The organism is Opitutia bacterium KCR 482, from assembly GCA_029269845.2.
GTDB lineage: Bacteria > Verrucomicrobiota > Verrucomicrobiia > Opitutales > Intestinicryptomonadaceae > Merdousia.
On sequence record CP149973.1, the window covers coordinates 1,037,324 to 1,152,666 of the forward strand.

95 protein-coding genes and 2 tRNA genes (2 of these 97 running past the window's edge) are annotated in these 115,343 nt (G+C 56.1%); 58 read left to right on the forward strand and 39 right to left on the reverse strand.

The window, feature by feature from the left end:
* The 6 genes from P3B99_004285 to P3B99_004310 form a co-directional block, all read left to right on the forward strand.
* Positions 1-152: the end of a PAS domain-containing protein gene (locus tag P3B99_004285; protein ID WYJ08341.1), read on the forward strand. The gene continues 1,258 nt to the left of window position 1, outside the view; only the last 152 of its 1,410 coding nucleotides appear in the window; the start codon falls outside the window, past its left edge; it ends in the stop codon at positions 150-152.
* 32 nt (positions 153-184) lie between these two features.
* Positions 185-589 carry a preprotein translocase subunit SecG gene (gene secG, locus P3B99_004290; GenBank protein WYJ08342.1) on the forward strand — a complete coding sequence of 135 codons (405 nt, stop codon included), beginning with the start codon at positions 185-187 and terminating at the stop codon, positions 587-589.
* Positions 590-667: 78 nt separating this feature from the next.
* Entirely contained in the window at positions 668-1,438 is a 771-nt protein-coding gene (locus P3B99_004295) for a hypothetical protein (protein WYJ08343.1), read from the forward strand.
* A gap of 69 nt (positions 1,439-1,507) precedes the next feature.
* Positions 1,508-2,617, forward strand: coding sequence for an aminopeptidase (locus tag P3B99_004300; protein WYJ08344.1), 1,110 nt, complete (start codon positions 1,508-1,510; stop codon positions 2,615-2,617).
* 1 nt (position 2,618) lies between these two features.
* Positions 2,619-3,563, forward strand: coding sequence for an RluA family pseudouridine synthase (locus P3B99_004305; protein WYJ08345.1), 945 nt, complete (start codon positions 2,619-2,621; stop codon positions 3,561-3,563).
* Between the two features lie 21 nt (positions 3,564-3,584).
* Positions 3,585-4,862 carry an O-acetylhomoserine aminocarboxypropyltransferase/cysteine synthase family protein gene (locus P3B99_004310; GenBank protein WYJ08442.1) on the forward strand — a complete coding sequence of 426 codons (1,278 nt, stop codon included), beginning with the start codon at positions 3,585-3,587 and terminating at the stop codon, positions 4,860-4,862.
* A 257-nt stretch (positions 4,863-5,119) separates the two neighbouring features.
* Here the strand turns inward: P3B99_004310 and P3B99_004315 are convergent, their stop codons facing one another.
* From P3B99_004315 to ppk1, 7 genes are all read right to left on the reverse strand, one after another.
* A complete protein-coding gene (locus P3B99_004315) occupies positions 5,120-6,283 on the reverse strand; it encodes a SufD family Fe-S cluster assembly protein (GenBank protein WYJ08346.1) in 1,164 nt (387 codons plus the stop codon).
* Positions 6,280-7,701, reverse strand: a complete 1,422-nt coding sequence (gene sufB / locus P3B99_004320; GenBank protein WYJ08347.1) for a Fe-S cluster assembly protein SufB — start codon at positions 7,699-7,701, stop codon at positions 6,280-6,282. The genes P3B99_004315 and sufB overlap by 4 nt, the downstream gene beginning before the upstream one ends.
* A complete protein-coding gene (gene sufC / locus P3B99_004325; GenBank protein WYJ08348.1) occupies positions 7,702-8,445 on the reverse strand; it encodes a Fe-S cluster assembly ATPase SufC in 744 nt (247 codons plus the stop codon).
* A 36-nt stretch (positions 8,446-8,481) separates the two neighbouring features.
* Entirely contained in the window at positions 8,482-8,889 is a 408-nt protein-coding gene (locus P3B99_004330; GenBank protein WYJ08349.1) for a Minf_1886 family protein, read from the reverse strand.
* 30 nt (positions 8,890-8,919) lie between these two features.
* Entirely contained in the window at positions 8,920-12,177 is a 3,258-nt protein-coding gene (gene carB, locus P3B99_004335; protein WYJ08350.1) for a carbamoyl-phosphate synthase large subunit, read from the reverse strand.
* A gap of 136 nt (positions 12,178-12,313) precedes the next feature.
* Positions 12,314-14,218: a hypothetical protein gene (locus P3B99_004340; protein WYJ08351.1), complete on the reverse strand. Its 1,905-nt coding sequence runs from the start codon at positions 14,216-14,218 to the stop codon at positions 12,314-12,316.
* A 45-nt stretch (positions 14,219-14,263) separates the two neighbouring features.
* Positions 14,264-16,324 (reverse strand): polyphosphate kinase 1, encoded by a 2,061-nt coding sequence (gene ppk1 / locus P3B99_004345; GenBank protein WYJ08352.1) that lies wholly within the window; start codon positions 16,322-16,324, stop codon positions 14,264-14,266.
* 197 nt (positions 16,325-16,521) lie between these two features.
* Between ppk1 and P3B99_004350 the strand changes: the two genes are divergently transcribed.
* Entirely contained in the window at positions 16,522-17,370 is an 849-nt protein-coding gene (locus P3B99_004350; protein ID WYJ08353.1) for a PEP-CTERM sorting domain-containing protein, read from the forward strand.
* Between the two features lie 244 nt (positions 17,371-17,614).
* On the opposite strand, the gene P3B99_004355 is transcribed toward P3B99_004350, so the two are convergent.
* Positions 17,615-20,320 (reverse strand): valine--tRNA ligase, encoded by a 2,706-nt coding sequence (locus P3B99_004355; protein WYJ08354.1) that lies wholly within the window; start codon positions 20,318-20,320, stop codon positions 17,615-17,617.
* 127 nt (positions 20,321-20,447) lie between these two features.
* Complete coding sequence (locus P3B99_004360; protein ID WYJ08355.1) at positions 20,448-21,848, reverse strand: hypothetical protein; 1,401 nt, start codon at positions 21,846-21,848, stop codon at positions 20,448-20,450.
* A 459-nt stretch (positions 21,849-22,307) separates the two neighbouring features.
* Between P3B99_004360 and P3B99_004365 the strand changes: the two genes are divergently transcribed.
* On the forward strand, positions 22,308-23,306 hold the full coding sequence (locus P3B99_004365; GenBank protein WYJ08356.1) for a TIM barrel protein: 999 nt from the start codon (positions 22,308-22,310) through the stop codon (positions 23,304-23,306).
* 41 nt (positions 23,307-23,347) lie between these two features.
* Complete coding sequence (locus tag P3B99_004370) at positions 23,348-24,649, forward strand: Gfo/Idh/MocA family oxidoreductase (protein WYJ08357.1); 1,302 nt, start codon at positions 23,348-23,350, stop codon at positions 24,647-24,649.
* A 114-nt stretch (positions 24,650-24,763) separates the two neighbouring features.
* On the opposite strand, the gene P3B99_004375 is transcribed toward P3B99_004370, so the two are convergent.
* Positions 24,764-25,861: a Fic/DOC family N-terminal domain-containing protein gene (locus tag P3B99_004375; protein WYJ08358.1), complete on the reverse strand. Its 1,098-nt coding sequence runs from the start codon at positions 25,859-25,861 to the stop codon at positions 24,764-24,766.
* 412 nt (positions 25,862-26,273) lie between these two features.
* Here P3B99_004375 and lysS point away from each other — a divergent pair, with 412 nt between their 5' ends.
* From lysS to P3B99_004430, 11 genes are all read left to right on the forward strand, one after another.
* Complete coding sequence (gene lysS / locus P3B99_004380; GenBank protein WYJ08359.1) at positions 26,274-27,782, forward strand: lysine--tRNA ligase; 1,509 nt, start codon at positions 26,274-26,276, stop codon at positions 27,780-27,782.
* A gap of 3 nt (positions 27,783-27,785) precedes the next feature.
* A complete protein-coding gene (locus P3B99_004385) occupies positions 27,786-29,012 on the forward strand; it encodes an FtsX-like permease family protein (GenBank protein WYJ08360.1) in 1,227 nt (408 codons plus the stop codon).
* Positions 29,005-29,694: an ABC transporter ATP-binding protein gene (locus tag P3B99_004390; GenBank protein WYJ08361.1), complete on the forward strand. Its 690-nt coding sequence runs from the start codon at positions 29,005-29,007 to the stop codon at positions 29,692-29,694. The genes P3B99_004385 and P3B99_004390 overlap by 8 nt, the downstream gene beginning before the upstream one ends.
* Before the next feature lie 116 nt (positions 29,695-29,810).
* Positions 29,811-31,706 carry a beta-galactosidase gene (locus P3B99_004395; GenBank protein ID WYJ08362.1) on the forward strand — a complete coding sequence of 632 codons (1,896 nt, stop codon included), beginning with the start codon at positions 29,811-29,813 and terminating at the stop codon, positions 31,704-31,706.
* Between the two features lie 102 nt (positions 31,707-31,808).
* The gene (gene dapA / locus P3B99_004400) at positions 31,809-32,690 is read left to right on the forward strand and encodes a 4-hydroxy-tetrahydrodipicolinate synthase (protein ID WYJ08363.1); all 882 of its coding nucleotides are present in this window, start codon (positions 31,809-31,811) and stop codon (positions 32,688-32,690) included.
* Between the two features lie 2 nt (positions 32,691-32,692).
* Positions 32,693-33,421 carry a 4-hydroxy-tetrahydrodipicolinate reductase gene (gene dapB / locus P3B99_004405; GenBank protein WYJ08364.1) on the forward strand — a complete coding sequence of 243 codons (729 nt, stop codon included), beginning with the start codon at positions 32,693-32,695 and terminating at the stop codon, positions 33,419-33,421.
* A 105-nt stretch (positions 33,422-33,526) separates the two neighbouring features.
* On the forward strand, positions 33,527-34,117 hold the full coding sequence (ruvA, locus tag P3B99_004410; GenBank protein ID WYJ08365.1) for a Holliday junction branch migration protein RuvA: 591 nt from the start codon (positions 33,527-33,529) through the stop codon (positions 34,115-34,117).
* A 3-nt stretch (positions 34,118-34,120) separates the two neighbouring features.
* A complete protein-coding gene (locus P3B99_004415) occupies positions 34,121-35,137 on the forward strand; it encodes an Mrp/NBP35 family ATP-binding protein (GenBank protein ID WYJ08366.1) in 1,017 nt (338 codons plus the stop codon).
* A gap of 14 nt (positions 35,138-35,151) precedes the next feature.
* Positions 35,152-36,765: an AAA family ATPase gene (locus P3B99_004420; GenBank protein ID WYJ08367.1), complete on the forward strand. Its 1,614-nt coding sequence runs from the start codon at positions 35,152-35,154 to the stop codon at positions 36,763-36,765.
* Complete coding sequence (locus P3B99_004425; GenBank protein ID WYJ08368.1) at positions 36,758-37,501, forward strand: ubiquinone/menaquinone biosynthesis methyltransferase; 744 nt, start codon at positions 36,758-36,760, stop codon at positions 37,499-37,501. Before P3B99_004420 ends, P3B99_004425 begins: the two co-directional genes overlap by 8 nt.
* Positions 37,501-38,322: an RNA pseudouridine synthase gene (locus P3B99_004430; GenBank protein ID WYJ08369.1), complete on the forward strand. Its 822-nt coding sequence runs from the start codon at positions 37,501-37,503 to the stop codon at positions 38,320-38,322. Before P3B99_004425 ends, P3B99_004430 begins: the two co-directional genes overlap by 1 nt.
* Positions 38,323-38,371: 49 nt before the next feature.
* Here P3B99_004430 and P3B99_004435 read toward each other — a convergent pair whose 3' ends face one another.
* Entirely contained in the window at positions 38,372-38,716 is a 345-nt protein-coding gene (locus tag P3B99_004435; GenBank protein ID WYJ08370.1) for a type II secretion system protein, read from the reverse strand.
* Positions 38,717-38,841: 125 nt separating this feature from the next.
* Between P3B99_004435 and ndk the strand changes: the two genes are divergently transcribed.
* The 5 genes from ndk to folD all read left to right on the forward strand — a co-directional run bounded on the left by ndk (position 38,842) and on the right by folD (position 42,059).
* Entirely contained in the window at positions 38,842-39,258 is a 417-nt protein-coding gene (gene ndk, locus P3B99_004440; protein WYJ08371.1) for a nucleoside-diphosphate kinase, read from the forward strand.
* Positions 39,258-39,899, forward strand: a complete 642-nt coding sequence (locus P3B99_004445) for an RsmG family class I SAM-dependent methyltransferase (GenBank protein WYJ08372.1) — start codon at positions 39,258-39,260, stop codon at positions 39,897-39,899. Before ndk ends, P3B99_004445 begins: the two co-directional genes overlap by 1 nt.
* Before the next feature lie 226 nt (positions 39,900-40,125).
* Positions 40,126-40,815, forward strand: coding sequence for a class I SAM-dependent methyltransferase (locus tag P3B99_004450; protein WYJ08373.1), 690 nt, complete (start codon positions 40,126-40,128; stop codon positions 40,813-40,815).
* Between the two features lie 20 nt (positions 40,816-40,835).
* Complete coding sequence (locus P3B99_004455) at positions 40,836-41,174, forward strand: hypothetical protein (GenBank protein WYJ08374.1); 339 nt, start codon at positions 40,836-40,838, stop codon at positions 41,172-41,174.
* A 6-nt stretch (positions 41,175-41,180) separates the two neighbouring features.
* Positions 41,181-42,059, forward strand: a complete 879-nt coding sequence (gene folD / locus P3B99_004460) for a bifunctional methylenetetrahydrofolate dehydrogenase/methenyltetrahydrofolate cyclohydrolase FolD (GenBank protein ID WYJ08375.1) — start codon at positions 41,181-41,183, stop codon at positions 42,057-42,059.
* Between the two features lie 92 nt (positions 42,060-42,151).
* On the opposite strand, the gene P3B99_004465 is transcribed toward folD, so the two are convergent.
* From P3B99_004465 to P3B99_004480, 4 genes are all read right to left on the reverse strand, one after another.
* A complete protein-coding gene (locus P3B99_004465; protein WYJ08376.1) occupies positions 42,152-43,462 on the reverse strand; it encodes a Gfo/Idh/MocA family oxidoreductase in 1,311 nt (436 codons plus the stop codon).
* 30 nt (positions 43,463-43,492) lie between these two features.
* Positions 43,493-44,812 carry a Gfo/Idh/MocA family oxidoreductase gene (locus tag P3B99_004470; protein ID WYJ08377.1) on the reverse strand — a complete coding sequence of 440 codons (1,320 nt, stop codon included), beginning with the start codon at positions 44,810-44,812 and terminating at the stop codon, positions 43,493-43,495.
* Positions 44,813-44,989: 177 nt separating this feature from the next.
* Complete coding sequence (mgtE, locus tag P3B99_004475) at positions 44,990-46,375, reverse strand: magnesium transporter (GenBank protein WYJ08378.1); 1,386 nt, start codon at positions 46,373-46,375, stop codon at positions 44,990-44,992.
* Positions 46,376-46,422: 47 nt separating this feature from the next.
* Positions 46,423-47,562, reverse strand: coding sequence for a tyrosine-type recombinase/integrase (locus tag P3B99_004480; GenBank protein ID WYJ08379.1), 1,140 nt, complete (start codon positions 47,560-47,562; stop codon positions 46,423-46,425).
* A gap of 205 nt (positions 47,563-47,767) precedes the next feature.
* Between P3B99_004480 and P3B99_004485 the strand changes: the two genes are divergently transcribed.
* From P3B99_004485 to P3B99_004495, 3 genes are all read left to right on the forward strand, one after another.
* Positions 47,768-50,689, forward strand: a complete 2,922-nt coding sequence (locus P3B99_004485) for a pentapeptide repeat-containing protein (GenBank protein ID WYJ08380.1) — start codon at positions 47,768-47,770, stop codon at positions 50,687-50,689.
* A gap of 135 nt (positions 50,690-50,824) precedes the next feature.
* Positions 50,825-51,529, forward strand: a complete 705-nt coding sequence (locus P3B99_004490; protein WYJ08381.1) for a type II secretion system protein — start codon at positions 50,825-50,827, stop codon at positions 51,527-51,529.
* A 287-nt stretch (positions 51,530-51,816) separates the two neighbouring features.
* A complete protein-coding gene (locus P3B99_004495; GenBank protein ID WYJ08382.1) occupies positions 51,817-53,268 on the forward strand; it encodes a PEP-CTERM sorting domain-containing protein in 1,452 nt (483 codons plus the stop codon).
* A 155-nt stretch (positions 53,269-53,423) separates the two neighbouring features.
* On the opposite strand, the gene P3B99_004500 is transcribed toward P3B99_004495, so the two are convergent.
* From P3B99_004500 to P3B99_004510, 3 genes are all read right to left on the reverse strand, one after another.
* Positions 53,424-54,899: a rhamnulokinase family protein gene (locus tag P3B99_004500; GenBank protein WYJ08383.1), complete on the reverse strand. Its 1,476-nt coding sequence runs from the start codon at positions 54,897-54,899 to the stop codon at positions 53,424-53,426.
* A gap of 45 nt (positions 54,900-54,944) precedes the next feature.
* Positions 54,945-56,846 (reverse strand): hypothetical protein, encoded by a 1,902-nt coding sequence (locus P3B99_004505; GenBank protein WYJ08384.1) that lies wholly within the window; start codon positions 56,844-56,846, stop codon positions 54,945-54,947.
* 240 nt (positions 56,847-57,086) lie between these two features.
* A complete protein-coding gene (locus P3B99_004510) occupies positions 57,087-58,586 on the reverse strand; it encodes a potassium/proton antiporter (protein ID WYJ08385.1) in 1,500 nt (499 codons plus the stop codon).
* A 147-nt stretch (positions 58,587-58,733) separates the two neighbouring features.
* Here P3B99_004510 and P3B99_004515 point away from each other — a divergent pair, with 147 nt between their 5' ends.
* A complete protein-coding gene (locus tag P3B99_004515) occupies positions 58,734-59,576 on the forward strand; it encodes an alpha/beta hydrolase family protein (GenBank protein WYJ08386.1) in 843 nt (280 codons plus the stop codon).
* A 13-nt stretch (positions 59,577-59,589) separates the two neighbouring features.
* Positions 59,590-60,696: a cellulase family glycosylhydrolase gene (locus tag P3B99_004520; GenBank protein ID WYJ08387.1), complete on the forward strand. Its 1,107-nt coding sequence runs from the start codon at positions 59,590-59,592 to the stop codon at positions 60,694-60,696.
* Between the two features lie 87 nt (positions 60,697-60,783).
* On the opposite strand, the gene P3B99_004525 is transcribed toward P3B99_004520, so the two are convergent.
* Together P3B99_004525 and P3B99_004530 are read right to left on the reverse strand one after the other, a co-directional pair.
* Complete coding sequence (locus P3B99_004525) at positions 60,784-62,220, reverse strand: cellulase family glycosylhydrolase (protein WYJ08388.1); 1,437 nt, start codon at positions 62,218-62,220, stop codon at positions 60,784-60,786.
* Between the two features lie 172 nt (positions 62,221-62,392).
* Positions 62,393-64,003, reverse strand: coding sequence for a sialate O-acetylesterase (locus P3B99_004530; protein ID WYJ08389.1), 1,611 nt, complete (start codon positions 64,001-64,003; stop codon positions 62,393-62,395).
* A gap of 333 nt (positions 64,004-64,336) precedes the next feature.
* On the opposite strand from P3B99_004530, the gene P3B99_004535 reads away from it, so the two are divergent.
* Positions 64,337-64,666 (forward strand): hypothetical protein, encoded by a 330-nt coding sequence (locus P3B99_004535; protein WYJ08390.1) that lies wholly within the window; start codon positions 64,337-64,339, stop codon positions 64,664-64,666.
* A 248-nt stretch (positions 64,667-64,914) separates the two neighbouring features.
* On the opposite strand, the gene P3B99_004540 is transcribed toward P3B99_004535, so the two are convergent.
* Entirely contained in the window at positions 64,915-65,676 is a 762-nt protein-coding gene (locus tag P3B99_004540; GenBank protein WYJ08391.1) for a sulfite exporter TauE/SafE family protein, read from the reverse strand.
* Between the two features lie 155 nt (positions 65,677-65,831).
* Here P3B99_004540 and P3B99_004545 point away from each other — a divergent pair, with 155 nt between their 5' ends.
* Both P3B99_004545 and trmB read left to right on the forward strand, forming a co-directional pair.
* The gene (locus P3B99_004545; protein WYJ08392.1) at positions 65,832-66,368 is read left to right on the forward strand and encodes a gamma carbonic anhydrase family protein; all 537 of its coding nucleotides are present in this window, start codon (positions 65,832-65,834) and stop codon (positions 66,366-66,368) included.
* Positions 66,368-66,952, forward strand: a complete 585-nt coding sequence (gene trmB, locus P3B99_004550; GenBank protein WYJ08393.1) for a tRNA (guanosine(46)-N7)-methyltransferase TrmB — start codon at positions 66,368-66,370, stop codon at positions 66,950-66,952. The genes P3B99_004545 and trmB overlap by 1 nt, the downstream gene beginning before the upstream one ends.
* 191 nt (positions 66,953-67,143) lie before the next feature.
* Here the strand turns inward: trmB and zupT are convergent, their stop codons facing one another.
* Complete coding sequence (gene zupT, locus P3B99_004555; GenBank protein WYJ08394.1) at positions 67,144-67,944, reverse strand: zinc transporter ZupT; 801 nt, start codon at positions 67,942-67,944, stop codon at positions 67,144-67,146.
* A 98-nt stretch (positions 67,945-68,042) separates the two neighbouring features.
* Here zupT and rbr point away from each other — a divergent pair, with 98 nt between their 5' ends.
* Positions 68,043-68,612 (forward strand): rubrerythrin, encoded by a 570-nt coding sequence (gene rbr, locus P3B99_004560; protein ID WYJ08395.1) that lies wholly within the window; start codon positions 68,043-68,045, stop codon positions 68,610-68,612.
* Between the two features lie 96 nt (positions 68,613-68,708).
* Here rbr and P3B99_004565 read toward each other — a convergent pair whose 3' ends face one another.
* From P3B99_004565 to P3B99_004600, 8 genes are all read right to left on the reverse strand, one after another.
* The gene (locus tag P3B99_004565; protein WYJ08396.1) at positions 68,709-70,913 is read right to left on the reverse strand and encodes an LptA/OstA family protein; all 2,205 of its coding nucleotides are present in this window, start codon (positions 70,911-70,913) and stop codon (positions 68,709-68,711) included.
* Complete coding sequence (elbB, locus tag P3B99_004570) at positions 70,910-71,569, reverse strand: isoprenoid biosynthesis glyoxalase ElbB (GenBank protein ID WYJ08397.1); 660 nt, start codon at positions 71,567-71,569, stop codon at positions 70,910-70,912. Before elbB ends, P3B99_004565 begins: the two co-directional genes overlap by 4 nt.
* Positions 71,570-71,609: 40 nt before the next feature.
* A complete protein-coding gene (locus tag P3B99_004575) occupies positions 71,610-72,386 on the reverse strand; it encodes an MBL fold metallo-hydrolase (GenBank protein ID WYJ08398.1) in 777 nt (258 codons plus the stop codon).
* Between the two features lie 15 nt (positions 72,387-72,401).
* Positions 72,402-73,397 carry a peptidylprolyl isomerase gene (locus P3B99_004580; GenBank protein ID WYJ08399.1) on the reverse strand — a complete coding sequence of 332 codons (996 nt, stop codon included), beginning with the start codon at positions 73,395-73,397 and terminating at the stop codon, positions 72,402-72,404.
* Positions 73,394-76,777 (reverse strand): transcription-repair coupling factor, encoded by a 3,384-nt coding sequence (mfd, locus tag P3B99_004585; protein WYJ08400.1) that lies wholly within the window; start codon positions 76,775-76,777, stop codon positions 73,394-73,396. Before mfd ends, P3B99_004580 begins: the two co-directional genes overlap by 4 nt.
* A 12-nt stretch (positions 76,778-76,789) precedes the next feature.
* On the reverse strand, positions 76,790-77,596 hold the full coding sequence (rnc, locus tag P3B99_004590) for a ribonuclease III (protein ID WYJ08401.1): 807 nt from the start codon (positions 77,594-77,596) through the stop codon (positions 76,790-76,792).
* 3 nt (positions 77,597-77,599) lie between these two features.
* A complete protein-coding gene (locus P3B99_004595; GenBank protein WYJ08402.1) occupies positions 77,600-78,382 on the reverse strand; it encodes a ParA family protein in 783 nt (260 codons plus the stop codon).
* Positions 78,383-78,520: 138 nt separating this feature from the next.
* A tRNA-Arg gene (locus tag P3B99_004600) sits at positions 78,521-78,592 on the reverse strand.
* A 488-nt stretch (positions 78,593-79,080) separates the two neighbouring features.
* Between P3B99_004600 and P3B99_004605 the strand changes: the two genes are divergently transcribed.
* Positions 79,081-81,582, forward strand: coding sequence for a glycogen/starch/alpha-glucan phosphorylase (locus P3B99_004605; GenBank protein WYJ08403.1), 2,502 nt, complete (start codon positions 79,081-79,083; stop codon positions 81,580-81,582).
* 339 nt (positions 81,583-81,921) lie between these two features.
* Here P3B99_004605 and P3B99_004610 read toward each other — a convergent pair whose 3' ends face one another.
* On the reverse strand, positions 81,922-83,943 hold the full coding sequence (locus P3B99_004610; protein WYJ08404.1) for a hypothetical protein: 2,022 nt from the start codon (positions 83,941-83,943) through the stop codon (positions 81,922-81,924).
* 45 nt (positions 83,944-83,988) lie between these two features.
* On the opposite strand from P3B99_004610, the gene P3B99_004615 reads away from it, so the two are divergent.
* The 14 genes from P3B99_004615 (at position 83,989) to P3B99_004680 (ending at position 98,146) form a co-directional block, all read left to right on the forward strand.
* Complete coding sequence (locus P3B99_004615; protein ID WYJ08405.1) at positions 83,989-84,624, forward strand: MazG family protein; 636 nt, start codon at positions 83,989-83,991, stop codon at positions 84,622-84,624.
* Positions 84,625-84,627: 3 nt separating this feature from the next.
* Positions 84,628-85,374 (forward strand): M48 family metallopeptidase, encoded by a 747-nt coding sequence (locus P3B99_004620; protein ID WYJ08406.1) that lies wholly within the window; start codon positions 84,628-84,630, stop codon positions 85,372-85,374.
* A gap of 59 nt (positions 85,375-85,433) precedes the next feature.
* Entirely contained in the window at positions 85,434-86,639 is a 1,206-nt protein-coding gene (locus tag P3B99_004625; protein ID WYJ08407.1) for a glycoside hydrolase, read from the forward strand.
* A 21-nt stretch (positions 86,640-86,660) separates the two neighbouring features.
* Positions 86,661-88,085, forward strand: a complete 1,425-nt coding sequence (locus tag P3B99_004630) for a hypothetical protein (protein WYJ08408.1) — start codon at positions 86,661-86,663, stop codon at positions 88,083-88,085.
* Positions 88,086-88,306: 221 nt separating this feature from the next.
* Positions 88,307-89,986, forward strand: a complete 1,680-nt coding sequence (locus P3B99_004635) for a glutamine--tRNA ligase/YqeY domain fusion protein (GenBank protein WYJ08409.1) — start codon at positions 88,307-88,309, stop codon at positions 89,984-89,986.
* Positions 89,987-90,151: 165 nt separating this feature from the next.
* Positions 90,152-91,018 carry a branched-chain-amino-acid transaminase gene (gene ilvE, locus P3B99_004640; protein ID WYJ08410.1) on the forward strand — a complete coding sequence of 289 codons (867 nt, stop codon included), beginning with the start codon at positions 90,152-90,154 and terminating at the stop codon, positions 91,016-91,018.
* Between the two features lie 72 nt (positions 91,019-91,090).
* Positions 91,091-91,471: a hotdog fold thioesterase gene (locus tag P3B99_004645; GenBank protein ID WYJ08411.1), complete on the forward strand. Its 381-nt coding sequence runs from the start codon at positions 91,091-91,093 to the stop codon at positions 91,469-91,471.
* Positions 91,468-92,655, forward strand: a complete 1,188-nt coding sequence (locus P3B99_004650; GenBank protein WYJ08412.1) for a tetratricopeptide repeat protein — start codon at positions 91,468-91,470, stop codon at positions 92,653-92,655. The genes P3B99_004645 and P3B99_004650 overlap by 4 nt, the downstream gene beginning before the upstream one ends.
* A gap of 16 nt (positions 92,656-92,671) precedes the next feature.
* Complete coding sequence (locus tag P3B99_004655; GenBank protein ID WYJ08413.1) at positions 92,672-93,034, forward strand: DUF4405 domain-containing protein; 363 nt, start codon at positions 92,672-92,674, stop codon at positions 93,032-93,034.
* A 44-nt stretch (positions 93,035-93,078) separates the two neighbouring features.
* Positions 93,079-93,918 carry a 16S rRNA (adenine(1518)-N(6)/adenine(1519)-N(6))-dimethyltransferase RsmA gene (rsmA, locus tag P3B99_004660; protein WYJ08414.1) on the forward strand — a complete coding sequence of 280 codons (840 nt, stop codon included), beginning with the start codon at positions 93,079-93,081 and terminating at the stop codon, positions 93,916-93,918.
* Positions 93,915-94,697, forward strand: a complete 783-nt coding sequence (locus tag P3B99_004665; GenBank protein WYJ08415.1) for an alpha/beta hydrolase — start codon at positions 93,915-93,917, stop codon at positions 94,695-94,697. Before rsmA ends, P3B99_004665 begins: the two co-directional genes overlap by 4 nt.
* On the forward strand, positions 94,694-95,254 hold the full coding sequence (locus tag P3B99_004670) for a DJ-1 family glyoxalase III (protein WYJ08416.1): 561 nt from the start codon (positions 94,694-94,696) through the stop codon (positions 95,252-95,254). Before P3B99_004665 ends, P3B99_004670 begins: the two co-directional genes overlap by 4 nt.
* A complete protein-coding gene (locus P3B99_004675; GenBank protein ID WYJ08417.1) occupies positions 95,255-96,655 on the forward strand; it encodes a hypothetical protein in 1,401 nt (466 codons plus the stop codon).
* A 75-nt stretch (positions 96,656-96,730) separates the two neighbouring features.
* Entirely contained in the window at positions 96,731-98,146 is a 1,416-nt protein-coding gene (locus P3B99_004680; GenBank protein ID WYJ08418.1) for an NAD(P)-dependent oxidoreductase, read from the forward strand.
* Between the two features lie 204 nt (positions 98,147-98,350).
* On the opposite strand, the gene P3B99_004685 is transcribed toward P3B99_004680, so the two are convergent.
* A complete protein-coding gene (locus tag P3B99_004685; protein WYJ08419.1) occupies positions 98,351-98,767 on the reverse strand; it encodes a metal-dependent transcriptional regulator in 417 nt (138 codons plus the stop codon).
* Positions 98,768-98,894: 127 nt separating this feature from the next.
* Between P3B99_004685 and P3B99_004690 the strand changes: the two genes are divergently transcribed.
* Positions 98,895-98,968 (forward strand) — tRNA-Gln (locus P3B99_004690).
* Positions 98,969-99,092: 124 nt separating this feature from the next.
* Here P3B99_004690 and P3B99_004695 read toward each other — a convergent pair.
* Positions 99,093-100,682 carry a glycoside hydrolase family 31 protein gene (locus tag P3B99_004695; protein ID WYJ08420.1) on the reverse strand — a complete coding sequence of 530 codons (1,590 nt, stop codon included), beginning with the start codon at positions 100,680-100,682 and terminating at the stop codon, positions 99,093-99,095.
* 204 nt (positions 100,683-100,886) lie between these two features.
* Between P3B99_004695 and hisH the strand changes: the two genes are divergently transcribed.
* On the forward strand, positions 100,887-101,510 hold the full coding sequence (hisH, locus tag P3B99_004700; GenBank protein WYJ08421.1) for an imidazole glycerol phosphate synthase subunit HisH: 624 nt from the start codon (positions 100,887-100,889) through the stop codon (positions 101,508-101,510).
* A 54-nt stretch (positions 101,511-101,564) separates the two neighbouring features.
* Positions 101,565-102,947: a citrate synthase gene (locus tag P3B99_004705; GenBank protein WYJ08422.1), complete on the forward strand. Its 1,383-nt coding sequence runs from the start codon at positions 101,565-101,567 to the stop codon at positions 102,945-102,947.
* Positions 102,948-103,179: 232 nt separating this feature from the next.
* Here the strand turns inward: P3B99_004705 and P3B99_004710 are convergent, their stop codons facing one another.
* From P3B99_004710 to P3B99_004725, 4 genes are read right to left on the reverse strand one after another with little or no spacing between them, the layout of a single operon-like run.
* On the reverse strand, positions 103,180-103,362 hold the full coding sequence (locus P3B99_004710; GenBank protein ID WYJ08423.1) for a hypothetical protein: 183 nt from the start codon (positions 103,360-103,362) through the stop codon (positions 103,180-103,182).
* 18 nt (positions 103,363-103,380) lie between these two features.
* Complete coding sequence (gene feoB / locus P3B99_004715) at positions 103,381-105,543, reverse strand: ferrous iron transport protein B (GenBank protein WYJ08424.1); 2,163 nt, start codon at positions 105,541-105,543, stop codon at positions 103,381-103,383.
* Positions 105,540-105,797 (reverse strand): FeoA family protein, encoded by a 258-nt coding sequence (locus P3B99_004720; protein WYJ08425.1) that lies wholly within the window; start codon positions 105,795-105,797, stop codon positions 105,540-105,542. Before P3B99_004720 ends, feoB begins: the two co-directional genes overlap by 4 nt.
* A gap of 25 nt (positions 105,798-105,822) precedes the next feature.
* A complete protein-coding gene (locus P3B99_004725) occupies positions 105,823-107,112 on the reverse strand; it encodes a carbohydrate porin (GenBank protein WYJ08426.1) in 1,290 nt (429 codons plus the stop codon).
* A gap of 246 nt (positions 107,113-107,358) precedes the next feature.
* On the opposite strand from P3B99_004725, the gene hemG reads away from it, so the two are divergent.
* The 5 genes from hemG to P3B99_004750 all read left to right on the forward strand — a co-directional run bounded on the left by hemG (position 107,359) and on the right by P3B99_004750 (position 113,131).
* Positions 107,359-108,729 (forward strand): protoporphyrinogen oxidase, encoded by a 1,371-nt coding sequence (hemG, locus tag P3B99_004730; protein ID WYJ08427.1) that lies wholly within the window; start codon positions 107,359-107,361, stop codon positions 108,727-108,729.
* A gap of 1 nt (position 108,730) precedes the next feature.
* Positions 108,731-109,639, forward strand: coding sequence for a ferrochelatase (hemH, locus tag P3B99_004735; GenBank protein WYJ08428.1), 909 nt, complete (start codon positions 108,731-108,733; stop codon positions 109,637-109,639).
* Entirely contained in the window at positions 109,636-110,439 is an 804-nt protein-coding gene (locus P3B99_004740; GenBank protein ID WYJ08429.1) for a hypothetical protein, read from the forward strand. Before hemH ends, P3B99_004740 begins: the two co-directional genes overlap by 4 nt.
* A complete protein-coding gene (locus P3B99_004745) occupies positions 110,436-112,721 on the forward strand; it encodes an RNB domain-containing ribonuclease (protein ID WYJ08430.1) in 2,286 nt (761 codons plus the stop codon). The genes P3B99_004740 and P3B99_004745 overlap by 4 nt, the downstream gene beginning before the upstream one ends.
* Before the next feature lie 164 nt (positions 112,722-112,885).
* On the forward strand, positions 112,886-113,131 hold the full coding sequence (locus P3B99_004750; GenBank protein ID WYJ08431.1) for a hypothetical protein: 246 nt from the start codon (positions 112,886-112,888) through the stop codon (positions 113,129-113,131).
* Between the two features lies 1 nt (position 113,132).
* Here the strand turns inward: P3B99_004750 and P3B99_004755 are convergent, their stop codons facing one another.
* Both P3B99_004755 and P3B99_004760 read right to left on the reverse strand, forming a co-directional pair.
* The gene (locus P3B99_004755; GenBank protein WYJ08432.1) at positions 113,133-113,657 is read right to left on the reverse strand and encodes a phosphoribosyltransferase family protein; all 525 of its coding nucleotides are present in this window, start codon (positions 113,655-113,657) and stop codon (positions 113,133-113,135) included.
* Between the two features lie 56 nt (positions 113,658-113,713).
* The gene (locus P3B99_004760) at positions 113,714-113,992 is read right to left on the reverse strand and encodes a glutaredoxin domain-containing protein (protein ID WYJ08433.1); all 279 of its coding nucleotides are present in this window, start codon (positions 113,990-113,992) and stop codon (positions 113,714-113,716) included.
* 130 nt (positions 113,993-114,122) lie between these two features.
* Here P3B99_004760 and P3B99_004765 point away from each other — a divergent pair, with 130 nt between their 5' ends.
* Positions 114,123-115,343, forward strand: partial view of a cysteine desulfurase gene (locus P3B99_004765; protein WYJ06524.1) — the 5' portion only. 3 nt of this gene lie beyond the right edge of the window; the window shows 1,221 of its 1,224 coding nt (coding positions 1-1,221); the start codon lies at positions 114,123-114,125; the stop codon falls past the right edge of the window.

Consider the following 115,343-nt stretch of genomic DNA (forward strand, 5'->3'; position numbering starts at 1 on the left):
GCGGCGAAAAACGCCTTCTCCGCGCAATCAGAAAGCCGATAACGCTCTCCGACGGCCGCCGCATTCTCTGCTTCACGATAGCCGACATCAGCGACCTCGCCGACGAATCGCTAAAAAAAAGGTTGATATGCACCGAAAAAACGCCATTGTGAAATTTTTAAATTCAGAATTTGAGGAAATATAAATGGCTTCCATATTGATAGGATTGTTCACTTTCGTACTGGTACTGGTTTGCGTATTGCTGGTCTTGGTAATACTCATGCAACGCCCCAACGCAAACGCGGGCATGGGAGCGGCTCTCGGCGGCGGAATGGCGGAAGGCGCGTTCGGCGGCGAAGCCGGCAACGTACTCACAAAGGCGACAGTCAAGCTCACGGTGCTCTACTTCGTGATTTCGGCGGGTCTGTACCTCGGATACATCTACACGACGGGCGGAAGCTCGGCGGAAAAGGCGGAAACCCCGTCGATTTCGTCGCTTGTGGAACAGAAGAAAGCGGAAGCCGAAAAAGCTCCCGCGCCCAAGGCGGACGCGGCAAAGGAAGCCGCGTCAAAAGCCCCCGCAACACCCGCCGCTCCCGCAAAAAAATAGGGAATGCAAAAACGTTTTCCAAAATTTCGGGGCGCGGTTGCTTGCATCGCGCTCTTTTTTGTCCCGATATTCGCGGGCTTGCCCGACGCGTCGGCGCAGGTAAGGCGCGGCTTCGAGAAAGTCGTGCCGCTTACGCAAAGCGAGGCGGCGGAAATGTGGAACGCCTTTAAACGCGCGAAAATCGCGGGCAGCTACGCAATGCGCTTCACGCTCACGCACTCGCCGCGCAGGGGCGAAAACACAGAATACGACGGCGAAATATTCGGAACGGAACGCAACGGAAAAACGCTCACGCGCATAAGGCTCAAAAAGGCGCAAGACGCCGACTTTGCCGACTTCATTTTGTCGAACTCGCCGGAAAGCCAAAAAGTGTGGCGCAAAAACGCCGGCGGAAAATTCGCCGAAATTCCCGAATCGGAATGGCTCAAACCGCTGCTCGACGGCGCGGTATTCTCGCCCTTCGACCTCCTCATGCCCTACGTCAACTGGACGCCGAAATACGCGGGCGCGGGAAGAATCGGGCAGGCGGTGCACTTCTTCGAGCTTGAAACGCCGAAAGGCTTTGCCGACACAATAGACAAAGTCGATGTCGCAATCACGCGCGAATTCAATTCGCCAGCGCAGACGAGGGTGTTCGCAAAAGGCGGGGCGAAAACGGTCTCGCTCGGCTCGGTAAAAAAGGCGGACGGGCTGTGGATTGTGCTCGAGCTATCCGCCCGCGACGAAGCTTCGCGCGACAAGGACAAACTAAGGTTCCGCGCCGCAAAATTCCGCGCCGACCTCCCCTCCTCCGTATTCGACCCCGAAAGCGCGGCAGTTCCGCAAATCGGCGGCATGCAAAAATTGTAGGCGTTTAGTGTTGTAAGTTTCGGGCGCGGGGCTTAGCGTTTCGGCTAAATTTACGTACAATATTCTACCATGGATACGCGTTATATAAAACTCGCAAAAAATTTGTGCGGACACTCCGCAAAAATCAAACAGGGCGAACACGTTCTGCTCGACCTCTGGGAAACGCCCGTCGAAATGGCGGAAGCCCTCATAGACGAAATTTCGTCGCGCGGGGCTTTCGCTCACGTCGAACTCGGCAACCCGCGCATAGCCCGCAGGCTCGCGATGTCGTCGGGCGGCGACAGGCTCGCGGTCGCGGCGGAATGCGCCCTCTACAAAATGAAAAAGATGGACGCGTACATCGCAATACGCGGCTCGCACAACATCTTCGAAAACTCCGACGTTCCGCAAAACAGAATGGCGGAAATCTCCGCCGCAATGAAGGAGTCGGTGGACTGGCGCGTCAACAAGACAAAGTGGGTTGTGCTGCGCTGGCCGAACCCCGCAATGGCTCAGCTTGCGCAGATGAGCACCGAAGCTTTCGAAGACTTCTACTTCGACGTCTGCACAATGGACTACGACAAAATGGACGAGGGCATGGCAGCGATGAAAAAGCTCATGGAATCGACCGACCAAGTCCACATCACGGGTCCGAATACCGACCTTCGCTTCTCGATTAAGGGCATGAAGGCAATCCCCTGCGGCGGGCAGTACAACATTCCCGACGGCGAAATCTTCACCGCCCCCGTGCGCGACAGCGTCGAGGGCGTGGTGGAATACAACGCGCCGACAATCTACAACGGCGTTTCGTTCGACCGCATTACGCTCGAATTCGAGAAGGGGAAAATCGTCCGAGCAGGCTCGCCGTCGAACGAGCTTATGCTTAGGAAAATCCTTTCGAGCGACGAGGGCGCGGCGTACATCGGCGAATTCGCAATGGGCTTCAACCCCTACGTCAACCGCCCCATGCGCGACATTCTCTTCGACGAGAAAATCGCGGGGTCGTTCCACTTCACCCCCGGTCAGGCGTACACGGAGGCGGACAACGGCAACAAGTCGAGAATCCACTGGGACATGGTCTGCATTCAGACGCCCGAATACGGCGGCGGCGAAATACGCTTCGACGGAAAGCTCGTGCGCAAGGACGGCGTATTCATCGGAGAGGGAATAGAAAAGCTCAATCCCGAATACCTCAAATAGCATGGGCGAAATCAGAAACTACACCCACCCCGAAGGCGCGCCGCCGACCCGCGCCGACAAGGCGGTAGCCGCGTTCCTCGCCGAGGAGGTTTCGCGCTCGCGGCTCGAAGACAGCTTCAAAAACGGCAAAGTCAAAATAAACGGCGAGCCGATTGCAAAAAAGCTCGAACTCCGCGCGGGCGACACCGTGGAGATAGAGCTTCCGCCGCCGCTCGAAACGGAGGTCAAGCCCGTAGACATTCCCGTGGAAATACTCTACGAAGACGACGACGTTGTGGTTGTGAACAAACCCGCGGGCATGACAGTCCACCCCGGTAGCGGCACGGGCGACGACACGCTCGTGCACGCAATGATGTTCCACTGCAAGGGCAAACTCAGCATGGCGGGCGGCGCAATGCGCCCCGGCATTGTCCACAGGCTCGACAAGGAAACGTCGGGCGCGATGATTATGGCGAAGAACGACAACGCCTATTACAGGCTCGTCGAAATGTTCTCGGAGCGCGAGCTTGACAAAGAGTACATCGCAATCGTAAGCGGCGTGCCCACAGTTCGTAGCGGCACAATCCGCAAGCCGATAGGCCGCCACCCGTCGTTCAAAACAAAAATGTGCATTAACGAAAACGGCAGAGACGCCCACACGGAATGGACACTTGTCGAAAAATTCGGCAACAAGGCGGCTCTGCTTTCGTGCAAAATCTACACGGGCAGAACGCACCAAATACGCGTGCACCTAACCGACCTCGGCTTCCCAATCATGGGCGACTACACATACTGCTTCCAGAAAAACAAATTCCGCGAAATCGAAGCCCCGCAGCGCGTAATGCTGCACGCACGCAGGCTCGCCCTGCCCCACCCCACAAGGGAGGGCGAAACAATCGACGTAGAGGCGACCCCGCCCGACGATTTCCTCAACCTGCTCGAAACGCTACGCAAAACCTACATTTAACAATATCAAATGCTATCCGATATGGACAAAAACTACCACATAGAAACAATATCCGTACAGGGCGGCTGGGAGCCGAAAAACGGCGAGCCGCGCGTCGCGCCCATTATCCAGAGCACGACGTACAAATACGAAACCGCGCAGGAGCTCGCCGACCTCTTCGACCTCAAAGCGGCGGGGCACTTCTACACGCGCCTGAGCAACCCGACAGTCGAGGTGCTCGAAAAGAAAATGGCAGCCCTCTGCGGCGGCATCGGCGCAATCGCGACTTCGAGCGGACAGGGCGCGACTTCGCTCGTAGCCCTCAACCTCTGCTCCGCGGGCGACCATGTGGTAAGCGCGAGCACGATTTACGGCGGAAGCACAAACCTGTTCGGACACTCGCTCGCCAAGCTCGGAATCGAAACTACATTCGTCAATCAGGACGCACCCGAAAATGAAATCGCCGCGGCAATCCGCCCCAACACAAAATTCATTTTCGCGGAAACCCTCTCGAACCCCAGCGTCAAAGTGCTCGACTTCGACAAATTCTCGCGAATCGCCCGCGCTGCGGGAATCCCGCTCGTGATAGACAACACCTTCCCGACGCCCGCCCTCTGCCGACCCTTCGAATTCGGCGCGGACATCGTAACCCACAGCACGTCTAAATTCGCCGACGGCCATGCCGCCGCGCTCGGCGGAATCGTGGTAGACAAGGGCGACTTCGACTACGCAAGCTCCGACAAATTCGCGGGGCTTACCACGCCAGACGAAAGCTACCACGGCATGGTCTACACAAAGACTTTCGGCAAATTCGCGTTCCTCGCAAAGGCGCGCACGCACGTCATGCGCGACTTCGGCATGATGATGTCGCCCATGAACGCGTGGATTACAAACATGAATCTCGAAACACTCGCCCTGCGCATGGAACGCCACAGCTACAACGCGCAAAAGGTCGCAGAGTTCCTCGAATCGCACCCGAAAATCGAGTGGGTCAACTACCCCGGTTTGGCAAGCTCGCCCGAACACGAACGCGCAAATAAATACCTCAAAGCGTGCAGCGGCGTAATGACTTTCGGCCCGAAAGGCGGAAGGGCGGCGGCCGAAAAGCTCATGAACAACCTCAAACTCGCGGCAATAGTCTGCCACGTCGCCGACGCGCGTACGGGCGTACTCCACCCCGCAAGCACGACGCACCGCCAGCTCTCCGAGCGCGAACAGCGCGAGACGGGAATCCTGCCCGAACTTATCCGCATGTCGGTCGGCATCGAGCATGTAGACGACATCATCGCCGACCTCGACCAAGCCCTTGCGCAAATCTAAGCGGCGGAGAAACCCCCATTCAAAAAGGCGTCCGATTCGGACGCCTTTTTTTGCGCCCGCCACGCGAGTCGCGCGAACTCCGAACGCACCGCTTACAAAACGCAAACTGCCGCCTCGCAAGCCCTCCTCCTGCCGTCGGGCAAGCCACCCGTGTGCCCCGTATTTCACCAACAACTCCGCAGAAGAACTCCCGCCCGCTTAAAAAAGAATCCGCAGGCAAAACCCGCGAATTAAAAATTAACGTTTTCTATCAAGAACTAACAGTTTCCGTCAAATTCCATTCCGAACTTTTCGAAAGTCGTGCGGGCGAAGCCGCCTATGATAAGGTCGAGAGCCTCCGAATCGGAAAGTCCGCGCTGGTTCATGTAGAAAAGCTCGTCGGAGTCTGGCTTGGAGACCGTGCAACCGTGCGAGCACTCGACGTCGTTTGCCAAGATTTCGAGCATGGGCGACGCCTCCGTCTTCGCGTTGTCCGAAAGCGAAAGCGAGCGGCAGCTCTGGTACGCGCTCGTCTTCTGCGCGTCCTCCTCCACGCGGATAAGCCCCGCGAACGCCGCGCGCGATTTGTCGGCGACGGCGCATTTCACCGCAAGATTGCTGTGCGAGCCGCCCACCCTGTGCATTTGCGACGTGCGCATGTCGTGGGTGATTGCGCCCGAAGTCCGCAGGAACGCGCGGGTGTCAATCTCCGCGCCGCCGCCCGTTATTTCGAAATTCCTTTCCGCGCGGCTCGGCGAAAGCCCGACCTCCGCGTAGGCGTCTACGACGCTCGCGCCCGCGGGCACGCGGAAGTCGTCGCGCAAATATGTGTGCGCCTCCGAGCCAGAATATTTGAAAGTCGCAAGCTCCAGCGCCGAATTTTCGGAAAGCAAAAAGCCCGACATCGAGATTCCGAACGAGCCTCCCGCCGTCGCGAACCTGCGCACAAGCCGCAGTTTTGAGTTTCTGCCGAGCATGAACAGCGCCGAACCGACCGAAAGCCCAAGCCTCGAAATCACCGAAAGTTCAAGCTCCGCCGACGCGCCGTCGTCCACCACAAAAACCGAGCCGTTTTGCGCGCGCGACGCCGCAATCGTGTCGAACTTTCCCTTTGCCGCGCCGAAAAATTCGGACACCGCCTCCGGATATTTTTCCGCCGCCGCCGACATCGATAAAACCGAGACGCCCGCGGGAACGTCGGCGGACAGCAGCTGTCCGTCGAAAACCGCAAGCCCGTTTTTCTGCGCGTTTGCGGAAATCTCGGCGATTTTCGAATCCTCGCGCGATTCGGGCACGCCGCGCGAAAAGTGCGGGAACAGCGCGTCCGCGCTCCACGCCGAAAGGTCGGCAAACCGCCAGTATTCGTCCTTGCGGTGCGGGAACGGAATTTCGGCAAACCGCGCCTTTGCGGCGTCGGAAATTTTTTCGAGAATGCCGCTCATCCTACCGCCCCCTCCATTTGAAGTTCGATAAGCCTTTTCAGTTCCACCGAGTACTCCATTGGAAATTCCTGAACAAGGTCGTTGACGAAGCCGTTGACCGAAAGGCTGACCGCCTCGTTTTCGGAAAGTCCGCGCTGGCGCATGTAGAAAATCTGCTCCTCGCTGAGTTTCGAGACGCTCGCCTCGTGCTGTACGCTGTTGTTGTGCCCCGAACAGATTATCGCGGGATAGGTGTCTGTGCGCGAATTCGTGTTTATCAGCAGGGCGTCGCATTCGGTGTTGTTTTTGCAGTCGCGGGAGGTATCGGGCATGTAGACCAGCCCGCGGTACGACGCCCGCCCGTTGCCTATGCTGACCGACTTCGACAGCACGTTCGAGCTTGTCTTGTCCGCCAAGTGTATCATTTTCGCGCCGGTGTCCTGATGTTGTCCGTTGTTTGCAAGGGCAATCGAAATCACTTCCCCCTTTGCCTCCCTGCCTTTGAGGACGACCGCGGGGTATTTCATTGTAATGCCGCTGCCGATGTTGCAGTCAACCCATCTGATTTGCGCGCCCTCCTCCGCCATGCCGCGCTTTGTCACCAAGTTGAACACGTTGTCCGACCAGTTCTGAACGGTTACGTACTGGATTTTCGCCCCTTTGAGCGCGACGAGTTCGACCACCGCCGAGTGGAGCGTTCCCGTCGTGAATCGCGGCGCGGTGCAGCCCTCCATGTACATCAGCTCCGAGCCTTCGTCGGCGATTATGAGCGTGCGCTCGAACTGCCCGAAGCTTTCGGCGTTGATTCTGAAATACGCCTGCAATGGCTGTTTCACATGGACGCCTTTCGGTACGTAGATGAAGCTGCCGCCCGAAAATACCGCGCTGTTTAGCGCACTGAATTTGTTGTCGCCCGTCGGAATGATTTTGCCGAAATACTTGCGGAAGATTTCGGGGTATTTTTTAAGCCCCTCGGTGGAGTCCACGAAAATCACGCCGTCCTTTTCGAGGTGCTCTTTCATGTTGGAGTAAGCCGACTCAGAGTCGAACTGCGCCTCCACGCCCGCCAGAAACGAACGCTCCTGCTCTGGCACGCCGAGCTTTTCGAAAGTGCGCTTCACGTCGTCGGGAACTTCGTCCCACGATTTCTTCTTTTTTTCGGCTTTCGCCAGATAGTATCTGATTTTCGAAAAATCAAGCCCGTCGAGTTTTTTCGACGCCCAGTGCGTGGGCATTTCCATAGACTCGAACGTTTTGAGCGCGTTCAGGCGGAAGTCGCGAATCCAGTCGTCCTCGCCCTTGACTTTCGAAATGTATTCCACGACTTCCCTCGTAAGCCCGACGCCCGCGTTGTACGCGTAGTCTTCGGCGAAGCTGAAATCGCCGATGCTTCTGTCGAGGTTCAGGCCTTCCGGCGTTTTGTCCGAAGCGTTTGCCATTTAAATGTCCTTCAACCAGTCGTATCCCTTTTGCTCCAATTCGAGCGCAAGTTCCGCGCCGCCGCTTTTGACGATTCTGCCGCCGCTCATGACGTGCACCCTGTCGGGCTTGATATATTCAAGCAGTCTGTGATAGTGGGTGATAAGCAGCATTCCGATGTTCGCCCCGCGCGCGGTGTTGACGCCCTCGGAGACGATTCGCAGGGCGTCGATGTCAAGCCCGCTGTCGGTTTCGTCGAGAATCGCGAAGCTCGGTTCGAGCATGAGCATTTGGAGAATGTCGCAGCGTTTTTTCTCGCCGCCGCTGAAACCGTCGTTGACGCTTCTTGAAGTGAACGGGCGCGGCATTTTAAGCTCGTCCATTTTTGCGTAGAGCTTTTTGTAGAATTCCACGGGGTTGACCGTTTCGCCCTCCGGCAGACGCGCGTTCAGGCACGCGCGAATGAAGTTCGCAATGCTCACCCCGGGAATCGAAACGGGATACTGGAACGCGAGGAAAAACCCCTTGCGGGCTATTTCGTCGGGCGGAAGCCCCACGATGTTTTCGCCGTTGAGCAGCACTTCGCCGGAGCAGATTTTGTAGTCGGGGTGTCCGGCAATCGCCTTGGAAAGGCTTGTCTTGCCCGTTCCGTTGGGCCCCATTATCGCGTGGACTTCACCCGCGGGAACGGTCAGATTCATTCCGTCCACGACGTTTCTGTCGCCCACGCGCACAACCAAATTTTTGATTTCCAAACCGGTCATTTTACATCTTCTTTTCTAAAAGGACTTCCCCGCCGTTCAGCCTTTGCGCCTGCCCTTTTTTGCGGGCAGGAAAGGCGCGACAAACGCCTCGCGGAAATCGAAGCCGCCCGCGAAGTCCTCCAATTTATCCTCGTCGGTTTTGCGCAGCGCCTGCGCGCGCACCATGTTGAAAACTATCTGCCCGATATCCTCCGTCGAGCGCACGCCCCACTCTTCGAAGAGCGTCATCGCCATCGGTCCGAAAGTTTCGAGCGCGAAATCTTTGACGCCCTCCAACAGCTCCGCCGCCGAGACGTGGCGTTCGGTTCGGGAGGGGTCTTCCGCGCACGCGCGTTTGACGGTGAAGTCCAACGCCATGCGCACAAAGACGTACGCGCCTACGCCGTAGCGTTTGTCGTCCCTCAAAATGGATTCGAGCGTCTTCTGAAAATTCCGCATTCCCATGGCTTTTTATATCGGCAAAAAGGAAAATTTTTACGCTTCGAGCTTTGCGCGCTTTGCGTCGATTTCCTCTTTGTACTCCTGCAAGCTCTTGACGGTAATGGGCTTCGTTTTCAGAGCCTCTATGCCGCGCAGGGCGGCGTACGCGCCCATGATTGTGGTAATCATGCAAACGCGCGAAAGCAGAGCCTCTTCGCGGATTTTGTTTTCGTCGATTCGCGGGTTCATGCCCGACGGCGTGTTGATGATTATCTGGATTTCGCCGTTCTTTACCATGTCGAGCACGTTCGGGCGCGCGCCCTCGCTGAGCTTGTAGGTTTTCGTCACGGGGATTCCCTTTTCTTTCAGGAAGCCCGCCGTGCCCGCCGTCGAGTAAATCTTGAAGCCGAAATCTATGAACTTCCGCGCGATTTCCGCCGCCGCCTCCTTGTCGTGGTCTTTGACCGAAAGGAAGATGTTGCCCGAAGTCGGAAGCCCCGGCTGAGCCGCCATCTGGCTTTTTGCGAACGCCATGCCGAGGTCGTCCGCCAAGCCCATGACTTCGCCCGTGGAGCGCATTTCGGGGGTGAGCATAATCTGCGATCCGAGGAAGCGCACGAACGGGAACACGCTTTCCTTTACCGCGATGTAGTCGGGAATAATCTGTTTTGTAAAGCCCAGGTCTTTGAGCTTTTCGCCCGCCATCACGCGCGACGCCATTTTCGCGAGCGGCACGCCGATTACCTTCGAGATGAACGGAATCGTTCTCGACGCGCGGGGGTTCACCTCGATGAGGAAAAGCTCGCCCTTCTTGATTGCGTACTGGACATTCATCAAGCCCACAACCTTTAATTCCTTGGCGAGCGCGAACGTCGCCTCGCGCACTTCCTTCAAAATGTTTTCCGTGAGCGTGTGCGGCGGAATCACCATCGCCGCGTCACCCGAATGCACGCCCGCGTATTCGATGTGTTCGAGCATGCCGCCTATTACCGTTGTTTCGCCGTCGCTGATAGCGTCAACGTCAAGCTCTATCGCGTCTTCGAGGAACTTGTCGAGCAGCACGGGCTTTCCGGGGGCTGCGTCGAAAGCGTCGCGGATTACGCGCTTCATGTCCTCCATCTCGTAGACGATGAACATGCCGCGCCCGCCGAGAACGAAGCTCGGGCGCAGGAGAATCGGGAAGCCGATTTGCCCCGCAAGCTCGTACGCCTGTTCGGGAGTCGTCGCCGTCGCGTTGACGGGCTGTTTGAGGTGGAGCTTTTCGAGAATGCGCTTGAAGATTTCGCGGTCCTCCGCAGCGTCGATTGATTCGGGCGAAGTGCCGATGATGTTCACGCCGTTTGCCTTCAATTCGGACGCCAAGTTGAGCGGCGTCTGCCCGCCGAACTGGACAATCGCGCCGTCGCACTTCTCCTGCTTGTAGACTTCCAAAACGTCTTCGAGCGTGAGGGGCTCGAAGAAGAGCCTGTCGGAGGTGTCGTAGTCCGTCGAAACGGTTTCGGGGTTCGAGTTAATCATCAGCGTTTCGTAGCCCGCCTCGCGCAGGGCGAAAGACGCGTGCACGCAGCAGTAGTCGAACTCGATGCCCTGCCCGATTCTGTTCGGCCCGCCGCCGATAATCATTATCTTTTTCTTCGTAGACGGGCGAAGCTCGCTTTCGACTCCGTATGTGGAATAGTAGTACGGCGTGAACGCCTCGAATTCCGCCGCGCATGTATCGACGAGCCTGAAAACGGTTTCGATTCCGTACTGCTGTCTGAGCTGTTTGATGTTGCGGATTTTCGTGGCGCAAAGGTGCGCTATCTGCTTGTCGCTGAAACCCGCCTCCTTGGCGCGGCGCAAAAGGTCTTCGGAAAGGTTGAGAAGCCCAGCCGAGGCGAGTTCCTCCTCTATTTCCACAATGCCCCTGATTTGCTTCAAGAACCACGGGTCTATTGCGGTGAACTCGTGGATTTCCGCGTCTGTAAAGCCCGCCTTGATTGCGTAGCGGACATAGAAAATGCGCTCCGCCGTCGGGCGGACAAGCCCCTTGCGGATTTCGTCGTGGTCTGTAATTTCGTCGCCGCCGAATTTGCCGCCGCCGCCGAGACCGCGCGTGCCGATTTCCATCGAGCGCAAAGCCTTTTGCAGGGACTCCTTGAACGTTCTGCCTATTGCCATCGCCTCGCCCACGCTCTTCATCGACGACGTAAGGGTGTTGTCGCTGCCGGCGAATTTTTCGAAAGTGAAGCGGGGGATTTTCGTTACGACATAGTCAATCGTAGGCTCGAAGCTCGCGGGGGTTTCGCGCGTGATGTCGTTGCGAAGCTCGTCGAGCGAGTAGCCGACGGCGAGTTTCGCCGCGATTTTCGCAATCGGAAAGCCCGTCGCCTTCGACGCAAGAGCCGAGCTGCGCGAAACGCGCGGGTTCATTTCGATGACAATCATGCGCCCGTTTTCGGGGTTCACCGCAAACTGGATATTCGAACCGCCCGTCTCGACGCCGATTTCGCGGATTACCGCAAAGCTCGCGTCGCGCATGAGCTGGTATTCCTTGTCGGTGAGGGTGAGCGCGGGGGCCACGGTGATTGAGTCGCCCGTGTGGACGCCCATCGGGTCGAGGTTTTCAATCGAGCAGATGACCACGCACTGGTCTTTGTGGTCGCGCATGACCTCCATTTCGAATTCCTTCCAGCCCAGCAGGCATTCCTCGACCAGCACCTCCGAAACGGGAGACGCGCTCAGCCCGAAAGCTACCATTTTTTCGTACTCTTCGCGATTGTACGCAATGCCGCCGCCCGTGCCGCCGAGCGTAAAGCTGGGGCGGATAATGACGGGGAATTTGTTCCATTTTTCAATCCACTCGATTGCCTCTTTAAGCTCGTGGACGACGACGCTTTGGGGAATGTCCAAGCCGATTTTCATCATCGCCTCGCGGAAGAGCTGGCGGTCTTCGCCCTTTTCTATCGCCTCCTGCTTTGCGCCGATAAGCTCCACGCCGTATTTTGCGAGTATCCCGCGCTTGGCGAGCTCCAGCGACAGATTCAGCCCCGTCTGCCCGCCGAGTGTCGGCAGAAGCGCGTCGGGGCGTTCCTTTGCGATTATCTTTTCGAGAACTTCGGGAGTCAGCGGCTCGATATAAGTTACATCGGCGAAGTCGGGGTCGGTCATAATCGTCGCGGGATTCGAGTTGACGAGAACGACTTTGTATCCCTCCTCTTTTAAAGCCTTGCAAGCCTGCGTGCCCGAATAGTCGAATTCGCAAGCCTGCCCGATTACTATCGGGCCCGAGCCGATTATGAGAATGGTCTTGATATCTGTGCGCTTGGACATAATTTGTGTAAAATTTTTTGCGGCTGCAATCCGCCTATATAAAAAATCCCGCAAATCCTACACGCGCGACGACGCCGCGCAAGCAAAAAAGCAATCCGCCCCGACGATGCGCGGGTGCGGTTTTGCCGCCGCGCGCCTACGAGACCGAAATGCGAAGGCGCAGGGAATGCGCGTCTGCGCAGAGCGGAAGCGCCTCGAAGCCGCACACATGGTTGAAGATGCGCCCGTTGGGGGTGTCGGAAATTTTCAGCGGCCTGTCGGACTCCACTTTGACGGTGTGCCCGTCCCTGTAAATTTCGGCGCAATTTGCCGAAACCATTTTGTACGAGTCCGCCGAAGAGCAGATTATCGGCACTGTTATGCGCGGCGACTTCGCCGAAGCCGCGCACGAGAACGCAAGCTCCGCGCAGTCGGGCGAGAACCCGTAGCGCATTTCGCACTCCGCGACCCCAGATTTCGGCGCGTTCTGGCGGATGTCGACAAGCGCGCCCGCGCCCCAAACCTCCGCCGCGCGGCGGCCGCCTTTCGACGAAATTTTGCAGGCGAGACATTTGTCCGACGAATAAGAAACGCCGTCCTCGACCGTCTCGATTCGCGGCGTGAGGCTCGCAAAGCTTGCGCCGGTTTCGGGCTGCATGTTGTCAATCTCGAACAGCGCGTATTCGGTCATGCTCGACGCCGAGACCGCGCCGACTTTCGAATTCCAGAGAAGCGAAAGCGTGCCGCCCGTCGGGTGTCCCTGCGGCGTCTTGGGGTAGTAGACGGAATCGTAGGCGCTTATCGTCGCCCGCCAGTCGCCGACCGACACAAGCGAAGTGTCCACGTCGGCAAAATGCTTCACGCCGTAAACCTCTTCGCGCGGAAGCTGCGCGGCGGGGTTGCCCGCGGGCTTTGCATGCGGGCGCGTCAGAATGTCGGCAAGCCCCTTCATCTGCACGAAAGAATGGTGTATGCACGGCTTGACACCGTGAGAAGCGTAGTGCAAGCCGCCCGCGAGAAGCCCGTCGGCAGTGCACCGTTCCAGCAAGCGCAGGTTGGCGGAGGCGGCGCGGAGGAAACGCGCGTCCCTGTCGGCAAGGCTTTCGAACATCGCCACGCAGCCGTCGGAGGTTCTGCTGCCCCAGTACGACCATTTGAAGCTTCGGGTGCAGAAGCTTCCGTCTATTGCTCCGTCGGGGAGAACGAACTCCAAGTGGGCGGCGGCGACTTCCGAAACGTAGTCGCGCAGTTCCGCGTTTCCGACAAGCTTTGAGTACGCCTCGATTAGCGGCAGGGTCTCGGCGATGTTGTAGCCGATATCTATTCCCTTCAAGCCCTTTGCGCTCTCGCGTTCGAGCGGGTGGATTTCGCCGAAAACGAGTTTGTCGCGCTCCGACACAAGGCGTTTGAACGCGCCCGCGTAGTAGTCGCCGCGCTGGCGGAAACGCTCCACGTCGAGCACATGCCCCACGAGCGCGAGCGAATACGCCGCCCCTATGACGTAGTTTGCGTTCGGCTTTCCCAGCCACTGATAGCCGTACATGAAATCGCCCGCCTTGTAGAGGCGGTCGCGCATTTTTTTCAGGTGCTTCGGCTCTATTATATCGGAGTATTTCGAAATCGACTCCGCCATCGCCATGCAGCGGAACGCCGTGATTCCGCGCCACGAGTTGCGGAAATCGTTGCGCCACGAGCCGTCGGGGTTCGACATGAATTTTTCCTGCCAGTTGAACAGCCCCTCGGCGGCGTCGGAATAGCGCGAATCGCCGAGTTTTTTTGCGAGATACAAAAACGGATATTCAGCGTCGCCCACGCGCCCGTGGAGAATGTCGCAGGCGGGGCACTTTATAGCCCCCGCGTGCCCGCCGCTTTTTATTTGGAGGTCGAGCAGAGACTTTCCCCAAGTCTCCAAAAGAGACTCGCAACGCGCGTAAAATTCGGCGTCCAACGCGCCCTCCGCGACGGGTTTCCGCCCGCCTTTCGACATGCAGCCGAAGCCCGAAAGCGCGGCAAGCCCCGCCGTTGCGCCGACGGCGGTTTTAATGAAATTCCTTCTGTCCATAATTCTCCCGTGTGTTTGTTGTGTGCCGAAAACCCGCGCCCCGCGCTATTCCTGCGACATGAAATAACGCTGGCACGAAAACTGTTCCGCGCTCTTCATGTCCGCCGATTTGTAGTACGCGCCGTTGGGGTGCAGGACGCTCGAAAACTGGTTGTCTTTGAGCATTGCGGGCAGAATGTCGCCGACAATCCGCGCCTTGATGTCGGGGTCTTCAATCGGGAAGAGGCACTCTATGCGCTTGAACATGTTGCGGGTCATGATGTCGCCGCTGCCCGCGTAGACGATTGGCGAGCCGCCGTTTTCGAAATAGTAGATGCGGCTGTGCTCCAAATAGACGCCCACTATGCTCTTGACGCTTATGTTTTCGCTCATGCCCTTAACCCCCGGGACGAGCGCGCAGATGCCGCGGACAATCATGTCTATTTTCACGCCCGCGCGGGACGCCTCGTAAAGCGCGTCGATTGACGACTGCTCCACGACGGAATTTACCTTGATTATTATCCGCGCCTTTTTGCCCGCCTTTGCGTTTTCGGTCTCGCGCCGCACGAGGTCGAGAAATTTGGAATGGAAGCAGAACGGGGCTACCATGAGCTTGTCGAACTTGGGTTCGGACACTTTGCCCGTAAGCGTGTTGAAAAGGTTTGCGACCTCCGCCGAGAGGTCCTCCCTTGCGCTGAAAAACGAAAGGTCGGTATAGATTTTTGCGGTTTTCGAATTGTAGTTGCCAGTGCCCAAATGGACGTATCTGCGCAACGCGCCGCCCTCCTCCCTGCGGACGATAAGGCACGTCTTGCAGTGCGTCTTGAAGCCGACGATTCCGTACACGACGTGCACGCCGCGCTCTTCAAGCTCGCGCGCCCACTGAATGTTGTTTTCCTCGTCGAAACGCGCTTTGAGCTCGACAAGCACTGTTACCTGCTTGCCGTTGGTTGCCGCCTCTTTCAACGCCTTGACAATGGGCGAGCCCTGGCTTGTGCGGTAGAGAGTGAGTTTGATTGCCAAAACGTCGGGGTCGCGCGCCGCCTTGGAGATGAACTCTTCGACGGGCGAAAAGCTCTCGTAGGGGTGGTGCAAAAGCCTGTCTTTTTGGCGGATTACCGAAAAATAGTCGTCGCAATTTTTAAACTCGGCGGGAATCGACGGGCGGTAGGGCGGGAATTTGAGGTCGGGGCGGTCAACCATGTCGTAGGCGACCGACAGCCGCGCCAAATTCAGCGGGCTTGCGGGAATGCGGTAGATGAAGCTTTCGTCGATGTCGAGCGCGTCCACGAGCGTTTTCAGGGCGGAGTCCGACACGCAGTCCTCTATTTCGAGCCTTACAGCCGCGCCCTTGCGGCGGTTGTGAAGCTCGTTTTCGATTGTCTGCAAAAGGTTTTCTGTTTCCTCCTCGTCGATGTACAGGTCGGAGTTTCGCGTGATTCTGAATATCGCCGAATTGCGCACTTTGTAGCCGGGAAAAAGCTGCTCGGCGTAGTACTTTATAGTGTCGCTCAGATAAACCAAGTGGTACTCGTCGGGATTCCTGCTCTCCATTCTGATTACGCGCGAAAGTATCGGCGGCACGGGCACGATTGCAATGTCGCTCGGCGCGCGCTTGACCGACGCGTTCGCTATCGAAAGCAGCACATAAAGCCCCTTGTTGCGCAGGTGCGGGAAGGGGTGGGCGGGGTCGACGGCAAGCGGCGTGAGCGCGGGGTAGACGTCGTCTTCGAAATACTTTCTGAGCCATTCCTTTTCGGCGGCGGTGCACTCGCGCGGGGTTTTGAAAAATATCTTCTCCTTGCGGAGCGCGGGAACGAGGTTGTCGGTCCAGCACGAATATTCGTCTACGGTCATGGCGGCGGTGATTACGCTGATTCGGCGCAACTGCTCGCGCGGGCCGAGCCCGTCGAAGCCGACGTCGAGCACTCCCGATTCGAGCTGCTGCTCCAAACCCGCCACGCGGATTTCGAAAAATTCGTCGAGGTTGCTGCTTACAATCGAGAGGAAGCGCATGCGTTCGAGAATCGGAAAACTCGGCTCTGTGCAGAGGTTCAGAACTCTACGGTTGAACGCAAGCCAGCTAAGCTCGCGGTTGAAATATTTTGGTTCGGCTTCTTTCGACATGGAATGTTTTTATTGTTTTTTCGGAAAATTAGCGCGGACTTTCCAGTTTTCAAGCAAAGAAAGCGCGAATTAAAATTCGGCAAACCGACAAGCCGCACAAAATCGGCAAAAACCGAAGCAAGCGCTTTTTAAATCCTTGACAATTCACAACCACACGCCATTTATAATTGTCATTCTTTTAACCTAAAAAAACACATATGAAAAAATATATATCCGCTCTGCTCGCGGCGGCATTCTCCGCCTCGTCCTTCGCCGCGCTGGAATCTCCCATCACGGCATCCACTGATATTGACTCCCCCGAAACCGTCAATTCGCAGTTGATTGTCCGCAGCCTCGACGGAAACAACGTGCGACTGAAAATCTCGGGCCCCGAGGCTCTGCTGACATCGACAAAATCGGGATACGCAATAGATTTGGAAGAGAACACGTCGCTATTAATTGAATATAAAGGCGGCCTGAACATCACGCCCGAAAATTCGGGGGTGAGCATAAGGAACGGCGCGTCTATGATGGTCAACAGAATTGTCGGAGACGTCAAAATGGCGAAAGTCGTCGTCTGGGGCGGCACGCTTACCATCAGAAAGGAAAACGCATTTTCCTACGGCAACGCCGGAACTACCCTGATGTTGGTAGCCAATGGAAGCAACATGGTGCTCGACGCATCGCAGAGCTTCAATAAAATGGATATCCGCTACAACTCGAAAATCAAATTTTCCGACGGCGTGAGCCTCAATTTCAAGGGAATCGACATCACCAATTCCGCGCCGAAAATCGATGTCGTACTCGAAGATTTCAGCAACACAAACTCAATTTGCTTTGGAAGCGCAAGCGGACTGTCGCTTACCGACGGCGTGCTGACGGTTTCCAACTCCACGAAGAGCATAGACTATACGTTCAAAGACAAAGCGGGCGAAATCATGAAAAACCTCGTGCTCGACGCGGCGACAAACACGCTGACACTCGCAAGCATTCCCGAACCCTCCACATACGCGGCGGTGTTCGGCGCGCTCGCGCTCGGCTTGGCACTCTACCGCCGCAGAAAGTAGCCGACAGCTCCAACCCATTTCAAGCCCGCGCCTGCGGGCTTTTTTTGTGCCGTCTGCGAGTGGGTGAATAAGCCCGAAGCCCCCTCCCCGTGCGACAGGAAGAAATGCGCCGTTTGAATGCGCAAAAAGCCCCGAAAGGCGTTTTCCTTTCGGGGCTTTTGTCTGGTTGCGCGAAAAATTGCCGCGCGGGTTTTGGTTTGCCGCGTTGCCGCGCCGATTGGAAGCGTTGCGGCGGCAATCCGCGCTACGCTTTGTAGGCTTTCAGAAGCTTTTCGATTTCCGCGATTTTCGCGCGGCAGTCGTCGAGCTGTTTCTTTGCGCCCTCAATTACCTTTGCGGGAGCTTTCGAGGTAAACGCCTCGTTCGAAAGGCGGGCGACCGTCGATTTTTCGAAGCCGCAAAGTTTGGCAAGCTCCTTTTCGAGACGCGCGATTTCCGCGCCCATATCGATGTCGCCGCTCATGTCGAGGTAGACCGTGCCGAGGGCGGTAATCGCCGCGGGCGAGTCGCACTCAACGGAGACTTTTTCGAAAGTCTCAGCGCCGACGAGCTTTTTGAGCTTGTCGAAGTTTGCGTCGAAGATTGCCGCACTTGCGGCGTCGGCGGGAAGAATCGACATTTTCGAATCGCGCTTGGTGCCCACTTTACACTGGGCTTTGAGGGCGCGCGATTTTGCGACCAAATCTTTGAGTTTTTCGGTATCCGCCGCCGCGTTTTCGTCGATTGCAATGCCGAGTTCCGCGAGTTCGTCGGCGAAATCGGGCGAGGCGTTTTGGATAAACTCTCCCGCGCCGCCGAAGCCCATCGAGTGCCAGAGTTCCTCCGTAATGAAGGGCATGAAGGGGTGGAGCAAAAGCAGCGTCTGGCGCAGGCACAAGTCCTGAACTGCGAGCACCGTGCCCCGCGCCGATTCGTCGGCGAGGCGCGACTTTGAGACCTCCAAATACCAGCCGCAAAAGTCGTTCCAGAAGAACGCGTAAAGGCTTTGCGTGATTGCGTTGAACTGGTAGACGCCGTAGTCTTTCGCGACGGTTTCGGCGCATTTGACGAGGTTTGCGAGAATTGCGTGGTCGTCGGAGTCGAGCTTCGAGACGTCGATTCTGTCGGCGATTGCTTTAAGCGACGAGTTGTCGCCCGCGCCGCCCGACATCTGCCTGAATCTGCACGCGTTCCAAAGTTTGTTGCAGAAGTTTCTGCCGAGTTCCACGCGCTCTTCGCTGAACAGAATGTCCTGCCCCTGCGGAGCGCAGTTCATGACGCCGAAGCGCAGGCCGTCCGCGCCGTAGCGGGCGATGATGTCGAGCGGGTCGGGCGAGTTGCCCAAGCTCTTCGACATTTTGCGTCCCTGCATGTCGCGGATAATGCCCGTGAAATAGACGTTTTTGAAGGGGATTCTCTCGCTCGGCACGCCGTCGAGGAATTCCAAGCCCGCCATAATCATTCTGGCTACCCAGAAGAAGATGATGTCGGGGCCTGTTACGAGGTCGGAGGTCGGGTAGAAGTAGTCCATGCCCTCCTCTTTCATTTTTTCGGGGTTCGGCCAGCCCATTGTGCCGAACGGCCAAATCCACGAGCTTGCCCAGGTGTCGAGCGAGTCGGGGTCTTGCACCCAATTTTCGGGGTCGGACGGGCCGTCCACGCTTACATGCACCTCTTCGGGGTTGTGGATATCGGGGTTTTCGACGCCCTTTCTGTACCACACGGGAATGCGGTGCCCCCACCAAATTTGGCGGCTGATGCACCAGTCGCGGATATTGTCGAGCCAGTGCTCGTAGGTTTTTTCCCAGCGTTTCGGCCAGAATTTGATTGCGCCCGACTCCACCGCCGTCTTTGCCTCGGCGACTTTCGGATAGCGCATGAACCACTGGTCGGAAAGGCGCGGCTCAATCGGCACGCCGCCGCGTTCGGAGAAGCCCACGTTGTTGTCGTAGTCTTCAATCGCCACAAGCTGCCCAAGCTCGTCGAGCTTTTCGACCGCCTTTTTGCGGGCGGCAAAGCGGTCAAGCCCGCAGAAATCTTCGCCCGCGAGCGCGTTCATCGTGGCGTCGGGGTTCATTACGTCGATAATCGGCAGATTGTGCCGCTGTCCGATTTCGAAGTCGGCGACGTCGTGCGCGGGAGTTACTTTGAGGACGCCCGTGCCGAATTTCATATCGACATATTCGTCGCCGATAATCGGAATGGGGGCTTTGGGGAACGGACGCCAAACGTGCATGCCGACGTATTTCTTGTAGCGTTCGTCGTTGGGGTTGACCGCCACGGCGGAGTCTCCCATAATCGTTTCGGGGCGGGTTGTGGAAATTTCGAGGAACACGCCCGGCTCTTCGACAATCTCGTACTTCATCTTGAAGAGCTTGCTCTTCTGGGGGGTCATGATTACCTCTTCGTCGGAAAGGGCGGTGAGGTTGACGGGGCACCAGTTGACCATGCGCTTGCCGCGGTAGATGTAGCCCTGTTTGAAAAGTTTTACGAACGCGGTAAGGACGCCGCGGGAATAGTCGTCGTCAAGCGTATGGACGAGCCTCGACCAGTCGCACGACGCGCCGAGCTTTTTGAGCTGTTCGATGATGATTCCGCCGTGTTTGTCGCGCCACTGTTTTGCGACTTCTATGAATTTGTCGCGCCCAAGCTCGCGCGCGCAGGTATGTTTTTCCCTGCGCAGGTACGATTCCACCTTTGTCTGCGTGGCGACGCCCGCGTGGTCGGTGCCTGGAATCCAAATCGCGCTCTTGCCCGTCTGGCGGGCGCGGCGCACCAAAATGTCCTGAATGGTATTGTTGAGAACGTGCCCCATAGTGAGCACGCCCGTTACGTTCGGCGGGGGAATCACGATGGAATACGCCTCTTTGTTCGGGTCGACTTTGCCTTTGAAGCAGCCCGATTCGACCCACGTCTTGTACCATTTGTCCTCGACTTCCGAGGGGTTGTATGCTTTTGAAATTTCGCTCATAAAAACCTTAATAATCCGACATGCCGCAGGGGCTGTCAAGTTTTTGTTGCCCCGAAGCTTGACGGGCAAACCGCACAAAAAAAGCCGAACGCAAAAAGCGTCCGGCTAAATTAATGTCAAAACCGCTCTATTTGCGTCTGCGGTATACCGCAAGAGCCAATGCCATCGCGCCGAAGACGGCGGCGTATGTGGCGGGTTCGGGAATCGCCTTTACGCTAAGAACGTATTTGCCGTACTTCGCCAAGTCTTCGCCGACCGCCACGAGTTCCAGCTGGTCTTTCTGGTAAACGTTGTTGTCTTTGTCTACTGCCGTAATCTGGGCGGTGTCCCACCAATAATTGGAATCGAAGAACACGCTGTCGGCGGCGAAGCCCTCGATTGTCATATTGGCATAAGCCGTTTTGTCGTCTTGGTTGAAAATGCCGATGCCCCTAAACGAAGCCTTTGCGCTGTTTTCAAGAATCAGGCTCAAATGCGTATTCAGGTTGAAGAACACGCTCTGGAACGAATTGTCCGCGCTGATTGAAATAGTGCTGTCCGTGCCCGAGTACAAACCAATGTCTGTGGCGATTGCGTCTTTCGAGCCAATCATAAGCATGCCGCCCGAAAGAACTATGCGGCCGTTGCCGCCTTCCGCCGTGCCCTTTCTGATTGCCGCGCCCGACGAAAATTCGTCGCGCCCGCTCTTGATTTCCACGACACCGCCGCTTTGGATTTTCAGCGCGCTGTCGAGCACCATTGTGCCCTTTGCCCAAATCGTGGCATAGCCGCTCATGTCAAGCCCGGTTGCAGTATTGCCGTAGTTGAATGTGCCGCCAACCGAAAGGGTTGTCGAAGCTTCGGAGAAGTTGAACGTGGACGTTTTTCCCGAAGTGAACGTCGAACCCGTAGCGACGTGCAGACCCGACTTCTGGGAAAACGTTGTCTTTGCCACATTGTAGTTTACGTTTACAATAGTTGTATTGTTGGCGCCGATCGACATCACGACGCCTCCCGAAGTGTTGTCGTTCGTGCCTTTGAAAAGCGCGCTCGTGCCCGTAAAGAGGGCGTCGGTTTCAACCAACACGCCGGCTCCGCTCGCAGAATTGGGGTCGCCCTGAATGGTGATAGTGCCCATTTCGAGCTTGGAAACGCCCGCGTCCGCCGCACTGTTTCTAATATTGAACATGCCCGCAGTGCTCAAATACCACGACATTTTGCCAGTATTATTAAAGGCGTATTCGCTGTCGGAGCTGTTGCTGTCTATCGTTGCGCCGAACGCGAGAATCCAGTCTTTCGGACCTTCCGCGCTGGGCTTTGTTGCGATAGATTTAAATACTGGGTTTTCCGCATTTGCATTTGCTTTCATTTTGAAACGCGAGCTATCAGCGGGGGTTGTTTCATTCGGCAAAAGCACTACGTCTTGGCCGTTCGCAAGGTTAGAGAGGACTGGACGGTTGTCATTGTTCGTACCGCCCGCAATCTCCACAGCGGCGTTTGCGGCAAACGCGCAAAGCGTCGAGAGGAATATTAACGATGTTTTCTTCATAATATTTTGTTGTTAGGTATTTGTTAGCAGGTTTAAAATCCACACACTTGAAACACAGCAATTCCAAATGCGAATTTCATTATAATGGCAAAAAGATGTACAGGATTGAATAATTGTCAATCAAATTAGAGCCACAACCGTCATTTTTTTCGCAAACTACGTAAATCCGAAACCCGCTAAAAAAACAATAATTACATCATTTCGCCGACCCGCTATGCCGACAAAAAAGCGGGGCTAAAACGACCGAGACACACCGCGTTCACATTTTTTGCGCAAACAAACCGAATCAAAGCGAACTCGCCGCGCAGATACAGCCCCCCCTCCCCCGCAGGGACCGCAAAAAAAACAAAATATTTGTTGACTTGCGGAGCGGCTTTTGTATTTTCAAGCTCATCAAAGACTCAAACGTTTGAGAAACATAAGACTCTTTCAAATCAACCAACAAAACAACTTCTATATATGAATACTATATCAAGACGCAAATTCTTCGGGGGAATGTCGGCGGCAATGCTCGCAACAATGCTCGGCGCGTGCGCTTCAACCGAATGCAAAAGCGGCAAAGCCTGCGGCAAAACCGCAAAGGCCGACAAGTTCAAAATGAAATTCGCCCCGCGCGGGCTATTCGCGGCGTCCTGCGGCAAAGACCCTTTCAAACGCTTCAAATGGCTGTCCGAAAACGGCTTCTGGGCAGTTGAGGGCGTCGTTTTCGTCAATCCCGACAAAATCTACAAGCAGGAGGAAATCAACCTCCAACGCGCCCTCGGCGCGTACGCGCGCGAAGTCGGGCTTGAAATGGGCTGCGTAAGCTCGATGAACAACAAGGATTTCCCCGTGATGACCGCAAACCAAGTGCCTGTAAAGGGCAAAGTTATACGCGACAAAAAGGCGGTTCGCGACTGTCTTGCGCGGCAGATGGACAACACTTTCGCGGTCATGGAACGCCTCGGCAGCAAACAGTTCATCATCGGCGCGGGCACGAACGACAGCGAACTTTCGCCCGAAAAGCAGTACGAAAACACCGTCGAAAACATGGCTTTCTGCGCCGACTACTGCAAACGCTACGGCTTCACGATGGAAATCGAACCCCTCAACACGAAAAGCCACCCCAACCTCTATATAGACAGGGCCGAACTCGGCGCGAAAATCGTGCGCGACGTCAACAACCCGCACTGCCGCCTGCTTTTCGACATCTTCCACGAACAAATGCAAGTCGGCAGCCTCGACGCGCTCGACAAGCCCGAAGTCTGGAACTGCATAGAGTCTTTCCACATAGCCGACGCGCCCTCGCGCCAAGAACCGGGGACGGGCAACATAGACTACAAGAAGGTTCTCAAAAAAATTTGGGACAAGGGCTACCGCGGCTTCATCGGCTTGGAGCACGGGCAGACCGACAAGTCGCTTGAAGGCGACCGCAAACTCCTGCAAATCTACCGCGACCTCGACTCGGTCGTGGCGTAAAAAGTTCTACAACCTGCAACAACATTATTATAGGGAAAAATATGGACAGAAGAGACGCAATTAAAACGGTTTCGGTAATGGGCGCGGCCGCCGCGCTCCCCAAATTCTCGTGGGCTACGGGAGACAAGGCGACGCTCAAAGTCGGGCTTATCGGCTGCTCGGGGCGCGGCACGGACGCGGTTAGAAACATTCTCGATGCGGCGAAAGGCTCGGTCAAGATTGTGGCAATCGCCGACCTCTTCCCCGACAGGCTCGAATACGCAATGAAGAGATTTGCGGGCTTCGAAAGCAAATTCGACTACTGCAAAGGGCATTTCGACATTCCCGCAAGCCGCCAATACGCGGGCTGGGACGCCTACAAGCAGCTCCTCGCCGACGCCGACGTCGACATCGTAATACACGCAACGCCCCCCGTTTTCCGCCCCCTCCACCTCCGCGCGATTGTAGAAGCGGGCAAGCACATGTTCGTTGAAAAACCCGCGTGCGTAGACCCCACGCAGGCTCGCGAACTCTACGAAATCGCGGATCTTGCCGACAAGAAGGGGCTGACGGTTATCCCCGGAGTTCAACGCCGCTTCCACCCCGGATACGTAGAGGCAATCAAGAGGATTCAGGACGGGCAAATCGGCGACATCATCGCGGTTCAGGCGTACTGGCTCAACTCGCGCTTCTTCATTCAGGACGGCGGCAAACTGCGCCTGCAAAACCCCGACCCCATGCAAATGGAATACCAAATCCGCAACTGGTTCATCTTCCGCTGGGCTTCGGGCGACTGCTACGTGGAACAGCACGTCCACAACCTCGACGTCGTGCGCTGGGCGCTCGGCAAAGACCCCGTGGAAGTCAACGGTCTGGGCGGACGCCGCTGGGACATTCCCTTCCCGCAGTACGGCGACAGATTCAGCCACTTCGCGGTCGATTTCGACTTCGGAAACGGCCTACACTGCGCAAGTTATAGCCGCCGCGAACAGAAGTCGAAAGACTACGTTCTTGAAAGATTCGTCGGCACAAAGGGCATTCTCGAAACGAACGAAAACAACATGCAGCGCATTACGGGCGCAAAGCCGTGGGAAGCCCCGAAGGGACTGCCGCACGCGCTCGTCGAAGAACACAGAGTGCTTCTCGACAGCGTCCGCAACAACAAGAAAATCAACATGCTGCGCGACATGGTTGGCTCGACGCTCATGGCGATTGCTGGCCGCGAAAGCTGCTATTCGGGCACAAACTTCAAATACGGCTGGATTAAGCAGAAGTCGAAATTGTCGCTCGCGCCCAAGGAATGGAAATTCGGAGTGCACGACATCGACCCGATTCCCCTCCCCGGCGAATACAAACTGAGCTAAACCCAGAGAAAAGCCGATTCAAAAATCGGCGCTTCCGACAAAACAACAAAAACGCGCAAGGCAATAACCCTTGCGCGTTTTTTGCATTGCGGAGAAAAGCCGCCGCGACGCGACTTACAGACTGTCGGAAATTTCCAAGAGGTCTTTGAGCCAATACAAAGTTGCGGAACGCCCCGCGCCGTTGTCGTAAATCGAGACGATTTCGGCCTTCACCAACTTTTTCAACAGCGCGTAAACCGTTGCGTTCGACGGCTTCGACGAAAGGTTCAGCATGCTCTGCCTGAACATCGGCCTTGCAATCATGGCGTCCAAAAGCAAAATCGCGTGCTGGGAAGACGTAATGTCTATGATTTTGGCTTTCGTGCGTTCGTAGTAATCCATTATTTTTTTTGCTACGGTGTAATTTCTGTCCGCCTGCCACTTGATTGCGTCGAGAAAAAACGAAATCCAAGCGGTCCAATCGCCGTTTTCGGTAATCGCCCGCAACGAGTCTTTGTAAAGCATTTCGTTCTGTTCAAGATACTGGCTTATGTACAGCGTGGGCCTCGATATTATGCCCTTTTGAAAAAGAAAGAGCGGCACAAGCATTCGCCCAAGCCTGCCGTTGCCGTCGCAGAAAGGGTGGATTATCTCGAACTGCGCGTGCATTACGGCGGCCTGAACAAGCGGGTCTTTGTCGTCCGAACAGAGGTACTCGATGAAATTGTCCATGTATTCGGGCACGAGAATCGGTTCGGGCGGCACAAAACGCGCGTTTTCGATGCCGCCGCTTCTCGACCCAATGTAGTTTTGCACCTCCCTGATTTGACCGGGGCTTTTTGTTGCGCCGCGCACGTTGTCGAGCAAAAGCCTGTGAATCTCTTTTATAAGATAGAGCGAAACGGGGCGAAGCGCAACTTCCTCCGAAGCATAGGAAATGGCCTTTCTGTAATTTATGACTTCGTGAATGTCGCTTTTTTTCTCGGCGGAATCCCCGTCTACCCCCGCTTCGAACGTCAAAACGTCTACCGTGTTTACCTGCGTGCCCTCTATTTTGCTCGAAAGCAAGGCTTCGTTTGACAAAATCGGCGACAAAAGCAAATCAGGATTGGCTATTGCATTCAAAATGCCGTTGAAATTTGCAATGGCGCGATTCGCCTGCCCGATTTTCGAAATAAGAGAAAACCAGTCTATATTTGCCAACGGAAGCTTTTGCGGAATGTACGGTTTCATAAAATTATATCTTCATATTACAGTTATCGGCGCGTTTGTGTCAAGCAAAATGCGTATTTTATATTTACAAAGGAGCTTGCTTTTAGAAAATATTCAATTCAATAAACACAAGCGAATTTGTTTTTAGCGAAATAAACACAAAGGCTTTTGTTTTTATAAAATCGGCGGTTTGCTAAAAACAAAACGGTTTGCTTTTATTTTATTCAATGCAAAGGCGTTTGTTTTTAGAAAAATGGCATTTTGCTAAAAGCAAATTAGTTTGTATTTATTTTATTTAACACAAAATGGTTTGTTTTTATAAAATCGGCGGTTTGCTAAAAGCAAAATTTTTCGGTTTTTTGCAAAGTATTTGCTTAAAAAAAGTTGCCTTTTGGCTCGATTGTGGGAAAATCAGGTAATTATTTTTATCGAAATGAGCGAAGAACAAAAGACTATTCAGGACAATTCCCACGACCTTTTCGCCGTCAGAAAGGCGAAACTCGACTCAATGCGCGCAAAGGGCTTCGACCCGTTCCGCGCCGAATGGACGCCCACGCACACAAGCAAAACGGCGATTGAATCTTTCGACGAATCCCTCGAAGAGGGGCAAAACTCGGAGCACGAAGTGAGCGTCGCGGGCCGCGTGCTCGTGTTCAGGCTCATGGGCAAGGCAAGCTTCCTCAAAATTCAGGACAGGGACGGAATTATCCAGCTCTACGTCGCCCGCGACGGACTCCCCGAAGGCGTCTACAACGACGACTTCAAGAAAAATCTCGACCTCGGCGACATCATCGGCGCGCGCGGCAAGCTCTTCAAGACAAAGACGGGCGAAATCACCGTCCGCGTCTGCGAGTTCAAAATGCTCGCAAAATCGCTCCGCCCCCTCCCCGAAAAATGGCACGGGCTAACAAACAGCGAGCAAATCTACCGCCAGAGATACCTCGACCTCATGGTCAATCAGGACTCGCGCAAACGCTTCAAGCTCAGAAGCGCAATCGTGCGCGAAATCCGCGAATTCCTCTGGTCGCGAGATTTCCTCGAAGTGGAAACCCCCGTTCTGCACTCGGTTGCCGGCGGCGCGGCGGCGCGCCCGTTCATCACCCACTTCAACGCCCTCGACTGCGACTTTTACCTGCGAATCGCCCTTGAACTCTATCTGAAACGCATGCTCGTAGGCGGCTTCGACCGCGTTTTCGAAATGGGGCGCGTTTTCAGAAACGAAGGCGTCGACCGCAAGCACAACCCAGAATTTACAATGCTCGAAGTCTATCAGGCATACTCCGACCACAGGGGCATGATGGAGCTTTTCCGCTCCATGATTAAGCGCATTTGCGAAAACGTGCTGGGCACAACGTCAATCCCCCGCGCCGACGGCGGCACAATCGAACTCGGCGGCGAATGGCGCGAGGTTGACTACAAAGACCTCATCATCGAGGCGACAAAAATGCCCAACTGGTTCGAGCTTTCGCGCGACGAAAAACTCGCCGCGGCAAAGAAAATCGCCGGCGAAACGAACTCGGACATCGAGCTTAGCGACGACCTCGAAGACTACGAAATCACAAACAACGTCTACGGGAAGCTCGTCGAGCCGAACCTTATCCAGCCGACATTCGTCATGCACATTCCCCGCGAGCTGTGCCCGCTGGCGAAGCTCAACAAAAAAGACCCGCGCGTGCTCGACGTTTTCGAACTGTGCATAAACGGGCAGGAAATCGCCCCCGCATACTCGGAGCAAAACGACCCCTTCATTCAGCGCGAAATGTTCGAAGCGCAGGTCGGAGAGGAAAAGCAGAACCTCGACGAAGACTTCCTCACCGCGCTAGAATACGGCATGCCTCCCGCGGGCGGCATGGGAATCGGCATCGACAGGCTCGTAATTCTGCTCACGGGCGCGGCGAATATCCGCGACACAATCCTCTTCCCGTCGCTCCGCCCCGAATAGCAGATGAAGTGGTGGCTGTACATCGCCCTTAAACAGCTCTTTCCGACGGGAAAGATTGCGTCGTTTTTCGCGGCGGTGTCGGTCTTGGGGGTCGCGCTCGGCGTGCTCGGTCTTTTCGGCACGCAGAGCGTAATGAACGGCTTCCACGAGCAGATAGGCGAAAAACTCCGCGACACTACGGGCGACGTAATTATCCGCAAAAACGGCCGCACGATGTTCGGGCTGGAAAAACTCGTCGCCGACCTGAAAAAGACGGCGGGCGTAAAGACTGTCGAAAAGGTCGCGCGGGGGCCGGTGATGATGCTTGCAAACAACGTGCCGACTTTCCCGATTCTCCGCAGCTACGACACCGTTTCGGAGGAATGCGCCCTGCCGATAAGGGAGAAAAGCTACGTCAAGCTCGGCGACATCTCGAACCTCGACGACGACTCAATCATTCTCGGACAGAGGCTCGCGGCAAATGCGGGAATCACGGTGGGAGACACCGTGGAAATTGTGTCGCCCACAATGCTCGACAAAATCAAAAAGGACGAAGTGCCCATGCCCGCGCGGCTCGAAGTTGTGGGGCTGCTGATGACGGACTATTCCGAGGTAGACTCGAACGTCGCGCTCGTCTCCCTGCGGCGAATGCGCGAACTTTACGGACTCGGCGACGGCACGCACGCTCTCGTGCTGCGCCTCGACGACAACGCCGACTGCACGAAAACCGCCCGCGAAATCCAGAAAAAACTTTCCTTCCCAATGAGGGCGTCCACATGGCTTACGAGCAACGAGGCGTTCCTGCGCGTAATCAAAATGGAAAAGGTGATGATGTCGCTTATAATTGTGCTTATAATTTTGGTGGCGTCGTTTTCAATCTGCATTTCGCTCTACACCTCGGTGCTGCGCAAAACGCGCGAGATAGGGCTGATGGGCGCAATGGGCGCAAGGCCCTGCCAAATTGCGGCGATGTACTGCTTTCAGGGATTCGTAATCGGCGTGTGCGGCGCGTTGGCGGGGCTTGGGCTGACATGGCTTGTGCTCACTTTCCGCGAGCCGATTGTCCAGCTTGTGGTCGGGCGCGAGGCGTTGATAGAGTTCTACCACTTCGCGCACCTGCCCGTAAAGTACGAGCTTTCCGACGCGCTTTGGGCGTCGGGGTTCTCGGTGGTTTTGTGCACGCTCGCGGGGCTTCTGCCGGCAATCCGCGCGGCACGGCTGAAAGCGTCGGAGGCTATGCGCAATGAATAGCGATTTCGGCGAAACGGTTTTGAGGGCGGAGGGAGTGCGCAAAAAATTCAGGTCTCCCGACGGCGGATTCTTGGAGGTTTTGCGCGGCGCAAGCCTGTCGGTCGGGCGCGGCGAAAGCGTGAGCCTGCGCGGCGAAAGCGGCGCGGGAAAGACGACGTTCCTGAATATCCTCGCGGGTTTGGAATCGCCGAGCGGCGGGAAGGTATTTTGGGGCGGCGCGAGAATCGACAATCTGCCGAACTCAAAGCAGGCAAAACTGCGGGCGGGCTTCATGGGATTCGTCTTCCAGAACTACTGCCTTGTGCCCGAACTCAACGCGCTCGAAAACGTCTGCCTTGCCGCGCGAATCGCGGGCAGGTTCGACTCGCAAACGCCGAAACTCGCGCTCGGACTCCTCGAAAGGGTCGGGCTGAAATCGAGGGCAAAGCACCTGCCGCCGCAAATGTCGGGCGGCGAAAAGCAGCGCGTGGCGGTGGCGCGGGCAATTCTCAATTCGCCGCAAATCATACTCGCCGACGAGCCGACGGGCAACCTCGACGAATCTACGGCAAACGAAGTCATGGAAATGTTCCTTTCGCTCTGCGCCGAACGCGGCACGGCTCTGCTGCTCATCACCCACAACCCCGACTTCGCAAAGCGCACGGCTCGCAGCGTAAAAATGTCGGGCGGCGAAGTTTTTTAAATCCGGCTCGCGGACGCAGCGTCAAGCGCGGCGGATTCGGTTTTTCGCTAAACTGTACAGTAAAAATTTTTAAACAAGATTCGACAAAACCTAAGCTGCGTTTAAACTTCGGATTCATGAAAACAATATACACGGGATTGCTATTTGCTGTTTTATCGACGCTCGCGGCATGCGCGACATGCGCGGGCGAAAGTCGAAAGGGAACCGCCCACGTTGACGAAAACGGCGTGTTTGTGGACGGCAAGCCGTTCAGGTTTCTGTCGGGCGAAATGCACTATTTCAGAATACCGCGCGGGAACTGGAAAGACAGAATAGAAAAGCTTAAAGCATGCGGGCTGAACACGCTTGCCACATACGTTCCGTGGAACCTGCACCAGCCGTCGGAAGACGAATTTTATTTCGACGGAATTGCCGACCTCGACGCATACCTCAAACTCTGCAAGGAGGAGGGGCTTAAAGTCATGCTGCGCCCCTCGCCGTACATCTGCGCGGAGTGGGACTTCGGCGGACTCCCCGCGTGGCTTCTCAAAGACCGCAACCTCACCATCAGGTGCTCCGACCCGAAGTACCTCGCCGCGGTAAAAAAATACTACGACAAACTTTTCGAAATCGTCAAGCCGCACTTCTGCAACAACGGCGGCGCGGTGGTCGCAATACAGCTCGAAAACGAATACGACAACTTCGCCGACGACGCCGAATACATAGAATTTCTGCGCGACTACGTTTTGAATACGGGCTTCAAGGGCATAATCTACTCCGCCGACCCATCGCCCACAAGCGCGCTAAACCCGCTGCCTGTGGACGGCGTGTGGCTCACGGCAACCTGCGGCGGCAAGCTGGTTTCGACATTCAAAAAGATGAAGCGCATACAGCCCGACAAGCCTGTAATGGTCAGCGAACTCTGGGCGGGTCAGGGAATGCGCCTAAAAATTCCCCTTCGCGTTCGCGACTACAAGGCGACAGCCGCAGAGCTTGACGAATTTCTCGCCATGGGCGGGCATGTCAGCTTCTACATGTTCCACGGCGGAACGACGTTCGGGCTGATGAACGGCGCAATGCGCAAGACCTCCGCCTTTGCGGAATTCCGCCCGCAGATTTCAAGCTACGACGTGGACGCGCTCCTCAACGAAGCGGGCGACCCCATGCCGAAATATTTTGCATTCCGCGAAGTGCTTTTGAAATACAACCCCGACGCGAAAAACATTCCCGTCCCCCCCGCGTCGAAAAAGGTAAAACACTCCGACGCCGTTTTTGAAAAATGCGCCTCAATGCGCAAAAACATCGAAAACCTCTCGCCGAAAACAATAAAATGCGCGGTGCTCCCGACGATGGAGGACACGGGCTTCAACTACGGCTTCATAAACTACTCGGCGAAAATCAGGCCGCAGATTTCGGACTCGCAGCGCCTGTCAATCTACGGAATCCGCGACCGCGTCTGGGTGAACCTCGACGGCGCGGACATCGGCGACTGCGGGCAGAACGACCCCGAACCGATTTACAAAATCAAGGTCGGCAAAAACGGAAGCACGCTCAACATACTCGCGGAAAATCAGGGGCGCGTGAATATCGGGCCTACGATGGCTGAAAACCGCAAGGGCATCACGGGCGGCGTGCGCATTCAAAACGAATACCACTTCGGCTGGACGGCAAACCCGATTCCCCTCGAAGACATCTCGAAAATAGACTGGAAGCCGCTCGGCAAAACGGCGTCGGCGGACAAGTCGGAATACCCCATGTTCTTCAAGGGAAAATTCGAGGCGTCGGAAGCCGCCGACTCTTACGTGTCTTTCGAAAACTTCACGCGCGGATACATCTGGATAAACGGCTTCCTGCTCGGCCGCTACGACGCCGACAGCCCGCTGAAAACGACATACATTCCCGCGACGCTCGTCAAAAAGGGCGCAAACGAAATAGTCCTGCTTGAATGCGACGCCGCAAAAGAGCCGAAGCTCGAATTTACAACGCAGCCGCGCGGACTCGTAAAAGACGAAATCAAAATTCTAAAAGACTGAACGCCCGCGCCCGCCGCGCCGCGCAAATCTCCCCGCCGAAATCGGGGAGAAAAAGTCTAAAAAGTGTTGCAAGACGCGCGGGGTTTGGTTGAATTTACGGATATGCAAAATTTTTCAGGAGTTTGGACCGCTTTGATTACCCCGATGACCGAACAGGGCGTCGATTACGACGCGCTTAAAAAGCTCGTCGAAGCGCAAATCAAGGGCGGCGTTAAGGGACTTGTCGCGGTCGGAACGACGGGCGAATCGCCCACGCTCGACCCCGTGGAACACATTGTAGTAATCAAGAAAATCATAGAGTACGCAAACGGCCGCGTTCCCGTAATCGCGGGAACAGGCTCGAACTGCACGCGCGAAGCGGTGCACCTCACAAGAGAGGCGGACGAAGCAGGCGCGGACGGCTTCCTCGTCGTTGCGCCCTACTACAACAAGCCGTCGCAGGAGGGCGTATACCTCCACATGGCGGAAGTCGCAAAATGCACGCGCAAGCCGATTTTCCTCTACTCGATTCCCGGGCGCTGCGGAATCGAAATCTCCAACGACACCGCCGCGCGGCTGTACAAAAAATTCCCCAACATCTGCGTGATGAAAGAGGCTGGCGGCAAGGTTGAAAAGGTCGAAGATCTCAACGGCAAAGTTGACGCAAACTTCACGATTTTAAGCGGCGACGACGGACTTACGATAGACTTCATGAAAAAGGGCGCAAAGGGCGTAATCAGCGTGGCGTCTAACATCGTTCCCGAAAAGATGGTCGAAATGGTGGACCTCATGCTCGCGGGCGAAACGCAAAAGGCGCAGGCTATTTCGGACTCGTTCGCGGGCTTCTTCCACGCGCTGTTCATCGAGCCGAACCCCGTTCCCGCAAAGACCGCAATGGCATTGAAGGGCATGATTTCAAGCCCCTTCGTGCGCCTGCCGCTCTGCGCAATGCGCCCCGAAAACCTCGAAAAACTCGAAACCGAAATGAAAAAGGCGGGGATATAAAAATGGCTTTCAAAATTCTCATAAACGGCGCGAACGGGCGCATGGGACACGCAATCGCCGCAACAGCAAAAGAGGCGGGCATGGAATGCGTCGGGTGCGACTTGGGCGACAACGCCGAAGACCTCATCAAAGACTGCGACGCCGCGATAGACTTCTCTTTCCGCGACGCGACCGCGCCGCTTGCAAAACTCTGCGCAAAATACAAAATACCCCTCGTGATAGGCACAACGGGGCACTCGCCCGAACAGCGGGCGGAAATCCTCGAATGCGCGAAGGAAATCCCGATTGTGTGGGCGGGCAACTACTCGCTGGGCGTGAACCTTCTGAACTATTTGACGAAAATCGCCGCAAAAATTCTCGACGACTCCTACGACGTGGAAATCGTGGAAATGCACCACAAGCACAAAAAGGACGCGCCCAGCGGCACGGCGGAAAAGCTCAAAGAGATTGTCTGCAAGGAGCGCGGAGTCGGCGAAGACTCGGTTTGCTACGGGCGCAAGGGAATGGTCGGCGAGCGCAAGGCGGGCGAAATAGGCGTGCACGCGCTCCGCGGCGGAAGCGTCGTCGGAGACCACACCGTGATTTTCGCCGCCGACGGCGAACGCTTGGAGCTTGTCCACAAGGCCGCCGACAGGGCGGTGTTCTCGAAGGGCGCGGTTCGCGCGGCGCAGTGGCTGAAAGGCAAGCCCGCGGGACTCTACGGCATGGACGACGTTCTGAATTTGAAATAACGCACAGCGTCCGCGCCGAAAAGCGCGGACTTTTTTATGCTTGCGGGCAAAACGCGCCCGCGCAAAAAACCGCCGCCAACAATTGCGCGGCAAACGGAGTTTTTTATGATAGTCGGGATAAAAGGCAAACTGGTTTCGTCGTCCCTGTTCGAGGCGGTCGTTGAAACGGGCGGAATTTTCTACGAAGTGAACATTCCGCTTACAACTACGGAATTACTTCCGAAAACGGGAAGTGAAGTCATGCTGTACACGGTGGCGGTCTACCGCGAGGACTCGCAGTCGCTCTACGGGTTCGCGTCGGCGTCCGACAGGGACTTCTTCAAAACGATAGTCGAAAAAGTCTCCGGAATCGGGCCGAAAACCGCGCTGAACATGATGAGCAGAATGTCGGTCGCAACACTGCGCGATTCGATAAAATCGGGCGACGTCGCCACGCTCTCGAAATGCCCCGGAATAGGCAAAAAGACGGCGGAGCGGCTTGTGCTAGAATTGAAGGGAACTCTCGCGGGCGTTTCGGGGTCTGCAAACGCGGCGGCGGGCGGCGCGGAAAATTCGAACGTCTCCGACGCTGTCGCGGCTCTGGCGGCTCTGGGGCTGAAAGTTTCCGACGCCGACAAATGCGTCCGAGCGGCGGTGCAAAAACTGGGCGCGGACGCCGACACGGAAGCCCTCGTAAAATTCGCATTATCCAAGTAAATTATGACAAAAGAGGAAATTTTAAACACGCTCAAAGCGGTAAAATACCCGCCCTACTCGAAGGACATAGTGTCGTTCGGAATGGTAAAATACGTCAAGACCGACGGCTCGCGCGCGGAAGTGCGCATATTCACGGGCGGCGAAAAGGAGGCGGCGAAAAAGGTCGTCTTGGAGGCGACGAAAGTTCTCGAAGCCGCATACCCGAACGCGAAGTTCGACGTGGTTCTACTTGCGGAAGACCCCGCAAAGGCGCAGGCTCCCGCGCCTAAAAACGAAACGCTCGCGGGCGTCAAAATGAAAATCGCGGTGGCGTCGGGCAAGGGCGGCGTCGGCAAGAGCACGGTCGCGGTGAACCTCGCAAAGGCGCTGGCGGAAATCTTTTCGAAAGGCGGCGAAGCGCGGGTCGGGCTGATGGATTGCGACATTCACGGGCCGAGCGCGGCGATTCTGATGGGCGAAAAAGTCTTCCCGTCAGTCACCCCCGACGAGAAAATCGTGCCGCCGACAATCGACGGAATCAAGGTGATGTCGATGGGCATGCTTGTTGATGACGACCAGCCGCTAATCTGGCGCGGGCCGATGGTCACAAGCGCAATCAAGCAGTTCGCCGAACAGTCCGAATGGGGAGAGCTTGACGCAATGGTAATAGACCTACCCCCCGGCACGGGCGACGCCGTGCTGAGCGTTGTGCAAATCATTCCGCTCGACGGCGCGCTGATTGTAAGCACCTCAAACAAGCTCGCCGCGACAACCGCCGCAAGGGGCGCAATGGTCTTCGAAAAAAGCGGCGTGAGGATTTTGGGAGTGCTCGAAAACATGGCGTATTTCCAAATGCCCGACGGCTCGAAGGAATACGTTTTCGGAGAGGGATTCGCCGACGAGGCCGCGCGGAAGCTCGGAACGGAAGTCGTGGCGAGGATACCGATAGACAAAAGCCTGCAAAGCGGAAATCCGTCGGGGGCGTCGCGCAAGATTTTCCTCGAACTCGCGCGCAGAATTTCCGACGCGCTCAAAAAGTAGCCGATAACATTCACATGAACACCGACAAGCCCGAAAACAACCCCGACGAAAAACCGAAGCCCGAAAATCCGCTCGAAGAGTTGAAGAAACAGCTCGAAGGAATTTTCGGCGGCAAGCCCGTGAAAGTCGAATTCGGGGAGATTCCGTTCGGGGCGCAATCCGAACAGGGAGAACGCCCCGCAGACCCCGCGGACGACTCGGAGGAAGTGCTCAAACGCATTCGCGAGTTCTCCATGAAGCCGCGCGAAATACGCGACTACCTCAACCGCTACGTCGTCAAGCAGGACGAGGCCAAAAAGGTGCTTTCGGTCGCAATCTGCGACCACTACAACCACGTCCGCCGCTGCCTCGAAAACCCCGACGTCAAAGAGCTTGAATACGGCAAGCAAAACATTCTCATACTTGGGCCTACGGGCGTCGGCAAAACATACCTCATGCGGACAATCGCAAAGCTCATCGGCGTGCCGTTCGTCAAGGCTGACGCAACGAAGTTCTCGGAAACGGGATACGTCGGCGCGGACGTTGAGGACCTTGTGCGCAACTTGGTGAAGACCGCAAACGGCAACGTGGACGTGGCGCAGTACGGCATAGTCTACATCGACGAAATCGACAAAATCGCGGGGCGCGGCGACTTCGGCGGCAAGGACGTTTCGGGGCGCGGCGTGCAGATAAACCTCCTCAAACTCATGGAGGAATCGAACGTAAACGTAGTCGGCCCGCAGGACATGATGGGGCAAATGCAGATGGCAATGAGCGCGCGCGGCGGCAAAAAGCCCAAGCGCACAATCAACACGCGCCACATTCTGTTCATCGTAAGCGGCGCGTTCGACAAGCTGGGCGAGTCAATCGCAAAGCGCATGAACCGCGGCACAATCGGCTTCGCGTCGGACTCCGACTTCGACAAAAACGCCGACAATTCCGACTACCTGAAATTCGCCGAAACAAGCGACTTCATCAAATACGGGTTCGAGGCGGAATTCATCGGCAGACTCCCCGTGCGCGTCGCCTGCGAAGCCCTAAAACCCGACGACATCGCCGACATTCTTGTGTCGTCGGAAGGCTCGATTTTGAAGCAGTACCGCGAGGATTTTGCGGGCTACGGCATAGATTTTTCGATAACCCCCGAAGCGGTCAAGGCAATCTCGAACCTCGCGTACCTCGAAAAAACGGGCGCGCGCGGGCTGATGACAGTGCTCGAACGCACCCTGCGCGACTACAAATTCGAGCTGCCGTCGTCGGGCATAAAAAGCTTCGAGCTTAACACGCGCACGGTCGAAAACCCGAAGGAGACGCTCAAAGAGCTGCTCGTGGACAACGGCGATTTGATTCGCGACTCAATGCTTGCCGACATCGAAAAGTTCGCCGCGTCGTTCCGCGAAAAGACGGGCTTCGGGCTGAAACTCGACGACGGCGCAAAACGTGCGCTCGTCTCCGAGTCGGTCGAAAACGACAAGTCGGTGTCGGCGGTCTGCGAAAGGGTTTTCAAGGATTTCAAACACGGGCTTGCGATTGTATCGCGCAACACGGGCGAGACGGAATTCGCAATCTCCGCCGACTGCGTGGGCAACCCCGACAAGTTTTTGTCGGACATGGTGGTGCGCTCCTTCGGAAAAAAATCGAATGAATAACGGAAACAAAATAGCCGACCCCGACAGCCGCGAGGAAAACTCCGTAAAAAAAATGTTCTCCCGCGTTGCCCCGTTCTACGACGCCGCAAACCGCGCAATGACTTTCGGGCTCGACGTTCTCTGGCGCAGGCGGCTCGTCCGCGCCCTCTTCCCGCGCGGAGCGGCGGGCGCAAAGACGGTGGCGGACATCGCGTGCGGAAGCGGAGACGTCGCGCTGGAAATAGCCGCAAAATATCCCGACGCGGAAATAAAGTGCGCCGATTTCTGCAAGCCGATGCTCGAAATCGCCGCAAAAAAATTCGCAAAGAAACGCCCCTACGCGAAAGTCGAATTCGTCGAGGCGGACTGCGAAAATCTGCCTTTCGGCGACGCCGTTTTCGACGGCGCGACAATTTCGTTCGGCTTCCGGAATTTCAGAAACAGACCCGCATGCCTGCGCGAAATATTCCGAACGCTCAAACCCGACGCGCGGCTCTGCGTACTCGAAGTCTGCCGCGCGCGCGGCGCGTTTGCGGCGGCGCAAAAAATTTTCATGGGCAAATTCGTCCCCCTTGCGGCGTCGCTTTGCGGCGGCGTCAGGGCCGACTACGAATACCTTGCGGAGACAACGCTCGCATATCCGCCGAGGGAGGAAATTGAAAAAATGTTTCTCGACGCGGGCTTCGAGTCGGTCTCGACGCGCCCGATGGCGTTCGGACTTGTCGCGATTACGGCAGGGCAAAAAGGAAAAAAATAATGGACGAAAAAAAACCTCCGCACGGCTCGGAATTCGGCGAACAGGCGGGACTCGTCGATATGGACGAATTTCCGACTTGGATTGTCTACGAAGACGACAACTTTCTCGCGCTAAACAAACCGGGGTGGCTCGTATGCCACCCGTCGAAAAACGGTCCGCTGTCGAGCCTCGTGGGCGCGGCGCGGGAATACCTCAAAGCCGACGTGCTCCACCTCGTCAGCCGCCTCGACCGCGAGACGAGCGGGATTGTCATGCTAGCTAAAAACAAAGAAACCGCAAGCACCGCGCAAAAGGCGATGGACGGTAGCGGGCTTGTCTCAAAAACCTACCTCGCGCTCTTGGAGGGCAGACTCGCGGGCTGCGCGACGGTCGCCCAGCCGCTCGCCGACGACAAAAAATCGCTCGTGGCAATCAAGACATGCTGCGCCGTTCAAAAGCCGTCGGCGAAAAAGGCGATAACGGTTTTCACGCCGCTTTCGTACTCGCAAACGGGCGGCGACTACACCCTCGCGGAGGTCAAAATACTCACGGGGCGCAAGCATCAGATACGCGTCCACGCCCAGTGGCTGGGGCACTGCGTCGTTGCCGACAAGCTCTACGGACACGACGAAACCCTGTACCTCGACTTCGCCGAAAAGGGCTTCACGCCCGAAATGCTGAAGGTGCTTCCCATGAAGCGGCAGGCTCTGCATGCGTTCGAAGCGGATTTCTCGCGGGTGTTCCCGAACCTCGTTTTCCGCGCCCCGCTGCAAGCGGACTTCCTGCAATTCATGTCGGAAAGGCAAATCGCCCTACCCGCAAAATACGACATCGCAAAATAAAAAACGCGCGGGAAACATGCCCCGCGCGTCGAAACGCATTTGCGCAAAATCAGTACTCGCGCTCGATTTTCCCGCCGAGCGGATTGTCCACCGAAACCTTGCCGCCGTCGGCGGAGATTTCGATTTTGTCGTACGACTCGCCCGCCACGGGGAGAAGCTCGCCTATGTATTTCGACGAGACGAGGGTCTTGTAGTCAACCGTTTTTACCGACTTGTCGACGACGTATTTCTGACCCGCGTGGACGATTTTCGAAACGTTCGCCGAAATCGCGTCTTCGCGCACCGACTTGCGGATTTTAACCGCCGCGGGAACGAACACCGCCGCAATCAAACCGATTATCGCAAGAAACAGAACCGCCTCTATGACGGAAAATCCCTTTTTCAAATTCTTCATGCCTTTAAATGTCGGCAATTTTCTCCGAAAAATCAAGCATTAACGCAGGGCGCGGCGGCGGTCGGCGCGAAAATTTCCGATTTTTTTTGTTGAAGCCGCCGGTATAAAAAAACAAATTCAAACACATGAAAGAAAGAACCTTTGTAATTTTCAAACCCGACTGCATCGAAAAACGCCTCGTTCCCGAAGTGCTCTCGAAATTCCTCAAATCTGGGCTGGACATCGCCGCGTGCAAAATGGTCAGGCTCGACGAGAAAATCCTCGAAGAACACTACGCGCACATCGTGGGCAAGCCCTACTACCCGCCGCTTGTGAAATTCATGATGCGCAGCCCCGTGATACTCGCGGTGCTCGAAGGCACCGACGCGGTCGCAAAAGTCCGCAGGCTGCTCGGCCCGACGGACTCGTGCAAAGCCCCCGCGGGCACGATTCGCGGAGACTTCGGCGACGACACCCGCGAAAACATCGCCCACGCCTCCGACTCTCCCGAAAACGCGGAAATCGAAATCAAACGCTTCTTCAAGCCCGAAGAAATTTTCTAATGCCCGACCCTTTCGAAAAGCTCCCGAACCTTTCCGACGGCAAACGCGCAAAACTGCTTGAATTCGCCGCCCTCCTGCGCGAAGTCAACACAAAGGTGAACCTGCTTTCGCGCAAGGATATGGACGACGTCGAATATCGCCACGTGGCGTTCTGCGCGTCCATTTCGGAGTTTTTCAAACCCGCCGACGGCGCGAGAATCGCCGACGTAGGCTCTGGCGGCGGGCTTCCCGGAATCGTCATGGCTGTGCTCTACCCCAACGCGTTTGTCGAAATGTTCGACGGCGTGGGCAAGAAAATCGCGATGGTGAACGAAATGATTTCAGCCCTCGGACTTTCCAACGCGTACGCGCACCACGCGCGAATCGAGGAATACAAAGACTCTTTCGACTACGCGACGGGGCGTTCGGTCTGCACGCTGCCGATGTTTTTCGGCTTCGTGAAAAAACGCCTCAAACGCGGGAGCAACGGCAACCTGAAAAACGGCGTAATCTACTTCAAGGGCGGCGAGTTTGAGCCCGAACTTGCCGCGCGGAAAATCCTGCCCGACGCCGAGCTTGACCTGCAAAAATTCTTCGGCGACGACCGCTTTGAGGGCAAGCGCATAGTCCACTTCCCGACGGAGTCGGTGCTGAAAATTTAGCGCGGACGCGGCAAATTTCGGAGCGCAAAAACGCGCGGGTATAATTTTTCCCGCGCGTTTTAAATTTTCCGACAGCGTATGCGCGGCTCGTTCCGCAAAACAGCGCGCGGCAAACGCGACGTCGCAGAACGGATTTTTTCAACGCGCGGAAATTTTCAAAGCCGCCGACCGCGGCAAAAGAAACGCAAGCCGAATTTCGTTGCGGAACGCGCGGCGTTCGGCTTAGATGGACGGCATGGACGCAAAGGAGCAGTTTGCAAAAATTTCGGCGCAGTACGATTCGCAACGCCGAAACCTAATTCCCGATTTCGACGGATTCTACGGCGCGGCGGTGGACGCGCTCGAACTCCCCGCGAACGCGCGGGTAGCCGACCTCGGCGCGGGCACGGGAATACTCGCGGCGTTTGTCGCGCGGAAATTTCCCGACGCCGAATTGGAGCTTGTAGACATCTCCGACAAAATGCTCGACATCGCAAAAAAACGCTTTGAGGGCAACCCCCGCGCGTCGTTTGTTCTGTCCGACTTTGCGTCGTGGAAGCCGCGCGGCAAGTACACGGCGGTCGTCTCCGCGCTCGCAATCCACCACATCGAAGACGGCGCGAAAAGGTCGCTCTACAAAAAAATCTTCGACGCCCTCGACGACGGCGGCGTGTTCGTCAACGCCGAGCAGATTCTTGGCGCGACTCCCCAAGCGGTCGAGAAAAACGCGGCGGCGCGTGAGGAAATCATGCAAAAATTCATGACGCCCGCCGAGACGGAAGTCGCGCGGGAACGCCTCAAATGCGACAGGTGCGCGACGCTTTCGGACAACCTCGAAATGCTCGCCGACGCGGGCTTTGCCGAAGTCGGCGCGCGCTTCGAAAACCTCGATTTTGCCGTGCTTTGCGCAAAAAAGTTCGTCTTGCAATCGGAATAAAAAAACCTAATCTGCGCTTTATGAAAATGAAAATCACGCCGCTTATCGCAGCCGCAACCGCCATAGTCGCGTCGCTGTGCGCATGCAAATCGACAACGACAATAGACCCCACTCCGCGCGACGTCACGGGGATTCTCAAATACACGGGCGCGACATACGCGCCGTTCCACGCGCCCGCGCCCTACAACTTCGCAATCTACAACGTCGACGGCCGCTTCATCGCGTATGTTGACACAACGCAAATCGTAATCCCCCAGCTCAACACATACCGCGACAAGCTCGTGGAAATCAGGGGCGCGATTGTCAAGGACGACGGCGACACCGTCCTCCGCGCGGAATCAATGAAAATCAAACGCTAATCATTTATGCCAAAAATTATCGACGGAAACGCGACGGCAAAAAGCATTCACGAAGAGCTTAAAGCCGAACTCGCAAACCTCAAATTCGGACGCCGCCCGTGCGTGGCGTTTATCCGCGTCGGCGAAGACCCCGCGTCGGTCTCGTACGTCAAGAAGAAGGAGCGCGTTGCCGGCGAAATCGGAATCGAAAGCCGCCTCCACATTCTCCCCGAAGACACCAAGCAGGAAGACCTCAACGCGCTCATCGACAGGCTCAACAACGACGACGCCGTAGACGCAATTCTCATACAGGCGCCGCTTCCCAAACAGCTCAACGAGCGCGACACGTTCAACCGCGTCCGCGCCGACAAAGACGTTGACGGATTCAGCAACGCAAACCTCGGCTTCCTCTGTCAGGAAGACTCACGCGCGTTCGTGGCGTGCACGCCCGCGGGCATTATAGAGCTTCTCAAACGCGCCGAAGTACCCACAAAGGGCAAACGCGCGGTGGTAATCGGGCGCAGCCTCATCGTCGGCAAACCCATGGCTCTGCTGCTGATGAAAAAGGGCGCGGACGCAACCGTTACGGTCTGCCACTCGCGCAGCGAAAACATGAAGGAAATCTGCGCCCAGGCGGACATTCTCGTCGCGGCGGTGGGACGCCCCAACACGGTTTCCGCCGACATGGTAAAGGACGGCGCGTGCGTTATCGACGTAGGCATAAACCGCGTGCCCTCGACGGAAACGAAGTCAGGGTACAGGCTTGTGGGCGACGTCGATTTCCAGAACGTCGCGCCGAAATGCTCGGCGATTACCCCCGTCCCCGGGGGAGTCGGACCGATGACGGTTGCGATGCTCATGAAGAACACGCTCGCCGCCTACAAACGCCACATGGGCGTGAAATAACGCAAAACAAGTTCAGAATCCGCTCCGCCGCCGAACGCGGCGGGCGCAAAAAAAGCCCCGAATTTTCGGGGCTTTTTCGTTTGCGTTTGCGATTACGCAAGCTCGTATTTTCCGGGGACGGGAACGGAAACTTGGCGTTTTTCGAACTTCCATTCCTTCGGGGCGAGGCTTTCCTTCGACTTCGCCTCCATCCAGCCGTACTTGAACTTCTTGCCCGAGAACGCGCTCATGCGCCCCGCGATTGCAATCAGGTTCGAGCCCAGCAGGGTGTCGAGCGTGTTTACGCGGCGTCCGTTGCGGATTGCGTCGAGCAGGAACTTGTGTTCGGCGACGTAGGGGTTTATGATTTCCTGCGTGTTGGCGTAGATTGTCTTGCCCTTGCGGTCGATGAATCTGCACCTGCCGCCCGATGTCACCAAAGTTGCTTTCGAGCCTACCACGCGCTCGCCGACTTCGCCCGAAGTCTTGCGCTCCTGACTGCACGAGCTCATGAGCCTTACGCCTTCGCCGAAGTCGTAGTCTACAACGCAGTGCGTGAACCTGTCGCCGTACTGGGGCGAGGGAAGGTCGGCGTCGGCGCTTCTGCCGCCCCACGCGCGGAGTTCCACGGGGAAGCGGTTGTCGCCCAACGCCCACATGATGACGTCGAGGTTGTGGACGTGCTGTTCGACGATTTGGTCTCCCGAAGTCCAGATAAACGCGCCCCACTTGCGGATTTGGTATTCGGTGGAGTCGAAGCCGAGGTCTTCCCAGCCCGTGTAGCCGCCGACGTAGTACGCGCCGTTCCAGTAGCACTGCGCGGCGAGGATTTCGCCGATTTCGCCGTCGTGAATGCGCTTCATGACGTCCTGATACGCGGCGGAGTGGCGGCGCTGGTTGCCCGTTACAATGCACATTCCCTTTTCCTTCGCCTTCTTGGAAAGCTCCCTGATTTCGCGCGCCTGCGTGATGTCTACGCATGCGGGCTTTTCGAGGAACGCGTGCTTGCCCGCTTCGACGATTTGCGCGAAGTGCGGCGTGCGAAACACGGGCGGAGTGGCTTCAATAACCAAGTCTACGTCCTCTTTAAGGAGCTGTTCGCAGCAGTCCCAGCCCGTGAAAGTTTTTACGGTCGAGGGGTTGAAGATTTCGTCGGACTGCGCCTTGAATTTCTTGTCGCAGAAGTCCTTGATTTTCTTCTTGGCGTTGGGGAGCTTGTCGGCAAACAAGTCCGCCATCGCGACGACCTTTACGTTTTGGTCGGCCTCAATCATGTTGCATGTCGCGCCCGTGCCGCGGCCGCCGCAGCCGATAAGCCCCACCTTGATGCGGTCGCTGCCTTTGATTTGCGCGTAGCTGAAACGCGGCAGAGCCGCCGCCGCGCCGAGAATTGCCGATGTTTTTACAAAATCGCGTCTTTCCATAATTTTCAATTTCTCCTGATTTTTAATTTATTAAACGAGTTTGTATTTTCCGGGAACGGGAACGCCGTTCCACGGCATGCGTTTGCCGAGTTCGATTTTTTCGGGGCAGAAGCTTTCCTGCGACTTCGCCAAAACCCAGTCGAACTTGAACTTCTTGCCGGAGTACGCGCTCATGCGGCCCGCGATTGCAAGGAGGGTCGAGTTTACAAGCTGGTTGATTTTGTTGACGTGTCTGCCTTCGCGGATTGCGTCGAGCAGGAATCTGTGCTCTTCCGACATGCACTCCTTTGCCTTTTCCTTGTCGCAGACCCAAAGCTTGTTGCCCTTGCGGTCGGAAATGTAGATTTGGCCGTAGAGGTTGGAGTACATAATGCCCTTTGTGCCGACGAGTCTTTCGCCGATTTCGCCCGACGATTTCGGATCCTGCTGGCAGTAGCTTTGGAGGCGGAGGCCGTCGCCCATGTCGAAGTCCACCTCGAAGTTGCTGAAACGGTCGCCGTATGTCGGCGTGGGAAGGTCGGTGCTTCTGTTGCCCCAGCCGCGGACTTCAACAGGCTTGCGGTTGTCGCCCAACGCCCACATGATGACGTCGATATTGTGGACGTGCTGTTCGACGATGTTGTCGCCCGAAGTCCAGATAAACGAGAACCAGTTGCGGATTTGGTATTCCATGGTGTCCCACGCAAGCTCCTCGTTTCTGTGGAAGCCGGGGCCGCCGACGTAGACGGGCGAATTCCAGTAGCACTGGGCGTTGACGATTTCGCCGATTTCGCCGTCCTGAACGCGCTTTACCATTTCCTGATAGCCCGAATAGTAGCGGCGTTGCGTGCCGCAGACTACGCACAGGCCCTTTTCGTCGGCCTTTTTGGAAAGTTCGAGCATTTTGCGGGCCTGAACCGCGTCGACGCACGGCGGCTTTTCGAGGAACGCGTGTTTACCCGCCGCCACGATTTTTTCGAAGTGCGGAGTGCGGAACACGGGCGGGCACGCGTCGATTACGACGTCGATGTCGGTCGCCAAAATTTCGTCGACGCAATTCAGACCGACGAAACGCTTTACCTTCGACATGTCCAAAATGCCCTTCGCGCTGTCGCCGAGCTTTTCGATGTGCTTTTGCACGCGGTCGAGAGCCTGCTGCGGCTTGTCCGCAAAAAGGTCGGCAACCGCCACGATTTCTATGTTCTGGTCGGCGGAAATCATGTTGCATAGCGCGCCCCTGCCGCGGCCGCCGCAGCCGATAAGACCCACTTTAATGCGGTCGTTTCCCTTTGCCCTTGCAAGGCTATAACGCGGCAACGCCGCCGCCATGCCCAACACAGCCGTCGATTTCACAAAATCGCGTCTTTCCATAATAATAATCCTTTGTCGATAATTGTTGTAGGTGATTATAAAAAATTTGAACGCAAGCCTCCCCCCGCGAACAAAAAAAAGCTTATGGGCGATTCCGCCTCTTTAAATTGACACTAAATACCGCGCGGAGATTCCGTCAACAAAAAAAACGCAATCCGAGCGGACGCGTCGGGATTTTCACGAAAGGAAAATGGAGGCAAGCCCCAAAAAAATGAAAAAACCGCCCGAATCGGTAAAGCCCGTAGTGAAAATGGACGAGCCGGAGGCGGGGTCGAACCCGAAGCGTTTGAGCGTGAACGGAATGAAGCTTCCCATGAAGCCGCCGAGCGACATGTTTATCACCATCGCAACCCACACAATCAGCGCGAGATCGAAGCGGAATGTCGTAATTACCGCAAGAAGCGCGCCCAGCAGCCCTATGCAAATTCCGTTCAAAAAGCCCTTGCACGTCTCCCGCACGCAGACCCTGCGCATATCGAAAATCCCCGCCTCGCCGAGCGCGATTGACCTCACCGTGACCGCGAGCGTCTGCGCGCCCGTGTTTCCGCCGATGCCGGCTATTATCGGCATGAACACCGCAAGAAGCGGGAGGGCGGCTATGTTTGTGTCGAACATTCCCACGACGCCCGACGCTATGAACGCGGTCAGCAAGTTCACCAAAAGCCACGGCGAACGCTGCTTTATGCTCGTCGAAATGGGGTCGAAAAGACCCTCGTCCGCGCCCGCGCCCGCGAGTTTCTGCAAGTCTTCCGTGCCCTCCTCGCGCATGATGTCGATAACGTCGTCGTGCGTGATTATCCCCAAAAGTTCGCCGTTTTCGCCGACCACGGGCAGCGTATGGTAGTCGGTATCCGCCATGATGTGGGCGACGATTTCCTTGTCCATCGAGGGCGAAAGCAGCCCGATGAGGTTGGTCGCCATGATGTCGCGGACTTTCGCGCCCTTCGGGGCAAGCATGAGCGCGCGCATGGAAACCACCCCTTCGAGAATGTCGCCCGAATCTACGACATACAGATAGTAGATGTTCTCGTACTCGTCGCGCATGCGGCGGACTTCGCCGATTGCCTCGTCAACCGTCAGCTGGTCGTCGAGGGTGGCGACGTGCGGGTTCATTATCGCGCCCGCAGTGTCGGCGGGGTATTCGAGAAGCTCGCGGACGTTTTCGGCGGTTTCGGGCTGCGAACGCTGCATGCCTTTAAGGAGCCTGTCCCTATCCTCCTGCTCCAGCTCGCGGACGATGTCGGCGGCGTCGTCGGGCTCCATCTCGTTGAGGACGGAAACCGCGCGGTGCTCGCGCATTTCGGAGACGAGCTCCGCGGACATGTCGGGGTCCATTTCGGAGACGACCTCCGAGACCTTTTCGGGGTTGAGCTTGCGGAGAACCTGCCGCTGGGTGTCTACGTCGAGACGTTCGAGGAAGACCGAAAGCGTGTGGGGAGTGGTTTCTAGGAGGGTTGCGGTGTCGAGCTTGTCAAGCTCGTCGGCTTCGGACATTACGACGAGGTCGTAAAGCGAATAGCCGTGTTCGCTCTGGGCGTCCAATATGTCGTCGTCGTTTGACATTCCCCTAAAAAATCGTCGAAGTACATTTTATTTTTACGGCCGACAATTCAAGACTTTTCGCATTCCCCGCGAAATTTTTTTGCGCCCGCCCGCGCGTGCGCGCGGCGGCTTTGCGGGAATAAACCCGTTTTGCGGTTTCCCCAACCCGACACATAAAAGCGGGTTTTGCAAAATCGCAGATAAAAAATATCAGTTAAAAAAACACCGCGCCTCGACGCGGGAAAAATGCCACGCATGTTGACGTAGCGCGAGCGGAGCAGCGACTGGTCGCGATGCCCCATGTTTAATTGCAGGCGCGGCAAGTCGGCGTAGCGTTTTGCGTGGAAGCTTGCGTAGGTGTGGCGCAGAATGTCCTGAATCCAGCATCCGCGAAAGCCAGAGTTATCGCGGATTTTCCGCCAGCGGCGTTGCCAGTCTGTCGGGCATATATGGGAAGAGTTTTGGGATTTGCGGGAAATCAAGAGCCTGTTCAAGACGGGCGGAATTTCCACCTGCCGCACGCCGCCTGTTTTCGAGCACTGCGAGCGGACGGTGATTGTCTTTTCTTCGGTGTCGATATCGCGCCAAGTTAGCCTGCGGACTTCGCGCGGGCGGATTCCAGTGTAGACCAAAAGCGCGGCAACGACCCCGCAACTCGGACTTTCGAGCTGGGCAGTCTTGATTAGCCGCCTTGTTTCGGCAAGTTTCAACGGCAGGATTTCTCTTTCGATTACTTTCTTGCGCTCGATTCGCTTTATCGGGTTTTTGTCGCACCATTCGCGGCGTATGGCGAATTCAAACAGACCGTGCAACATAGTCCGAGCCTTGTTGAATTGCGGGTTGGTATGAAACGCCGCATTCAGCCATTCCTCGCATTCCGATACGCTAAGCTCCGAAAAGTTGCGCTTGCCGAGTTCGGGATTTGTCCGCAAAAGACGGTTTCCGATACAACGAATGTCCCTTATGGAATCTGGACGCAAGTGCTGCTTGCTTTTAAAATATAAAGCGAACCCGTCGGATAATGCCATTTCCTTCACCCGAATACTGCGCAAGCCAACCTCAATAACTTTCAAAATAAACTGCGCGTCGGTCAATTTGCAACCGCTTGGCTTTGCGTCCAAAATGTTTTTGACATAACGCGCCGAATCGAGAACCGACACGGTCGCCGCCCCCAAAACTTCCTTAGCTGAATTTAGTATAGTGTTCATCGTATTTAAAATACGATAGTCAAACATCAATTTCCAAAAAACTTTTGAACTTTTTGAAATTAGCTACTTCGGCAATTTTCTTGAACGGTTGGGAAACGTAATTTTGCGTTGGGTTTGAGAAATTGTACTTTTTAAATTTATTGCAATTCAAATTCTTGCAACTTTACGATGACTATCGTATTTTAAATACTATGCTCGTGAAATCATGAAAAAAGCATTCATATTCCTGCAAGCAGCAATCATTTCAAGCGTAGCTTTTGCCGACAACGAAAATTTTGACGGACAAGACGTTAGTGGTCGAAGTTTTAGTGGCTCATACGCTAATTCAAGTTGGGTAGGTTCTATCGCAATCGGGACGCGCTTTTCCGACTATTATACTAATAGCGACTATAGTAATTCGGATTTTAGCAACGCCAATTTGACTGCGGCTACATTTTGGGAAGCTACATTGACTGGGGCGAATTTCACAAATGCGATAATAAAACATGCATATTTTAGCGGTACAACTTCGAAAGGGTTTACTGAGGCGCAATTAAAATCGACCAAGAGCTATCAGGAAAAAGATTTAGGTAGAATAAACCTTGATGGAAATGATTTAAGTGGATGGGATTTTAGCGAGCAGAACTTAGAGAGAGCTAGCTTTTATAATGCTACGTTGACAAGTGCGAAATTAAGCAAGGCTAATTTAACTTCGGCAGAATTTAACAGTGCTAATTTGGCAGGTGCAGATTTAAGCAATGCTGATTTAACTTCGGCAGATTTTTGCATTGCTAACTTGACTGACGCGAATTTCACCAATGCAAATTTAACTTCGACAAACTTTAACAGTGCTAATTTGGCAGGTGCAGATTTAAGCAATGCAAATTTAACTTCGACTACATTTGGGGATGCTGCATTGACTGACGCGAATTTCACCAATGCTACAATAAAAGATGCATATTTTACGAATGCTAACTTGACTGGGGCGAATTTTGCGAACACAAATTTAACTTCGGCACATTTTCATGGGGCTACTTTGACCGGTGCAGATTTAAGCAATGCAAATTTAACTTCGACATATTTAGATTATGTTAACTTGACAAATGCAGATTTAAGCAATGCTGATTTAACTTCGGCATATTTAGGCGATGCTAACTTGACTGACGCGAATTTCAATAATGCAACAATAAATGGCGCGAATTTTAGCGGTATAAATTCGAAAGGGTTTACTGAGGCACAATTAAAATCGACCAAGAGTTATCAGGAAAAAGATTTAAGCGATATAACCTTTAGTCCGTGGGGTAGTGATTTTAGTGGTTGGGATTTTAGCGAACAGAACTTAGAGAGAGCTAGCTTTTATAATGCTACGTTGACAAGTGCGAAATTAAGCAAGACGAATTTAACTTCGGCAGATTTTAACAGTGCTAATTTGGCAAGTGCAGATTTCACAAATGCGATAATAAAAGACACAAATTTTAGCAATGCAACTTCATTTACTGAGGAACAATTAAAATCGACCAAGAGCTATCAGGAAAAAGATTTGAGCGGAATAAAGTTGCTCTATAACGATTTGAGTGGTTGGGATTTTAATGAACAGAACTTAAGCTCTGCTGATTTTTTGGGTGCTACGTTAACGGGAACAAGTTTTACAAACGCAATAATCAAAGGTGCGCGTTTTTCAAGTATTGCAAAAGATCAGTTGCTATCAACCAAGAGCTATCAAGAAAAAAATCTGGAAGGAACAAGTTTTTTGCAGTGCGACTTTTCTGGTATTGATTTCAGTAATGCAAACCTAAATTCGGCGAGCTTTTCGTTCACGGCGTTAGCAGGTTCAAATTTCAATAATGCTACAATAAATGGCGCGAATTTTAGCGGTACAACTTCGAAAGGGTTTACTGAGGCGCAATTAAAGTCGACCAAGAGCTACCAAGAAAAGGATTTAGGAAGTATAAGTCTTGGCAATAATGATTTAAATGGCTGGAATTTTAGCGGGCAAAATCTAACATCTGCAAGTTTTGAAAATGCTTCTTTGGCAAATGCAGATTTAAGCAATGCTACAATAAATGGCGCGAATTTTAGCGGTACAACGTTGAAGGGTTTTACTGAGGCGCAATTAAAATCAACCAAGAGCTACCAAGAAAAAAATTTGAGCAGTATAAATCTTGGCAATAACGATTTAAATGGATGGAATTTTAGCGGGCAAAATCTAACATCTGCAAGTTTTGAAAATGCTTCTTTGGCAAATGCAGATTTAAGCAATGCTACAATAAATGGCGCGAATTTTAGCGGTACAACGTTGAAGGGTTTTACTGAGGCGCAATTAAAATCAACCAAGAGCTACCAAGAAAAAAATTTGAACAGTATAAATCTTGGCAATAACGATTTAAATGGATGGAATTTTAGCGGGCAGAATCTAACATCTGCCAATTTTGAAAATGCTTCTTTGGCAAATGCAGATTTAAGCAATGCTACAATAAATGGCGCGAATTTTAGCGGCGCCGATTTGCGCGGTGCAACGTTTGAAAACATTGTCGGCGACCCGAATTACAAAAACACGATAATGACGGACGGAACAATCAAGAATTTTCGGATGATGGGCTATAAGGACAATTTGCTTATTCGTAAATATGAAAATTCTGACGGGAAAACAATTTCCGCGAAGATTTCGGATTACCATAGATTTGCCTCAATTTCTTTTGGGGAGAAGTTGACTCTTGAAAATGGTGCGGCGTTCGAAATTGCAAACAGAGCAGTTCTGTATGTTGGTTGGCGCGGAATGATTCAAATTGACACTGATTTAAGCGGTTCTACGAAATTCACGGTAGGCAAATATTCCAGTCTTTATTTTTCGGACGGGGCAACTCTTACTGTAAATATTGTTGAAGAGATATTGTCGAGCGATGTCTACGATGTTGCTGTAATTTCGTTTGCAGATAGTTCTCGTATTTCCGGATTGGGTGATTTTGTTAAGGGCAAAACGTTATTCCTGACCGTAAACGGAAAGAAATTTAGTGGCGCGTGGGACTACGCGCTTAAAAGCGACGGATTGTACATTTCACTCAACATTCCCGAGCCTGCGACTTATGCGGTTGTTTTTGGGCTGTTGGCGATGGGGGTTGCGGTAAGGCGCAATTTGAAAAGGAGATAGAAGCGCAAAGCGAAAAAACTTGGGGCGCGGCTCATTTTGGACTTGCAAAAAATCGGCATATGCAATTTATTTCGGGCTTGCAAGGGGAATTGATATTGCCGCCCTTGCGCTTCTACTTTATACAACATGACAACTATGAAAAACATAAAAAAATCAAAAGGTTTCACGCTCGTCGAGCTGCTCATCGTTATCGCCATTATCGGCGTTCTCGCCAGCTTGATTTATCCCGCCCTCTCTCAGGCCATGGGTGCGGGCAGCAAAGTTAAGTCGATGAACAGCGCAAGCAACATCGCAAAAACTTGGCTCTCCTATGTCAAAACGGGCACTAAAACCCGCATCGTAACGGGTCAGACCATCTACGACTGGGCCGCCGCCCTCGCCCGCGGCGTTGACGACTTCAACGACCCCAAGCTCTGGATTCTCGACTTCGACCTCCCCGTTATCGAAAAAATTTCCTCGGGCGCGGCTATGCCCAAGTTTGTTATCGACCGCAAAGGCTCGAACACAAGGCTTGACCCCGAATTCAAAAGCTTCCCCATCAGCTGGGCCGTCGCAAACCGCACAGACCCCAACGCGCCCTCGGGCACTCCCCTCGTCTGGACGCGCGGCTTGAAGCCCAACGGCGAGTGGGACGCCAACGAAGGCGTGTTCAAGCGCGAGGGCGGCCACATTGCCTACACCGACGCGCACGTCGAATGGTACACTTCCCTCCGCGACGAAAACACGGGCCAGGGGCTCTTGACGGTCTACGGCGAAACGTCGAGAACGTTCAACATTGCGCAGGCAATCCGCGGCGGCTCGGGCAACATTCTCAAAAGCTCGGTAGGTTTCGAAGAATAACCTCGGGCAGATTATAATCATTTTTTATCTCCTTGCGCGGACGCGTCCATTCGGGCGCGTCCGTTTCTTTTGCAAGAAAGCGCGGGTAGCAGACGAGCAACTTGCCTTTGGCAAGCAGAAATTGCGAACTGAGTTGGAACGAAGTCGCAAATTCAATAAATCTTGGGCAAATAATAATTTCCCAAAATATTCTTGCAAATTCGGGGCGGAGTGCTTTTACTATATTATAACAAAAGCCTGTTTGGGCATATTTAATTTCAAACCCAAAAATTATCTACTAAACAGCAATGAAGAAAACAGCTACAATCCTACTCGGTTCGCTCTGCGCCCTCTGCGCGCAAGCTGCGGACAACATCTACGGCGGTGCCGATTACGAAAAACGCACGACAATTAAGGGTGAAGACGTAGTCCTCAACCCGAATCAAGCATCTCCGACCGCAGAAGCGTTCTTCGGGAACAAAGACCAAGACAATACAATCAGGTCTCTCACGACAAATGGTTCGCCAAGCAAGTGGAACTGCGCGTTCGGGCTTATTATCGACATCAAATCGACTGCCGACACTTTCGATGCCTTCTACAACAACGGCACAATGTCGTGGAATGGCGCATACACCAAAAGCCTTGTATTCCAAAACTCAGCAGGCAACAGCACATACGCCAACATCGATTTGGGTACGTTCTCAATGCAGACCAACAACCTTAGTGAAACTGGCAGATTGAAAATTCTCACAAACGCAAACGTTACGGGCACGTCGTTCACGGCAACCAACAATGTACAGTTGATTATTGACAACAACTCGACTGTCACCTACCAGATGAGCGGAGCGACGACGTTCAACAATACTTCGCTCCTCCAAATCGGAAGCGGCTCGACGTTAAACGCCACAAATTCGACGTTTTCGTTCAATGGCGCTAATACCAAGGCTATAATCAACGGCGTCTTCAACTACGTTGCCACAAACGGAATCAACCTGAAGCTTAGAAACGCCACAATTTCGGGCGCGGGCGCAAAAGTTATTGCAACCGAAGTCAAGAGCGGCACGGCAAACGCGAACTCGCAAATCTACTTTGACGGCGAAAACATCGTTTCGGACGGTGCAAGCATTGAAGCGACAGGCGCACTCAGGCTCAATGGTGGCAGCAGGCTGGTAATTGACGACACCGCCGGCGAAATCAAGCTTACGAAGACGCTTGCAAGCGGCATATTATACTGGGGCAGAGTTCTCTTTGCTGGCAACGGCGAACTTATTGTCAACAAGAAAAACGCGTTCACCACAGACAACACAAAGGGTTTTGCACAGCTGACGAACGTCGGCGGTCTAAGCAGCCCCAACAAGCTCACTGTTGCCGCCGACAACAACTTTGAAGGCGTATACTTCCAAGACTCATCGAGAATGGAAATCACGGTAATCGACGGAGTGAAAGCAAACTTCAATACCGTCGGCAGAAACGCAAGCAAAGACACAACCTCATCGCCTGTTCTCGCAGAACTCCACTTCGCCGATTTTGTTGAAGGCACAATCTTCTTCGACGAAAACGCTTGGTGGAATGACGAAAAGCTCACGGTGACCGCAAACGACGGCTCGAACAGCTACACAAAAGACCAGCTCGCGCTCGTGGAAGTCAATTCCGAATACGGCAAATACGCGCTCCGCTTCCAAATCCCCGAACCCTCGACGTACGCGGCGATTTTCGGCGCAATCGCGCTGGGCTTGGCGGCATACCGCAGACGCAAATAAGCGCAAAATTTCAAAACAAAACCGCTCCTAATTGGGGCGGTTTTTTTGTGTAAGAATAAAAAAACCGCCAACGCATTTTACCCGCCCCGCGCAAACAAAAAGCCCATGCAGAGTGTCCGCGCGGGCTTTTTATTCGGCTTGTAACGACCGCAATTTTAGAGGAAGCGTTCCTTGAATTTGCCGAGCGCGTCAGCCCAAAGTTGGGCATCGACTTTCGACGGCTCGAAAATCTTGGGTTCGCAGCTTGCCGAAATCACGGCGCGAGCCTGCGCCAGATTCGAAACTACGCCGTCTGCTTTCATCTGCATAGCGACATTGCCGAGCGCGGTAGATTCGGTCGGGCCGGCGAGAATCGTGCGGCCCGTGGCGTTTGCGGTAAAGGCGTTCAGCACGGCGTCTTTCGAGCCGCCGCCCATGACGTTGATTTCCGAGACTTTCACGCCCGCAAGCTTTTCGATGGTCTCGAAAACGCACGCGTATTTGAGCGCGATGCTCTCCTGAATGGCGCGGAAAATGCGTCCGTGGGTGTCGGGCACGGGCTGCGACGTTTTACGGGCGAATTCGGCGATTGCCGCAGGCATGTCGTCGGGCATGACGAAATCGGACGCGTCGGGGTTGAGCAGCGTGCGCATGGGCCGGCTTTCCGAAGCCTCCTTTTCAAGCTCGGAGTACGGTTTGTCGCAGCCGCGGGCTTTCCAGACTTCCTTCGATTTCTGAACAAGCCACATGCCCGTTACGTTTTTGAGGAAGCGGATTGTGTTTTCCGCGCCGACTTCGTTTGTGAAATTTTCGGCAAATGACGCGTCGGTCGCAATCGGCGAGGGAATTTCGACTCCGGGGAGCGACCACGTTCCGCTGTTAATGTAGGCTGGAAGCGCGGTGCGCGCGGGCGTTGCGGCGACGGCGGAGGCGGTGTCGTGGCTTGCCACCGCCACTACCTTCAAGTCGCCGAGTTCGCCGCGCAGATTTTGGCGCAAAGCGCCGATTGTGTCGCCGCATTCGGCGAATCCGTTTTTGAAAATCCCCGCGGGCGCGCCGATTTTCCCGAGAATCTCCGCCGACCAGCCGCGCTTGAACGGGTTGTACATCTGTGTGGTGGAGGCGTTCGTGCGCTCGTTTACCTTCACGCCCGTGAGCATGAACGCAAGGAGGTCTGGCATCATGAGAAATGTTTTTGCCCTGCCGATGTTGCCGCCCTTTTCGAGCTCCGCCGCAATTTGGAAGACGGTGTTGAAGAACATGAACTGAATGCCCGTCTGCGAGTAGATTTCCTTTTTGGAGATTTTCGCGAACACAGAATCCATCATGCCGTCGGTGCGCGAATCGCGGTAGATGTAGGGCATGTTGAGGAGCTTGTCGGATTCGTCGAGCAGCCCGTAGTCAACCCCCCAAGTGTCGATGCCGAGCGATACGATTGCGTCGCCGTAAAGCGAGCGCGCCTTTTTGACTGCGGAGACGATTTCGCCGAAAATCGCCTCGACGTCCCAGTGGAACGAGTTTCCGATTTTCACGGGCGCGCTCGCCCAGCGCGAAACCTCTTCGAGCTTGATTGTCTTGGAGTCGAAACGCCCCGCCATCAGCCTGCCGCTGCCCGCGCCCAAATCGACCGCCAAATATACTTTGTCCGCCATATTATTTCCTGTCTGTTTTTGTTAAAATTTGATTCCGCGCCGCCGCTATTCGAAGAGTTCGAAAACGGCGGTGTCGGGGGTGGCAAAATCGTATTCGAATTTGTCGGCGTTGACCGCCGCGACTTTCCCGCTGTAAATTTCCACGACTTTCGAGTATTTTTTCGGAAGCGTTATCGCGCGTCTGCCGCCTTTCGCCGTGTGGATTGCCACAAGCCTTTCGCTCGCGAACACGGGCGTTTCGAAGTCGGTATACAGCGTTGCGCCCGCCTTTGCGGCAAGGTCGCGCATGACGGCGGGAGTGAGCTTTTCGTAGTCGTAGACGTACGCGCGGGTGTGGTCGGAGTATTTGCGCGCGTTCACGCCGTCCGTTTTATACGGGAAGCCCGTGAGCTTTTCCACGCGCGAGACGTCGAGCGTCTTGCCGTCGGAAATGCCCGCGGCATCGAGGAACACCGCCGTTTTCCCCTGCGTGAAGACGTGCTTTTCGAGAACTTCCCGACGTTCGGGCGTGAGGTGGAACATCGCGGGGAACACGAACATTTTTATGCGCGACATGTCCGCCTTGCCGATGTCGTTGAACGAGTATACTTCGAACGGCGCACCGAGCCGGTTGAGCTTTGTGCGCATGTCGACGAAAATCTTTTTGCATTTTTTGTTCGTCTCGTTGACGTACACCGCGCTCTGCGGGTCTACGATGAGCGCGACTTCCGCCATGCTGCGCTCGTTCTTCGCGGCGTATTTGTCCCACAGTTTTTTGCTTTGGGCGATGAGCTTCATCGTTTCGGGGGCGTCGTAGAAGCCGCCCCACATGTCGAAGCACCAGAGCGATGCGCCGTTGACCATCGTCAGCGCGAACTCGCGCTTCATGCCCGCGTCAACCTCCGCCTGATTCTTCCATTCGGAGTCGAAGCCCGCGACGTTCAGGCGCGGAACTTTTGTAGTGGGCGTGCGGTGGTCGATTTCGTGCAGCCAGCCCTTGCCGCTGCGCAGGCGCGAGCCGTTGGGACACATGAAGCCGCTGCCCTGCCCCATTTTTCTGTCGTAGTACGTTCCGGGGGAGACGAAAAAGTCGATGTTCGGCGACGAGAAAATGCGCTCGTAGCTGAGGTGTCCGCAAGAGACCATTCTCCCCTGAGCAAGCTGGACAATGTAGCCGAAGAACATGCCTATCTGCTTGTCGGGCGAAACCATTTTGCGGGTAATGCCCGAAAATTCGTTGATTGTATCTACGATGATATCGCTCGAAAATTCGCAATAGTCGATTATGTCGCCCTCGGTTTGCGGGTCGCGGATAAAGTCTTCGAAAGTCGCGTGGTCGATGCGGTCGAATGTCGGCACCTGCACGATTTTCTTGCCGCGCTCGGCGAGCCACTTTTTCCACGCCTTCGTTTTGTTTCTGCCCGCGGCGAAGCGGCTGTAATCCATCCATTCGTCGGTCTGCCCGCAGGCGAGCAGATACGCCTTTATTTTGTCGCCGTACTTCTTTTCGGTGTGTTTTAGAAATTCTTTCAGGTACTTTGCGGTTTCCCTGCGCCAGCGCGGGTTCGAAACCGCGTTCGAAAGCTGGGTGAAGCTGTCGCATTCCATCGAATTCCACGCCTCCTGACGCGTAAACCAGTGGGGCGAGTTGAGGTCTACAATGCAGACGAATTTTGCGTTGGGGTTGACCGCAAGAATGTCGTCGAACTGTTTGTCGAGAACTTCGAAATGGTATTCGTCGAACCAAGTCCAGATGTTGGGGTACTGGCTGTATCTGTCGCCGAGCGAGTTTGTCGTGTTGGCGGGCAGAAACGCGACGGTGTCTACCCCCGCGTCGGCAAAGCGTTTCATTGCCGCAAATTCGGGCATGAACGAACGGTACGAAAATATCTTCTCCCCGCCGAACGAAGCCGACGCCGCGACCGCCGCAAGAGCCGCGGTCAAAAATGTTTTTACTGAATTTCCCATGTTTTGCTTTCTGTTTGTCGAAAAAAATATTGGCAAAAAAAACAAACAAATGCAAAGAAAAAAGCTCACGCCCCTGCAAAAACAGCCGCAGTCCGCGCCGATTGCGCAAAGCTGCGCGGCGGCAAAAATTGCGGCGGGCGAAACGCGGAGAAGCCCGCGGATTTTCCGCAGGCAGAGGAAACGCAATCAGCGGGCGCGGGAACGGAGTATTTGCGGCGGACGGAAGACCGAAAGCGCGGGCTAAATGCCGTCGCCCACGGTGTAGTAGGGAACGCCGAGCTTTTCGCACGCCGATTTCAGGTCGCTCTCGCGGTCGCTTATGACGTAGAGCTTGTCGCCGTCGAAAAGGGTCGTCGTGCCGTCGGGAATGAAATAGCGTCCGCCGCGCTTTACCATGATTACAAGCGTGTTCCGCGGAAGCCCCAGCTTCATCAGGGTGTTCCCCTTTTCGAGAAGCGTTTGGCTTACGTCGATTTCGGAAAGGACGGATTTCATTTCGTCGGGCAGCTCGAAATCCAAGTCGGATTTTTTTGCGTTGGACTTGTCGCAAACGCCCAGCCACGACGCCATTTTCACAACGGTCATGCCCTGCACCATAAGCGACAGAATCGTGATGAAAAACACCACGTTGAAAATCAGCCGCGCGTTCGGCACGTCGGCGACGAGCGGGTATGTCGCAAAGATAATCGGGACAGCTCCGCGCAGACCGACCCACGAAATGTACATTCTGCCGCGATTCGAATAGCGTCTGAACGGAAGCAGGCTCAGCCACACGCTCAGCGGACGCCCCACGACTATCAAAAACGCGCCGATTAAAATCGCGAACGCGGCCACCGGCACAAGCTCGCGCGGGTTCACGAGAAGTCCGAGGGTAAGGAAGATTATTATCTGCCAAAGCCACGCGAAAACCGCAAAAAATTTCTTCGTGCTCTTCAAGTGGACGACGGTCGAGTTGCCGAAAATAAGCCCCGCGATGTAGACCGCCAAGTAGCCGTTGCCGCCGACGGCGTCCACCACCGCGAACACCGAAAACCCGCACGCGACAAGCAGCACCGAGTACAGCGCGACGTTGTCGAGCGACGCCCTGTTGACGAGCCAGACTATCCCGTACCCGAGCGCGACGCCCAACGCCGCGCCCAGAATAATCTGCAAGAAAAACGAGTACACCGCCGAGTGGAATTCAAGCCCGCCCTGAATGTATTGAATGAGGACAATGGTGAGAATGTACGCCATGGGGTCGTTGCTGCCGCTTTCGAGTTCGAGGGTTTCGCGCAGGTTTTCCCTGAGTTTAAGCCCGCGAGCGCGCAACAGAGCGAAAACCGAGGCGGAGTCCGTGGACGACATCACCGACGCCAACAGCATCGACTCCGCCAAGCCCAGCTTGAAGCCGAAAAGCCCGCAAATGCCCCAGATGAACGCGCCCGTGAGCGCGGCGGTCGCCACGACCCCGAAAGTTGCAAGCACAAGCCCCTCGCCTACAATCGGCTTGACGTCGGAAATGCGGGTGTCCATACCGCCCGAAAAGAGGATTACGCTAAGCGCCATGATTCCCACAAACTGCGTCGCGTAGACGTTGTCGAAGTGGTATCCTACTCCGTCGGTTCCCATGAGCATGCCCACAAGCAGAAACAGAAGCAGGGACGGCACGCCGAAGCGCGAGCTCATTTTTCCCGCGAATATGCTCAGAAGCAGCATGCCTGAACCGACAAGAAGTATGTTTTCGGGAGTAATGTTTTTCATTTTTTGAATGCGGTTTGCCACCCGAAATCCGCGGCTTTGCCAAGCGGAACGGACGCGTTTTTTATTGAAGACCGACCGAATATGTAGTATTGAATTCCGACTTTCAAACCATTATATTTATTTTTCGAAAAAAAGCTGACATACATCATGAAAATTCTGGCGAAAATATTTGCGGCGGCACTCGCGCTTGCGGCGGTCGCCGCGTACGGCAAAACCGTCGAAGTAAAAGCTCCGAGCGAAGCGATGAAAAAGGAGGTCTCCGCGCTCGTGGTTCTGCCCGACTCCTACGACGCCGATTCGGGGAAATCCTACCCCGCAATCTACCTGCTCCACGGCTTCGGCGGCAACCACACGACGTGGCCCAAGCGCACAAAACCCAACCTCGACGAAATCGCCACGCAACAGGGAATAATCTTCGTCTGTCCCGACGGCGCGAAAAGCTGGTACTGGGACGCCCCAAAAAAGCCGGAATACAAGTACGAAACATTCGTCTCGAAAGAGCTTGTGGAATTTATAGACAAAAACTTCCGCACGGTGAAGTCGCCCAAAGCCCGCGCAATCACGGGGTTCAGCATGGGCGGGCACGGCGGACTCTGGCTCGGGATAAGGCACGGCGACGTTTTCGGAGCGTGCGGCTCGATGAGCGGCGGCGTAGACATTCGCCCGTTCCCGTCGAGCTGGGCGATGAAAGATTCGCTCGGCGCGAAGAGCGAAAACCCCGAAATTTGGGACTCGCACACCGTAATCAACGAAGCCGACAAAATCGACCCCTCGAAAGCCCCCGCCATGATTATCGACTGCGGCACTAAGGACTTTTTCTACAAGGTAAACCAAGCACTCCACGAAAAGCTCCTGCGCCTGAACATTCCGCACGAGTACACCACGCGCCCAGGGGCGCACACGCACGAGTACTGGAACAACGCGGTCGATTTCCAGATTCTTTTCTTCAAAAAATTCTTCGAAGCAAGCAATACAAGCAACAAAGAATAAGGATACAATATATATGAAAAGGACAATATCCGCAATACTCGCCGTCTGCGCGGCGGCGTCGCTTTCCGCGCGCGAAAGATGGACGGAACAGCAGGCGAACCAGTGGTACGCAAGCCAGCCGTTCTACGCGGGGGCGAACTTCATTCCGTCGAACGCAATCAACCAAATCGAAATGTGGAGCACCGACACGTTCAGCCCCGATGTAATCGACCGCGAGCTGGGCTGGGCGCAAAGCCTCGGCTTCAACGCAATGCGCGTGTTCCTGAGCGACGTCGTGTGGAAGCACGAGGGCGAAAAGCTTTTTGCGAACATGGAAAAGTATCTTGAAATCGCCGACAGGCGCGGAATCAAAACGCTCTTCGTGTTCTTCGACAGCTGCTGGAACCCCGAATCGGAGTACGGCAAACAGCCCGAGCCCAAGCTCTGCAATCACAATTCGGGCTGGGTGAAATCGCCGTCGTTCAAGGTGCTCAACGACAAATCGCAGTGGGGAGACCTTGAAAAATACGTAAAGGCGGTCATCACGCGCTTCAAGGACGACAAGCGAATCATCGGCTGGGACATCTACAACGAGCCAGGAAACGTGGGATACACGGTAATCGACGGCAGGGAGAACGAAAACGCCGAAGTGTTCCGCAACACGCGCGAGCTGCTCGAAAAGGCGTTCGTGTGGGCGCGGGCGGCGAACCCCTCGCAACCCATTACTTCTGGCGAATACTCCGGCGACGACCACATCGTTGGCAGGGTTTTCAACAAGCTCCAGCGCGACAAGTCCGACATCATTTCGTTCCACTGCTACGGCGGCGCAAAGGCGTTGAACACGGTAATTAAAAAGCTCAAAAAATACAATCGCCCGCTTTTCTGCACCGAGTACATGGCGCGCCCCGCGAGCACATTCAACCCGTGCCTCGGAATCATGAAGGAGCACAAGGTTGCGGCGTTCAACTGGGGCTTGGTAAGCGGCAAAACGCAGACAATATACTCGTGGAAATTCAACAAGATGAAAAACCCCACCCCCGACCTGCTCAAACTGTGGTTCCACGACGTTTTCTTCGAAAGCGGCGTTCCGTACAAGCAGGAGGAGGCCGACTACATCAAGAAAATCATGGGCAAAAAATAAAAGCCCGCGGCAAAACGCAAAACAAAAAACGGCGCAGGATTTTTCCCGCGCCGTTTTTGCGTTTAAAAGAACCGAAACCACCCCGCCCTATTTGGCGGCGGGGACGAAATCGACGGCTTCGAGCTCGGCTACGACTATCGGGGAGTCGTAAATCGGCAGGTTTTTGAACACAGTTCCCCCGCGGGTTTTTACGATATTCGCGGCGGGGATTTCGTATACGCCGCCCGTCAGAATGTCCACCCACACGGGCTTTTTGAAGCTTGCCTTGACCTCCACGTCGGCGGGGGTCGTCTTGTTAAAGTTTGTCGGAGTGCATTCGTCGTACCACACAACGAACGCCGTTCCGCCCCTCGGAGAGTAGCCGAAAACCGAGTGCGACAAGCCCGTCTTCACCGAAACCTCTTTGTTCGGGTTTTCGAAAAGCTCGAAGACCGAAACCAAGTTCTGCACGGCGTAGTACGCGGTTTTGATTTTCACCACATTGTGCTTTTCGTCGGTCTCCAATAGCCCCTTGACGTTGAGCATTTTGATGAAGTCGGTCGCGGCGTAGTGCATGTCGGAAATTGTGAAGCACGAAGTCCAGATGCCCCTGCCGTGGTCGCCGAGCATGCGGCGCAAGTCCCACTTTGCCTGCGAAAGCTCCGTCCACGGGTGCTTTGTGAGCGCGCCGCCGAGAAAGCCCTTGGAGGGCGCGCCGTTTTCGCCCTGCCTGAGCTGGACTTTCTTGGAGTATTTTTTCAGGATTTCCGCCATTTTCTCGACGTCTACGTACGAGTTTTCGGGGCGGAAGTCGTAGCCGTGGTACGAAAGCCAGTCGAAGAGTTCGAGCTTGCCCGCGTCGGAGAGAGCCTTGACGTATTCCTCGAATTTTTCGGGAACGATTCTCGCAAGCGCAAGCCCCGAAATCTTGGCGTTGGGGTCGTTCTTTCTGATGATTTCGGCGGTGCGCACGTTCATGTCGACGGTATCGGCGACGGTGCGCTTTCTGTCCAAGTCGGGCTCGTTCCACATTTCCCACTCGACGCGCCCCGCGTAGCGTTTCGACATTGCGTCGACCCACGCGTCCCACGCGGCTTTCGCTTCGGGAGACGACGGCATGCCGCCTTTGAGGAACGGCGTGCCGCCGCCCTTGTAGATTGTGTTGCCGTAGGAGGTCTGAATCCACGGCGTGATTCCGAGGGCTATGCACTCGTCGACGATTTTGTCGAGCCATGCGAAGTCGTAGACGCCCTTTTGGCTCTCGGTTTTCGCCCAGCCGCCTTGAAGCCTTATGTGCTTCATGCCGAGCGGCGCAAGATACTGCTTGTACTTGTCGAAATCGGCGTAGTCTCTGTCGAGCGTTTCGCCGCCGATTGTGAGGTTGTTCCGCGCCTCCGCAGTGCTCTTGGGTTTGAGCGTTCCCAAGCGTGTATACGAAACGTCGAGGTCGGTTTTAACCCTGTCCGCCGAAGTGTCGATTTTCGGCGAGGCCGTCCCCGTCAGTGCGAATGCGGCAAGAGCCGCCGTTAAAAACAATTTTACCATAGTAAGTATATATTTGTATTAAAAAGGAAGTCCGCGCAAATGCGCGGGCACATGGAAAGTATTATCAAAAATCGGGCGCGTCTTTCAACAAAAAAACGCGTCGATGCAAACGGCGTCCGAACCGCGCAAAAGGCGTCCTCCCCGCGAGTTGCGGAGATGCCCGCGCGGCGAGCTATTTTACCGAAACCGAGAACGGGAAGAGCGGCAGACCGTCGGAATTGCGCAGGCACACGTCGTCCTGCGGGTACTGTTTCCACAGGTAGCGCACGCCGTCGATTTTCCCGCCGTTGCGCGACGACACTACGATTTTCCCGCCGTCGAGCGCGGCGTCCGCCGCAACCCATTTTCCGCCTACCGACGCCTCGAAGCCGCGCAGCGCGCCGTCGGCTTTGAGCCCGCGCCCGAAAGAATCCACGGACACTTCCGCCGAAGCCCCGCCGAATTTCGCGCTTTCGAAAATCGGCGAAAGCGGCGACTCCCCGCGCTTCCCGTAGACGCAAGCCATAGCGACGCGCTCCATGCGCAGCCCGACGTCCGTTTTGTTGCGCGGGTGTACGTCGTTTTTGTCGCCGATGTCGAGGGTGCAGACTGTGTACATGTTTTCGGTACGCTCGGAAACGGCAAGCTGCGCCGCGCGTACCTCCGCCCAGTTTGCGCTTTTCCCGTAGGACGAAAGCTGCGCCTGAATGAACGGCAGGTTCGGGTCGGCAAAGCATTCGCGCCAGACGCGGACGACGGTTTCGAGCTGGCTTTCGAACGCGCCTAGCGAAGCCCCGCGGGCGTCGGACTCGCCCTGATACCACAAAATGCCGCGAGCCGCGTAGCCCGCGAGGGGCGCGACTTTCGCGTTGAAATTGTAGAACGGCGTCGCGGAGGCGGAGAACGGCGAATCTTTCGACGGCGGGACATATGCACGGTATCCGCCCCAGCTTTCGGGCTTTTTGCCGCCGCGCTTCCATTCGGCGAGTTCCGACTTGCGCTTTTCGACTTTCGCGCTGTATTCGGCGAGGGCTTTTTCGTAGCCGCCGCTGTCCCACTTGCGCATATCGATTGCATGGGACTTCTTGCGCATCTCCAAAAATCCGTTCCCCGCGCACGCCGATTCTGGAATCCACGCCGCCATCGGGGAGCCGCCGATCGGCGTGAAAACGAGCCCCACGGGAACGTCCAAGTCGGCGGCGAGTTTTTCGGCGAAATAGAAGCCTATCGCGCTCCAAAGGGGGACGTTTTTCGGGGTCGCCGCGCGCCAGACCGAGCCTTCGGGCGAATCCTTTTGCGGAGCGCGGGCGAGGTCGAGCGAGCACAGCGAAGTGCGCTCGAAGGTTCCGAATTTACGTTCGAGAAATGTGTCGGGAAGCGCACCCCTGATTTTTTTGAAACAGCGCACCGCGGGATAATTTGCGCGTTCGGTTGCCGCCTTGCCGTCGGTCGTGGGAAGAAGCGGCCACGCCATGTTGCTCTGCCCCCCCAAGACCCAAACTTCGCCGACGAGCACGTCGGAGACGGCCTTCGCCGCCCTGCCGTTTTCGGCGATTTCGATTTTGCGCGGCGTTTTCGATGCGGGAAGCGGCGGGAGCTGCACGCTCCACTCGCCCGATTTGCCAGCCCGCGCCGTCGCCGACTTGCCCGCAAACGACACCGAAATCTCCGAATCGGGCGACGCCCACCCCCAGATTTTCAGCGGTTTGCCGCACTGCAAAACCGCGCCGTCGGAAAACACGCGCGGCAGTTTTACTTCGGCGGAGGAAACGGTCGCCGCAAGAAGCGCGGCGCAAAAAAACATTGTCTTGCCAAATTTCATACAAAAAACCAATATGCAAAAACGCTTCGGATTGCGAGAAAAATCCGCAGCAAAATATTTCCTTTTACCCGCGCTCAATCGATATATTCAATATCTTACGAAAACAATACACTCAGCATTTACTCAAAAGCGGAAATAAAATCATCTGGAACGACCGCGAAGGCGGAAAATTCGTGTCGCGCATAATGGACGTCGAAACGCGGCAATCTGCGCATAATAGACCCCTACAACTACACGTCGCACTTCATCTGGACGCCCGACTCGAAAGCGGTTCTCGCGTGGACTAAAATTCCGCCCCACGGCGACGGATTCTTCGTGATAGAAGACACTCCGCAAGCCCGCGCCACGCAAATCGGCAGGGACGTCATGACCAGAAACGGGCACTGCACCTACATCTCGCCCAAGTGGGTTCTCAACGACACCTACCCCGACAAAGACGCAGTCCAAACCGTCTACCTTTTCAACACGCAGACGGGCGAGCGCACCGACATCGCAAAGCTCCACATGCCCAAAAGGCGCGGGGGCGAATTCCGCTGCGACACCCACCCGCGCTCGACGCCCGACGGCAAAAAAGTCATTGTAGACTCCGCCCACAGCGGGCAGCGGCAGCTCTACATGCTCGACATTTCGGACATCGCGAAATAGGCGCGAACGGGCGCATAAAAAATTTTCAAAAAAAAAACTCTTGACAAATTCAAAACGCCCATCGATAATCACCTACGAAAATAAAGATTACATTTCTCCTACGGGAGATGGGGTAAATAAATAAAGTAGAAAACAAACTGGTCGGTAGCGTGGGGGTACGCTACCGACCTTCTTTTTGTCAAATTCGCGCCCCGCCGCGCAAAACGCAAATGGGCGCAAACTTCGGAAAGCCTCGGCGCAAGGCGGGCTTAGCAAAAGAACATCGCGGCGGTCGAAATAATCGTGGTCGCCACAATGAACGCCCTGTACCACTTTTCGGGAAGCTTTTTCACAAACCAAATTCCGAAGACCGCGCCGAGCAGAATGAACGGAATGCCCACGGCTCCCACGGCGAGGCTTTTTGCGCCTATGTTGTCCCACGCAAAAATCTGGAACGGCAGCTTCATGTAGTTTACAAGCAGAAAAAACCACGCGTTTGTGCCCACAAAAACAAGCTTCGGAAGCCTCGCGCTCAGCAGGTATACCGACATAACGGGCCCCGCAGCGTTGCCAATCATAGTGGTAAATCCTCCCGCCACGCCGAACGACTGCGCGTACCACCACTTGCGGGCAATCGAGCCGTCGCACGCGCCGCCGCGCTCCGTCCAAAACATCACCACAAGCCCCAAAAATATGCAAAAGGCAATCAGAATTCTGAACTCGTCGGCGGGAACGAAAGAATCAACGAATATCGCAAGGAAAAATCCGGCCACCGCAGGCGGCAGAAGTTTGAGCACAATCCGCCACGATGTCTGGCGGCGGTAGTAGCACACGGCGACGAGGTCGGCAAAGCAGAGCATGGGAAGAATCACGCCCGTGGAGGGCTTCGCGCCGAAGGCTATCGCCATGAGCGGAATGGAAATCGTGTTTATGCCCTGCATGCCCGTCTTCGACATTCCGACGAGCACCGCGCACAGAAAAAGCGTCCACATCTGGGCGGGCGACGAAAACAACTGTGAAAAATCGAACATAATCGGGCAATAATCGCCCCCGACGCGCGGATTGCGAGTTTTTTCAAACAAAAAAACGCCGAAAATGTCTATCTACCGCAACGCAAAAATGCGGCGGAATAACGTTGAAATTATAAACGCTTCGCGCAAACTTCACTTCAAACCGATTAATGAACATGACACTCGAAGAAAGACTCGAAAAATATCTCGGACAAAATCCGCAAATCGACCCCACAGCATACGTCAGCAAACACGCCGTCCTAATCGGAGACGTGAAAATCGGCGCGCATGCGAGCGTCTGGCCGGGCTGCGTGCTCCGCGCCGACATCAATTCGATTGAGATTGGCGAAGGCTCGAACATTCAGGACGGCACAATGGTGCACCTCGCCGACGACGCCGGCGTGAAAATCGGCAGAGACACAACAATCGGGCACGGCGCGGTTATCCACGCGTGCGAAATCGGCAGCGAGTGCCTCATCGGAATGGGCGCGGTCGTGCTCGACAATGCGGTTATCGGCGACAACTCCATTGTCGGCGCGGGCGCGGTAGTCACGAAAAACACGGTTGTTCCCGCGGGCTCGCTCGTGCTCGGCACTCCCGCAAAAATCGTAAAGCAGCTCGACGACAAAACGAAAGAGGGTCTCGGCTACTGGTCGAAAAAGTACCGCAAACTCGCCGCGGCGAACAAGGCGAAGGAAGAGGCGTCCGAATAATGAGCCTTGAAGACGCACTCAGACGGCGCGCCGAACGCGTGGCGCGACTCCGCGAAACCTGCGCCGACATCTTCGCGCTGTCGCAAAACATCTCGCTCGAAATCGGCTGCGGCAAGGGGCACTGGCTGAGCGCGTACGCCGCCGACAACCCCGACGAGCTGTGCGTCGGAATCGACCTCATCAGCGAGCGCGTGCGCGACTCGCAACGCCGCGCGAAAAACAAAAACGCCTCGAACGCGCATTTCGTCAAGGCGGAGGCTCTCGAATTTTTGGAGGCAATGCCGCGCGACGCGCGACTCGCCAAAATCTTCATATTTTTCCCCGACCCGTGGCCGAAGGAACGCCACCACAAACGCCGCCTCATGCAGCACGAATTTCTCGACTACATCAGGCAGTTCGCAAACGCGGGCACAAAGCTCTACTTCCGCACCGACTACCGCGAATACTTCGACTGGACGGCGGAAATCATCAACGAAAACTCCAACTGGAAAATCACCGAAGAGACCGAGCTTCCCCTCGAAGAGGTATCCCAATTCCAGCGCATTCTGCCCGAATTTTCAACGCTCGTAGCCGAAGCCGTCTAAGCGGCGCGGAAGTTCGGCAAACGCAAGACGCTCCCGCAATCGGGCGCGTTTTTTTTGCGCCTCCGCGCCCCGAGCAAAACCGAGTCGGGCTTGGAGAACGGGCGCGGGCGTGCCGCGCAAAACCGGAGCGGCGAAAGCCGCCGACAATATCGCATAAGTCCGCTTCACATTTCCAGTTGTATTTTAGCGTTTTAAAATATTATCGAAACCGCCGCCATGAACGCCATTCCCGAAAACACGCCGACAATCCCGTAGTGCTCCTCGCCGTATTCCTTCGCCATCGGCAGAAGCTCGTCGAGGGAGATGTAGACCATTATTCCCGCAGTCAGCGCGAGAGCCGCGCCCACAAGCTGCGGCGTCAAATACGGCGCGAGCGCAAAATACGCAAACACCGCCCCGAGCGGCTCGGCCATGCCCGAAAGAGTCGCCCAGCAGAACGCCTTGCGCTTGTCGCCCGTCGCCGAATAAATCGGCAGAGCCACCGACACGCCCTCGGGAATGTTGTGGAGCATTATCGCTATCGCCACGCCGACTCCGACCTTGATGTCGTCCAAGCCCGCCACGAAAACCGAAAGCCCCTCCGGAAAATTGTGGATTGCAAGCGCGACCGCCGTAAAGACCGCCGCCCTCCCCGCTTTCGACGGACGCCCGTGCGCATGCGGCTCCGCGCCGCGCTCCGCCATTTCGTGGTCGACGTGTTCGGGAATGAAGTAGTCTATGACGCCCGCAAGCGCGACGCCCGCGAAGAACGCGAGCACCGCGAGGGCGTGTCCGAGCCTGTCGGAAATTCCGCCGCCCTGCATTTTCGCAATCGCCGTCGGCAGAATGTCCGTAAAAGACAGGTAAACCATCACGCCCGCCGAAAAGCTCATTCCGAGCGCGAAAATCTTGAAGTCGTTTTTTCTGAGCGCGAACGTAAGCGCGGCTCCAACGCCCGTCGCCGCTCCGGCGACCAGCGCGAGTAGAAATGCAATCGGCGCGTTGTCTTCCATGATTTTTGCTTTACATTTTTTTATTTGTTGACGATAAAACACAATATTAAAAATCGTCTTTTTACGGAATCGGACGATTTCAAAAAAAAGGAAACATCATGGAATTAAAAGGCAGCAAAACAGAAAAGAACCTCATGTGCGCGTTCGCGGGCGAATCGCAGGCGCGGAACAAATACACCTACTTTGCAAGCGTCGCGAAGAAGGAGGGCTACGAACAGATTTCGGCAATCTTCACGGAAACCGCCGACAACGAAAAGGAGCACGCAAAACGCTTCTACAAACTGCTCGGCAATACCGACGTGGAAATTCAGGCAACATGCGGCAGCCGCTTCGGCAATACATTCGAAAACCTCATCGCAGCAGCCGAGGGCGAATACGACGAATGGCACAACCTCTACTGCAACTTTGCCGACGTTGCCGACGCCGAGGGATTCGCGGAAATCGCGACGGTGTTCAGAAAAATCGCGGAGGTTGAGGCGCACCACGAAGCCCGCTACCGCGCCCTTGCGCAAAACGTAAAGGACGGCAAAGTTTTCAAAAAGGACGCGCCCGTGCGCTGGAAATGCCGCAACTGCGGATTCGTTTTCGAGGGCGCGGAAGCTCCCGAAAAGTGCCCCGCATGCGCCCACCCGCAGGCGTATTTCGAAGTGCTTGCCGACAATTTCTAAACATTTTCTCCGCCGCAAAAAAACGGCGGGGGTGCTTCAATACAAAAAAAGGCGCGGAATTTTCCGCGCCTTTTTTGTTCGCAAAGTTGCGTCAGGCTACTTGCGCTTTACGGGGAGCTTTATCGTCGGGCGCGAGGGAGCTTCGTCGTCCTCGTCGGGGGTCGTCGGGCGGACGAATCCGCCCGAGGGAGCCTGCGCGGGAGCGGGCGACGCCTCGCCCTCGACCGCCACCGACTGCGAGCCTTTGTTGTAGACTATTCTGTGCCCCGACAGGCGGGAGTTGTCCTCTCGGTTTATCACAACGGGGCTGTCTTCAAGCACAAGCATCTGCTCGTCGGCGTAGATGTCGGCGCGTCCGCACCTGACCTCTTTCAGCCCCTGGTCGAGCTTCACGTTTTCGGTCATGGCAATCTGCGTGATTTCCTTTTGCGCTCCCGATTTCGGCGCGCGCATCACAACCTCAATCTTGCCGCACGACGCCTCGGTATCGGTGCCGCTCACCTTTACGTTGCCCTGAAAATAGTAGCGGTCGTCCTTGTCGGAGCTTGTAAGCCACTGTTTGTCGCTTTTGATTACGGTTTTCGACGACGCGATTTTCGCCGCGCTTTCCGAATCTTTCATGCCGATGTTTCTAAACGGAGGAAGCACGATAGTCGGGCGTTTGTCTGGCTTCGCCGGATCGGTCGAAAGCTCGACGAATTTGTGCGGCTTCTTTTCCGTGCCGCCCGCGCCCTTCATTTTCAGGCGCGGATAGATTACGGCGTTTTCCGCCTGCGCGGAGTACGATTTCTGCCTGATTGAAACGCCGTCGCTTGCCGCTATTTTCTTTGCCGTGGTCGCGCCCGCGTCGTCGGATTCGGCGAAGACGTCGAGCTTCTGGCAGTTCGCGGAGATGTCCGCCGACTCGATTGACACGTCGCGCCTGAACTCGAACTTCGTCGCCTTGCCGTCCTTCGAGAACGCCAGCACGCGCGACTTCACTCTTGTTTTCGTCTTTGCGGATTTTCCGCCCGACGCCGCGCCGAGAGCCGCGCCGACGTCCGCCGACTCCGCAAGCGAGACCCTCACGAAAGATTTTTTGCCCTCCGAAAGCGCAAGCCCCCTGTTTGCGTTGCGGACGAATACGACGGTGTCGGCTTGGAGCGTCGTGCCGCGCTTGGGGTTGTCGAGCCGCGCGTCGCCCGACAGGCGGATTTCGGATTTTTCGGGGAAGATTTCGAGCAGCGCGCCCGTCGCGATTCCGTCGTCGCTTGCGAAGCGGATTTTATCGTAGCCCGTGATGTGTTCGAGCTTCGCCTTTCCGCTGTCCGAGTCCGACGCCGCCGCGCGGAGCTTTCCGCATGTCGCGTTGAAGTCGTCCGCCGCAATTTTGACGTCGCCGTCTATGTCGAACATGGTTTTGCCGTCCTTGCGGTACATGACGATTTTGTCGGCGTAGATGTCGATTCTGTTTTCCGAGCCGTCCTTTTCGGCGTGGAAAACCTCCGCCTTGGCGCGGGTTGTCCTGTCGGAGTACGCTTCCACTTTCTGCGCCCCGCGGTCGAGGAGCATACGCGCCCCGCCGAGCTTCGCCTTGCTTGCGATGTCCGTAATTTGCGGATTCCCCGCGAGGTTCGCCCGCCCCGTCTGCGGGAAGATTTCTGCGCGTCCGGCGCGCGCCCTGCGCCCGTCGCGCGTCATGTCCACGTTTTCGGACGCCGTGATTTTGCCTATGCCGCCGCCCGATTTTGCGGCGTCAAGCTCGATTTTCCCGCAGCTTAAATCCATCTCGGAATTTTTGACCGACACCGCGCCGCGAAGCACAAACACGTTCGCCCTGCCCTTGTAGTCGAGGCTCGCGTAGTCGCTTTTAAGCTTTGTGTCGGGCGATTTGCCGCCCTTTACGGAAATGTCCACGTCGGAGAAAACCTCCACAAAGCGCGGGTCGCCGAACCATTTCCATTTTTTCCCCGTCATGTCGAAATCGGCGGAGGAGACCGAAAGCTCGTCCGGGCTTTCCGAAATCTTCGTCGTCGGGTTTACCCTCGCCGACGGGCTTTTTATAGTGGCGCGAAGGACTGCGTCCGACTTCCCCTCGAAGAGGTCGAGCCTTATTCCGTCGATGTCCACGCGGTTTTCGTCCACATATTTTGCGCGGTCGCCGAAAAGCTCCCACTCTTTTACGCCCGTGTTTTCGTCGAAATTCGGAAGCTCGAAATTCGAGACCGTGCCGGGGAGCATTGTCGTCTGGCGCGCGCCCGAAGCGGGGCACACCGCGGCGGCTAAAACAAAAAGTATTATCGGAAGATTTTTCGGCATCATTTTGCTGATTTTAACATTGCCGCCAACATCGCCCCGACGCCCCTGTCGATTTGCACGGTATCGGCGGCGAGCATGTACGCGGGAGTTGAAAAAACGTTCCTTTCGGAGTCGCAAACGAAGCCGTCGGCGGCGCATTCGACGTGCTCGCCGCCGAGCGCGCGGATAGCCTCCGCCGTCTGCGGGTCGCGCCCTATCGTAAGCTTGACGCCGCCGCCTATCGACTTCGCCCCGATTACGGGCGAAATGCAGACGAAGCCCACGGGCTTGCCCGCCGAAACCATCGCCTTTACCGCCGCGTCAACCTCGGCGTTTACCGACATGTCCGCACCCCTGAACGCGAAGTCCGAAAGGTTTTTCGCCGCGCCGAAGCCGCCGGGGAAAACGAGAATGTCGAAGTCTTCCGCGCGGAATTCCGACAGAGCGGAGATTTCGCCGCGGGCGATTCTTGCGGACTCCGCAAGCACGCTGCGCGCGCCGCTTTCGGGCGAGCCGTCCGCGTGGTTTACGGTATCCGACTGCGGAATGTCGGGCGCAAAAAACGCCGTCTTTGCGCCGAGTTTTTGAAGGTTCAAAAGTGTTATCACGGCTTCGTGGATTTCGGAGCCGTCGAAGACTCCGCAACCCGACAGTACTATTGCGGCGGTTTTGTTTTTCATGTTGTCTTTATAAAATCGTTGGAGGGGCTTTTGTTCAACCCTAAATTTCGACGGACAGCCCGTCGTACGCCATATGACACGGCGCAGGGAGGTTCGGTTCCCATTCGCCGTAGTCGAGCCTGCCCGTGGTGTGTATGAAATACGACACTTTTGGCGAAATCTCGCGCGTGTATTCTATTGCCTCCTCCACGCTCAGGTGCGACGGGTGCTCCTGCGGGCGCAGGGCGTCTATGGCGAGCAGGTCGGCGTTTTTTGCAAGCTCTATCGCGCGGGGCGAAAGCATTTTGCAGTCGGTAAAATAGGCGAGCTTTTTGCCGCAGTCCTCAAACACAAGACCGAGCGTCTTTACGGGCCCGTGCGGAAGCTCTACCGACTTCACCGTCGCGCCGTTTGGCAGTTCGAGAGTCTCCGGCATTTTGTTTACGGCAAAGCACGGGTAGCCTTTCGAATGCGGGTGCTGGTCGAGGGCGTAGGGGAACATTGCGCGTATGCGCTCCAAGCCGTAGTCGTTGGAATAGACGGGGAGGACGTTGCCGTCGATTTTGTCGCAGAATCTGCGGAGGTCGTCCATACCCGCGATGTGGTCGGCGTGTCCATGCGTCAGAATGAAGATGTCGGCGAAGTCGATTCCGTTTTTCAGGCACTGAATGCGCAGCTCGGGCGAGGCGTCCACGAGAATCGAGCACGACGAAAGCTCTATGTACGCGCTCGTGCGGGTGCGCCAGTTTTTGGGGTTGGACAAATCCAAGCCGCGGTTCGTTCCGCCTATGACGGGCACGCCCTGGGAAGTGCCCGTTCCGAGAAACGTGATTTTCATGCTCCCTCCCGACGGCTATTCGTAGTATTTGACGTAGGCGTTGCGGCGCAGACCTTCGAGCCATTTCTGGTACATTGCCTTGCCGTTCTGCTCGACGATTGTCCATTCAATCTGCTCGCGCACATCGTCGATGGACTGCACGCCCTCGTTCTTTTTGTCCTCCACTTTGAGAATGAAAATCATATCGCCTATTTCCGTGGGCTTTGTAATCTCGCCGACTTTGAGAGCAAATACCTCGCGGTCGAGAACGGGGTTGAGTTCGCCCTTTTTGTACCAGCCCCAGTCGCCGCCCTTAGTGGAGCTGTCGTCCTTGCTGAAACGCTTGGCAAGCTCGGCGAAGTCCTCGCCCTTTTTGAGTCGTTCGACGATTTCGGCGGCGAGCTTGCGGTTTTCGTCGATGCTTGCATACATGCCCGTTTTGAGGGTAATAAGCCTGATTTTCACGCTCGCGGGAGAGTACCATTTGGACTTGTTGGCGTCGTAGTACTCCTTGATTTTCGCGGGGCTGATTTCCGACACCGTCTGGCGTTTCTGCCCCTGCATGTAGCCCACGATGATGTCCTTTTCCTGCTCGGCGCGGAACTGCTTTATTGTCTTGCCCTGCGCCTGCACGAACTTGACGAACTCGGCGCGGTCGCCGTTGAACTCGCGGTTGAGGTAGTCGTCGAAATGCGTGTCGAGGTAGGACTGCGGAATGGTCATGCCCTTCGACTTGAACTCCTTTACGATAAGCTCGCGGTCAACCATGTTCTGGACGATTTCGCGCACGTAGGCGTTTACGCGGCTGGTGAACTCGAACTCGGAACGCGCCGCCGCGCGGATTTGCGGAATGAACGGCTCGACCTCCTTCATGACCTCCGCGCGCGTGATGACCCTGTCTTCGACGACCGCGATGATGTTGTTTGTGCCGAGCACGCGTTTGTTGTCGGGGCGCAGAAGCCCCTGCGCAAAAGTCTGGCTGGCGGCGAGCGCTAGCATTGCAAAGGCTGCGGTAAAAAATCCTGTCTTCATATTTTCCTAAGCGATGGAACGACGTTTGTTAAAAATTTTTCAATCTCCGCGAGTTTGGCATTCGCGCCGCGTTTCGTCAAGCGGGGAAAACGGTCATTGAGTCTGAAATATTCGGGGTTGCTTCCGCCGCGCCTGCGCAGTTTGAGGGCGTCGCCCTGCGTCTCCACGCCGACGAAGCCGCAAGACTCGGCGCAGACGCGCACGCGCCCGACTTTCAAAAGGTATTCGGCGGGCTCCGGAATTTTCCCGAACCTGTCCGCCATTTCGAAGCGTATTGCCTCAATCTCGTCGAGAGAGGCCGCCATCGAGATTTTGCGGTAGAAGTCTACGCGCAGCTGGGTTTGCGGAATGTAGGCGGGCGGAATGTACGCCTTGACGTTTTCGCCGCCGCCGCGCTCCATTTCGCGGATTCTGATTTCCTGAAAGTAGTTTTCGGTGTTCGAGACGTCTGCCTCGTTCCTGTCGGCCTCGCCCATTTTCACGAAGTCCAAATCGACCGCCGCCCGCTCTATTCCGCAAGCCTTCTCGCCTTTCAAAAGGGCGACGCTGCGCTTCAAGAGGGCGCAGTAGAGGTCGAAGCCCACGCCCGCGATGTGCCCGCTCTGCTTTGCGCCGAGCAGGTTGCCGCAGCCGCGCAGCTGCAAGTCGCGCGTGGCGATTCTGAAACCCGCGCCGGGCTTGTTGTACTGGCGGATTGCCCCGAGGCGTTTGCGCGCGCTTTCCACAAGCCCGGCGTAGCGGTGGAGCAAGAGCCACGCGTACGCGCGGCGGGTGAACCTGCCTACGCGCCCGCGCAACTGGTAGAGCTGCGCAAGCCCGAACTTGTCCGCGCCCTCTATGATTATCGTGTTGCAGTTGGGAATGTCCAAGCCCGATTCGATGATTGTAGTGCACACAAGAATGTCGTACTTTCCGTCAACGAACTGCGACATCAGGCGTTCGAGCCTGTTTTCGCCCATTTGCCCGTGGCCTACGGCAATCCGCGCGTCGGGGAACATTTTGCGGAGGTTTTCGGCGGTCGCCTCTATCGTCGAAACGCGGTTGTGGAGATAGAAGACCTGCCCGTTGCGGGCAAGCTCGCGCCCGACGGCCTCGCGCACGGCGTCGTCGGAATACTCGCGGACGACGGTTTCGACGGGAAAGCGGTTTTTAGGCGGCGTTTCCATGAGGCTTATCGTCCGCGCGCCCATCATCGCAAAATAGAGGGTTCGGGGAATCGGGGTCGCGCTCATCGAAAGAACGTCGACGCCCTCGCGCATTTTCTTTATGCGCTCCTTGTGCTTTACCCCGAAGCGGTGCTCTTCGTCCACGACAAGCAGCCCCAAGTCCCTGAAATCGACGTCCGCCGAAAGCAGGGCGTGCGTGCCTATTATCACGTCGATTTGCCCCGCCGCGAGCTGCGCCTTGATTTTTTCGGACTCTCCGCGCGTCCTGAAACGCGAGAGCATTTCCACGACAATCGGATAGCCCGCAAAGCGTTCGCGGAAATTCCTGAAATGCTGTTGGCACAAAATGGTTGTGGGGCACAGAACCGCAACCTGCCTGCCCGCCATCGCGCACTTGAACGCCGCCCGCATTGCGACCTCGGTCTTGCCGAAGCCGACGTCGGCGCAAAGCAGCCTGTCCATGGGCTTGGAGCTTTCCATGTCCGCCTTGACGTCGGCGATTGCCCGCAGTTGGTCGGGCGTTTCGGTGTAGGGAAAGGCGTCGTCGAACTCGCGCTGCCACTGGTCGTCGGGCGGGAAGGCGTAGCCCTTGGCAAGCTCTCGGCGCGACTGCATTTCGAGAAGCTCCGCGGCGTAGTCGAGCGCGGCAAGCTCCGCCGCCGACTTTACTTTTATCCACGATTTCGAATCGAGCTTGGCAAGCTTGGGGTGCTTTTTGTCCAAGCCGATGTAGCGGCTCAGCAGATACGACTTGTGAAGCGGCAGGTAGAGAATTGCGCCGTCCTCGAATTCGAGCTTTATTGCCTCCTCCTTTTTGCCGTCGAAGTCGAGCTTCACGACGCCCAAGTAGCGGCAGACGCCGTGCCCCAAGTGGACTACGTAGTCGCCCTCGCCGAGTTCGGAAAAGTCGAGTAGCTGGTCCACCTGCGCGCGGTGCGAGAACATTCTGCGGCGCGGTTCAAGCTCGGTCTTTGCGCGGCGTCCGAAGAAATCGCGGACGCCCACGAACGCGGCCCCCGCCGCGTCTCTCGAAAGTATTTTCCAGTCGGGGCGGATTTTCCCGAATTTGGAAATCAGAAAGCCCTCGCCGAACGACGCGCCCACAAAGCGGCAGTCGAATTTCACCCGCGCGTCGGCGAACATGCGCTTTGCAAGCTCCCTGTCGCCCTCGCCGTCGGCGGCGAGGAACACGTCGATTTTTTCGGCCCGCCAGCCGCCTATGCGCTTGACGAATTTTTCGCGCAGTTTTGTTTCCGACTCGAAGCGTTCCGCGCCTATTTCGCCCTCGGCGGAAACCGACTGCAAGAGAGCCTCGCACGGAAAGTCGGAAATGTCCGCGCCCGCGAACATTTCGCCGCAAATTTCGACTTCGGAGACGCCGACCGACCTCTCGTTTCTGTCGAAGACGCGCTTGAAACTGCGCGGCGAAAACGACATGTCCTCGGGGTGCGAAAACAGCTCAGAAAATTTGGACTCCAACACCGCAGGCTCTACGAAAATCCATTCCGCCGCGCCGCGTTTTTTTGGCAGGTAGTCGGCGGCGTTGCAATCCGAAGCCCCGTCGGAAGTCGGCACGGCGTCTATTCGTATCCGCGGTATTTTTTCGTCGGCAAGCTGGGTGTCGGGGTTGAACGCGCGAATGGAATCTATTTCGTCGCCGAAAAAATCGAGCCTCACGGGGAACGTAGACGCCACGGGGTAGATGTCCACAACGCCGCCGCGCACCGAAAACTGGCCTGGGGACTCGCACAAAACTTCGTTGTAGTATCCGTATTCGACAAGCCTGCTTCGGAGCGTATCCATTGCGATTTCCGCGCCCTTTGCGATTTCGAAACTGCGCGACGCGCTCGGCGGCGGCGCGGCGTCGAAAAACGCCGACGGCGTGGCAAGCACCACCGTCCTGCGGTCGACTTCCGCCGACTCCGACATGGCGTTGAGCGTGCCGACGCGCTCGCAGGCGGCGTCGAAACTTCCCGCGTCCGACTGCGACGCGTCCGCATTTGCGGGCAGAACTTTTACCGAAAACGCCTCCCCGCCCAATTCCATGAAATATTTTAGGCGCGAATACGCGTATTCGCACTCAGAAAACGTCTCGAAAAACACGAGGCTAAGCCCGTTTCCGCGCCCCAAAATAGCCGACAGCGCGGCGGGTCTTGCCGAACGCGCTATATTCGGGAAAAACGTCCTTTCGCCTGTCGGTTTGGAGCGCAGCATCGGGCGACGCGCCTATTCGGCGGATTCGGATTTTTCCGCCGCGTAGTCTTTCAGCGCGGCGCGGGCGGCCTTTGTCTCCGCCGATTTTTTCGAGCTTGCCGTAGCCCGCGCAAGCGACTTGCCGTTTACGAGCACTTCGACCTCGAACATTTTTTTGTGGTCGGGGCCGCTCTGAGAAACCAGCGCGTACGAGACGATGTCGCCGCGCTTTGCGGCAATCTCCTGCAACGCGCCCTTCGGGTTTTGCGACTGCACGAGAGTCGGCAGCTCCTCCAACTTGCGCTTGTACCACGAAAGTACCGTGGCGTGCGCCGTGGAAAAATCGGAATCGAGAAATATCGCGCCGACAACCGACTCGAAAGCGTCCTCAGCCGCCGACGCGCTCTCGCGGATATCCTCCGCGCCTTTCGGCAAAAGCAGGCATTTGGGGATTCCCAGCCCGCGCGAAAGCTCCGTCAAAAACGAGCCTTGCGTGAGCGCGATTCTTATTTTCGTAAGCTTGCCCTCGTCCTCATCTTCGAACTTTCTGAAAACGGTGTCGGTGATAACCGCCTGCAAAACGGCGTCGCCCAAAAATTCGAGCCTCTGGTTCGACTTTATTTTGCGCTCGAAGCCCACCGACCCGGGGTGCGTCAACGCCTCGCGCAAAATGGACTTGTCCCTGAAAACGTAGCCCAGCGACTTCTCCAACGCCGCGATTTTCGCGCGGCGCGACATCTCCGCCGACATTCCGCGCTCGCGCTTTGCCCTCTTCATCGCCTTTGCGCGCTTTGCGACGGCGGGCTTGAAAATCGTCTTGATGTATTTCTTCAATTCCATCGTTTACGGACGGAGGAAAAACCTCTTGTCCACCTCCTTGGCGAGCTTTTCGTATGCAAAAGAGCCCTCATTCCACTTGGCGTATTCGAAAATCGTCTTGCCGAAGCTCGGAGCTTCCGCAAGCCTTACCGTGCGCGGAATGAGCGTGTTGAACACAAGCCCGTGCAGGTAGTTTTTGACCTCTCCGAGAACCTGTTTCGAAAGGTTTGTGCGCGAATCGTACATCGTCATCACGACCCCGCCGACTTCGAGAGTGTCGCTGACGCCGGCCTCGCGAAGCTGCTCCACGACGCCCATTATCTGCCCAAGCCCCTCCATCGCCAAATATTCGCATTGGAGCGCGACAAGCAGGTAGTCCGCCGCGGCGAGAGAGTTCATGGAAAGAAGGCCGAGCGACGGCGGCGCGTCTATCACGATTGCGTCGAAGTCTCCCGATTCTTTCAGCGGGGCGATGCAGTCGCGAAGCCTTGCGAGGTAGTTTTCGCTGCCCGAAAGCTCGACTTCAATGGCGGAGATGTCGGTTTCGGAGGGAATAAGCCAGAGGTTTTTGCGGCCTGTCTCGACGATTTTGTCGCGCGCGGAACCCTCCCCGTGCATGACTTGGTAGAGGCTCGCCCCGCGCGTCTTTTCGAAGCCAAGTGCGCTCGTTGCGCTCGCCTGTTGGTCCATGTCGACAAGAAGCGTGCGTATCTTCCTGCGAGCAAGCCCCGCCGACAGATTCACGGCGGTCGTGGTCTTCCCCACCCCGCCCTTTTGATTTGCTATTGCGAACACTTTGGCTGACATGCAAAGAAGTTTCGCATTTATTTATTTTTTTTAAACAAAAAAATGGCGTCGGACGAATAAAATTTCACCCCGCGCCCCCGAAAACAGGCGAAGCGAATTTTTCGCGGAATTAAATTCGGCAACCGCAAATTGCAAAAACACTCCCACGGGGAGTCGAACCCCGATTGACGGTACCGGAAACCGTAGTCCTATCCATTGAACGATGGGAGCAACAAATGAAAGACTCTATAATTACGAAACGGCGGCAAAAAACAAGGAGATTTTACGATTCTTGAAAAAAACGGCAATCGGCATACTAATTAAAAAAATTACACGCATAGAGCGTGCACGGGGGGACAGGCGGAAATTTTCGCGGTAGCGAAAACCGCCTTTTGGGGGCGGCAACCCCCTCCGTTGGCGTCAAGGCTCCAGCCTTGGGGGAGCGGGTGGTGAATTTCGCAACGCGAAATCCACCCCATGGGGGACACCGCATTTTACGCTCAATGCGCGGCAACGCCGCGCTGCTTAGGCTTGTCAAGTTGCGTATAGAAATGTGGCTTTGCGCAGTGAGGCGTAGGGAGCGTACTTAACGTACGTGACCAAGCCGCAACAAGCGAAACGCATTTCTATGCCAGCTTCACAAGCCCCCCCCCCGAAAATGCTTGTAATGGGAAATGGGCTACTTATAGTCGGAGCGTTTTTTTAACAAAACATTCTCTATGAGCAAAGACAAAGCCAACATTAAAGCAAAGTCGGACGAAAAGATTTTCACCGACGCGAATTCCTGTCCGTTTTTTGTAAGCGACAACACCGAAGGAATGAAAAAGGCAATCCTTTGGCATCTCGAAACGTCGCTCGCGCGCGACCGCAAGACGGCGTCCATGCGCGACTGGTGGGTTGCGTCAGCCCTCTCCGTGCGCGACCATATCATGAAGCGGTTCATCAAAACGATGAACAAGCAGTACGAAGGCGACGCCCGCAGAGTATACTATTTCTCGCTCGAATACCTCGTCGGCAGACTCACCGAAGACGTGCTCGTAAACACGCACCTGCTCGAACCCACAAAGGACGCGCTTAAATCTCTCGGAGTAGACCCCGACGAAGTAATAGCGCAGGAGGTCGATATGGGCTTGGGCAACGGCGGCCTCGGCAGACTCGCCGCGTGCTTCCAGGACTCTCTCGCAACGCTGAACTACCCCGCAGTCGGCTACGGAATCAGATACGAATTCGGTCTGTTTACGCAGTCGTTCGAAGACGGCAGACAGGTTGAATCGCCAGACAACTGGCTTAAATTCGGCTGCCCGTGGGAAATCGTCCGCCCGCAGAGAACGGTTAGAGTGCCCGTGGGAGGCACAGTCAAAGGAATGATGGACGACAAGGGCGACTGGTCGCCCGTCTGGAAGCCCGTCAACGAAATTCTCGGCGTTCCGTGGGACATTCCCGTCGTCGGATACGGCGCGGAAACGGTAAACTTCCTCAGGCTTTGGGAATCGAGGGCGTCGAACGAGTTCGATCTCGACGCCTTCAACGAGGGCGGCTACACGCAGGCCGTCCACGAAAAGGCGATGAGCGAAACTATATCCAAGGTGCTCTACCCGAACGACAAAACCGAAAACGGCAAATACCTAAGGCTTCTCCAACAGTACTTCTTCGTGTCGTGCTCGTTGCAGGACATTATCCGCAGATACATATCGGAACACGCCGACTGGTCGAAATTCACCGACAAAGTCGTAATACAGCTCAACGACACGCACCCTGCAATCGCAATCCCCGAACTCATGCGCCTGCTCATGGACGTGCACGGGCTTTCGTGGGACGAATCGTGGGCTATGTGCACAAAGATTTTCGCCTACACAAACCACACGCTTCTGCCCGAAGCTCTGGAAAAGTGGTCGGTAAACTTCTTCGAAAAGCTGCTGCCGCGCCACCTGCAAATCATCTACGAAATCAACGCCCGCTGGATGGACAAGGTCAACAAAATGTACCCCGCCGACCCACACAAGCGCGAATGCCTCTCCATTATAGAGGAAAGCTCGCCGAAGATGGTGCGCATGGCGTATCTGGCGGTCGTGGGAAGCTTCAGCGTGAACGGCGTCGCCGCGCTCCACACGGAGCTTCTCAAAGACTCGGTTCTGCGCGACTTCTACGAAGTCTCGCCCGAAAAATTCAACAACAAGACAAACGGCGTCACGCCGCGCCGCTGGCTTAAAGTCTGCAACCCCGGGCTTTCGTCGCTCATCGACACGAAAATCGGCGACAAGTGCTGGGTCAAGAACCTCGACGACCTGCGCGCGCTCGAAAAATACGCCGACGACCCGTCGTTCCAAGACAAGTTCATGGCGGTAAAGCTCGAAAACAAAAAGAAGCTCGCCGCGGTAATCAGGAACTCCTGCGGGGTGGAGGTAAACCCGAACGCGCTCTTCGACGTGCAAATAAAGCGTCTGCACGAGTACAAGAGACAGCACCTCAACCTGCTCCACATTCTCACGCTCTACCGCGCCCTTCTGCACAACCCCGACATGGACATTCCCCCGCGCGTGTTCATCTTCGGCGCAAAGGCGGCTCCCGGCTACGACATCGCAAAGAACATCATCTACGCAATCAACAAAGTCGGCGAAAAAATCAACTCCGACAAGCGCATAAACGGCAAGCTCAAAGTTGTGTTCATTCCCAATTACAGCGTGTCGGCGGCGATGAACATCATTCCCGCGGCGGACGTTTCGGAACAGATTTCGACGGCAGGCAAAGAGGCGTCGGGCACGGGCAACATGAAGCTTGCGCTCAACGGCGCGGTGACGCTCGGCACGCTCGACGGCGCTAACGTGGAAATCAAGGAGGAAGTCGGCGACGACAACATCTTCATCTTCGGACTTACGGTCGAGGAGGTGCAAAAGCTCAAAGGCGGCGGCTACAATCCGTGGGAATACTACGCCAAGAACGCAAACCTCAAAGACGTTCTCGACTGGCTTGTGTCCGACTATTTCATGCCGTCGAACCCCAACGCCTTCATGCCTATGCGCAAGTCGATTCTCGACTGGGGCGACAACTTCATGGTTTGCGCCGACTATCAGGCATACTGCGACGCGCAACAGCGCGTTGGAGAGGCGTTCATGGACAAACGCCGCTGGGCGAAAATGGCGATTATGAACACCGCGCGAATCGGCAAGTTTTCTTCCGACCGCACAATCCGCGAGTACGCCGAAGACATCTGGAAGTTGTAGGATTAGCGGATTGCCGAGAGCTTCCTTTGGGCGCGTGAAAATGGGCAAAATAAAGGCGTTTCGCTTGCTGCGGCTTGGTCATGTACATAAGTACACTCCCGTCGCCTCGCCGCGCAAAGCCGCCTTTCTTTACCCGTTTTGACGCGCCTAAGCAGCTTGGCTTCGCCAAGCGATGAGTTTTTAGACGTTGTTATTTGCGGATTGCCGCTTTTAATTTTACTCAAAACTCGCTTCGCTTGTTTTGGGAGAATTTAGGTTGCTCCGCATTTAACCTATGAAGCAACAAACGCCGCCCTGTTCGGGGCGGCGTTTTTGTTTGCGGGTTGTCTGCCGCGTTTGCTATTTGTAGAAGCGCAAGATTACAGGCTCGAAAACTTCCGCGCGGACTGGCACGGAAATCTTTTTGTCGGCGTCCTGCGCGAATTCCACCTTGCGCCACTTGCCGTCGCCGCCGAGCATTTCGGCTTTCGTAAAGCTCTTTGTAGAGCCGAACGTAAGCGGCGAAATCGGGTCGATTCCGACTGTCGTAAAGACGACGAATTCCGAGCCGTCGTCGAGGGTGAAGTTTTTCAGGTAAACTTCGGCGTCGCCGTCGTACCACACCGAGAACGGCGCGAGTTTATTGAACAGCAAAACATACTGCGCCTTGCGCGATTCCGTCAAATGGTTCGGTCCCTGCGGCAGCGAGCCGAAAACGACAACCCTGCCGCCGAGCGAATTTTCGAAATACGTCGAGGCTGGCGCGAGATATTCGGCGAGTTTTTTGTCGCCGTATGTGTACGGCAGGTGAATGAAGTCGGAGTAAACCAGCGTTTTTTCGGACAGCGGTTCGAGCTTGAACGCGGTCGTCGGAGGCTCGCAGAATTTTCCCGCCGCCTCGCCGCAATTTGCGCCGAAGCGCTCGCGCGTGATTTTTACGGACTTGTCCCACGGCGAAACTTTCACGCCCGTGTGTCTGCCCAGCCCGCGGTTTTGGATTTCAAGCGCGGCTGCGCCGTCGAGCACGCAGCCGAGCGAGAGCACCCTTTCAAGCTCGGCGTTCGAGAGCCTTTTCGCCGTGCTTCCGCGCAGAAACGCGGGGCGGTCGAGCTTCGAAATTTCCGTGTACGAAACAGGCAGCCCCATGACGCCCGTTATCGAATCCCAAAACGAGTCGTTGCCCATTTGCAGGGTTTCGCCGCGCCGCAGAGTGGTGAACGAAGGCGCGACAATTTCGGTAAGCCCTACGCGTTTCGAGCGGCGGAAACAGCGCAGAATTTCGTCGTACATGCCCCTGTTTTCGGCGAGGATTTTCTTGTACGCCCCGCCGCTTTCCGGTTCGTAGTCTACAAAGCGGTTCGGCCAGTATTTCGCGCCGCTCGCGCCTTCGAGAATCGAAACGACAAGTCCGGCGTGGAGCGTGCGCGCGCTTGTGAAATAGCGGTTTCGCGGAAAGGTGTCTATTTCGGCGTAAACGCGGTCGGGCTTGGCTGCGACGTTTTGCACCACAAGCTGGCGGGCGGTGAAGTAGAGGTCGCGGCATTTCGGGTTGTAGTAGCGGGCGTTGCCGATTCGCAAAACGGAGGGCTGCCCCTTTGCGGCGAGGGTGCGGGCGATTTTGCCGTCGTGCATCATGTCGGCGGGCGAGCCACACATAAGGCAGGGGATTGTCGGGTCGACGGAGTCTATCGCCTCCCTTATGATTTTCGCAAGTTCGACGAGGGATTCGCCGTCCACCGCCATCGCCGCGGCGGAAATTTTTTTGTCGAGCTCGGAGCTTCCCGCGAGGTGTTTTTTGAGCTGCTCCCGGGTGAGGTCGTAGCCGAAATCGCGTTTGAGCTTCGCCAAATGGAGCGGGCAGAGGCAGCCGTTGCGCCCGCCCATCACGCGGAAGTCGTCGTCGACCATAATCGCCGCGGGCTTGAGTTTTGCGACGCGCACAACGCATTCGCGGATATATTTGCGGAAGTTTTCGTCGAGCGGGCAGACGATGTTTTTCGTCCAGCCGCCGACGCCGTCGTCGCGCGAGACGAGCTGCCGGAACGGGTGCGGAACTTCAAGCTCGAAGCCGTGCCCGAGGGTTGCCTGCAAGATGATTCCCGTCTTGCAGTCGGCGTTGCCAATCGCGTTCCGCAGGCGTTTGTACTTTTCCTCGTAGAGCGAAATTTTGTCGAACGGCGGATTGCCCTCGGGCACTAGAAAAAACGAAACCATGTGAATGTCTGCGACATTTTCGGCGGACATTTTCTTCAAGTCCTCCGCCTGTTTCTCCACCGTTTCGTCGAAAAGCATCACGAGGTCGAGAATCTCGACCCTGTCCGACGCCGCCTGCGCGGACATCGCGGCAATCCCTCCGCATAAAATCGCAAATAATTTTTTCATAGATGCTTGAAAAATATTAAACGCGCTGTTTGATTTCAACGCAAAATGAAAGACGATTCAGTAAACAGTTTAGTCGAAACCGTAAAACGCCTGCGCGCGCCCGACGGCTGCCCATGGGACAGGGAACAAACGCACAAGTCGATACGCGGGCACCTCGTCGAGGAATGCGCAGAGCTGCTCGAGGCAATAGACCTCGAAAGCCCCGAAAAGATGCGCGAGGAGCTCGGCGACGTGCTCATGCACATAGTCCTCCACGCCGAAATAGAGAGCGAAAACGGGCACTTCGACTTCTACGACGTCGCGCGCGAGCTTAACGAAAAGCTCGTGCGCCGCCACCCGCACGTCTTCGGCGGACAAAAGGCCTCCGACAGCGGCGAAGTCCTCAAAATTTGGCAGGACGTAAAAACGAAGGAGAAAAAGGAGCGCGCCGTCGGAAAGCTCTTCGACGGCATTCCGCCGCAGCTCTCCGCCCTGCGCTACGCGCTCGACATCGCAAAAAAGGCCGACGCCCAAACGCTCGACGCCGCGGCGAAAGCCGCGCCAAAAAACGCCGCAACGGAAATCGGGCGCGAAATGTTCGAGCTTGTCAGAAAGGCGGCGGCGGAAAAAATCGAACCAGAATCCGCCCTGCGCGACTATATTTTGGAAATCCGCGCGGAGGCCGGAAAAGAGGGCAAATAGCCAGTGCCCGAACCAAAAGCAAACGCATTCTTCACGACGCTTTCGGCGGGCGGGAAAACCGTCCGCGTAAAAGTGGAGATTGCGGAATCCAAACGCGCAAAACGCTTCTGCGCGCGCGTGGTCGGCAAAGACGAAATCTGCCTGACAAAACCCGCGCGGTCGTCGAGGCGCGCCGCGCTCGAATTTCTGGAATCGGTCGCCGAATGGGCCGTGGCGAGGCTCGCCGAAGCCCCCGAGAAAATTTCGCTGCGCAGATATCTTTCCAAAAATCCGCGCGTCTACGCCGGCGGATTCGAGTGGCGCGTGTGGCTTGAAAAATCGCGCACCGACGCGTTTTTCGTGGAAGACGCAAAAAACCGCGAAGTAGTGTTTTCGTCGCCCGAACCCGACGCAAACGGCGACAGGCTCGCGGAGGCGTTCGCGGAGTTTGCGGCAAAAAAAATCTGCGCAAGCGCGGCGGCGGCGGCGGAAAAATTCGGCGTGGAATATTCGCGCATAAGCGTGCGGAACCAGTCGGGACGCTGGGCGTCGCGCTCGTCGAGCGGCGCGCTCTCGTTCAACGAAAGAATGCTTCTGCTGCCCTGCGAGCTCCAAAACTACATAATCTGCCACGAGCTTGCGCACGCGCGCTTCATGGACCATTCGGTGTCGTTCTGGATTTGGCTCGGCCGCCTCTGCCCGCACGCAAAGCGGCTCGACCGCGAACTTTCAAAACTTTCGGGCAAACTCTTCGCTGTGTCGCTAAAATAAAATTACCTCCGGCAACCGAAAAGCATACGCTGGCACACGCTTTCACCAAAGGACTATATATGATGAAGAAAAAACTGCTCGCAATAATTTCGGCAACCGCAACCGTCGGGTGCGCGTTCGCCATCGAAGTAAAGATAAATCTCGGCAAAAAATTCCAGACGATAGAATATTTCGGCGCAAGCGACGCCTGGGCAACGCAATATATCGGCGACTTCTGGAGCGACGCGCACAGGGAGAAAACCGCAAGGCTGCTGTTCTCGCAGAAGCTCGACAAATACGGCAATCCCGAGGGCGCGGGGCTTTCGCTCTGGCGCGTGAATCTCGGCGGCGGAACGTTCGACGGCAACACTTCGCAGATCGAACCCGAATGGCGCGCGGCGCGGTCGTTCCTGCCCGAAAACTCCGAAACGCCAGACTGGTCGCGCTGCGCGGGGCTTCGATATTTTATGGAGAAGGCGCGCGACTACGGCTGCGGAAAATTTATGCTCTTTTCGAACACTCCACCGATACAGTGGACGCTCAACGGCAAGGGCTACGCGGCAAGGGGCAACCCCGCGGCAAACCTCAAGCCGGAAGCCTTCGGCAAGTTCGCAAACTATATGGCGGACGCGGCAAAACACTTCATCGAAGAGGGCTACAACATCGAATACATAAGCCCCGTAAACGAGCCGCAATGCCCGTGGGACTACACGGGCGCAAAACAGGAGGGTTCGCCGTGGCGTTGTTCCGACATGAAGAAAATCCTCGAAGAGCTCGACCGCGCAATAGGCGAGCGCAACATCGGCACGAAAATCTTATTCGGCGAAACGGCGCACCACGTCTACAATTACGCCGACAAATCGTCCCCGAAAACGCCCAAACACTGGGAGAATCTTTCCGAAGAGGAACGCCCCGCACTCATTATACAAAAGTTTTTCGACAAAAGCGGAAAATTCCATATAGGCGGCTTGAAACATCTGGCAAGGCAGCTAGCCTCGCACGGCTACCACACGCACACAAACGACGCCGACGACACAAAAGCGGTTTCGGCAACCGCCTTTCTTTCGCCCAACGGCGGCAGGATAGTCGCGGTCTTCGTGAACATGAAAGACTCGGACGAGCCCGTGTCGGTCGCCCTTCCGCAAAAGTTCGCGAACGCAAAACGCTCTGTCTACATAACCGACGGGCGGCGCAACTTGGCTCTCGAAAATTCGGCGGACGGCTCGACGGGCAAAATTTCGCTCTACCCGCATTCAATAACAACGGTCGTTTTCGACGCGCGATAAGCCGAACTCATACACGCAAAAATGAAAAAAATTCAGAATGCGATTTTCCGCTTCTCTCTCGCGCTGTCCATGCTTGCCGCGTCGGCCCACGCGCAATTTAAGGACGCCGCGCAATTCGGGTTTCTGCCCGAAAACGACGGCTTCAAAAACGCCGAGGCTCTGCAAAAGGCGGTAGACGGCGGAGGAACGATTGCCGTTTCGAAAAAAGGCGTCTACGCAATCTCGAAGGAAATAAGAATCGGCGACAATACGCACCTTGTTTTCGGCGCGGATACGGTCGTAAGAAAGACGGCGGCAAAGGGCGCGTCCTTCCCCTACGCTTTCGTCAACAAGGGCGCGTACGACAAAACGTTCAATGAAAATATCCGCATAACGGGGCTGAATTTGTCGGTCGGCGGAATCGACCAGTGCAATACTCCGATTGTCGGGCTAATCGGGCATCTGTCGTTCTTCTATGTAAAAGACCTGCGGATTGAAAACTTCCGCTGTGCCGACTTGGAGAAAGGACAGTTCTGTATCCAGATTTGCGCGTTCGAAAACATAATCGTGCGCGACGCAATCATCAAAGGCAAGAAGGACGGCGTGCACCTCGGACGCGGCAAGACATTCAAAATAGCCGACTGCGACTTCACCACATTCGACGACGCAATAGCCCTCAACGCCCACGACTACTCCACCTCAAACCCCGAACTGGGCTGGATTGAAGACGGCGTCATAGAAAACATCGTAGACCGCAACGAAGAAAAAACCGTGGGCTACTTCTGCCGAATCCTCGGCGGCTCGTGGACCGACTGGCGCGAGGGCATGAAAATACAACGCTCCGACAGCGTCGTATCCGACGGGCGAATCTACCGAAGCGTAAACAAACCCGACGGCAAAACGTACATATCGAAAACGCGCCCGACGCACAAAAGCGGAACGCAAACGCTCGACGGCATTCTCTGGCGCGTCGTGCAGGACGGCGCGACATACACCGCGGGCGTGCGCAACGTGGTCTTCCGCGACATATTTTTATACAAACCGCGCACGGCGTTTTCCGTGCACTTCGACAACGGCGTTTACAGCCGCTCGTACTATCCGAACGCGCCGTTCGTGTCGCAAAGCGGCTTGGTGTTCGACAACGTCCGCGTGATGTTCGACGAGCCGAAACCGTTTCTGACGTCGCTTACCCCGATAGACTCGATGGTCATGAACAACTGCCATTTGAAGAAAAACAAAATTCTGTTCTTCTGCAATTCGGACATGAAAGACTTCGGCAAAACCTCCATGAGATTTTCGAACTGCACGTTCGACGTCCCCGAAAACTTCGTGCTAATCGAAAACAAAATAAAGAACAAACAGCTCGACGTACGCGCAAGAGGCTCTATTTTGCCCAACGGCAAACCCGCAGTAAAAGACAGACTCGACCGCGATTTCTTCGACTGCGACTTTTTGGAGAAAAATTAGGGACACTCAGACGGCGATTTCACGCACTTGCGTGGCGCAGGGCACACGCGGATTTCCCTATGCATAGTAGTTGACGAAACGCCCTACTAAACTTTTATCCCAACGCACTCTAAAAATCTTCGTGCGCAAGCACTCTAATTTTAGGCGCGTTAGAGCGCCGTGATATTTGGTTGACGATTAAAAATACGCACTAATAATTTTGCGCCGAATTCTTTTAAACTATGAGCGAAGAAACAAAACCAATGCACTTCATAAGGCAAATCATCGCCGAGGACATCAAGAACGGCCTGCCGCCGTCGGCTGTCCACACGCGTTTTCCGCCCGAACCGAACGGCTGCCTGCACATCGGGCACGCCAAGGCTTTCTGCCTCGACTTCGGCATGGCGCAGGAAAACGGCGGTCTGTGCAATCTGCGTTTCGACGACACAAACCCCGACAAAGAGGAAACCCGCTTTGTGGACGCAATCAAGGAAGACGTCCACTGGCTCGGCTTCGACTGGGGCGACCGCGAATTCTACGCGTCGGACTATTTCGAAAAGCTCTACGCCCTCGCCGAAGAGCTGATTATGGCGGGCAAGGCGTACGCATGCACGCTCAGCGCGGAGGAGTTCAAGGAATACCGCGGCGTTCCGGGGAAGCCCGGCAAACCAAGCCCGTGGCGCGACAGACCGCCCGAGGAAAGCCTCGACATTTTCCGCCGCATGCGCGCGGGCGAATTCGAGGAGGGGCAGTATGTAATCCGCGCAAAGATAGACATGGACTCCCCAAACCTGCATATGCGCGACCCCGCCATTTACAGAATCAAAAAGGCCGGACACCACCGCACCGGCGACAAATGGTGCATCTACCCGATGTACGACTTCGCCCACTGCCTGTCCGACGCAATCGAGGGAATCACGCACTCAATGTGCACGCTCGAATTCGAAGTGCACCGCCCGCTCTACGACTGGTTCATAGACAACACGAGCATTCTCAAAACGCTCAAAGTGCACCCGCGCCAGTACGAATTTGCAAGGCTCAACCTTACCTACACGATGATGAGCAAGCGCAAGCTCCAACAGCTCGTCGCCGAAAAGGTCGTCGAGGGCTGGGACGACCCGCGTATGCCCACCCTTGCGGGAATGCGCCGCAAGGGCTACACGCCCGCGTCGATTAGGAATTTCTGCGAGGCGGTCGGCTGCACAAAGTTCAACAGCCTCACCGAGCTTTCGCTGCTGGAACACTGCGTGCGTCAGGACTTGAACAAAGTCGCGCTCCGCCGCATGGCGGTCTTCGACCCGCTCGAAGTCGAAATCGAAAACTGGGAGGACGGCAAAATCGACATGCTCGACGCCGTCAACAACCCAGAGGACGAATCGGCGGGCACGCGCAAAATTCCGTTCGGCAAACACATCTACATCGAACGCGCCGACTTCATGGAAAACCCTCCCAAAAAGTTCTTCCGCCTCTCGCCCGACACCGAAGTCCGCCTGCGCTACGCGTACTTCATGAAGTGCAAAGAGGTCGTCAAGGACGCCGACGGAAACATCGTAAAGCTCGTCTGCACGATAGACCCCGCAAGCCGCGGCGGAAACTCGCCCGACGGGCGCAAAGTCAAGGCGACAATCCACTGGGTCGAAAAGGGCTCGGCAATCAGGGGCCGCGCAATGCTATACGAAAACCTCTTCACGCGGGCGGACATGAACGACCTCCCCGAAGGCTCGGATTTCAAGGACTTCCTCAACCCGAACTCGCTCACCGAAGCCGAATTTTTCGGCGAGCCCGCGCTCGCCGAGGCGAAGGCGGGAACGCCGCTGCAATTCGAGCGCAACGCGTACTTCATGGCGGATTCGAAAATGTCGAAAGACGGCGAGCCAGTGTTCAACCGCACGGTCGCGCTCAAAGACTCCTACGGCAAGTAGGAGTCGGAAAGCGGAGCGGCGGCGAAAATACGCGGCGATTCGCGCAATAAAAAAGTTGACGAACCGCCGCGCGGCGCAAAAATATATTCAATTTTTACGGCAGCCGCAGCGCGAACGCGCCGCCGCGCAAACCAAACAAAAACATTTACAACAGAACAACAGACAATGAAAGTTTACATCAACGGAAAATACTACGACGAAAACGACGCAAAAGTGTCGGTTTTCGACCACGGCTTTATGTACGGCGACGGTATCTTCGAGGGTATCCGCCTCTACAATAAAAACGTCTTCCGCCTGCCCATGCACATGGACAGACTCTTCCGCAGCGCGAAGGCAATCATGCTCGACCTGCCCTGGACAAAACAGGAAATCGCCGACGCCGTCTGCGACGCCTGCCGCACAAACAACCTCACCGACGGCTATATCCGCCTGATTATCTCGCGCGGCAAAGGCAAGCTGGGCCTCTCTCCCTTCACCTGCTCCGACCCGCAGCTTATAATCATCGCCGACCAAATCCAGCTATACCCGAACGAAACGTACGAAAAGGGCTTGAAGGCAATCACCGTTCCCACGCGCAGAAACTCGCACGCGGCGCTGCCCCCCATGGTCAAGAGCCTCAACTACCTCAACAACATTCTCGCGAAAATCGAAGCCTACAAACTGGGCTATCAGGAATGCCTGCTGCTCAACAACGAAGGCTACGTCGCGGAATGCAGCGGCGACAACGTGTTCATCGTTTTCGAAGACAAGCTCATTACGCCGCCCGTCAGCTGCGGCTCGCTCGGCGGCATGACGCGCCGCGCGGTGCTCGACGTCGCAAAGAGGCTCGGCATTGAAGTCGTCGAAAAGCCGCTCGCGCGTTTCGACGTCTGGACGGCGGACGAATGCTTCCTCACGGGAACCGCGGCAAAGCTCATTCCCCTCGTCGAACTCGACGGCAGAAGCATCGGCGACGGCAAACCCGGCCCGATTACCAAAAAGCTCCTGCAAGGCTTCAACGAAATCGCGCCCGTGGAAGGCACAAAAATCTAAGTTAAAGACAACGGTTTAATTTGGGCGCGTTTTCGGACGAATGAATCCGAAACGCGCCTTTTTCATAAGACAATGGCAAATACCGACAGAGACAGAATGGCGAAAACGCTGGGGCTTGAAACGCTCGAATGCAAATTCGGCGCGGCGAAAGTCCGCGGAAAAGCGGAGGAAAAATTTTTGAACGGGGTGGACATCGCCCATGGCGGCTTTTTGTTCACCGTTGCCGACTTCGCGTCGGCGCTGGCGGCAAACGCCGACGGACGGGTCGCGATAAGCTCCGGGGCTTCAATCAACTACCTCTCGCCCTGCCCCGCAAACGAAACGGTTGTGGCGGAGGCGTCGATTTCGTATTCCGACGAAAAAACCGCGCTCTGCGACGTCGCGATAAAATCGGCGGAATCGGGAAAAACCTTCGCCGTATTCCAGTCGAGAATGATTTTCAAAAAGCGATGAAAAAACTTCTGGCAACCCTCGCGGCGGCGGCTCTGGCGTGCGCGGCAACCGCGCAAAGCCTCGGACAAATCGGGGCGCAACGCAGACAGGCGGACGCCGCGGACGGCGGCGCAATAGCCGCAAAGGCGATGGCGGGCGACGCCGCCGCGCAGCTCGCGCTCGGCTCGTTCTACGCAAAGGGCGCGAACGGCTTTCCCGCCGACGCGGCAAAGGCCGTGGAGTGGCTCGAAAAATCCGCCGCGCAAAACGAAAAGGCGGCGATGGCGTACTTGGGCTACATCTACGGCGAGGGGAAACTCGTCAAGCGCGACTTCGCAAAAGCCGTGAAATGGCGCGAAGCCGCCGCAAACGCGGGCGACGCCAACGACAAATGGTCGCTCGGAAACGCGTTCCTGTACGGATTCCTCGTGCCTAAAGACCAGCTCAAAGCCCTGTACTGGATTACCCTCGCGGCGGAAAGCGGCAATGCCGACGCCGTGGTGAAGCTCGTCGAAATACACGAAAACCTCGGGAACAAAGAGGAGCTTGCGAAGTGGCGGGCGAAGTTCGCGCAAATGCAGCTCGCGGCGGCGGAAAGCGGCAACGCGGTGGCGATGGCGGCTGTCGCCGAAAAGTTCATGTCGGGCGAAGACGGGCTTCCGCGCAACCGCGCCCGCGCAGTGTTCTGGTACAAAAAGGCGGCGGACGCGGGGCATGCGGAGTCAATCGAGAAAGTCGCAAAGATGTACGCGCGCGGACGCTTCCTGCCGCAGAATCAGGAAAAGGCGCAATACTATTTCGAAAAGCTCGCGGAGAAAGACCCGTCTTGCTGTTTCAAAATTTCGTCGATGTACGCAGAGGGCAGGAACGGCTTCCCCGTAGACGCGAAAAAATCCGCCGACTGGTTCGCGCGGGGCGCAAAAAACGGCGACACCACAAACAGAATCTACGCGGCGTACAGATACTGGAAAATCGGCGAGACCGACACTGCGTTGAAGTTTTGCGGCGAAGTCGAAGAGGAGGCGGGAAAGTCGCTCTCCGCGCTCGGCGCAAACGCCGCCGATCCGAAAAACGTGCAGGCGGCGATGCTAAAACGCGCCCTCTACGCGGCGAAACTCATGCGCGAAAAAATTTCCGCGGGAGCAAAAGCCCCCGACACGCTCGACGAATACTTCGCAATCCGCCGCGCTCAAACGGAGCTTTGAAAAAGGCGCAACAATTATGATTAGAAAAATAAACGACACCCTGCTCTACCTCCTCTTCTGCTTCCTACTCGGAACGGGAATAATGCTCGAATACACTTTCGTAAAAGGCGCGGGCATGCAAACGGTCATGGGAATGGGAAAGCACGACTGGGAGACCCTGCACCTGTACGCGGGTTTTGCGGCGGCGGCGTGCGCGCTCCTGCACATTCTGCTGAACGCAAAATTCGTCAAAAACGCGATTTGCAAAAAGAGCAAGGCGGCGGCGGTTCTTTTCGTCGCGGCGGGGCTTGCGCTCGCGTTCGGAATCGGCTTCTACCCAAAGAAAACCGCGAAGCCCGCGGCGCAAGCCGCGCTTCAAAACTGCCCGACGCAAAAATAAAATTGTTGCGCTAAACGCCGAAAAAGAAAGAATATTGGCGATATATGGAATACAACGGACAGCTTTCGCCGTCACAGACGACGGAAATTTTGCGCGAAATCGGACACTCGCCCGTAAAAAAGTTCGGGCAGAACTTTTTGGTGGACGCAAACATTGTGAGGAAATCGCTCGAACTCGCCGAAGTCTCCGCGGGCGACACCGTTGTGGAAGTAGGCCCCGGTTTGGGGACGCTCACGGGCGCGCTGCTCGAACGCGGCGCAAAAGTCTACGCCGTCGAGCTTGACAAAAGGCTTTTCGAATTTCTGAAAGGCCGTTTCGGCGGCAACCCGAACCTCGACCTAATCAACGCCGACGCCGTGGAATACCCGCTTGCGAACCTGCCGCCCGACGCCGACAATTTCAAGGTTGTGGCAAACCTGCCCTACGCAATCAGCACGCCGTGGCTCGACAAAATCCTCGCGGGCAGGCTTCCTCAAAAGATGTCGCTCATGCTCCAAAAGGAGGCGGCATTGCGCTTTGCGGCGCGGAACGGCTCTGGCGAATTTTCGCCGATTTCCGTTCTGCTCTCGGAGGCTTACGACGTGCAGACGCCCCACAAAGTGTCGGCGGCGTGCTTCCACCCGCGCCCGTCGGTCGATTCCATGCTGCTTCCGCTTTCGAAAAAGCCCGACGCGTACACGTTCGCGCCGAAAACGCGCGAGATTATGAGGGCGGTGTTTTCAAAACGCCGCAAGCAGATACTTTCAATCGCAAAAAGCGCGGGCGCGGACTCGGCGATTCTGCTCGAATGGCTCGAAGCCTCCCCCGACCTGCCGCCCGACAGACGCCCCGAGGCAATCGAAAACCGCCACTGGGTCAACCTCGACAAACTTGCGCGAAAATGAAAACCGCCGCCGCATTGCTGTGCCTTGCCGCCCTCGTCTACTGCGGAATTTTGGCGGCGGCAAAACTGTTCGCAAACGCGCTGATGTTCCACCCGCCCGCGCGGACATACGTCAAAACGCGGGAGCTTTCGTTTTTCGAAATGCCCGACGGCACGAAGCTCGCCGCCCTCATGCTGAAATCGGGCAAGCCCGACGCGCCCAAAATCTTCTACTGCCACGGCAACGGAGAGGACTTGGGGCTTGTCCGACCGGGCTTGGAGGAGCTTCGCAAACGCGGCTTCGACGTGTTCTCGTACGACTACTGCGGCTACGGATTTTCGGAGGGCAGACCGACCGAGAAAAACCTCTACGAATCGGCGGAGGCGGCGTGGAATTACGCCGCCGCAAAATTCGGCTACGCGCCCGAAAACACCGTGCTCTTCGGCTTCTCGCTCGGAAGCGCGGCGGTGTGCGCCGTCGCCGAAAAGCGGGACGGCTGGCGCGGGATAATCCTCGCGGGGGGAATCGCAAACGGCGCAAAAACGACGCTCCCGATAGACATCATTCCGTGGAAAATACTCGACAATTCGTCGAAAGTGGCCGAGTTTAAATGCCCGCTGCTAATCCTGCACGGAACGCGCGACGCGATTGTCGCCCCGCGCAACGCCCGCGAAAATTTCGACGCGGCGAAGTGCCCAAAGAAGCTCGTGTGGCTGAAAGGCTACGGACACAACAACATTTCGTCGTCGCCCGAATACGCGGCGGAAGTAGAAAACTTTATAAAAAATCCGAAATTATGAAAAAAGCTCTTGTAATACTTTTCGACAAAGTGGAGGAATTGGAGGCTATCGCCCCCGTGGATATTCTGCGCCGCGCCCGCGTGGACGTGACGACCGCCGCCCTCGGCGACTCCCTAGAAATTATCGGCAGAAGCGGAATCGCGATTGACGCCGACGAACCTTTCGCGGAGGCGTGCAAGAAAAATTTCGACGCGGTAATCCTCCCAGGAGGCCCCGGGGTATACGACATTCTCGACATGCACCCCGACGACATCGCCCCCATGCGCGGGCTTTTCGAACGCCATTTGAACGGCGGGAAAATCGTGGCGGCAATCTGCGCGGCTCCCATGGTTCTTGCGGAAATGGAGATTTTGAAGGGGAAAAAATGCACGGCGCACCAGTCGGTCGCGGACAAAATCGAAAACGCCGACGTTTCGAAAAACGTCGTGCGCGACGGCTGCGTGATTACCTCTCGCGGCGCGGGAACGGCGGTGGAATTCGGTCTTGAAATACTCGCGGCTCTCGAAGGCGGAAACGTCGCCGACGAAATCGCAAAATCAATCTGCTTTTCAAAATAGATGCTCGACGAAGAGGCAGTTCTTAACGGCGCGAGAAACGGAAACGAAAGTTTCCTCGTGGCGAACGTCCTTGCAATGACGGCGATTCCCGCGCTTCTGCTCGGCGGCGGCTCGGCTCTCGCGGGCGGGCTTTTCCTCGCGTTCGGGGTGCTTGCGCCGCTGAACGTGCTTGCGTACTCGCGCGGCTGGGCGGACGCGCCCAAGCACACTTTCGCGCTCTACCTTCTTGCGCTCTCGCCGTTGATTGCCCAGCTTGCGCTGACGCTCGCGGGCAGCCCCGTCCTTGCGGAAGACGCAAACGGCAACCTGACGCTCGCGCAAACAGACGCGCCGATAGTATCGGCGGCGTTCCCGTTCTCGGCGGCGGTGTTTTCCGACCTCGCGAATCTGGCGGCGGCGGCGTGCGGGCTGTCGATTCTGTTTATCACAAGCTCGCGCTACATAATACGCAAAATACTTTTCGCGGGCGCGTGCATGGCGGCTGGGCTGTCGGTTTTCGGACTGCTGAAAATCCCGCTCGAAACTATCCCGCAACTGCCGCTTCCGTCGCTCGGCGAGCACTCGTTCTCCACTTTCGCCGACGCCCCGCAGTGGGCGGCGTTCGGCATGCTCTGGCTGGGAGCGGCATTCGCGACGGCTCTCGGCTCGCCGCAGAGGTTCAGGCTCGAAACTTTCGCGACGTCGCAGAGACTCGCGGCGGTCGCGGTTGCGGCGGCGATTCTGCTCGGCATTCTCAAAGCGGGGACGCCCGTCGAAAAGACGCTGGCACTCGCGCTCGCGGGGGCGTCGTTTGCTCTGCTTGCGCTCGACACGCTTCCGACAAAAAGAAACGCCGAACGCAATGCGGCGGCAAGGCATTTGAAGTCCGAATACAAACGGGCGCACCTTGCCGTTCCCGCGGCATGCTACGCGGCGGCGGCGGTCGCGGCTTTTCTCTTCGCGGCAAAAACCGTTTCCGACGCGGCGGCGGACGGCGCGGGCGGACTTTTCGAAACGTCGATACCCGCCGAAATCCGCGCGGGAATCTTGGAGGACTCGCGCAAACTCGCCGAAACCGCGCCGGCTACGGGCTGGGGAAGCGCGTCCTACAAAACGCTCATGGCGTTTTCGCAGGGCGCGGACTTGGGCGGCGAGCCGACGGAATCGCCGCGCTCGGACCTTCTGCAAAAGCTGGTCGAAAACGGGAAAGTCGGGCTAATTCTTGCGGCAATCGCGCCGATTTTCCTGTTTGCGGGAACGCTGTTCGGCGGCGGATTCTCGGCGGCGTCGCTTGCGCTTCTGCTCTCGGCGGTCGCGGTCGCGGCGGCGGGAGTCGTAGACGCGCCGTTCCAAAGCACGGCGGTGTCGGCAAGCTTCTGGATAATCGCGGCGGCGGCGTACAAATGGAAAAGGTCGAAATAGGCGCAAAATTTGCGCCGAAATGCGAATAATGTTGATTCGCGCGGGACATAATTCAAAAATAATCGGGATATTATTATGAGTTCGGAAAACAAAAAACTTACGGCTTCGGGGCTTCCGAGAATGGACGTCCACGAATGCACCGAAAAAATACGCATCACCGACGACGGCGAAGCCTACTACGGAATCACTAAAAAAGCTGCAATGGCGGAGGCGTCGCGCTGCCTGCACTGCCCCAAGCCGCGCTGCCAAATAGGCTGCCCCAACCACATCAACATACCCGAATTTGTATACGAAATCGCAAACGGCAACGTGGCGGAAGCGGCAAAAAAACTCGCGGCGCAGTCGACGATGTCGGCGATATGCGGACGCCTCTGCAACCAGAGCAAGCAGTGCGAAGGCTCGTGCGTGCTCGGCATACGCGGCAAGCCCGTGGCAATCGGCGCGCTCGAACGCTTCGCCGCCGACTATGTGCGAATCAACGGGCACACGCATATTCCCGAATGCAAGCCGCCTACGGGCAAGCACACGGCGATAATCGGGCTTGGCCCCGCGGGCATCACAGCCGCCGAAAAGCTTTCCGAGATGGGGCACGCGGTGGAGGTCTTCGAAGGGCGCGACCTCCCCGGAGGCGTTACGATGTACGGCATTCCCGAATTCAGGCTCCCGCGCGAAATCGTATTCGAAAGAATCTCGCGCCTCGAAAAAATGGGCGTCAATATCCACTACGGAATCGGCATAGGCGAGCCGCCGTACAGCCTCGACGAACTGCGCGAACGCTACGACTCCGTCCTTGTGGCGACCGGCGCGTGGCGTCCGATAACAATGTACATCGCGGGCGAATACGCAAAGGGCGTCTATACCTCGAACGAATTTTTGGCGCGTTTCAACCTCTCCACAATGGCTGGCGACAGAATGATGGTATCGCCCATACACGCCGAAAACGTCATTACAATCGGCGGCGGAAACGTGGCGATTGACACGTCGAGAGTCGCGCTCAGGTGCGGGGCGAAATCGACGGTGGTTTACAGACGCTCGGTCGAGGAAATGCCCGCGCGCGCCGACGAAATCGAAATCGCCCGCAGCGAGGGCGTGGAGATAATCGGGAACACGCTCCAAAAGAAAATTTTGTACAACAAGACGGGCAACGTCTACGGAATTGAATGCGTCAAGACGCAAATGGGAGAGCCTGACGCGTCGGGACGCCGCGTGCCAGTGGAAATAGAAGGCTCGGAATTCGTGCTCAACTGCGACACCGTCATTCTTTCGACGGGCAGCAAGCCGCGCGACCGACTTGCCCGCAACTGCATGCACCTCAAACTGAACCCGAACGGCACGATAGCCGTAGACCCGCAGACGCTCCAAACCTCGATGGCGGGCGTGTTCGCGTGCGGCGACGTTGTTACCGGCCCGCTTACAATCGTGGGCGCGATGGTTCAGGCAAAACAGGCGGCGGAATCAATGGACAAATACCTGCGCGGAGAACTGCAATAACGCGCTATCCGCAACGCAAAAACCGAACGCCCCGAATCAGAAAAATCGGGGGAGTTTTTTGTTTATGCGGGGCTTGAATTGCCCCGCGCAAAAAACCGCAAGACGCGCGGCGAAAAAAAAAGGCGCGGACAACGCGCAAAACAAGGCAAAAAGCGACCCGCGGAAAAGCCGCATGCGCCGTTCCCGCGCCGCAACTAAGCCGTGCTATTTTTCGAGCGAATCGGGCGACGCCTCGCGGCGCAGTGTTGCGATGAATTTTACGAGCTTGCGCATGATGTCGTCTTCAAGCGCGTGCTCCATTTTGCATGCGGCGGAATCGGCGGCGGCGCTATCGACACCGAGGAAGTCTGTAAAAAAGCCCTTCAATAGCTCGTGTTTGCGGCGGACGTTTACGGCAACCGCGCGGCCGTCTTTTGTAAGTGAAACGGGCTTGTATTTTTCGTATTCCACAAGTCCGCGCTCGGAAAGCGAATTGAGCGCGGCGGTGACGGAGGGTTTTTTTACGGACATTGCTATTGCGATATCCGTCGGACGCGCAGTACCGTTTTTGGCTTCCAGCGAGGCTATCGCTTCGAGGTAGTCTTCGAGATTTTCCGATAATTTGTGGGGGTCGTCGTCCATTGGTTGCGGGTAATGGAATTTGTTTTTTGGAGCGTTGTCAAAGATAAAAGCGCGGCCGCCGCAAAAAAAGCTAAAAAACGCCTTGACAAAGCGGACGGTCGGAACAAACTTATGAGACTTTCAAAATTGACCGATGGTGTAATGGTAGCACAAAGGTTTCTGGCACCTTTTGTTGGGGTTCGAGTCCCTATCGGTCAACCACTAAAAAAAAGGAATCGGCGCAAAACCGATTCCTTTTTTTGTTATCCGCCGCGCCGCGCAGCCCCCGAAGCGGAAGCCGCAAAAGCAAACGTCTGGGCGGATTCGCGCAAAACCCGCAGGGGCGTCATTCGGAAATTCGCGTAAAATACGGAAGCCGCTCTATGGGCGCGTCTATCTTCACGGTTCTGCCGCCGTCGAACACATTGCCGAGTTCGTCGCGCCACTTGCCCTTGGGCAGGCGCACGGTTCTGAAATCTTCTTTCGTGACGACGGGAGCGACAAGGTATTTGTCGCCCAGCATGAACTGGTCCACGACATCGGCAAGCCCCTCGTTCGGGAATTGGTATTCCATGGCGCGAACGATAGGCTCGGCGGTTTTTGCGCTATGGCGGGCAAGCTCCAAAATATAGCCCGCAAACTTGGTGTGGAGCAGCGCGGCGTCGCGGCAGAGGTCGAGGTGCTTTTTGTCGAGAACGCGCCACGGCGCGAGCGAAAACTGCATCATGGGCATCAACGCCGAAACCTGCGCGTAGCGCACAATCAGCCGCTGATCGAGCTTGGTGCGGTCGATGTCGGCAAAAGAGTTGACCTCCCCGCCGCCAATCATGTCGGGGCAAGTATAGGCGTAGCCGATAAGCCCCGCCGAGAGCATGTGCGGAACAAGCTTTTGCATGTCCTCCCAACGGCAACGCTTGTCGTGAAGCCTCTGGACGAGGGCTTTGCCGCCCATTTTCCACGTTGTGCGCATTTCGTTGTACTCGAAGCGGTAGCCCAGCTCGGCCCAGCCTTTCGTATAGTCGGACGGAGTTTTTTCGGGCGAGAAAAATTTTACGTTCGGGCTTTTCACATGGTGCGTGTCGCCGCCGTCGAACTTGAATCCGTCGATGTCGAAATCTTTTTGCAGCTTGCGCAGGCGGGCTTCCAAATGGTCTAGGGCTTTCGGGTTTGTGGTATCGTACGATGCGCTGAAACCGCTCCACCACGGAATTATTGCGGCGCGCTTGCGCTTTCCGTTTTTTTCCATGAGCAGCACGCCCGCCTTTTCCCATTCGAGAAACTCCGCCCCAACCGAGCCTACGAACGGCCCGACCCAGTAAATCGCCTTGTAGCCCATGTCGTGAATTGCCCTGTTGAGGGCTTTGGGGTCGGGAATTTTTTTTGCGTCGAAGTCGAGCATGCCGCAACATCTGTCCCAGCCGCCGTCAATCATCAGCACGCCGCAGGGGAAGCCGTTTGCGGCGATGTCCCGCGCGTATTTCAAAATGTTTTCGGTCGACTGCTCCCTGACAAGCTCAATCCAAGTGTTGAACTGCGGCTTTGTGAAAAATTCCTCGGGCGGAATCCTTCCGTCGGGGGCGAAATGCTTTTTTGCGGCAGCAAGAAATGCGTCCCTGAGAGTGCTTCCCGCGGCGACGGGTTCGAGCTTTTCGAAGTCGGAAGTCAGCGTGATTACGCCGTCTTTTGCGTCGAGCGCAAAGGGCTTTTCGCTCCAAACGTAGCGGCCTTTCGACGAAAGCAGAAAGGGAGCCGCCTGATTCGCCATGTGCGAGACGTTCAAATCGACTTTTTTCTTCAAGGTCGAAAACGGCATCTGGTCGCCGAGCATTGTCGCCGCGCCGTACCATTTTTCGCCGTCGAGCGGAGTTATCGTCGAAACGTGCGCGGCAAAAAGCGACTGCGCCGCAAGCAGAAAGGGAATGAGTTTTTTTAACATAAAATAGCGGAATGTTCTATGCGGAAATTTTGCCGCACCCGTTCCAAGAGGTCAAGCTTTTGTTTGCCGCGGCTGCGGGGCGTTCCGCGCGTCGCCCGAAGCAAAAATTCTCCCGACAGCCGGCTTCCGAGAAGCTCCGACGCCGACGCGCGGAACGCATTTTTTTCTCGCAATTTGCGCCCCCCGATATTTCCTTGTTTCAATATGAAAAATGTTGCGGTTATCGACTACGGAATGGGAAATTTAATGAGCGTTCTCCGCGCCTGGCAGCGCGTCGGCGCGAACGCGCGAATCATCTCCGCGCCGGCGGAAATCGCGGACGGCGACATTCTCGTATTCCCCGGACAGGGCTGCATTGTGGACACAATCAAGCTGCTCAAATCGACCGGTTTCGACGACGCAATTCGCGGCTGGATTGCCGCCGACAAGCCGTTTTTCGGCATTTGCCTCGGCTTGCAGGCGCTCTTCGAATACTCCGAAGAGGGCGACGTCGAATGCCTCGGAATTTTTAGGGGGCGCGTCAAAAAACTGCGGCTCGACAGAAAATTCAAAGTTCCGCACATGGGCTGGGACAACATCGCGTTCAAACGCGCGGGCAACGAAAAACTGCTCGGCGGAATCGACGACGCCGACCAGTTCTACTTCGTCCACAGCTACTTTGTGGATACGCCGCAAACGGAAATCGTGCTGGGAACGACGGAATACGGCGGGCAGGCGTTTACAAGCGCAATCGCGCGCGGAAACCTTGTCGCCACGCAGTTCCACCCCGAAAAGAGCCAGTCGAAAGGCCTGCAACTCTATGCAAACTTCCTCGCGAACGCGCGGTAGGATTTTTTTGTTGCGAAATTTCCGCAAATTTCAATGATAGTTTAAATTGTGAACATGACAAAACCCGAAAACGCAAAAATCACCTTAAACGAAAAGACTTACGAGCTTCCCGTCGTAGAAGGCACGGCGGGCGACAAGGGCATAGACATTTCGAAGCTCCGCTCGCAGACAGGCTACATTACGCTCGACGAAGGATTTGCAAACACAGGGTCGTGCAAAAGCGCAATCACATACATCAACGGCGAAAAGGGAATCCTCTGTTATAGGGGAATTCCGATTGAGGTGCTCGCGGAAAATTCGACATTCATCGAAACCGCCTACCTCATAATTTACGGAGAGCTTCCCACGCGCAAACAGATGAGCGCGTTCTCGCAAAAAGTGCTCCGCAACGCAAGCCTCCACGAGGGCATGATGCACTTCTTCGACGGCGGATTCCCGTTCACGGCGCACCCGATGGCGATTCTGTCGTCGCTGCTAAACTCGGTCGGCTGCTACTACCCCAACATGGTCACAAACCACAGGGAGCAAGACTTGGAGCACTTCGACGACGCCGCCGCGCTCCTGCTTAGCAAAGTCCGCACGATTGCCGCAATGGCTTACAGAATGAAAAACGGGCTGCCCCTCATCTACCCCAAGCGCGACTTGGGATACAGCCAAAATTTCCTGCACATGATGTTCACCGAGCCGTACCACGAGTACTACCCGCACGACGACATCACGAAAGCCCTCGACCTTATCCTCCTGCTCCACGCAGACCACGAGCAAAACTGCTCCACATCGACCGTCAGAATGGTCGCAAGCTCCGGCGCAAACCTGTTCGCCTCGGTTTCGGCGGGCGTGTGCGCGCTCTGGGGGCCGCTCCACGGCGGCGCAAACCAGCAGGTTATCCAGATGCTCGAAGAAATCCACCGCAGCGGCGACGACGGCAGCGCGTTCGTCAAGGCGGCGAAAGAGGGCAAGACGCGTCTGATGGGCTTCGGACACAGGCTCTACAAAACATACGACCCGCGCGCGAAAATCCTCCGCGCCGCGGCGGAAAAGGTGCTGAAAATCGTCAAGGTGAAAGACCCGCTTCTCGACATCGCCCAAAGGCTCGAAGAAATGGCGCGAAGCGACGACTATTTTGTGTCGAGAAACCTCTACCCCAACGTCGATTTTTACAGCGGAATCATTCTCAAAGCAATCGGAATGCCGACCGACATGTTCACGGTGATTTTCGCAATCGGCAGAATGCCGGGGTGGATTGCACACTGGCGCGAAGTGGCGTCGCAGACAAAGGGCAAAATCAGCCGCCCCAGACAGATTTATGTGGGCGCGCCGATTCGCGACTACGTGAAAATGCGCTACCGCGAGGGCGAAATCCCCTCGGATTGGGAGGACGACGACCACAAGTCCTACGGCGGCGGCTCTTCCGAAAACGCCTCCGCAAAAGCGTAATCAAACGCATTTGAAAATTCCGACGCGCGGGCAACCGCGCGTTTTTTTTTGCGCCCCCAGACGGCAACGCGCAAAGCCGAAGCTCGGAAGAAAACATTCCCGCCCCGCTCGGACGCCGCAAAACACACGCCGCCGCGGAAAAAAATCGGAATCGAAAAAAGCCCGCGAACCTTGCGGTTCGCGGACTCGACAGCGTAATTATGATTAGAAGAAATATTTTCGCGAAGCGGTTTTAGCGTTTCTTTTCGGCGGAAATGTCCCAATGCTTGCCCGCCGCGCCGCAATGGCAACCGCCTTTGCACGCGCCGCCGCACGAGCACCCGCCGTTCGCCGCTTTTTTTATGCCGCGCGAAATCGTCATAATCGCGACATACGCGAGAATTACACCCAAGATAACGGATATTGCAGTTTCCATTTTATTTCCTTTCCTTTGTTATGAAATCAACTTTGTGCCGATGTTAAGCAGCGAACCGATTTGGTACACGATGAGAGTCGCGATGTACGCGAGGGCGAACAGCCCGAAGGTTTCGGCTATCGTGAGTTTCCAGGAGTTCAATTCGCGCTTCATGACGGCGAGTGTCGCCAAGCAGGGAATGGACATCAGCGAGAATAGCATCATACAGAAGCCCTGCAAGGGAGTGTAGACTTTTGCGAGCTTTTCGCGGAGCGTTTCGGACTCTTCGTCCGCTTCGCCCTCGGCGTAGAGAATGCCCAGCTGCGATACGAACACTTCCTTTGCGGCGAGAGCGCCGATGCTTGCCGTGGTCAGCTTCCAGTCGAATCCGATGGGCGCGAACATGGGTTCGAGGAACTTTCCGATTCTGCCCGAAACCGTGTATTCGAGCATTTCCGCGCTCTTTTCGTTTTCTATTGAAGCCACTTCCTCTTCGATTTTCTCTTCCGAAAGCTTCTTCGCCGCGCCCTCTTTCTGCACCTGTTCGACTATTGCGTCGTAGTCCTTCGAGAACACCGTCTTTTCGGGATACGTGTTGGCGATGAACAGGATTATCGATGTCGCGAGAATGATTGTCCCCGCTTTGTGGAGGTACATTTTACCTCTGTCCCACATGTGGAGCAAAAGGCTCTTCAACGTGGGCATGCGGTACGGAGGCAGCTCCATGAGGTAGACTTCGCCGTCGCCCTTGAAAAGCGTGTTGCGCATGAGCTTTGCCGCAAACAGCGCGACAACCACGCCTATTACGTACATCACCCACATCATCGCCGCCTGATACTGCGCCGCGAAGAACGCGGGGATAACGAGCGCGTAAATCGGAAGGCGCGCGCCGCAGCTCATAAGGGGAAGCACCATGACGGTAGCCTTGCGGTCGTTGTCCGATTCGATACAGCGTGTAGCCATAATCGCCGGAACATTGCAACCGAAGCCGAGAACCAGCGGGACAAACGAACGCCCCTGCAAGCCGAACTTCCTCATGACGCCGTCCATTACGAACGCGGCGCGAGCCATGTAACCTGAATCTTCGAGAATTGCGATTGCAAAAAACAAAAACAGGATATTAGGCAGAAATACAATCACGCCGCCGACACCCCCGATGATACCGTCGGTAACCATCGACCGCCAGAACGGAAGAGTGTCTTCGCTCCAAACCGACTGTACGAATTCGGAAAGGAAACCGAAGCCCTCCTCAATCCAGTCCATAAACGGCTGGGCGCAGGTGAACGTGAATACAAACATCAAGTAAATAATGGCGAGGAACAGCGGGAGACCCACATATTTGTTCGTCATTACCGAGTCTATTTTGTCGGAAATTTCGCGGCGGCGTTCGCGCGTCATTGATATCGCATGGCTGCACGCGCCCGCAAGCATTGCGTAGCGTCTGTCGGCCATGAAGCTTTCGGAGTCTATCGCGTGGCTGTCCGAAAGGTGGGCAATTTGCTCCTTGACCTCGCCCTTGACGGGATTGAAGTCGGCGATTTTCGCGGTGCACGAGTCGTTTTCGAGCAGCTTGATTGCGAAGAAGCGCGACGGAATGTGCGCGAAACGTCCGATTTTAAGCGCGTCGATTTTCGCGGCGACGGCGTTGATTGCGTCGTCGGCGTCCGCCCCGTAGGTGAGCATGGGGACGTTGTGCGCGGGAAGCTTCCCGATTGTTTCGGCAAGCTTTACGACAAGCTCCTTCATGCCTTCGCCCGTGCGTCCGATTGTCTGCACTATCGGCGAGCCGAAGTATTTTTCGAGCTTCGCGATGTCGAATTTCATTCCCTTTCTGCGGGCGTCGTCGCTCATGTTGAACGCCAGAATCATGGGAATGTGGAGTTCGGCAAGCTGTGTCGTGAGGTAGAGGCTTCTGCGGGGAATCGAGGAGTCCACAACATTGAGGATAAGGTCGATTCCGGGCTTTGTCAGCTCGTTGAAGACCACTTCCTCTTCGGGCGAGCCCGACGACAGCGAATACACGCCGGGGAGGTCGATAAGCTCGATTTCCAAGTCGCCGATTTCAAACGTGCCCGACTTGCTTTCGACCGTCACGCCGGGGTAGTTGCCGACGTGCTGGCGCGTGCCCGTAAGGTCGTTGAAAATCGAAGTTTTGCCGCAGTTAGGATTGCCCGCAAGCGCAACTCTGAAACGTTTTTTCATTTTTGAAGGTCTCCTATCAAAATGTTTTTAGCGTCCTCCGAGTGGAATGCCATGCTTGTTTCCATGACCTTTACTCTGAGGAGTCCGCCGAAGGGGGCCTTCGCTTCTAGGATAAGCTCCGTGCCGGGCATAATGCCGACGTCGGCGAATTTCTTTTTGCCGCGCATGTCGGGCAAAATTTTCACGATTTTCGCCGACGCGCCGACGGGAAGGTCGGCGAGCGTGGCGTTTTCAGATTTTTCGTTCTTTTTCATAATTTCACTCTCGTATGGAGCGGCATTAGAAAGTTATTTCGGCTCTCGCGCCGAGAACATACGCGGTTTCCTTCGCGCCGCTGTCGCTGTTGACCGGATTCATGAAGATTTGGAAATCGGGCTGAATGGCGATTGCGGGCGTGAGCTGGCAGCGGTAGGTGAATTCGAGCGTGCCGTCGTAGTGCTGGCCGAAGTCGGCGCGGGCGTCGCGTTCGTTTCCGATGACCGAGTACGCAACCGCGAACACGTCGTCGTCGCGGCCGGGAATCGGCGCAAACCAGTTCAGTCCGAAGTCGGCGTAGAAGTTGTTGTCGGACGATTTCGACGAGGGAACGAGCCCCAAGCGGACAAAACCGCCGAGCTTTGCGTTGCCTTCGGAGTCGTTAATGAAGTCCTGTTGGAGACCTACGAAGAACGAGTAGAAGTTTCTGTCGTCGAATTCGTCGAAATTGACCTTCGAGGGGTCGCTGTGGTAGTTGCCGCCGAATACTACGCGGCCGGCGAGGTCGCCGATTGAGTAGTTGTAGCCGAACTGGTACCAGAAGGCGATTGTGTCGAAAGTGTTGGAGTAGTCGAAGCCGTTGTTCGAGGAGATGTCCGCGCCGACGTTGCCGTTATAGAGGCCGAACGTCGCGTCGAAGCTACCCATCGAATAGTAGACTACCAAGCCGAGCGTCGCTACGTTGTACTGCGAAAACAACTGCGCGGGCGCGACATTCGGGATAGCTCCGAGCGACGAATTGAGGAACACGTCGGAATAGTCCATGCCCATGAAGTCTTCGTCGGCGGCAAGCTGTCCGATTCTGAACCCGAAGTTGCCCGCTTTCGTTTCAAACTCGTTTGCATAGTAGATTTCGAAAGCGCGGAGCATTTCGCCCGCGACGATGTTCGAATATCCGCCCTGCGACGATTCGAAGCCGAGGTCGCCGCCGTGCGACGCCGTGTAGTAGAACGCGCTTACGCCGATTTTACCGGCGTGTTCGACGCCCGTTGCAACCGACAAATCCTCTTCAAAGCCGACCGTGAAGAGCGAATCGACCACGTTCTTGATATTGTTGCCGCGCGTGAAGTTGCCCCACGCTTCGCCCGTCCATACAACCGAGGGCGTGAAACCCGTGTCGGCGGAGAGCTTTTCGGTGGCGTCGGCAAGGAACAGGCTGTCCCTTTCGTACCATTTCTGGGTCTCCGCGGTAGCTTCGCCCTTGACCGCTTCCGCTTCGGGAGCGGCTGCGGTGTTTGCGCTCTGCGCGAACGCGCCGAGAGTCGTTAATGTTGCGCACATTGCCAGTGCAGTTTTTGCAGTGTAGTGTTTCATTGTATTAAAATGTTTTCAAAGTTAGAGGCAGCTAACATTCAATTTTCGGAGGCGTATAAAAGTTAGTCTTGTTTAACTTGTCAACAAAAAAGTTAATCTTTTCTAACTTTTTTGTTTTCCGAAAATCCCCCGCGCCCAGAAACCCGCGCAGGAACAGGGGGAAATGCGCGTCGCCGCCGCGCGGATCGAAGTTTTATGCGCTTTTAAATGTTGCAAAAAATACCGATTTCCAATTCAGTATGACCAATGGACAATAAAAAAGCTATCGTCATAGGCGCGGGCGTCAGCGGCATGACAGCCGCGCTGAAACTCAAAGACAGGGGCTTCGACGTCGCGGTTCTCGAACGCGAAGCGCGCGCGGGCGGCGTAATCGGCACGTTCGCAAAGGACGGCTTCAAGGCGGAAAGCGGCTCGAACACGGTGATGGTTCAAAGCAAAAAAACTTTGGACTTCCTCGACAGGCTCGCAATCAAGTCGAAGCTCGAAACCACAAACCCCGCCGCAAAGAAACGCTTTTTTGTAAAGTACGGCAAGCCGCAGGCGGTGCCGATGGGGCCGCTCTCGCTGCTGACAACGCCGCTGTTTTCGTTCTTCGGCAAGCTCAGGCTTCTCTGCGAGCCGTTCGTAAAGCCGCTCGACGCCGAAGACCCGAGCATGGCGGAATTCATTTTGCACCGCTTCGGCAAAGACGTGCTCGACTACGCAATAGACCCGTTCATGGGCGGCATATACGGCGGAAGCCCCGAAAAGCTCTCGGCAAAATACGCGTTCCCGCCGTTCTGGAATTTGGAGAAAAAATACGGCTCGATAATACGCGGGGCAATCAAATCCATGAAGGAAAAGAAAGCGGCGGGCAACTTCTTCAAACCCATGACGATTTCATTCGAAGGCGGCATGGAAACGCTCGCAAAGGGGCTTGCCGACAACCTCGGAGACTCGCTCAAATGCGGCGCGAAAACGCTTTCAATAGACTTCGGAGGCGACGGCTGGCAGGTCGAATGGGTGGCGGGAGACGAGGAAATTTGCGACAACTACGACGCGCTCGTAATCGCAGTCCCCGCGGCGGAAATTAGAAATCTGCCGACGGCGGGAAGCCTCGCCGCCGCCCTCGCGCCCCTCGACAGAATCGAATACGCGCCCGTTGCGACATACACAATGGGGTTTCCGAAAGACGCCGTGAAAAACAGGCTCGACGGCTTCGGCGCGCTTACGCCGTCGTCGGAAAAGCTGCACATTTTAGGCTCGCTGTACGTCTCCACGCTCTTCCCGAACCGCGCGCCCGACGGATTTGCGACGCTCACAAACTACGTCGGCGGAACGCGCAACCCCGAACTCGCGACGCTTCCCGAAAGCGAAATGAGAAAGCTCGTGCTCGAAGACCTGTCGAAAATCCTCGGAGTTTCGGGAGAGCCTGTCTTCGAAAAACTTTTCTTTCACAAACACGCAATACCGCAGTACAATGTGGGCTACGGCGAATTTCTCGAAGCCGCCGACGAAGCGGAGCGCAAGTTCCCGAACTTGTCGCTCGTTGGCGCGTACCGCGGCGGCGTGGGGGTAAGCTCGTGCATCGAAAGCGCGCTCGCGGCGGCGGCGAAACTCGCCGACAGACTTTCTTGAAGTGGCGGAAGCTCGGATAATCGTAAGCCTCGGCTCGCCCTCCGATTTCTCGGCGGGAGCGGCGGAGGCTTTTTTGCGCGGGTTTCTGTCCGACCCCCTCGTGCTCCCGCTGCCATCGCCTTTCAGGGAATTTTTCGCCCGCAGGGTGGCAAAAAAACGCGCGGCGGCATACGCAAAGCAGTCGGAAAAATTATCTCTCGGCGGAAAATTTATAACCAAGCACTACGCCGAATCGCTCGCCGAAAAAGTCGGCGCGATTTCGGGAGTGCCGACTTTCGCGGCGTACAGATACGGCGAAAACGACATAGCCCGAACCGTCGCAAAACTCCGCGAAAGCGGCTTCGACGAATTTTCCTTCGCCGCCGCCTACCCGCAGTTTTCCAACGCAACGACGCTCTCGGCAAAACTCGCGGCGGAGGAGGCGACGCGCGGGCTTAAATTCCGCTTCGCACAGCCCTACTTCGACAACCCGCTATACATAGACATGCTCGCGGAGTCGCTCGGACGGCTCGGCGACTGCGGCGCAATAATAGCGTCGTTCCATTCCGTGCCCGAATCGCAGCGCAGCCCCTATGCGGAGCAGTGCGAAAGGACGGTGTCGCTGCTCTGCGAGAAATCGGGGCGCGGAGACATCATGCTCGGCTGGCAGTCGAAGACGGGGCGCGGCAGGTGGCTTGAGCCTGCGACGCGCGGACTGCTCGGCAAATGCGCGTCGCGCGGAATAAAAAAAGTCGGCGTTCTCTGCCCCGCGTTTTTTTGCGACTGCACCGAAACCCTCGCCGAAATCGACCGCGACGCCCGCGCGTATTTTCTTGAACGCGGCGGGGAATCGTTCGAATATGCGCCGTGCCCGAACGACTCGGACGCGCAGGCAAAACTTTTCCGCAACATTTTCGAAAACATAAAATGACAAACGCAATTTTAATTCTCGCCGCCGGACTCCTCTATCTGGCGTCCTTCGCCTCGGTGAATTTCGGGGCGCAAACGGAATCGAAAAAACGCCGCGCGTTCGCGGCGGCTCTCGCGGGATTCACGTTCCACACGGCGGCGTTGGCGCTGCGCTACTGGCGGACGGGCTGCGCGCCCGTGGCGACCTCCTACGACCTGCTCGAATCGGTGGCGTGGATTTTCGCGGCGGTGCAAATCGCCGTCGCCCGCCCGTCGAAAAACGGGCTTGCGGGGATATTTTCAATGCTACCCGCGGGGATTCTCGCCCTGCTGCCGCTCGGCTGCCCGATGTTCGCCGCGGCGATGGACGGAACGCCGAAAGCGTCGGTGCAGTTCGCCGCCGCACACGGGGTGCTCGCCGCGTTCTCGTACGCTTTCATGGCGGCGGGCGCGGCGTTCGGGGCATTGTTTTTGATGCAGCAAAAGTCCCTGCGGAACAAAATCGGCGGAGGCGCAAAAAAAGCCCTGCCGCCCCTTCAAACGCTCGAACGCGGAACGGGCGCGTTTGAAGCCACCGCCACGCTCTCGATGCTCGTCTCGATTTCCGCGGGAATTGCCGCCGCGGGAAACGCCGAAATCGGCGGGCTTTCCGCGCTCAAATTCGCGGCGGGCGGCGCGTTGTTCGCGGCGCAAATCGCGGTCTGCGCGTTCACCGCGACGGGAATTCTTCGCGGGGCGCGGCTGTCTAAAACGGCGGTAATGCTCTTCGTTGCGGCGTTGTGCGCCCTCGTACCAATCGAAATAGGAAGGACACTCCAATGAACACCGAAAACATATCGGAGAAACTTAAAAATCTGATGCGCGGCAAAAACTATGTGCCGAGCACCGCGCACGAAATCGCGCTCGAACTCGGGCTGGGGCGCAAGGACGTTTTGAAGCTCAAAAACCTGCTCGCCGGCATGTCCAAAAACGGCGAAATCGCGCGGGTCAAGGGCGACAGGTACGGCGCGCTCGAAGAGCTTGACCTCGCGAGCGGGACGATTGAATTCCGGCCGAGCGGACGCGCCCACATGCGCATGCCCGACGGCACAAGCGTTGAATTCAAGCCCGAAGACACGGGAGTCGCCCTCGACGGCGACAAAATCCTCGCGCGGATAATCCCCAGCGGACGCGGACGCTTCGGCAACGCGCGCGGGGCGTTCGGGAAGAGGCGCAAGCCCGACTTCAAGGGCGACGACGGCAAAAAATACGCGCGGGTCGTAAGGATTCTCGAACGCAAGACATACAAAGTGGTGGGCACGCTCCGCCGCTCGTACAACTTCTGGCACGTCGTCCCAGACGACCCCAAATTCTTCTACGACGTCATCGTCGCCGACCCGAAAAAATCGGGAATCTCGCCCGTCCCCGCCGAGAACGACAAAGTCGTCGTGCGGCTAAACGAATGGACACAGCGGCACATAAACCCGTCGGGCGAAATAATAGAGTCGCTCGGAGAGAGCCACACGCCGATGGCCGAGTACCGCGCAATTATCGTAAAATACGACCTTTCGGAGACATTCCCCGACAACGTGCTCGCGGAAGTCGCAAAAGTTCCTCAAAAAGTTTCGCCGAAGGAACGCGCGGGCAGATGCGACATGCGCGGAAAATTCACAATCACAATCGATCCGGAAGACGCAAAGGATTTCGACGACGCAATCTCGCTCGAACGCGTCGGCAACGACTGGGAAGTCGGCGTGCACATCGCGGACGTGTCGCACTACGTCAGGAAAAACTCCGCGCTCGACAAGGAGGCGGAGGCGCGGGGGAACTCCACATACCTCGTGGGAACGGTAATCCCAATGCTTCCGTTCGAGCTTTCCAACGGAATTTGCAGTCTGGTTGAGGACGAGGACAGGCTTGCGAAAAGCGTGTTCATGAAATTCGGCAAAAACGGCGAATGCAAAAGCGCGCGCTTTGCGAACTCGGTCATCAGAAGCTCTAAACGCCTCAGCTACGAACAGGCGCACGCGCTCATCACGGAGGACGACGACGAAAAAATCCTCGCCGTCAAGCCGCCCGAAAACTACGAAACCGCATTCGGCGGCAAACCCCTCGACGCCCTGCCGCCGAAGGAGTTCGCAAACCTGAAAAAATCGCTGAGAGTTCTGTGGGACATCGCATCGAGAATGCGCAAACGCCGCATGGCAAACGGCAGCCTCGACCTCGAAATTCCCGAATTCAAGATTTTCTGCGACAAGGACGGATACGCCGACAGAATCGAAAAAACCGAATACAACGAGAGCCACCAGCTAATCGAGGAGTTCATGCTCGCGGCAAACGAAGCCGTCGCGCATGAGCTGTTCTCCCGCAAGATTCCGTACATCTCGCGCGTGCACGACAACCCCGACCCCGAAAAACTCGCCGAACTGCGCGACGAGCTTCAAACATTCGGAATCAAATGCGGCGACCTCACAAAACGCCCCGAAGTGCTAAAAGCGCTCGCCGAAATCGCAAAGCACCAGCAGTCGTACCTGCTAAAAACGAAGTTCCTGCGGAGTCTCAAACGCGCCGAATACCGCGCGTCGGCGGACGGACACTACGGGCTGAACATGGTCTACTACGCGCACTTCACATCGCCCATCAGGCGATACGCCGACCTCACCGTGCACCGCAACCTCGACGCCGTGATAAGGCCGGCGCGGAGCACAATCGCGGGCAGGGAGGAGCTTGGGCGTATTGCCGCGCACATCTCGGAGACCGAACAGAACAGCGCGGACGCCGAGCGCGAGTCGCGCAAGGTGAAGCTGCTTGAATACTTCGAACGCGCAATAGGCTCGGGAAAGTCGTTCGAAGCGGTGATAACGGCGGTGTCGAACCACGGATTTTTCGTGGAGCTTACGGAGTCTTCGGCGTTCGGCTTCGTGCACGTCCACACGATGCACGACGACATCTACCGATTGTCGAACGACGGCACGGAACTGCGCGGCAGAAGCGGCGGAAACGTCCTGAAAGTGGGCGACAAGGTGCGCGTGGAGGTGGAGTCGGTGGACAGATTCAAACGCCAGATAGACTTCCACATGTCGGACGCCGCCGCAAAGCCGAAGCGCAAAAAGCGCGGACGCTAACATGCTGCGCCCGAACAAAAAGCCCGCTCCTCGCGGGCTTTTTGCATTTGGAAACACGGACGGCGGCGGAAACGCGCGACGCCAAAAATGCCTCCCCGCCTCAATATTGGATTGACTTTCAGGGCGGTTTGCGGGTATCCTCCAACGCCGTATTAATTGTGAGAATGCCCGAAAATTTGATAATTTTTCTCGCCATGTGCGGTACGGTTCTTTGGTCGCTGTACCGCGCCTATCCGTATTTTCTCGATGCCGACGACGCCCTCGACGCGTTCCAAAGCAAATATGTGTCGGAAAAATACAGCCCCAAGCACTTCGTGAAATGGCGCAGAAAAATGAGGATTGCCTGGGGGCTTGCAGTCGCCGTGTTCGCGGCGATAACCGTTGCGTTCTGCGCGCTGGGAATGCGCTGAGCTACTTTGCCGCCATGATGTCGGGAACGTTCCGCCCCAAGCCTCCGACGTCCAAGCCGTAGCCGTAAACAAAAACGTCGTCCACCGAAAAGCCGACAAAATCGCCCGACACTTTTTTGGAAACGCCCGTGCGCTTGTCGAGCAGAAAGCAGCCCCTTACCGACGCCGCGCCCGCGCGCAAAAGCATTCCGGAAACGGTCTCGTATGTGTGCCCCGTGTCGAGAATGTCGTCAATCAGAAGCACGTCCGCTCCCGCGACGTCGGGAAGCCCGCCGACAACCCTCGGCTCGTGAAGCGGCGTGCGCCCGTCGCCGTACGACGACACTTTAAGCGAATGAATGCGCATGCTTTTGCAGGCGATTTTCCGCGTGAGGTCGGCGGCGAAATACACCGCGCCCTCCGCGAGCCACACAACCACAAGCGAGACACCGCGCGAGGCAACCCACGCCGAAATTTCCGCGCCAAGCTCTTCCACGCGCCGCGCGATTTCCGCGCCGCCAATCAAAACCGTATCATTGTCGAACATGCCGAACGAATTTGCGCGGCATGGGGAAATTCGTCAACGCAATTCGAGCGGCGGAGCTATAAAAGCCCCCAATCTTTGAGGTCGCGGGAAAGCTCGCCGGCGTCGAAACGCCTGCCCGCCCGCCATTTTCCGTCGTATTCGAGGGTCGGTACAACCCAGTCAACACCGCCGTTTGCGTCAACCACGCGCTTCACGACGTCGGGAGGCTGGCGTTCGATGTCGAGCGCGTCGAACGGAACGCCCTTTTCTTTGAGGAAATCGACAGTCGCCCGACAGTGCGGGCAAATGTCCCAATAGTAGACTTTCAGTTTGGGTTTGTTCAATTTGAATTTCATTTCGGAGAAATTGTATCGGCGCGGACGCGGATTTTTTAAGCGGTTTTTGCGCCGCTGAATTTTTCCGACAAGTTCGCGGGGGCGCATTTTTTTCTTTGTCATGCGCCGCCGTTGTGCAATCATAAAGGCAATGGAATTTAACGTCAGCAAAATCAGGCGGGACTTCCCCGCGCTCGACCAGACAATGCGCGGCGGCGGAAAGCTCGTGTACTTCGACAACGCCGCGACCGCGCAAAAGCCGCGCTCGGTGGTCGATGCCGTCTCAAACTTCTACCTGCGCGACAACGCAAATATCCACAGAAGCGCGCACGAACTCAGCGACCGCGCAACAATCGCCTACGAACGCGCAAGGAACAGGGTGCTCGAATTCGCAAACGCGCCCGACGGTTTCACCGCAGTGTTCACGCGAGGCACAACGGAGGCGTTGAACATCGTCGCGCAGGCTTGGGGGCAGGAGAATTTGAAGTCGGGCGACGAAATCCTGCTTACCGAAATGGAGCACCACGCAAACATCGTGCCGTGGCAGATTGCCGCGCAAAAAACGGGCGCGAAAATCGCCGTCGCGAAAATCCTGCCCGACGGCTCGCTCGACATGGACGACCTCAAACGCAAGGTGTCGGAAAGGACGAAAATCGTATCAGTCGCGCACGCATCGAACGTGCTTGGAACGGTCAACGACATCGCGGAAATTTCGAAAATCGCAAAAAGCGTCGGGGCGAAATTTTCGGTAGACGCCGCGCAGTCGTCGCCGCACATGCTCGACGACGTCTCGAAGTTCGGCTGCGACTTCCTCTCGATGTCCTCGCACAAATGCTTCGGCCCGACGGGCTGCGGCGCGCTTATTGCAAGGCGCGAGCTGCTAGACTCAATGCCTCCCTACCAAAGCGGAGGCGACATGATTGAAAACGTCGCGTGGAGCGGCACAATTTTCCGCCCCTCCCCCGAACGCTTCGAGGCGGGCACGCCGAACATCGCAGGCGCAATCGGCTTCGGCGCGGCAATAGACTACATGATGTCGATTGACCGCGAGGGCGCGCATGCCCACGAGCGCAAGCTGCTCGACCGCATGACAGCGCGGCTTTCGGAAATCGGCGGGGTGCGCATTTTCGGAAACGCGGCGGGCAAAGTTCCCGTGGTGTCGTTCGACTGCATTGGAATCCACCCGAACGACATTTCCGTAATGCTCGACGCCTCTGGAATCGCGATTAGAACGGGGCATCACTGCGCCGAACCGCTTATGGGAACGCTCGGCGTGGAGGGGCTTGCGCGGGCGTCGCTTGCGTTCTACAATACGCTCGAAGAGGTGGATTTCTTCGCGGACACGCTCGAACGCGCGGTAAAACTGCTGTCG

Bases quoted from the DNA above. Each gene is read 5' to 3' on its own strand.
- secG (WYJ08342.1), top strand. From the start codon at position 185: ATGGCTTCCATATTGATAGGATTGTTCACTTTCGTACTGGTACTGGTT.
- P3B99_004300 (WYJ08344.1), top strand. From the start codon at position 1,508: ATGGATACGCGTTATATAAAACTCGCAAAAAATTTGTGCGGACACTCC.
- P3B99_004305 (WYJ08345.1), top strand. From the start codon at position 2,619: ATGGGCGAAATCAGAAACTACACCCACCCCGAAGGCGCGCCGCCGACC.
- P3B99_004310 (WYJ08442.1), top strand. From the start codon at position 3,585: ATGGACAAAAACTACCACATAGAAACAATATCCGTACAGGGCGGCTGG.
- P3B99_004315 (WYJ08346.1), bottom strand. From the start codon at position 6,283: ATGAGCGGCATTCTCGAAAAAATTTCCGACGCCGCAAAGGCGCGGTTT.
- sufB (WYJ08347.1), bottom strand. From the start codon at position 7,701: ATGGCAAACGCTTCGGACAAAACGCCGGAAGGCCTGAACCTCGACAGA.
- sufC (WYJ08348.1), bottom strand. From the start codon at position 8,445: ATGACCGGTTTGGAAATCAAAAATTTGGTTGTGCGCGTGGGCGACAGA.
- P3B99_004330 (WYJ08349.1), bottom strand. From the start codon at position 8,889: ATGGGAATGCGGAATTTTCAGAAGACGCTCGAATCCATTTTGAGGGAC.
- carB (WYJ08350.1), bottom strand. From the start codon at position 12,177: ATGTCCAAGCGCACAGATATCAAGACCATTCTCATAATCGGCTCGGGC.
- P3B99_004340 (WYJ08351.1), bottom strand. From the start codon at position 14,218: ATGGACAGAAGGAATTTCATTAAAACCGCCGTCGGCGCAACGGCGGGG.
- ppk1 (WYJ08352.1), bottom strand. From the start codon at position 16,324: ATGTCGAAAGAAGCCGAACCAAAATATTTCAACCGCGAGCTTAGCTGG.
- P3B99_004350 (WYJ08353.1), top strand. From the start codon at position 16,522: ATGAAAAAATATATATCCGCTCTGCTCGCGGCGGCATTCTCCGCCTCG.
- P3B99_004355 (WYJ08354.1), bottom strand. From the start codon at position 20,320: ATGAGCGAAATTTCAAAAGCATACAACCCCTCGGAAGTCGAGGACAAA.
- P3B99_004360 (WYJ08355.1), bottom strand. From the start codon at position 21,848: ATGAAGAAAACATCGTTAATATTCCTCTCGACGCTTTGCGCGTTTGCC.
- P3B99_004365 (WYJ08356.1), top strand. From the start codon at position 22,308: ATGAATACTATATCAAGACGCAAATTCTTCGGGGGAATGTCGGCGGCA.
- P3B99_004370 (WYJ08357.1), top strand. From the start codon at position 23,348: ATGGACAGAAGAGACGCAATTAAAACGGTTTCGGTAATGGGCGCGGCC.
- P3B99_004375 (WYJ08358.1), bottom strand. From the start codon at position 25,861: ATGAAACCGTACATTCCGCAAAAGCTTCCGTTGGCAAATATAGACTGG.
- lysS (WYJ08359.1), top strand. From the start codon at position 26,274: ATGAGCGAAGAACAAAAGACTATTCAGGACAATTCCCACGACCTTTTC.
- P3B99_004385 (WYJ08360.1), top strand. From the start codon at position 27,786: ATGAAGTGGTGGCTGTACATCGCCCTTAAACAGCTCTTTCCGACGGGA.
- P3B99_004390 (WYJ08361.1), top strand. From the start codon at position 29,005: ATGAATAGCGATTTCGGCGAAACGGTTTTGAGGGCGGAGGGAGTGCGC.
- P3B99_004395 (WYJ08362.1), top strand. From the start codon at position 29,811: ATGAAAACAATATACACGGGATTGCTATTTGCTGTTTTATCGACGCTC.
- dapA (WYJ08363.1), top strand. From the start codon at position 31,809: ATGCAAAATTTTTCAGGAGTTTGGACCGCTTTGATTACCCCGATGACC.
- dapB (WYJ08364.1), top strand. From the start codon at position 32,693: ATGGCTTTCAAAATTCTCATAAACGGCGCGAACGGGCGCATGGGACAC.
- ruvA (WYJ08365.1), top strand. From the start codon at position 33,527: ATGATAGTCGGGATAAAAGGCAAACTGGTTTCGTCGTCCCTGTTCGAG.
- P3B99_004415 (WYJ08366.1), top strand. From the start codon at position 34,121: ATGACAAAAGAGGAAATTTTAAACACGCTCAAAGCGGTAAAATACCCG.
- P3B99_004420 (WYJ08367.1), top strand. From the start codon at position 35,152: ATGAACACCGACAAGCCCGAAAACAACCCCGACGAAAAACCGAAGCCC.
- P3B99_004425 (WYJ08368.1), top strand. From the start codon at position 36,758: ATGAATAACGGAAACAAAATAGCCGACCCCGACAGCCGCGAGGAAAAC.
- P3B99_004430 (WYJ08369.1), top strand. From the start codon at position 37,501: ATGGACGAAAAAAAACCTCCGCACGGCTCGGAATTCGGCGAACAGGCG.
- P3B99_004435 (WYJ08370.1), bottom strand. From the start codon at position 38,716: ATGAAGAATTTGAAAAAGGGATTTTCCGTCATAGAGGCGGTTCTGTTT.
- ndk (WYJ08371.1), top strand. From the start codon at position 38,842: ATGAAAGAAAGAACCTTTGTAATTTTCAAACCCGACTGCATCGAAAAA.
- P3B99_004445 (WYJ08372.1), top strand. From the start codon at position 39,258: ATGCCCGACCCTTTCGAAAAGCTCCCGAACCTTTCCGACGGCAAACGC.
- P3B99_004450 (WYJ08373.1), top strand. From the start codon at position 40,126: ATGGACGGCATGGACGCAAAGGAGCAGTTTGCAAAAATTTCGGCGCAG.
- P3B99_004455 (WYJ08374.1), top strand. From the start codon at position 40,836: ATGAAAATGAAAATCACGCCGCTTATCGCAGCCGCAACCGCCATAGTC.
- folD (WYJ08375.1), top strand. From the start codon at position 41,181: ATGCCAAAAATTATCGACGGAAACGCGACGGCAAAAAGCATTCACGAA.
- P3B99_004465 (WYJ08376.1), bottom strand. From the start codon at position 43,462: ATGGAAAGACGCGATTTTGTAAAAACATCGGCAATTCTCGGCGCGGCG.
- P3B99_004470 (WYJ08377.1), bottom strand. From the start codon at position 44,812: ATGGAAAGACGCGATTTTGTGAAATCGACGGCTGTGTTGGGCATGGCG.
- mgtE (WYJ08378.1), bottom strand. From the start codon at position 46,375: ATGTCAAACGACGACGACATATTGGACGCCCAGAGCGAACACGGCTAT.
- P3B99_004480 (WYJ08379.1), bottom strand. From the start codon at position 47,562: ATGAACACTATACTAAATTCAGCTAAGGAAGTTTTGGGGGCGGCGACC.
- P3B99_004485 (WYJ08380.1), top strand. From the start codon at position 47,768: ATGAAAAAAGCATTCATATTCCTGCAAGCAGCAATCATTTCAAGCGTA.
- P3B99_004490 (WYJ08381.1), top strand. From the start codon at position 50,825: ATGAAAAACATAAAAAAATCAAAAGGTTTCACGCTCGTCGAGCTGCTC.
- P3B99_004495 (WYJ08382.1), top strand. From the start codon at position 51,817: ATGAAGAAAACAGCTACAATCCTACTCGGTTCGCTCTGCGCCCTCTGC.
- P3B99_004500 (WYJ08383.1), bottom strand. From the start codon at position 54,899: ATGGCGGACAAAGTATATTTGGCGGTCGATTTGGGCGCGGGCAGCGGC.
- P3B99_004505 (WYJ08384.1), bottom strand. From the start codon at position 56,846: ATGGGAAATTCAGTAAAAACATTTTTGACCGCGGCTCTTGCGGCGGTC.
- P3B99_004510 (WYJ08385.1), bottom strand. From the start codon at position 58,586: ATGAAAAACATTACTCCCGAAAACATACTTCTTGTCGGTTCAGGCATG.
- P3B99_004515 (WYJ08386.1), top strand. From the start codon at position 58,734: ATGAAAATTCTGGCGAAAATATTTGCGGCGGCACTCGCGCTTGCGGCG.
- P3B99_004520 (WYJ08387.1), top strand. From the start codon at position 59,590: ATGAAAAGGACAATATCCGCAATACTCGCCGTCTGCGCGGCGGCGTCG.
- P3B99_004525 (WYJ08388.1), bottom strand. From the start codon at position 62,220: ATGGTAAAATTGTTTTTAACGGCGGCTCTTGCCGCATTCGCACTGACG.
- P3B99_004530 (WYJ08389.1), bottom strand. From the start codon at position 64,003: ATGTTTTTTTGCGCCGCGCTTCTTGCGGCGACCGTTTCCTCCGCCGAA.
- P3B99_004540 (WYJ08391.1), bottom strand. From the start codon at position 65,676: ATGTTCGATTTTTCACAGTTGTTTTCGTCGCCCGCCCAGATGTGGACG.
- P3B99_004545 (WYJ08392.1), top strand. From the start codon at position 65,832: ATGACACTCGAAGAAAGACTCGAAAAATATCTCGGACAAAATCCGCAA.
- trmB (WYJ08393.1), top strand. From the start codon at position 66,368: ATGAGCCTTGAAGACGCACTCAGACGGCGCGCCGAACGCGTGGCGCGA.
- zupT (WYJ08394.1), bottom strand. From the start codon at position 67,944: ATGGAAGACAACGCGCCGATTGCATTTCTACTCGCGCTGGTCGCCGGA.
- rbr (WYJ08395.1), top strand. From the start codon at position 68,043: ATGGAATTAAAAGGCAGCAAAACAGAAAAGAACCTCATGTGCGCGTTC.
- P3B99_004565 (WYJ08396.1), bottom strand. From the start codon at position 70,913: ATGATGCCGAAAAATCTTCCGATAATACTTTTTGTTTTAGCCGCCGCG.
- elbB (WYJ08397.1), bottom strand. From the start codon at position 71,569: ATGAAAAACAAAACCGCCGCAATAGTACTGTCGGGTTGCGGAGTCTTC.
- P3B99_004575 (WYJ08398.1), bottom strand. From the start codon at position 72,386: ATGAAAATCACGTTTCTCGGAACGGGCACTTCCCAGGGCGTGCCCGTC.
- P3B99_004580 (WYJ08399.1), bottom strand. From the start codon at position 73,397: ATGAAGACAGGATTTTTTACCGCAGCCTTTGCAATGCTAGCGCTCGCC.
- mfd (WYJ08400.1), bottom strand. From the start codon at position 76,777: ATGCTGCGCTCCAAACCGACAGGCGAAAGGACGTTTTTCCCGAATATA.
- rnc (WYJ08401.1), bottom strand. From the start codon at position 77,596: ATGGAATTGAAGAAATACATCAAGACGATTTTCAAGCCCGCCGTCGCA.
- P3B99_004595 (WYJ08402.1), bottom strand. From the start codon at position 78,382: ATGTCAGCCAAAGTGTTCGCAATAGCAAATCAAAAGGGCGGGGTGGGG.
- P3B99_004605 (WYJ08403.1), top strand. From the start codon at position 79,081: ATGAGCAAAGACAAAGCCAACATTAAAGCAAAGTCGGACGAAAAGATT.
- P3B99_004610 (WYJ08404.1), bottom strand. From the start codon at position 83,943: ATGAAAAAATTATTTGCGATTTTATGCGGAGGGATTGCCGCGATGTCC.
- P3B99_004615 (WYJ08405.1), top strand. From the start codon at position 83,989: ATGAAAGACGATTCAGTAAACAGTTTAGTCGAAACCGTAAAACGCCTG.
- P3B99_004625 (WYJ08407.1), top strand. From the start codon at position 85,434: ATGATGAAGAAAAAACTGCTCGCAATAATTTCGGCAACCGCAACCGTC.
- P3B99_004630 (WYJ08408.1), top strand. From the start codon at position 86,661: ATGAAAAAAATTCAGAATGCGATTTTCCGCTTCTCTCTCGCGCTGTCC.
- P3B99_004635 (WYJ08409.1), top strand. From the start codon at position 88,307: ATGAGCGAAGAAACAAAACCAATGCACTTCATAAGGCAAATCATCGCC.
- ilvE (WYJ08410.1), top strand. From the start codon at position 90,152: ATGAAAGTTTACATCAACGGAAAATACTACGACGAAAACGACGCAAAA.
- P3B99_004645 (WYJ08411.1), top strand. From the start codon at position 91,091: ATGGCAAATACCGACAGAGACAGAATGGCGAAAACGCTGGGGCTTGAA.
- P3B99_004650 (WYJ08412.1), top strand. From the start codon at position 91,468: ATGAAAAAACTTCTGGCAACCCTCGCGGCGGCGGCTCTGGCGTGCGCG.
- P3B99_004655 (WYJ08413.1), top strand. From the start codon at position 92,672: ATGATTAGAAAAATAAACGACACCCTGCTCTACCTCCTCTTCTGCTTC.
- rsmA (WYJ08414.1), top strand. From the start codon at position 93,079: ATGGAATACAACGGACAGCTTTCGCCGTCACAGACGACGGAAATTTTG.
- P3B99_004665 (WYJ08415.1), top strand. From the start codon at position 93,915: ATGAAAACCGCCGCCGCATTGCTGTGCCTTGCCGCCCTCGTCTACTGC.
- P3B99_004670 (WYJ08416.1), top strand. From the start codon at position 94,694: ATGAAAAAAGCTCTTGTAATACTTTTCGACAAAGTGGAGGAATTGGAG.
- P3B99_004675 (WYJ08417.1), top strand. From the start codon at position 95,255: ATGCTCGACGAAGAGGCAGTTCTTAACGGCGCGAGAAACGGAAACGAA.
- P3B99_004680 (WYJ08418.1), top strand. From the start codon at position 96,731: ATGAGTTCGGAAAACAAAAAACTTACGGCTTCGGGGCTTCCGAGAATG.
- P3B99_004685 (WYJ08419.1), bottom strand. From the start codon at position 98,767: ATGGACGACGACCCCCACAAATTATCGGAAAATCTCGAAGACTACCTC.
- P3B99_004695 (WYJ08420.1), bottom strand. From the start codon at position 100,682: ATGTTAAAAAAACTCATTCCCTTTCTGCTTGCGGCGCAGTCGCTTTTT.
- hisH (WYJ08421.1), top strand. From the start codon at position 100,887: ATGAAAAATGTTGCGGTTATCGACTACGGAATGGGAAATTTAATGAGC.
- P3B99_004705 (WYJ08422.1), top strand. From the start codon at position 101,565: ATGACAAAACCCGAAAACGCAAAAATCACCTTAAACGAAAAGACTTAC.
- P3B99_004710 (WYJ08423.1), bottom strand. From the start codon at position 103,362: ATGGAAACTGCAATATCCGTTATCTTGGGTGTAATTCTCGCGTATGTC.
- feoB (WYJ08424.1), bottom strand. From the start codon at position 105,543: ATGAAAAAACGTTTCAGAGTTGCGCTTGCGGGCAATCCTAACTGCGGC.
- P3B99_004720 (WYJ08425.1), bottom strand. From the start codon at position 105,797: ATGAAAAAGAACGAAAAATCTGAAAACGCCACGCTCGCCGACCTTCCC.
- P3B99_004725 (WYJ08426.1), bottom strand. From the start codon at position 107,112: ATGAAACACTACACTGCAAAAACTGCACTGGCAATGTGCGCAACATTA.
- hemG (WYJ08427.1), top strand. From the start codon at position 107,359: ATGGACAATAAAAAAGCTATCGTCATAGGCGCGGGCGTCAGCGGCATG.
- P3B99_004740 (WYJ08429.1), top strand. From the start codon at position 109,636: ATGACAAACGCAATTTTAATTCTCGCCGCCGGACTCCTCTATCTGGCG.
- P3B99_004745 (WYJ08430.1), top strand. From the start codon at position 110,436: ATGAACACCGAAAACATATCGGAGAAACTTAAAAATCTGATGCGCGGC.
- P3B99_004750 (WYJ08431.1), top strand. From the start codon at position 112,886: ATGCCCGAAAATTTGATAATTTTTCTCGCCATGTGCGGTACGGTTCTT.
- P3B99_004755 (WYJ08432.1), bottom strand. From the start codon at position 113,657: ATGTTCGACAATGATACGGTTTTGATTGGCGGCGCGGAAATCGCGCGG.
- P3B99_004760 (WYJ08433.1), bottom strand. From the start codon at position 113,992: ATGAAATTCAAATTGAACAAACCCAAACTGAAAGTCTACTATTGGGAC.